The sequence below is a fragment of the Vibrio mimicus CAIM 602 genome (assembly GCF_000338875.1).
GTDB classification, from domain to species: domain Bacteria; phylum Pseudomonadota; class Gammaproteobacteria; order Enterobacterales; family Vibrionaceae; genus Vibrio; species Vibrio mimicus.
Genome location: NZ_AOMO01000024.1, coordinates 1 through 115,343 on the forward strand (window position 1 = coordinate 1; position 115,343 = coordinate 115,343).

Annotated in this window: 89 protein-coding genes, 1 tRNA gene, 9 pseudogenes and 1 riboswitch (1 of these 100 running past the window's edge); of the genes and pseudogenes, 42 read left to right on the top strand and 57 right to left on the bottom strand. The window is 45.3% G+C overall.

Annotated elements, in window-relative coordinates; all coding sequences use genetic code 11:
• Positions 1-217, top strand: a pseudogene (locus D908_RS14030) (IS4 family transposase); the annotation flags it as partial.
• Positions 218-295: 78 nt separating this feature from the next.
• Here the strand turns inward: D908_RS14030 and torR are convergent.
• Positions 296-1,000 carry a two-component system response regulator TorR gene (torR, locus tag D908_RS14025; protein WP_000120290.1) on the bottom strand — a complete coding sequence of 235 codons (705 nt, stop codon included), beginning with the start codon at positions 998-1,000 and terminating at the stop codon, positions 296-298.
• Between the two features lie 224 nt (positions 1,001-1,224).
• On the opposite strand from torR, the gene torD reads away from it, so the two are divergent.
• The 5 genes from torD (at position 1,225) to D908_RS14000 (ending at position 5,510) form a co-directional block, all read left to right on the top strand.
• A complete protein-coding gene (torD, locus tag D908_RS14020) occupies positions 1,225-1,890 on the top strand; it encodes a molecular chaperone TorD (protein ID WP_000613922.1) in 666 nt (221 codons plus the stop codon).
• A 375-nt stretch (positions 1,891-2,265) separates the two neighbouring features.
• Positions 2,266-3,276: an HTH-type transcriptional repressor PurR gene (purR, locus tag D908_RS14015; RefSeq protein ID WP_005523268.1), complete on the top strand. Its 1,011-nt coding sequence runs from the start codon at positions 2,266-2,268 to the stop codon at positions 3,274-3,276.
• A 158-nt stretch (positions 3,277-3,434) separates the two neighbouring features.
• Positions 3,435-3,521: riboswitch (cyclic di-GMP riboswitch) on the top strand.
• A gap of 114 nt (positions 3,522-3,635) precedes the next feature.
• On the top strand, positions 3,636-4,223 hold the full coding sequence (locus tag D908_RS14010) for a TfoX/Sxy family DNA transformation protein (RefSeq protein WP_001040049.1): 588 nt from the start codon (positions 3,636-3,638) through the stop codon (positions 4,221-4,223).
• Between the two features lie 256 nt (positions 4,224-4,479).
• Complete coding sequence (locus D908_RS14005; protein ID WP_005523270.1) at positions 4,480-5,169, top strand: TVP38/TMEM64 family protein; 690 nt, start codon at positions 4,480-4,482, stop codon at positions 5,167-5,169.
• A gap of 29 nt (positions 5,170-5,198) precedes the next feature.
• Positions 5,199-5,510, top strand: coding sequence for a putative signal transducing protein (locus D908_RS14000; protein WP_005523271.1), 312 nt, complete (start codon positions 5,199-5,201; stop codon positions 5,508-5,510).
• A 5-nt stretch (positions 5,511-5,515) separates the two neighbouring features.
• On the opposite strand, the gene D908_RS13995 is transcribed toward D908_RS14000, so the two are convergent.
• The 4 genes from D908_RS13995 to topA form a co-directional block, all read right to left on the bottom strand.
• Complete coding sequence (locus tag D908_RS13995; protein ID WP_000123979.1) at positions 5,516-6,322, bottom strand: alpha/beta fold hydrolase; 807 nt, start codon at positions 6,320-6,322, stop codon at positions 5,516-5,518.
• Between the two features lie 130 nt (positions 6,323-6,452).
• Positions 6,453-7,907 (bottom strand): glycogen synthase GlgA, encoded by a 1,455-nt coding sequence (gene glgA / locus D908_RS13990; RefSeq protein ID WP_005523273.1) that lies wholly within the window; start codon positions 7,905-7,907, stop codon positions 6,453-6,455.
• 1 nt (position 7,908) lies between these two features.
• A complete protein-coding gene (glgC, locus tag D908_RS13985) occupies positions 7,909-9,126 on the bottom strand; it encodes a glucose-1-phosphate adenylyltransferase (RefSeq protein ID WP_005523282.1) in 1,218 nt (405 codons plus the stop codon).
• Between the two features lie 668 nt (positions 9,127-9,794).
• Positions 9,795-12,425 (bottom strand): type I DNA topoisomerase, encoded by a 2,631-nt coding sequence (gene topA / locus D908_RS13980; protein WP_005523284.1) that lies wholly within the window; start codon positions 12,423-12,425, stop codon positions 9,795-9,797.
• Between the two features lie 336 nt (positions 12,426-12,761).
• Here topA and D908_RS13975 point away from each other — a divergent pair, with 336 nt between their 5' ends.
• On the top strand, positions 12,762-13,010 hold the full coding sequence (locus D908_RS13975; protein WP_005523286.1) for a YciN family protein: 249 nt from the start codon (positions 12,762-12,764) through the stop codon (positions 13,008-13,010).
• Positions 13,011-13,104: 94 nt separating this feature from the next.
• Here the strand turns inward: D908_RS13975 and aroA are convergent, their stop codons facing one another.
• A complete protein-coding gene (gene aroA / locus D908_RS13970; protein ID WP_000445272.1) occupies positions 13,105-14,385 on the bottom strand; it encodes a 3-phosphoshikimate 1-carboxyvinyltransferase in 1,281 nt (426 codons plus the stop codon).
• Between the two features lie 306 nt (positions 14,386-14,691).
• On the opposite strand from aroA, the gene aat reads away from it, so the two are divergent.
• The 3 genes from aat (at position 14,692) to infA (ending at position 16,430) form a co-directional block, all read left to right on the top strand.
• Complete coding sequence (gene aat, locus D908_RS13965; RefSeq protein ID WP_005523287.1) at positions 14,692-15,423, top strand: leucyl/phenylalanyl-tRNA--protein transferase; 732 nt, start codon at positions 14,692-14,694, stop codon at positions 15,421-15,423.
• Between the two features lie 3 nt (positions 15,424-15,426).
• Positions 15,427-16,128, top strand: a complete 702-nt coding sequence (locus tag D908_RS13960; RefSeq protein WP_005523288.1) for an arginyltransferase — start codon at positions 15,427-15,429, stop codon at positions 16,126-16,128.
• 83 nt (positions 16,129-16,211) lie between these two features.
• Complete coding sequence (infA, locus tag D908_RS13955) at positions 16,212-16,430, top strand: translation initiation factor IF-1 (protein ID WP_001040191.1); 219 nt, start codon at positions 16,212-16,214, stop codon at positions 16,428-16,430.
• Between the two features lie 183 nt (positions 16,431-16,613).
• On the opposite strand, the gene fabV is transcribed toward infA, so the two are convergent.
• The 3 genes from fabV to psrA all read right to left on the bottom strand — a co-directional run bounded on the left by fabV (position 16,614) and on the right by psrA (position 21,020).
• Positions 16,614-17,819: an enoyl-ACP reductase FabV gene (fabV, locus tag D908_RS13950; protein WP_000584509.1), complete on the bottom strand. Its 1,206-nt coding sequence runs from the start codon at positions 17,817-17,819 to the stop codon at positions 16,614-16,616.
• Positions 17,820-18,017: 198 nt separating this feature from the next.
• The gene (locus tag D908_RS13945; protein WP_005523289.1) at positions 18,018-20,300 is read right to left on the bottom strand and encodes an acyl-CoA dehydrogenase; all 2,283 of its coding nucleotides are present in this window, start codon (positions 20,298-20,300) and stop codon (positions 18,018-18,020) included.
• A gap of 93 nt (positions 20,301-20,393) precedes the next feature.
• Complete coding sequence (gene psrA, locus D908_RS13940) at positions 20,394-21,020, bottom strand: TetR family transcriptional repressor PsrA (RefSeq protein ID WP_001208099.1); 627 nt, start codon at positions 21,018-21,020, stop codon at positions 20,394-20,396.
• 445 nt (positions 21,021-21,465) lie between these two features.
• Between psrA and D908_RS13935 the strand changes: the two genes are divergently transcribed.
• Together D908_RS13935 and D908_RS13930 are read left to right on the top strand one after the other, a co-directional pair.
• Positions 21,466-22,359 (top strand): 1-aminocyclopropane-1-carboxylate deaminase/D-cysteine desulfhydrase, encoded by an 894-nt coding sequence (locus D908_RS13935; protein ID WP_005523290.1) that lies wholly within the window; start codon positions 21,466-21,468, stop codon positions 22,357-22,359.
• An 18-nt stretch (positions 22,360-22,377) separates the two neighbouring features.
• Entirely contained in the window at positions 22,378-22,659 is a 282-nt protein-coding gene (locus D908_RS13930; protein WP_005523291.1) for a YnjH family protein, read from the top strand.
• Here the strand turns inward: D908_RS13930 and D908_RS0119025 are convergent.
• Positions 22,640-24,090, bottom strand: a pseudogene (locus tag D908_RS0119025) (NAD-dependent succinate-semialdehyde dehydrogenase). The gene D908_RS13930 and the pseudogene D908_RS0119025 overlap by 20 nt on opposite strands.
• Before the next feature lie 172 nt (positions 24,091-24,262).
• Positions 24,263-24,859 (bottom strand): TetR/AcrR family transcriptional regulator, encoded by a 597-nt coding sequence (locus tag D908_RS13925; protein WP_005523292.1) that lies wholly within the window; start codon positions 24,857-24,859, stop codon positions 24,263-24,265.
• Between the two features lie 233 nt (positions 24,860-25,092).
• Between D908_RS13925 and D908_RS13920 the strand changes: the two genes are divergently transcribed.
• The 3 genes from D908_RS13920 to D908_RS13910 all read left to right on the top strand — a co-directional run bounded on the left by D908_RS13920 (position 25,093) and on the right by D908_RS13910 (position 30,323).
• Positions 25,093-26,187, top strand: coding sequence for an efflux RND transporter periplasmic adaptor subunit (locus tag D908_RS13920; RefSeq protein WP_005523293.1), 1,095 nt, complete (start codon positions 25,093-25,095; stop codon positions 26,185-26,187).
• Positions 26,187-29,237 (top strand): efflux RND transporter permease subunit VexD, encoded by a 3,051-nt coding sequence (vexD, locus tag D908_RS13915; protein WP_005523294.1) that lies wholly within the window; start codon positions 26,187-26,189, stop codon positions 29,235-29,237. The genes D908_RS13920 and vexD overlap by 1 nt, the downstream gene beginning before the upstream one ends.
• 291 nt (positions 29,238-29,528) lie before the next feature.
• On the top strand, positions 29,529-30,323 hold the full coding sequence (locus tag D908_RS13910) for an EAL domain-containing protein (RefSeq protein WP_000237102.1): 795 nt from the start codon (positions 29,529-29,531) through the stop codon (positions 30,321-30,323).
• A 61-nt stretch (positions 30,324-30,384) separates the two neighbouring features.
• Here D908_RS13910 and pepE read toward each other — a convergent pair.
• The 21 genes and pseudogenes from pepE to D908_RS13825 all read right to left on the bottom strand — a co-directional run bounded on the left by pepE (position 30,385) and on the right by D908_RS13825 (position 50,499).
• Positions 30,385-31,115: pseudogene (gene pepE / locus D908_RS0119030) on the bottom strand (dipeptidase PepE).
• Between the two features lie 20 nt (positions 31,116-31,135).
• Positions 31,136-32,367: pseudogene (gene pepT / locus D908_RS13905) on the bottom strand (peptidase T).
• 9 nt (positions 32,368-32,376) lie between these two features.
• Positions 32,377-33,735: pseudogene (gene dcuC / locus D908_RS0119035) on the bottom strand (C4-dicarboxylate transporter DcuC).
• Between the two features lie 63 nt (positions 33,736-33,798).
• Positions 33,799-34,654, bottom strand: a pseudogene (locus D908_RS23010) (MurR/RpiR family transcriptional regulator).
• 258 nt (positions 34,655-34,912) lie between these two features.
• Entirely contained in the window at positions 34,913-36,073 is a 1,161-nt protein-coding gene (locus tag D908_RS13900; RefSeq protein ID WP_005523303.1) for an outer membrane protein assembly factor BamB family protein, read from the bottom strand.
• 83 nt (positions 36,074-36,156) lie between these two features.
• The gene (locus D908_RS13895; RefSeq protein ID WP_005523304.1) at positions 36,157-37,572 is read right to left on the bottom strand and encodes a winged helix-turn-helix domain-containing protein; all 1,416 of its coding nucleotides are present in this window, start codon (positions 37,570-37,572) and stop codon (positions 36,157-36,159) included.
• Between the two features lie 235 nt (positions 37,573-37,807).
• Positions 37,808-38,848 (bottom strand): tetratricopeptide repeat protein, encoded by a 1,041-nt coding sequence (locus D908_RS13890; protein ID WP_005523307.1) that lies wholly within the window; start codon positions 38,846-38,848, stop codon positions 37,808-37,810.
• Between the two features lie 10 nt (positions 38,849-38,858).
• Positions 38,859-39,802 (bottom strand): annotated as a pseudogene (locus tag D908_RS0119045) (type II secretion system F family protein).
• A 1-nt stretch (position 39,803) separates the two neighbouring features.
• Positions 39,804-40,769: a type II secretion system F family protein gene (locus tag D908_RS13885; RefSeq protein WP_005523310.1), complete on the bottom strand. Its 966-nt coding sequence runs from the start codon at positions 40,767-40,769 to the stop codon at positions 39,804-39,806.
• Positions 40,770-40,781: 12 nt separating this feature from the next.
• Positions 40,782-42,269, bottom strand: coding sequence for a TadA family conjugal transfer-associated ATPase (locus tag D908_RS13880; protein ID WP_005523315.1), 1,488 nt, complete (start codon positions 42,267-42,269; stop codon positions 40,782-40,784).
• Positions 42,270-42,304: 35 nt separating this feature from the next.
• Complete coding sequence (locus tag D908_RS13875) at positions 42,305-43,522, bottom strand: CpaE/TadZ family protein (RefSeq protein WP_000503362.1); 1,218 nt, start codon at positions 43,520-43,522, stop codon at positions 42,305-42,307.
• 10 nt (positions 43,523-43,532) lie between these two features.
• The gene (locus tag D908_RS13870; protein ID WP_032467550.1) at positions 43,533-44,018 is read right to left on the bottom strand and encodes a TadE/TadG family type IV pilus assembly protein; all 486 of its coding nucleotides are present in this window, start codon (positions 44,016-44,018) and stop codon (positions 43,533-43,535) included.
• A gap of 29 nt (positions 44,019-44,047) precedes the next feature.
• A complete protein-coding gene (locus tag D908_RS13865) occupies positions 44,048-44,485 on the bottom strand; it encodes a TadE/TadG family type IV pilus assembly protein (RefSeq protein ID WP_005523322.1) in 438 nt (145 codons plus the stop codon).
• Between the two features lies 1 nt (position 44,486).
• Entirely contained in the window at positions 44,487-45,707 is a 1,221-nt protein-coding gene (locus D908_RS13860; RefSeq protein WP_005523324.1) for a VWA domain-containing protein, read from the bottom strand.
• 20 nt (positions 45,708-45,727) lie between these two features.
• On the bottom strand, positions 45,728-45,982 hold the full coding sequence (locus D908_RS13855; protein ID WP_005512626.1) for a hypothetical protein: 255 nt from the start codon (positions 45,980-45,982) through the stop codon (positions 45,728-45,730).
• Between the two features lie 10 nt (positions 45,983-45,992).
• Positions 45,993-47,459 (bottom strand): type II and III secretion system protein family protein, encoded by a 1,467-nt coding sequence (locus tag D908_RS13850; RefSeq protein WP_000708143.1) that lies wholly within the window; start codon positions 47,457-47,459, stop codon positions 45,993-45,995.
• A gap of 10 nt (positions 47,460-47,469) precedes the next feature.
• Positions 47,470-48,222, bottom strand: coding sequence for a Flp pilus assembly protein CpaB (gene cpaB / locus D908_RS13845; RefSeq protein ID WP_005523326.1), 753 nt, complete (start codon positions 48,220-48,222; stop codon positions 47,470-47,472).
• Complete coding sequence (locus tag D908_RS13840) at positions 48,219-49,568, bottom strand: ATP-binding protein (RefSeq protein WP_005523328.1); 1,350 nt, start codon at positions 49,566-49,568, stop codon at positions 48,219-48,221. The genes cpaB and D908_RS13840 overlap by 4 nt, the downstream gene beginning before the upstream one ends.
• A gap of 30 nt (positions 49,569-49,598) precedes the next feature.
• Positions 49,599-50,117 (bottom strand): A24 family peptidase, encoded by a 519-nt coding sequence (locus tag D908_RS13835; RefSeq protein WP_032467551.1) that lies wholly within the window; start codon positions 50,115-50,117, stop codon positions 49,599-49,601.
• A gap of 35 nt (positions 50,118-50,152) precedes the next feature.
• Entirely contained in the window at positions 50,153-50,323 is a 171-nt protein-coding gene (locus tag D908_RS13830; RefSeq protein WP_005518785.1) for a hypothetical protein, read from the bottom strand.
• 8 nt (positions 50,324-50,331) lie between these two features.
• Positions 50,332-50,499, bottom strand: a complete 168-nt coding sequence (locus D908_RS13825; protein WP_005523332.1) for a Flp family type IVb pilin — start codon at positions 50,497-50,499, stop codon at positions 50,332-50,334.
• Positions 50,500-50,934: 435 nt separating this feature from the next.
• On the opposite strand from D908_RS13825, the gene D908_RS13820 reads away from it, so the two are divergent.
• Together D908_RS13820 and D908_RS13815 are read left to right on the top strand one after the other, a co-directional pair.
• The gene (locus D908_RS13820; RefSeq protein ID WP_005523335.1) at positions 50,935-51,678 is read left to right on the top strand and encodes a helix-turn-helix transcriptional regulator; all 744 of its coding nucleotides are present in this window, start codon (positions 50,935-50,937) and stop codon (positions 51,676-51,678) included.
• A gap of 400 nt (positions 51,679-52,078) precedes the next feature.
• Positions 52,079-54,664: a glycoside hydrolase family 31 protein gene (locus D908_RS13815; protein ID WP_032467541.1), complete on the top strand. Its 2,586-nt coding sequence runs from the start codon at positions 52,079-52,081 to the stop codon at positions 54,662-54,664.
• Between the two features lie 204 nt (positions 54,665-54,868).
• On the opposite strand, the gene D908_RS13810 is transcribed toward D908_RS13815, so the two are convergent.
• Both D908_RS13810 and D908_RS13805 read right to left on the bottom strand, forming a co-directional pair.
• A complete protein-coding gene (locus D908_RS13810; RefSeq protein ID WP_005523338.1) occupies positions 54,869-56,500 on the bottom strand; it encodes a hypothetical protein in 1,632 nt (543 codons plus the stop codon).
• A gap of 75 nt (positions 56,501-56,575) precedes the next feature.
• Positions 56,576-57,817, bottom strand: a complete 1,242-nt coding sequence (locus D908_RS13805; protein ID WP_005523340.1) for an anaerobic sulfatase maturase — start codon at positions 57,815-57,817, stop codon at positions 56,576-56,578.
• 114 nt (positions 57,818-57,931) lie between these two features.
• On the opposite strand from D908_RS13805, the gene D908_RS13800 reads away from it, so the two are divergent.
• Genes D908_RS13800 through D908_RS0119050 form a run of 6 tightly spaced genes read left to right on the top strand, consistent with a single transcriptional unit; the run spans position 57,932 to position 63,334 of the window.
• Positions 57,932-58,849 carry a LysR family transcriptional regulator gene (locus D908_RS13800; protein ID WP_000375481.1) on the top strand — a complete coding sequence of 306 codons (918 nt, stop codon included), beginning with the start codon at positions 57,932-57,934 and terminating at the stop codon, positions 58,847-58,849.
• Positions 58,839-59,831, top strand: coding sequence for a tripartite tricarboxylate transporter substrate binding protein (locus tag D908_RS13795; protein ID WP_005523343.1), 993 nt, complete (start codon positions 58,839-58,841; stop codon positions 59,829-59,831). Before D908_RS13800 ends, D908_RS13795 begins: the two co-directional genes overlap by 11 nt.
• A gap of 6 nt (positions 59,832-59,837) precedes the next feature.
• Positions 59,838-60,344 carry a tripartite tricarboxylate transporter TctB family protein gene (locus D908_RS13790; RefSeq protein WP_005523345.1) on the top strand — a complete coding sequence of 169 codons (507 nt, stop codon included), beginning with the start codon at positions 59,838-59,840 and terminating at the stop codon, positions 60,342-60,344.
• 9 nt (positions 60,345-60,353) lie between these two features.
• Positions 60,354-61,862, top strand: a complete 1,509-nt coding sequence (locus tag D908_RS13785; RefSeq protein ID WP_005523347.1) for a tripartite tricarboxylate transporter permease — start codon at positions 60,354-60,356, stop codon at positions 61,860-61,862.
• Positions 61,849-62,331 carry a sulfatase-like hydrolase/transferase gene (locus D908_RS22930; protein WP_005523363.1) on the top strand — a complete coding sequence of 161 codons (483 nt, stop codon included), beginning with the start codon at positions 61,849-61,851 and terminating at the stop codon, positions 62,329-62,331. Before D908_RS13785 ends, D908_RS22930 begins: the two co-directional genes overlap by 14 nt.
• A gap of 7 nt (positions 62,332-62,338) precedes the next feature.
• Entirely contained in the window at positions 62,339-63,334 is a 996-nt protein-coding gene (locus D908_RS0119050; protein ID WP_005523373.1) for a sulfatase-like hydrolase/transferase, read from the top strand.
• A 396-nt stretch (positions 63,335-63,730) separates the two neighbouring features.
• On the opposite strand, the gene D908_RS13780 is transcribed toward D908_RS0119050, so the two are convergent.
• A tRNA-Ser gene (locus D908_RS13780) sits at positions 63,731-63,818 on the bottom strand.
• A 576-nt stretch (positions 63,819-64,394) separates the two neighbouring features.
• Here D908_RS13780 and D908_RS13775 point away from each other — a divergent pair.
• The 7 genes from D908_RS13775 (at position 64,395) to D908_RS13745 (ending at position 79,410) form a co-directional block, all read left to right on the top strand.
• A complete protein-coding gene (locus tag D908_RS13775) occupies positions 64,395-64,835 on the top strand; it encodes a PTS sugar transporter subunit IIA (RefSeq protein WP_005523383.1) in 441 nt (146 codons plus the stop codon).
• 11 nt (positions 64,836-64,846) lie between these two features.
• The gene (locus D908_RS13770; protein WP_005523384.1) at positions 64,847-66,250 is read left to right on the top strand and encodes a PTS fructose transporter subunit IIBC; all 1,404 of its coding nucleotides are present in this window, start codon (positions 64,847-64,849) and stop codon (positions 66,248-66,250) included.
• 116 nt (positions 66,251-66,366) lie between these two features.
• On the top strand, positions 66,367-69,096 hold the full coding sequence (locus D908_RS13765; protein WP_005523394.1) for a GH92 family glycosyl hydrolase: 2,730 nt from the start codon (positions 66,367-66,369) through the stop codon (positions 69,094-69,096).
• A gap of 80 nt (positions 69,097-69,176) precedes the next feature.
• Complete coding sequence (locus D908_RS13760; RefSeq protein WP_032467552.1) at positions 69,177-71,588, top strand: GH92 family glycosyl hydrolase; 2,412 nt, start codon at positions 69,177-69,179, stop codon at positions 71,586-71,588.
• 42 nt (positions 71,589-71,630) lie between these two features.
• Positions 71,631-74,336 carry a GH92 family glycosyl hydrolase gene (locus D908_RS13755; protein WP_005523403.1) on the top strand — a complete coding sequence of 902 codons (2,706 nt, stop codon included), beginning with the start codon at positions 71,631-71,633 and terminating at the stop codon, positions 74,334-74,336.
• Positions 74,337-74,414: 78 nt separating this feature from the next.
• A complete protein-coding gene (locus D908_RS13750) occupies positions 74,415-76,865 on the top strand; it encodes a GH92 family glycosyl hydrolase (protein WP_005523405.1) in 2,451 nt (816 codons plus the stop codon).
• Positions 76,866-76,953: 88 nt separating this feature from the next.
• Positions 76,954-79,410, top strand: coding sequence for a GH92 family glycosyl hydrolase (locus tag D908_RS13745; RefSeq protein WP_005523407.1), 2,457 nt, complete (start codon positions 76,954-76,956; stop codon positions 79,408-79,410).
• Between the two features lie 112 nt (positions 79,411-79,522).
• Here D908_RS13745 and D908_RS13740 read toward each other — a convergent pair whose 3' ends face one another.
• Positions 79,523-80,413 (bottom strand): EamA family transporter, encoded by an 891-nt coding sequence (locus D908_RS13740; protein ID WP_005523408.1) that lies wholly within the window; start codon positions 80,411-80,413, stop codon positions 79,523-79,525.
• Between the two features lie 96 nt (positions 80,414-80,509).
• On the opposite strand from D908_RS13740, the gene D908_RS13735 reads away from it, so the two are divergent.
• On the top strand, positions 80,510-81,895 hold the full coding sequence (locus D908_RS13735) for an aminotransferase-like domain-containing protein (RefSeq protein ID WP_032467542.1): 1,386 nt from the start codon (positions 80,510-80,512) through the stop codon (positions 81,893-81,895).
• A gap of 47 nt (positions 81,896-81,942) precedes the next feature.
• Here D908_RS13735 and D908_RS13730 read toward each other — a convergent pair.
• Positions 81,943-83,807: pseudogene (locus D908_RS13730) on the bottom strand (fructose-specific PTS transporter subunit EIIC).
• Positions 83,808-84,033: 226 nt separating this feature from the next.
• Between D908_RS13730 and D908_RS13725 the strand changes: the two are divergent.
• Together D908_RS13725 and D908_RS13720 are read left to right on the top strand one after the other, a co-directional pair.
• The gene (locus D908_RS13725; RefSeq protein ID WP_000706155.1) at positions 84,034-84,333 is read left to right on the top strand and encodes a PTS fructose transporter subunit IIB; all 300 of its coding nucleotides are present in this window, start codon (positions 84,034-84,036) and stop codon (positions 84,331-84,333) included.
• Positions 84,334-84,341: 8 nt separating this feature from the next.
• Positions 84,342-85,121 (top strand): PTS sugar transporter subunit IIA, encoded by a 780-nt coding sequence (locus tag D908_RS13720; protein WP_005523415.1) that lies wholly within the window; start codon positions 84,342-84,344, stop codon positions 85,119-85,121.
• On the opposite strand, the gene D908_RS13715 is transcribed toward D908_RS13720, so the two are convergent.
• Entirely contained in the window at positions 85,113-85,952 is an 840-nt protein-coding gene (locus D908_RS13715) for a helix-turn-helix transcriptional regulator (protein ID WP_005523422.1), read from the bottom strand. The genes D908_RS13720 and D908_RS13715 overlap by 9 nt on opposite strands.
• Positions 85,953-86,324: 372 nt before the next feature.
• On the opposite strand from D908_RS13715, the gene D908_RS13710 reads away from it, so the two are divergent.
• Both D908_RS13710 and manA read left to right on the top strand, forming a co-directional pair.
• Complete coding sequence (locus D908_RS13710) at positions 86,325-88,223, top strand: fructose-specific PTS transporter subunit EIIC (protein ID WP_005523423.1); 1,899 nt, start codon at positions 86,325-86,327, stop codon at positions 88,221-88,223.
• Between the two features lie 62 nt (positions 88,224-88,285).
• On the top strand, positions 88,286-89,506 hold the full coding sequence (gene manA, locus D908_RS13705; RefSeq protein WP_005523425.1) for a mannose-6-phosphate isomerase, class I: 1,221 nt from the start codon (positions 88,286-88,288) through the stop codon (positions 89,504-89,506).
• A 133-nt stretch (positions 89,507-89,639) separates the two neighbouring features.
• Here manA and D908_RS13700 read toward each other — a convergent pair whose 3' ends face one another.
• Together D908_RS13700 and cqsR are read right to left on the bottom strand one after the other, a co-directional pair.
• Positions 89,640-90,092, bottom strand: a complete 453-nt coding sequence (locus tag D908_RS13700) for an L-alanine exporter AlaE (protein ID WP_005523427.1) — start codon at positions 90,090-90,092, stop codon at positions 89,640-89,642.
• Positions 90,093-90,484: 392 nt separating this feature from the next.
• On the bottom strand, positions 90,485-92,686 hold the full coding sequence (gene cqsR, locus D908_RS13695; protein WP_005523429.1) for a hybrid sensor histidine kinase/response regulator CqsR: 2,202 nt from the start codon (positions 92,684-92,686) through the stop codon (positions 90,485-90,487).
• Between the two features lie 213 nt (positions 92,687-92,899).
• Between cqsR and D908_RS13690 the strand changes: the two genes are divergently transcribed.
• Positions 92,900-93,472, top strand: coding sequence for a UPF0149 family protein (locus D908_RS13690; RefSeq protein ID WP_005523431.1), 573 nt, complete (start codon positions 92,900-92,902; stop codon positions 93,470-93,472).
• Between the two features lie 62 nt (positions 93,473-93,534).
• On the opposite strand, the gene nadA is transcribed toward D908_RS13690, so the two are convergent.
• From nadA to cysS, 16 genes are all read right to left on the bottom strand, one after another.
• Complete coding sequence (nadA, locus tag D908_RS13685) at positions 93,535-94,596, bottom strand: quinolinate synthase NadA (protein ID WP_005523432.1); 1,062 nt, start codon at positions 94,594-94,596, stop codon at positions 93,535-93,537.
• 153 nt (positions 94,597-94,749) lie between these two features.
• Entirely contained in the window at positions 94,750-95,511 is a 762-nt protein-coding gene (gene ybgF, locus D908_RS13680) for a tol-pal system protein YbgF (protein WP_000492454.1), read from the bottom strand.
• A gap of 15 nt (positions 95,512-95,526) precedes the next feature.
• Positions 95,527-96,048, bottom strand: a complete 522-nt coding sequence (gene pal, locus D908_RS13675; RefSeq protein WP_005523433.1) for a peptidoglycan-associated lipoprotein Pal — start codon at positions 96,046-96,048, stop codon at positions 95,527-95,529.
• Positions 96,049-96,079: 31 nt separating this feature from the next.
• Positions 96,080-97,432 carry a Tol-Pal system beta propeller repeat protein TolB gene (gene tolB, locus D908_RS13670; RefSeq protein ID WP_000476462.1) on the bottom strand — a complete coding sequence of 451 codons (1,353 nt, stop codon included), beginning with the start codon at positions 97,430-97,432 and terminating at the stop codon, positions 96,080-96,082.
• Positions 97,433-97,446: 14 nt separating this feature from the next.
• A complete protein-coding gene (tolA, locus tag D908_RS13665; protein ID WP_005523434.1) occupies positions 97,447-98,517 on the bottom strand; it encodes a cell envelope integrity protein TolA in 1,071 nt (356 codons plus the stop codon).
• 17 nt (positions 98,518-98,534) lie between these two features.
• Positions 98,535-98,975 carry a protein TolR gene (tolR, locus tag D908_RS13660; protein WP_005523435.1) on the bottom strand — a complete coding sequence of 147 codons (441 nt, stop codon included), beginning with the start codon at positions 98,973-98,975 and terminating at the stop codon, positions 98,535-98,537.
• Positions 98,976-98,977: 2 nt separating this feature from the next.
• Positions 98,978-99,661: a protein TolQ gene (gene tolQ / locus D908_RS13655; protein WP_000123077.1), complete on the bottom strand. Its 684-nt coding sequence runs from the start codon at positions 99,659-99,661 to the stop codon at positions 98,978-98,980.
• Positions 99,651-100,058 carry a tol-pal system-associated acyl-CoA thioesterase gene (ybgC, locus tag D908_RS13650; RefSeq protein WP_032467543.1) on the bottom strand — a complete coding sequence of 136 codons (408 nt, stop codon included), beginning with the start codon at positions 100,056-100,058 and terminating at the stop codon, positions 99,651-99,653. The genes tolQ and ybgC overlap by 11 nt, the downstream gene beginning before the upstream one ends.
• A gap of 155 nt (positions 100,059-100,213) precedes the next feature.
• Entirely contained in the window at positions 100,214-100,519 is a 306-nt protein-coding gene (ybgE, locus tag D908_RS13645) for a cyd operon protein YbgE (protein ID WP_000073626.1), read from the bottom strand.
• Complete coding sequence (gene cydX, locus D908_RS13640) at positions 100,512-100,619, bottom strand: cytochrome bd-I oxidase subunit CydX (protein ID WP_000270284.1); 108 nt, start codon at positions 100,617-100,619, stop codon at positions 100,512-100,514. The genes ybgE and cydX overlap by 8 nt, the downstream gene beginning before the upstream one ends.
• 12 nt (positions 100,620-100,631) lie before the next feature.
• The gene (gene cydB, locus D908_RS13635) at positions 100,632-101,768 is read right to left on the bottom strand and encodes a cytochrome d ubiquinol oxidase subunit II (RefSeq protein ID WP_005523437.1); all 1,137 of its coding nucleotides are present in this window, start codon (positions 101,766-101,768) and stop codon (positions 100,632-100,634) included.
• A gap of 17 nt (positions 101,769-101,785) precedes the next feature.
• Positions 101,786-103,372: a cytochrome ubiquinol oxidase subunit I gene (gene cydA, locus D908_RS13630; protein WP_005523438.1), complete on the bottom strand. Its 1,587-nt coding sequence runs from the start codon at positions 103,370-103,372 to the stop codon at positions 101,786-101,788.
• Between the two features lie 458 nt (positions 103,373-103,830).
• A complete protein-coding gene (gene ruvB / locus D908_RS13625) occupies positions 103,831-104,835 on the bottom strand; it encodes a Holliday junction branch migration DNA helicase RuvB (RefSeq protein ID WP_000568497.1) in 1,005 nt (334 codons plus the stop codon).
• Positions 104,836-104,892: 57 nt separating this feature from the next.
• Positions 104,893-105,507 (bottom strand): Holliday junction branch migration protein RuvA, encoded by a 615-nt coding sequence (gene ruvA, locus D908_RS13620; RefSeq protein WP_000580353.1) that lies wholly within the window; start codon positions 105,505-105,507, stop codon positions 104,893-104,895.
• A 96-nt stretch (positions 105,508-105,603) separates the two neighbouring features.
• Positions 105,604-106,125: a crossover junction endodeoxyribonuclease RuvC gene (gene ruvC, locus D908_RS13615; RefSeq protein ID WP_000111364.1), complete on the bottom strand. Its 522-nt coding sequence runs from the start codon at positions 106,123-106,125 to the stop codon at positions 105,604-105,606.
• Between the two features lie 92 nt (positions 106,126-106,217).
• Positions 106,218-107,597, bottom strand: a complete 1,380-nt coding sequence (gene cysS / locus D908_RS13610; RefSeq protein ID WP_005523439.1) for a cysteine--tRNA ligase — start codon at positions 107,595-107,597, stop codon at positions 106,218-106,220.
• Positions 107,598-107,742: 145 nt separating this feature from the next.
• Here cysS and D908_RS13605 point away from each other — a divergent pair, with 145 nt between their 5' ends.
• From D908_RS13605 to D908_RS13595, 4 genes and pseudogenes are all read left to right on the top strand, one after another.
• Positions 107,743-108,237 carry a peptidylprolyl isomerase gene (locus D908_RS13605; RefSeq protein WP_000631300.1) on the top strand — a complete coding sequence of 165 codons (495 nt, stop codon included), beginning with the start codon at positions 107,743-107,745 and terminating at the stop codon, positions 108,235-108,237.
• Positions 108,238-108,277: 40 nt separating this feature from the next.
• A complete protein-coding gene (gene lpxH / locus D908_RS13600) occupies positions 108,278-109,009 on the top strand; it encodes a UDP-2,3-diacylglucosamine diphosphatase (protein WP_005523440.1) in 732 nt (243 codons plus the stop codon).
• A 103-nt stretch (positions 109,010-109,112) separates the two neighbouring features.
• Positions 109,113-110,328: pseudogene (locus D908_RS0119055) on the top strand (EAL and HDOD domain-containing protein).
• Positions 110,329-110,392: 64 nt separating this feature from the next.
• Positions 110,393-110,851, top strand: a complete 459-nt coding sequence (locus D908_RS13595; RefSeq protein WP_082320907.1) for a YchJ family protein — start codon at positions 110,393-110,395, stop codon at positions 110,849-110,851.
• Positions 110,852-110,963: 112 nt separating this feature from the next.
• Here D908_RS13595 and D908_RS13590 read toward each other — a convergent pair whose 3' ends face one another.
• Positions 110,964-111,965 carry a porin gene (locus D908_RS13590; protein ID WP_005523442.1) on the bottom strand — a complete coding sequence of 334 codons (1,002 nt, stop codon included), beginning with the start codon at positions 111,963-111,965 and terminating at the stop codon, positions 110,964-110,966.
• A 510-nt stretch (positions 111,966-112,475) separates the two neighbouring features.
• Here D908_RS13590 and dinG point away from each other — a divergent pair.
• The gene (gene dinG / locus D908_RS13585; RefSeq protein WP_005523443.1) at positions 112,476-114,551 is read left to right on the top strand and encodes an ATP-dependent DNA helicase DinG; all 2,076 of its coding nucleotides are present in this window, start codon (positions 112,476-112,478) and stop codon (positions 114,549-114,551) included.
• Between the two features lie 40 nt (positions 114,552-114,591).
• Positions 114,592-115,343: the 5' portion of a sulfite exporter TauE/SafE family protein gene (locus D908_RS13580; RefSeq protein WP_000454738.1), read on the top strand. The gene runs 25 nt beyond the window's last position; the window shows 752 of its 777 coding nt (coding positions 1-752); its start codon is at positions 114,592-114,594; its stop codon lies off the right edge, out of view.

Below are 115,343 nucleotides of genomic sequence, written 5' to 3' on the forward strand. Positions count from 1 at the left end.
GTGGAAATTGTTATGGCTAAAGGTAGAAAAAAGCAAACCGCCGAAACACGCGCCAACAGTGCGCTGGGCTTATCTTGGCTTAGGGAAATTAGCTGGGTGGCACGATAGTAAACGAACAGGAATAGTGGGCTGGGAGCGACTTTGGGAAGGATGGTTCAAACTACAAACCATCCTTGAAGGTTACGAGCTTGCAATGTCTCTTGAGCATGAAATGTGATCAAGAGACAGGCAAACTGCCGGTTTTTTTATTTATCAAATTTTCACTAATTCAAAAAAGAATGAGTGAACACCAACACTAGTCACCCGCAAACATGTAGCCTTCACCATGCACAGTCACAAAAATCTGTGGGTTCTTTGGATCGATTTCCATCTTGGCACGCATACGACGGATCAGCACATCAATTGTACGATCGTTTGGTGCATCCACTCGGTGACTGATCATGTTCAAAATACGTTCACGGCTCAACACTTGGTTTGGGTAAGAGGAAAGCGCCACCAGCAGTTCATACTCGGCTTTGGTTAGCTTTACTGGCTCACCGTTACGGCTTAACGCACGGCGCTGAACATCAAATGTCCATTCGCCGAAATAAACCAACTTATCGTCTTGCTTGTCTGCATTTTTATCACGACGAGCAAGAGAAATGCGCCACAACAGATTCTTTACTCGAACCTGCAGCTCACGCAAATCAACTGGTTTTGTGACATAGTCGTCTGCCCCCATTTCGAGGCCAACAATTTTGTCGATACTATCTGTGCGTCCTGTCACTAAAATAATGCCAATCTCCGACTGGCCGCGTAGTTCTCGCGTCAATAACAAACCATCTTCACCGGGCAAATTAATGTCCAGTAGCACCAGATCAATATCATTGAGTTCTAGTGCTTCTCTCATTTGCGCGCCACTTTCCGCTTGTGTAACTTGGTAACCTTCATTTTGAAAGTAACCACTCAACTTACTACGGGTAACGAGGTCGTCTTCAACCACAAGTACGTGATAACTCATAGTGCACCATTTTAAATAACTGGATTTATCGCAGGGTTATTCTATTCATATTTATTAATATTTCGAGAAAAATCGTGAGAAACCTCACTTTTTTTTGATTCAACTCAAGCTTCATTTAACATATTAATAACCCATTCTTTTATTTTCACAAGCTGTCATATTTAGCGCGATAGCTGTTCATTTTTATGGTTTAGACTAATAGCCAACCGATTGGGAGTGCAAAAATGATACAAGAACTGAAAATCCTTAATGAAAAACGCGCAGAAATATATTGGTGGTTGTCTAGCCTGTTTATCAAAGAGCTTAGCGAACAAGATATTACGCACTATCACTCAGCCGAAATTCGCACTTTCTTAAGCGGTCTCGCAGACGAAGAGAGCCTAGCTGATGATGTGAGAAGCTTGATCGACGCGCTCAATCGTTTACAAGATCGCCAAGATGCTCAACTGGAACTCGCTGCAGATTTTTGTGATTTGTTTTTGAAATCGGATCGTGACTCAGCCCTACCTTATGCTTCAGTCTATACAGACAAAGGCCTGCTCAATGGCAAACCTGCACAGCAGATGCGTGAGCTGCTGGCCGCTCATGAGGTAAAAGTCGACCAAAATCTCAATGAGCCTGCCGATCATCTGGCGATCCAACTCGATTTTCTGGCGCATCTTGTGATCAGCACTAATCAGCTTGAACAAAATTCTGAAGTGAATGCAGCATTGCAAGTGCAATCTGATTTCATCAGCCAACACTTACTCACTTGGTTACCCGTTTTTGTTGAACGCTGCACTCAGTTCGATACCTTTGGACTATATGCTGCTGTAGCACGTTTGGCGTTAGCGTTTGTTAAGCAAGACCAAGGTTTCCTTGATGAGTTGAAGACCAATATCGAACCATAACTCGCCGTATCGTTAATGCATTAATTTACGGTTTTGCACCAAATCCCCCTTTTTCACTACAAATAGAAAGGGGATTGGCGAATTAATTGTGAATTAGCTTATAGTTTGATGAATGAATTTCATTGCGGTGGACAAATTTGCAGTCTAAAATCCACCCGCAAACGATAAAAAACGAGTAAAAATCTAAACCGCTGTTTCTTGGCGGTTTTTGTATTTTTATTACTTTAGGCATTGTGATTGAAGCGCTTTACGTACGGCATAGTGTTGGACATACCCACACAGAGTGTGAAGATTCGCTCAGTCTCGCCTTACTTCTGCTGATTTAATTAACCGATAACATTCGCTGGCATCAGCAGTCATCGACAGGAACACTCTATGGCTACGATTAAAGATGTGGCGCGCCTTGCTGGCGTGTCGACTACCACCGTCTCTCACGTCATCAACAAAACTCGCTTTGTGGCTGAAACCACACAAGAAAAAGTGATGGAAGCGGTCAAACAACTCAACTATGCTCCTAGTGCTGTAGCACGTAGTTTGAAGTGCAATACCACTCGCACAATCGGCATGTTAGTGACTCAATCAACAAACTTGTTTTTCTCTGAAGTTATCGATGGTGTAGAAAGCTATTGTTACCGTCAGGGCTATACTCTGATCCTGTGTAACACGGGTGGCATTTATGAAAAGCAACGTGACTACATTCGTATGCTGGCTGAAAAACGTGTTGATGGCATTCTGGTCATGTGTTCAGACCTGACTCAAGAGCTACAAGAGATGCTGGATGCTCACAAGGATATTCCTAAAGTGATCATGGATTGGGGCCCAGAAACTCCGTATGCCGATAAAATCATCGACAACTCGGAAGAAGGCGGCTATTTAGCGACCAAATTCCTGATTGACCATGGACACACGAATATTGCTTGTTTGAGCGGCCATTTTGTTAAAGCTGCCTGCCAAGAGCGCATTCAAGGTTTTCGACGTGCAATGGCGGAAGCAAAATTGCCTGTCAATGAAGATTGGATTTTAGAAGGCAACTTTGAGTGTGACACCGCAGTGCTAGCAGCCGACAAGATTATTGCTATGGATAAGCGCCCGACTGCCGTATTCTGTTTTAACGATACTATGGCGCTTGGTTTGATGAGCCGGTTGCAACAAAAAGGCATCCGTGTTCCAGAAGATATGTCTGTAATTGGTTATGACAATATTGAATTGGCGGAGTATTTCTCTCCTCCATTAACAACTGTACACCAACCCAAACGACGTGTAGGTAAGAATGCGTTCGAAATTTTGCTAGAACGTATTAAAGATAAAGAGCATGAGCGTCGGATTTTTGAAATGCATCCTGAAATTGTCGAACGCGACACAGTGAAAAACTTGACAAAATCCTAACTTTCCTGACAATTCATAGGGTCTATATTTGAAAGCTTGTCACATAAATATGACAAAACTGATGTAGAACTAGTATTATTAACTGGGCGCATTCTCACAATTGAAATATCAATATGTGAGAATAACCCAAGAACGATTATTTTTTATCAGGAAAAATGTCACGCACAGGGCAAACCATTTGAAAAAGTGGGACGCAAAGCCTCCGGCCTAAACCAGAGTTCATGGTAGGTAGCGGGGTTACCGATGGCAAAAATGCATACACTATGTTGACTCATCATTGACACTGACGATGCATGCTTTTGCTAATTTTCTCGGACCTGATTTGGTGGCGTATGTAACAATACTCCGAGACTAACAGCATGAATAAACCAGTATTAAAAGATTCAATGCGGCTCTTTGAGCAGCTAGGACGTGTTAAATCTCGTTCAATGTTTGGTGGCTTTGGTATTTTCGTCGACGAAACTATGTTTGCACTTGTGGTTAACGATACGCTGCACATCCGTGCAGACGATGCCACAATCGAGAAGTTCAAGCAGCAAGGTTACGAGCCTTATGTTTACAAAAAACGTGGCTTCCCTGTTGTGACTAAATACTACGCTTTGCCTGATGATTGTTGGAATGAACCCGCTTTTATCTTAAGCGAAGCTCGTACTGCACTTGAGGTCGCTAAGACCGAACGTGAAACTCAAGCACAAGCAAAGCCTGACCGTTTGAAAGATCTTCCCAACTTGCGTTTAGCAACCGAAAGAATGCTCAAGAAAGCGGGTATCGAGACTGTTGAGTCTCTTCACTCTCTTGGTTCTGTCGAAGCTTATAAAGCCATTCAACGCACGCATACGGCAGAAGTTAGCTTAGAGTTACTCTGGGCTTTAGAAGGTGCCATAGAAGGCAAACATTGGTCGGTGATCCCGCAGAACCGTCGCGACGAATTACTAAGACACCTTTAATTTTCCGTTTTAAGTTCGTTGGTTTTCTATACCACTTTGTGTTCTTACGGTTTGCAGCAAAGTTAAATAACGCGTCCATCGGGCGCGTTATTTTTTTGAAAGAAATTCCGCCTTTCCCCTGTCTTTATTCCATAGTCTCATTAATAACAACACTTACGACGAATTGGCTCTGAGTGGATATACTTAATTTAGACGACATGTGACTACTGAATACCTCACAGCATTCATCAATTTTAAGTGATTACTAGGATTTCTAATGAACAGAAAGCTCATCATCGCCCTAATCTTGATTGCGATAGCCGCCCTGTTGGTGACGCAATTTAGCCAATACCTCACGTTAGAAGTGGCGAAAGCGAAGCAGGCCGAGTTAGCGAGTTATATCGACGCCCATCTTCTGCAAGCCGCACTCATCTATTTTGTTGTGTATGTACTGTTGACGGCCTTTTCCATTCCGGGAGCCACCGTTGTAACCCTGCTTGGTGCTGCGCTGTTTGGGTTTTGGCTGAGTCTTTTATTAGCCTCCTTTGCCAGTACCATTGGCGCTACCCTAGCCTTTCTTAGTAGTCGTTTTTTGCTGCGTGATTGGGTTCAATCTAAATTCGCCGAAAAATTGTTAACGATTAACCAAGGTGTTGAACGTGATGGTGCTTTTTATTTACTTTCATTGCGTTTAATCCCCGTTTTTCCATTTTTCTTAATCAACTTAGTCATGGGGCTAACTCCAATTTCGACTTGGCGCTATTACTGGGTGAGTCAACTCGGTATGCTGCCGGGTACATCAGTCTACTTAAATGCAGGGACACAATTAGCGGAAATATCCAGCTTAGGAGAGATTATCTCGCTTCCAGTATTAGCCTCTTTTGTATTACTGGGTGTGTTTCCAATAATAGTGAAATGGCTTATGGGTAAATTTCAGCAGCGTGCTGCACCATCATCAGCCAAATAGCAGTAACGAAACAACAAAGATGAGAGCTAATGAAGATCTACACGGCCAATAACCCACTAGAAGCTCACATGCTGATGCAATTACTGCGTCAGCAGGGCATTGAGTGTGAATTACGTGGAGAAATGCTCTTTGCGCTGCGCGGTGAGATTCCGTTCGACCAAAACAGCGCACCTTCGCTTTGGTTAATAAAACCAACCCAACAAGAAGCCGCACAGAGAATTATTGCGGATTTCTTAAATCCTCCAATGGCTGATCGTTGGTTGTGCCCTCAGTGTGGTGAAAGCCATGAGGGCCAATTTGCTGTTTGCTGGCAGTGTGGTTATAGCCAGTCTGAACAATGAAAGATTTAGCGGATCTGACGCTGGATAAACTCAATCGAGCGCTGATTAAACAACTCCGGCTGCTCTACATTACACACATGGCCGCAATTCGGAATTTCATACAGCTCACTCTGCGCATGCAGTGCTACCATCTCCTTCACCGGATGGATGAACATGTAGTCCTTCTCTCCCATCAAATACAGAGTCGGAATAGGCAGTTCACGATCACGGAAGTAACGCATGAGTGGGTTAACTTCTGCCGTTAACGTAAACCAGCGCTTGAATTCTTTTTGGCAAAGCTTTTGAGCTTCACGAATAAAAAGGTGGCGAGATTCTTTCTGGCTGCGCTGTGGCATCACTATGTAAGCAAATAAACGATAGAGCCACATGTAAGGGATTAGGTGTTTACTCAGATGCCCAAGTTTAACCAGAACCTGCGAGCGTGTATTAAGCCTCGTTACCGCACCGCCAAGCACCATAGAATTGACTCGATGAGTCGCAAGCTCGGCAAGATTACGTACTATGATGGTTCCCAATGACATTCCCACAAAGTGCGCTGACTGGATTTTCAGGTGATCCAGTACTTTTAGTACATCAAGGGTTACGGTTTTAAAGGTATAGCGGTTGGCAATCCAATCACGCAGTAATTGATGTGATTTGCCATGCCCGCGCAAGTCGATCAGCAGTAAATTAAAATGCTGACGATATGCTTTGATCTGTTTAAACCATATCGAAGAACTGCCTCCTGCACCATGTACGAAAACCACCCACTCGTTACTGGTAGGATGAAGATAGGTTTTATGGAATAGGACTTTTTCGGCAATAGCAGTCATCGGAACCTCTTTGTTACGCAGGCCAAGACTACCACAAACTCAGTGTGGAGAATTACTCCAGTTGTAAGAAACTGTTGAGCAGAGCAGAAAAAACAAAGGCACCTAATGGTGCCTTTGTAAGTATCTTCGCTTAGCCAAATCGCGCTAATCGATACATCTTCATATACTCTTGCGCCGATTCTTCCCAACTGAAGTTTTGCTGCATTGCTCGTTGCTGCACTTTCAGCATCTCCTCCGGCTCTTGGAGATAGAAGAGTAACGCACGCTGCATGGTGATCAATAGAGCCTCTGGCGTCGGTTCTTGATAACCAAAACCTGTCGCTCGCTCTGGGAATTTATCGTAGTCATTCACCGTATCTTTCAACCCGCCAACTTCTCTTACGATAGGCAAGGTACCATAAGCCATACTGTAGATCTGATTGAGTCCACATGCCTCAAACTCTGATGGCATGAGGAAGAAATCCGATCCTGCTTCAACCCAGTGTGCTAAACGTTCACTGTATGTCTCCACAAAAGCAAACTTATTACGATGATGATGCGCGATTTTCGTTAATCGAGCGGCAACCTCAGGCTCACCAGTCCCCACAATCACCACTTGCACCTTATTACGCAAGAAGTGCTCTAGAATCGGCAACAAATAATGGAAGCCTTTCTGATGCGTTAGGCGACACACCATGCCAAACATCGGAACATTGGCAACTGGCAGATGTAGCTCCTCTTGCAAGGCGGTTTTGCACAGCGCTTTGCCCTTACGCATCGAGTCCGGTTCATCACTGTAAGTTGTTGGTAAATAATGATCCGTTCTTGGATTCCACTCACTGTAATCACAGCCGTTCACAATGCCGTGCAAATCCCGCGCTCGGCGCACAAAATCATCCACCAACCCATGTGCACCCAATGGCGTTAATAGCTCAGAGGCATAATTAGGGCTCACCGCGTTAATTTTGTCGGCAAAGGCAATCCCTGCACGCAGCATGCTGACATGGTCATGACCATATTGCAGAAATTCCATACCTGACAAATTAAGCTCTGGGATCACTTCAAGTTGGTGGTAAGAGAAAATCCCTTTGAAAATGGCGTTATGCACCGTTAATACGCTTTTTACCTGCTCAAAAAAGCTGTCATAGCGATAACGAGTTTTGAGTAAGAAAGGCACTAAACCAGTATGCCAATCATTGGCGTGAATAATATCCGGTTGAATCCCCAATTTAGGGAGTACGTCCAAACACGCTGCGGAGAAAAATCCAAAACGTTCACCATTATCGGAATACGCCTGATTGTTCTCCGCATACAGCGCCGGGCGATCAAAATAGGCTGGGCAGTCAATCAAATAGACTGGCACCCCATCTAAATCACGTTTGAGCACTCGATAAGAAGTGTGCGGCCAGTGAGTCAGTTCGGTTTCTAGTACTAACTCTGCCTCTTCTCTGCCCGGAACTGAACGATAAGCAGGCAGCGCAATGGCTACCTGCTGATGCAACGCTTTCAACGCCTGTGGTAGTGCTTTAGCAACGTCTGCCAAGCCCCCACTTTTTACCAGCCCCTGTACTTCTGAAACGGTAAACCAAACGTTGAGTTGTTCCATTCTAGAATCCTACCTTAGTACCTTTTCCAATGACCACGATGCCTTCATCAGAGACATGAAAACGTTTTCTGTCCATCTCCAGATCTTCACCGATGATAGTGCCAGCGGCGATTTCAACATCTTTATCGATAATAGCGCGCTTAATCGTGCACCCTGCACCAATTTTTACGTCGCCCAAGATAACAGATTCACTGACTAAAGAGCCAGCCGCAATGTTACTGCGGAATCCGAGTACCGATTTGTAAACCGTTGAGCCTTGAATATAACTCCCCCCGGAGATCAGGCTATCCGTCACTTTTACCTTTTTCTCCCCTACATCCACAAACGTAGCTGGTGGTAAAGGCGGATAATAGGTGTGCAGCGGCCAGCTGCGGTTATACAAAGAGAATGGCGGCTCTTTATCGAGCAAATCCATATGTGCTGACCAATATGACTCAATGGTGCCGACATCACGCCAGTAAGTAGACTCTTTCTCACCCTTGATTTTATTGGTTGTAAAGTCATAGACGTAGACTTTACCGCGCGGGAACATTTTCGGAATAATGTCTTTACCAAAGTCATGGCTAGATTGGCTGTTTTCCGCATCTTCACGCAGTTCTTTACTTAGGGTCTCAGCCTCAAAAATGTAGTTACCCATAGAGACGAGTGCCCACTCAGGCTCTCCAGGGATAGACTTGGGATTGCTCGGCTTTTCTTCAAAACCCACCATTTTGCCGTTTTTATCGACTTCAATTACCCCGAACTGTGAAGCTTGGTTAATCGGCATACGCAGTGCAGACACCGTCAGATCCGCTTCCATACGGCGATGAAAGTCGAGCATCTGACGAATATCCATCTTGTAGATATGGTCTGAACCAAAAATACAGACTTGATCAGGAGCGACGATTTCCACAAAACGTAAGTTTTGATAAATCGCATCGGCAGTGCCTTCGTACCAACGTTTCCCGTCACGCATTTGCGCAGGAATAATGTCGATAAAGCGATCGGTAATCCCTGATAGATTCCAGCCTTTTTTCATATGCAGATACAGGGATTGCGATTTAAATTGCGTCAAAACATAGATACGCATTAAATCCGCGTTCACGAAGTTGTTGAGTGCAAAGTCGATTAAACGGTAGCTTCCACCAAAAGGAACTGCCGGCTTGGTACGGGTTTCAGTCAACGGTTTCAACCGTGACCCCTCTCCACCCGCCAATATCATGCCTAATACTCCAGCCATGTGTTGTTCTCCATTCTTTTATAATATTTACCGAACCACGAAATAGGTTTCGCTTTGGGGGGCCATGGTACGGCGCTCCATGCTAACCGACAGCAAATCAGTACGACAGCCAGCTAAAAAAATGTGCTGAATAAACAATGCAATCGGTTGGCTATACGTTATCGAATCCGCAGCAGAATACCAATCAATTTCTTGAAATCTCCGTGGTGAATAAGTGAATGATGGAAAAGACTTATTCCAACTCACACTCTATTGGTGGTTCAATTTCATAAACCTAACATTAAGAAATAACTCGTTATTCTGTTACTGAATGCCAGTTCACCTCCTAGTTAATGAGGAAATAGATCTGCGAAAAAATTCGCCCAATACGCTGAAAAGAATGAGTAGAGGATAAAAATCGGACTGAGAAAGAGCGTTGGGAATTGGAGTGCAAATATTTGCGAGGAGGTGACTCCAGATCCGGCTAAGAAGGCTCAATTTGAGTGGTTAATATCATAGTAGGGAGGAAGGGGGAGTAAGACTCTCTCTTGAGTCACACTCTGGTAAATTGATTGTGAAAGGCATCAGTATGGGAGACGGTTTTCTCAAAAGCGCTTCACAAAGCCAGGTTCGAAAATAAGACAAGGCAGCTAAGCTGCCTTGTGATTTATGGAGAAGGAAGGTTCTGACTATTTGGCGTTTTTACGCTTATCAGTCACTAGCCACTTACCTTCTTGGTAAATCGCCAGCCAACCTGATGGCTTGCCATCAGTCTCTGTACGCACGTAATGCTCTTTCTCTTTACGAGAGAAACGTACTACAGCAGGTAAACCATCAGGATCCTGCGCCGGAGCAGACGTCAGATACTGATATTTCTCTGGCAAACGTTCTGCGAAACGCTTCAACTCTTCCACCAGAGGTGCACGAGTTTCACGAGATTTAGGGAAGTTGCTGGCAGCAAAGAACAGACCAGACGCCCCATCACGCAGCACAAAATACGCATCGGAGTTTTCACACGGCAATTCAGGGAAATGTACTGGCTCTTCTTTCGGTGGCGCTACTTCGCCATTTTTCAGAATCTTACGCGTGTTTTTACAAGCGTCATTGGTACAGCCCATGTACTTACCAAAGCGGCCATTTTTGAGCACCATGTCTGAGCCGCACTTGTCGCACTCAACCATTGGGCCTTCATAGCCTTTGACTTTAAACTCACCCTCTTCAACGATAAAGCCTTCACAGTTCGGGTTGTTACCACAAACGTGCAGCTTACGCTTATCATCGATCAGATATGCATCCATCGCGGTTTCACAAATCGGACAACGTTTCTTGGCTCGCAGTGCTGCGGTTTCAACATCTTCTTCTAAAACGTTGATGATGCCTTCTTCGTCACCCAAATTGATGGTGGTTTTACAGCGCTCTTTAGGTGGCAATGCATAACCAGAACAACCTAAGAACACGCCTGTCGATGCCGTACGGATACCCATTGGACGTGAGCAAGTCGGACACAAAATATTGGTCATCACGATGTGGTTAGGTTTCATGCCACCTAAACTTTCATCTTGCTCGGCCGTTTCTAAATCACGACTGAAATCAGCAAAGAATTCATCCAGCACCGCAGTCCAGTTCACTTCACCTTCTGCGATTTGGTCGAGCTTCTCTTCCATACGCGCCGTAAAGTCGTAGTTCATCAGATCATCAAAATTTTCATCCAGACGATCGGTGACAATTTCACCCATTTTTTCCGCGAAGAAACGACGCTGATCGACTTTCACATAACCGCGGTCTTGAATTGTAGAGATGATCGAAGCGTAGGTTGACGGACGACCAATCCCGCGCTTTTCAAGCTCTTTGACCAAAGCGGCTTCAGTAAAACGTGCTGGCGGCTTAGTGAAGTGCTGTTTCGGATCTAGGCTGACTAATTTTAGATTGTCACCCACTTTCACTGGCGGCAGGATCTGATCTTCATTTTTACCCAGAGGACGCTGTACGCGAGTCCAACCATCAAACTTCAGAATTCGACCTTTCGCTTTGAGTGTAAACTCAGCCGCTTTCACGCTGACTGTGGTTGAATCGTATTGCGCCGGTGTCATTTGACACGCGACAAATTGATTCCAGATCAGGGCATACAGTTTGTGTGCATCCGCTTCCATCCCTTCCAGATCGTCAGCAGTAACAGTGACATCTGAAGGACGAATCGCTTCGTGCGCCTCTTGTGCATTTTGCTTGCTGCCATACACATTCGGCTGACTCGGTAAATAGGCTTCGCCGTAATGCTTAGTAATATAGCCACGTACATTGTCTACCGCTTCTGCGCTCAAGTTAGTTGAGTCAGTACGCATATAGGTGATGTAGCCCGCTTCATACAGACGCTGAGCGAGCATCATGGTCTTTTTCACCCCGTAGCCAAGGCGTGTACTCGCCGCTTGCTGCAAGGTTGAAGTAATAAATGGCGCACTTGGTTTGCTGCTCGTTGGCTTGTCTTCGCGTTTGCACACTTCATATTGTGCTTTGTTCAACGCCGCAACGGCAGCCAAAGCTTCAGTTTCGTTCACTGGCTTGAACGCTACACCATCTTTTTGTGCCACCAGCAGACGGAAATCTTGCTTGTCTGCGGTCAACGTATCCGCATTGATGTCCCAAAACTCTTCAGGAACAAATGCTTTGATTTCGCGCTCACGCTCAACCAAGAGTTTCACTGCAACAGACTGTACGCGACCTGCAGAAAGGCCACGTGCAACTTTTTTCCATAGCAGTGGAGAAACCATGAAGCCCACCACGCGATCCATGAAACGGCGCGCTTGCTGAGCGTTTACGCCATCCATATTCAATTCTCCAGGCTGTTGGAATGCCTGCTGAATCGCGTTCTTGGTGATCTCGTTAAATACTACTCGTTTGTATCGCTTTTCATCGCCGCCGATGATCTCACGAAGGTGCCAAGCGATGGCCTCTCCCTCGCGGTCCAAGTCGGTTGCGAGATAAACGCTGTCTGCGTCTTTCGCGAGCTTTTGCAGCTCTGCCACTACTTTCTCTTTGCCGGGCAGAATTTGATAATTCGCTTCCCAACCGTGATACGGATCGACACCCATCTTTTTGATCAGTGCTGAGCGCTCTTTTTCACGCTTTTGCTGCTCTTTATCAGCGATAGATTGCTTTTTAGTCGAAGTGGCCGCAGCTTTACCGGTTGGTGTGGTAGTTTGTCCTGCCGTAGGCAGATCACGAACGTGTCCCACACTGGATTTCACGATAAAGTCTTTACCAAGGTACTTATTGATGGTTTTAGCCTTGGCTGGCGACTCGACGATAACGAGTGATTTACCCATATTGACTCAAGTGTCCTTCATCATTTGGCGATTTCTAAATCGCATGACGTTCTAAAATGTAATTCTTTTTTTACTATCGAGCCAGATAACAAGAAGATCAACTTGTTTTTTCTAAAAGCTTTTTATTTGCTCGACAAATCGACGAAATGTTGTTCTGCTGTCAAAAACGCGCCCATACTAAAGTGAAGCGCGCCACACCGCGACCCCAAAACAACGAAATATGCAATAACTCACAAATTCATCAAGAGAATAAATCGTCCTTTTCCTGCTTTCTGTCAAGGCTAGAACCTGTTACAAACTTATACTGTCTGCCTCAGAAGGTAAGGAGTAATGACCATGAGCAATAAAAAACCAATCAGTGAATTTGACTTATTACTGATCGCAAACCAGATAATTCAAGACCATGAATGCTATATCGAAGGCATGCGCGCCGCACAAGTGGAAGAAAAAGAAGATGTCTTGGTCTTCAAAGGCGAATACTTTCTCACTGAACAAGGTCTGCCTACTGAGAAAACCACAGCCGTATTCAATATGTTCAAATACCTCGCCCATCAGCTCTCACCTGAATTTACGGTGCAAAAATAATAAAAGCCCCGTAATGAGGCTTTTATTTCAGAAAGTTACTACCCACATTTCTAAAAAAAGCGGCCATTTATGGTCGCTTTTTTGGTTAGGTATTCTAGCGGCTTAACTGAGCAAACTTCTCAAAATAATCTGGGAAGGTTTTTGAAGTACACTTGGGATCATTAATAGTCACAGGCGTATCACTCAAGGCGACCAGAGAAAAACACATAGCCATGCGGTGGTCATCATAGGTATCGATCGCTGCATGAGTGAGCTTGGCTGGTGGAGTAATCACAATGAAATCCTCTCCTTCCTCTACCGTAGCACCCACTTTACGCAATTCAGTGGCCATCGCCGCCAAACGATCGGTCTCTTTTACGCGCCAATTGTAAACGTTACGAATTGCCGTAGTGCCTTTAGCAAACAGCGCTGTCGTGGCAATCGTCATCGCCGCATCTGGGATATGATTGAAATCCAGATCAACCGCATTAAGCTCACCACGACGTGAAATTACGTAATCATCACCCCACTCAATCTGCGCACCCATTTTCTCTAACGCATCAGCAAATTGAATATCACCTTGGATACTGTTTTTACCAATACCCGTGACTTTCACTTCACCGCCTTTGATGGCAGCAGCTGCAAGGAAATACGAGGCAGATGACGCATCACCTTCCACTAAAAAGTTTCCGGGAGAGACATAAGATTGACCAGTCGGGATCACAAACTCTTGGTAATCGTGATTGATCACTTGTACGCCAAACTGCTCCATGATGTGCAGCGTAATATCGATGTAAGGTTTGGAAACCAGCTCACCAACGATCTTGATAGTCACTTTACCCTGCGCTAACGGTGCTGACATTAAAAAGGCGGTCAAAAACTGGCTAGAAATAGAACCATCGATAGTCACGGTTCCCGCTTGCAATCCCGTGCCTTGAATGCGTAACGGCGGGAAATTTTCCTGCTCCAGATACTCAATTTGCGCTCCTGCTTGACGCAGTGCATCAACTAAATGGCCAATCGGGCGCTCTTTCATGCGCGGCTCACCCGTCAGCACATATTCGCCTTGACCAAGGCATAGCGCCGCCGCTAAAGGACGCATTGCCGTGCCCGCATTGCCCAAAAACAGCTCTAGTGGTTGAGTGGTTTGAAACGCTTGGCCGAGGCCTTCCACTTCACAAGTGGTTTTATCTGCCGAGAGACGATACTTCACCCCAAGTTGGGTTAATGCATTCAGCATATGGCGAATATCATCGCTATCGAGCAGATTCGTTAGACGAGTAGTACCAGAAGCTAAAGCCGCCAGCAGTAGCGCACGATTTGAAACGCTTTTTGAACCGGGAAGATTCACTTCCCCAGAGATGAGATTAATCGGTTGTAGAGTCAAGCTTTCCATTGGATGTTGTGTGTCCTTGCGCCGCTGAAAGTCCTTATGATTATGGGTAGCGGCGAAAATTCTTCGTATCCGCAGACTAACCAAATTCAATCACAAGCGCTAGCCTTAATCTTGCTCACAATGAATTTTTATTTCTGTTTATGCATTCAACGTTCTGCCCTTCTTTTCCATAAGCAGTAAGATTGGCAAAACCACGGAAAATCACTAATATCGCCGCTCACTCCCTAATCTATTGTCAGTGATGGCGCATAGCTGCCAATTCACTTCTGGAATTTATCGCAGGGACTTGCAAGGTAAACCAATACGATGGCTATTTATCTGACTGAATTAGCGCTGGAGGATCTCGCCTTCCCCTCCCCGTTTACGGCTTTAGAAGAACCTAACGGCCTGTTAGCGTTTGGAGGCGACTTAAGCCCAGAGCGGATTTGGGCCGCCTATCAGCAAGGCATTTTTCCTTGGTATGGGCCAAATGACCCGATTCTATGGTGGAGTCCATCCCCACGTGCCGTATTTCAACCAGCACGTTTTCAGCCCTCAAAAAGCGTGAAAAAGTTCCAACGTAAACATCAGTACCGAATTAGCCTTAACCAAGCAACGTCACAAGTTATTGAGCAGTGCGCGTTAACTCGCCCTGCCGATCAACGTTGGCTCAATACCCAAATGCGTCATGCTTATGGTGAATTGGCTAAGCAAGGTCGTTGCCATTCGGTAGAAGTGTGGCAAGGCGAACAACTGGTTGGCGGGCTTTATGGTATTTCGGTTGGCCAACTCTTTTGCGGGGAGTCGATGTTTAGCCTCGCGACCAATGCTTCAAAAATTGCGCTCTGGTATTTTTGTGACCATTTTGCGCGACATAAGGGACAGTTGATTGATTGCCAGGTTATGAACCCTCACCTCGAATCTTTGGGGGCAACCACGCTCAGCCGTGAACAATTTATCCAATCGTTGCTATCTTTTAAGGAGAAGCAGGTGCTCCGTGGCTGTTTTGAACCTCAGTGGCTCGCCACACCTACTTCGCCATGTGCCCTTGAGGATTGATGCATGAGCTCAGACATTCAGCAAATTCGTATTGGATTAACCAATAACCACCCTTGTAGCTACCTATCCGATCGGATGGAGCGTGTCGCTGTGGCAATTGATCCACAGATGCAATCTCCGGAAACGTATGAAGTATTAATGGCCAATGGTTTTCGGCGCAGTGGCGATACCATTTACAAACCTCATTGTGATCACTGCCAAGCGTGTCAGGCGTTGCGTCTTCCTGTACCCAATTTTGTACCGAGTAAAAGCCAGAAACGTTTATTGAAACTGCTCGACCACACTTTTCATTGGCAATTGAAGCCAGAAATGGATGACGATTGGTATCAACTTTACGCACGTTATATTTTTGCCCGCCATCGACACGGCTCTATGTATCCCCCCAATAAAATGGAATTTGCCAAATTTGCTCGTTCAAAATGGCTCAATACTCAATATTTACATCTTTATGAGGGAGAAAAGTTGGTTGCGATTGCGGTTACCGATTTGCTCCCTAACAGTGCGAGCGCTTTCTACACCTTCTATGACCCCGATATTACGCTCTCTTTAGGCACCTTAGCCGTGCTTTGTCAGTTGAATTACTGCCAACAGACCAAAAAGCAGTGGCTTTATTTGGGATATCAAATCGATGAATGCCCAGCAATGAACTACAAAGTCAGGTTCAATCCGCATCAAAGGCTAGTAAATCAACGTTGGCAAGGGTAGAATACGCCGCAACTTCCCATATTGAACGTTTAATGGCAGAATCCAGCGCCGTTAAAGATCGCCAAATTTCTAAAGAGGATTAAATGGCTAAAGAAGACGTAATTGAGATGCAAGGCACTGTCCTTGATACTCTTCCTAACACAATGTTCCGTGTAGAGCTTGAAAATGGTCACATAGTGACAGCTCACATCTCTGGAAAAATGCGTAAAAACTACATCCGCATTCTGACTGGTGACAAAGTCACTGTAGAGATGACTCCTTACGATTTGTCTAAAGGTCGCATCGTCTTCCGTGCTCGTTAATTTCTGATTGTCGAACACAAAACAAAAAGCGGAGCCTAGGCTCCGCTTTTTGTTTTGCTTCAGAAAGAGCTGTATTGACCATTAAGCCCAAAGGCTGGCTTCGTTTCGCAAGTTTTAAAGCCCGAACTCACAGTATAAAAAAAGGCGCGATAACGCGCCTTTTTAGGGTAAAAGCGAGTACTTTTACTCGATATCAATCACTGCAAATTCAACTTCTGGGTTAACGTCAGCATCGTAATCAATGCCTTCAATCCCAAAGCCAAACAGCTTGATAAACTCTTCTTTGTACATGTCGTAGTCAGTCAGCTCACGCAGGTTCTCTGTAGTGATTTGTGGCCACAGGTCACGGCAGTGTTGCTGAATGTCATCACGCAGTTCTAAATCATCCAAACGCAGGCGATTATGGTCATCCACTTCAGGCGCTGAACCATCTTCTTTGTATAGACGCTGGCTGAACATGCGGTAGATCTGTTCCATACAGCCTTCATGTACACCCTCTTCGCGCATTTTCTTGAAGACCATGGCGATGTAGAGCGGCATAACAGGAATCGCTGAGCTTGCTTGAGTCACAACCGATTTCAATACCGCGACGTTCGCTGTTCCGCCTTTGGCAGAGAGTTTCTCGTTCAGCGCAGTCGCTGCACGATCTAAGTCCATCTTGGCACGGCCTAAAGCACCATCCCAGTAGATTGGCCAAGTCAATTCAGTACCGATGTAGCTGTAAGCAACGGTTTTGCAACCTTCTGCCAGTACACCCGCTTCTTCAAGCGCTTGAATCCACAGTTCCCAATCCTGACCGCCCATTACAGTAACGGTGTCAGCGATTTCTTGCTCGGTCGCTGGCTCAACACTGGCTTCGATGATCACATCTTTATTGGTATCAACCGCGGTTGACGTGTAGGTTTCGCCGATTGGTTTCAGTGCTGAACGCACCAACTCACCTGTGTCTGGCATCTTACGTACTGGAGAAGCCAGTGAGTAAACCACCAGATCAATTTGACCTAGGTCTTGCTTGATCAGCTCAATCGCTTTTTGTTTTGCTTCATGAGAGAAAGCATCACCATTGAGGCTTTTCGCGTACAAACCCGCTTCATGAGCCAATTTGTCAAATGCTGCAGCATTGTAGAAGCCCGCTGTACCTGGCTTTTTGTCGGTACCCGGCTTTTCAAAAAATACACCGATCGTTGCCGCACCACCGCCAAACGCCGCAGCGATGCGTGATGACAGACCATAGCCGCTAGACGATCCGACAACCAACACGCGCTTAGGTGCATTTTTGATTGGACCTTGCGCTTTCGTGTAGGCAATTTGTTCTTTTACGTTCGCTTCACAACCCACTGGGTGCGTTGTTGTACAGATAAATCCACGAATTTTAGGTTTGATGATCATATTCAAATTCCTTAAAAAATCGTCGCTAGGATAAAAGGTTCAGACATAAATCGCATCTAATTTCTCTCAATTTCGCCGAAAATGGCCAGTGGTTGGATCACTCAGCGCCGAGGATTTCCCTTTATGCTCACAAAAAACTCAGTCAATAAAAACAAAGAGGGCTTCTGATTAGAAGCCCTCGACACACTATCTCACCCGTTACGCCACACTGTTTAACTTAGGTTTGGTGGTTTGATGGGTATGGATTTGCGAGAAATCATGGCTGAAGTGATCCACCTGAATCGCGCGGCTACGCAGTTTTTCGGCGGCCAGAATCGAAGCCACTTCATCGGCACTGAGCACACCCGCTTGTTGTGCTTGTTCTAAACGCTCCGCGAGTAACCCTTTGCGTGCCACTTTGCCCTCTTTCACCCCTTGTTGCAGTTTACGCTCTAAGCCTTTGATGCTGTACATAGCCAAAAACGCTTTTTCCATCAAGCCAACGCTATCGTCTTCTTCTTTACCTATGTAACAAAGTTGAGTTAAGCGATCACGATGCGCTCCGGGAGTCATTAAGCTCTCAGCCAATTTCACCGCCAGTTCATCACTCGGCGGCGCAAAGCGATTACCAAGAGGGAAAAGCAAGCCTTTGAGTAATGTGCCAACACCATTCACCGGATAGTTGCGATACGCTTCATTAAGTGATTTCGCTGCATGGTGCAAACAGTACTGCATGGCGTAGTGTACGTAGTCCAGATCCGCTTGGTGGCGACCTTCGTCTTCGTATTTTTTCAGTACCGCAGAACCCATGTAGAGGTAGCTCAAGGCATCTCCTAGGCGTGCAGAAATCATCTCTTTACGTTTCAACTCACCACCTAACGTCAGCATCGCCACATCCGCACTCACTGCCAATGCTCGGCTTAAACGTGTCATCTGTTTATAGTAGCCCTGCGTTGGGCCACTCATGTTGGCTTTGATAAAGCGTGAGCCCGTAAGTGCCGCGAACAAAGCGCCAAAGCTATTTTTGGTCGCGTGTGCGATGTGCTTAAACAGCAGCTCATCAAACTCTTTTGCCCCTTCTTGCTGATCTGGATTGGCCGCGGCTTCCATCTCTTTTAAGACATAAGGATGGCAACGAGTCGCACCTTGGCCAAAGATCATCAGGTTACGCGTCAGAATGTTCGCTCCTTCCACAGTAATCGCTACCGGAATACCTAAGTAATGCGTTGCCAGGTAGTTCATTGGGCCATCTTGAATAGCGCGACCAGAGTGGATATCCATTGAATCATTCAGAATCGTGCGGGCGATTTCTGTCATGTGATATTTCGCGATCGCCGTGACAATCCCCGGTTTTTCTTTCAAATCCAATGCTGTAGTGGTCAGTGTACGTGTGGCTTCAAGCAGATAAGTTAAACCACCAATGCGCCCCATCGCCTCTGCCACACCTTCAAACTTGCCGATCGACATACCAAATTGCTTACGCACATAACCGTATGCCCCTGTGGTACGTGCAGTGAGATGACCAATCGCCGTGCCCAAAGCTGGCAATGAAATACCGCGTCCAGCCGAAAGACACTCCACCAACATACGCCAGCCTTTGCCTGCGTAATCCGCCCCGCCAATCAACCAATCCATTGGAATGAACACATCTTGACCGCGAGTTGGACCGTTCATAAAGGCCAAGCCTAATGGGTCGTGGCGTTCACCAATTTCCACCCCTTCATGGGAAGCAGGGATGAGCGCACAAGTGATACCGATGTCTTCTTTATCACCCAGCAGATGCTCTGGATCATTCAGCTTGAAAGCCAGACCAAGCACCGTCGCGACGGGAGCAAGCGTGATATAACGCTTGTTCCAACTCAAACGAACGCCTAAAACGTCTTTGCCTTCATGTTTGCCATAACAGACCACACCTTGATCGGGAATGCCGCCCGCATCGGAACCCGCTTCTGGTCCGGTCAGTGCAAAGCAAGGAATGTCTGTACCATCGGCCAAACGTGGCAACCAGTAATCTTTTTGTGCTTGTGTACCGTAGTGAGACAACAGTTCACCTGGGCCTAATGAGTTGGGCACCATCACGGTTACCGCGGTACTAATGCTGCGCGTAGCAATGCGTGACACTATGGTGGAGTTCGCCAGCGCAGAAAATTCGCGGCCGCCATACTCTTTAGAAATAATCAGCGAGAAGAAGCGCTCTTTACGTAGAAAATCCCAAACCTCTTTAGGCAGGTCGCGATCTTCTTTCACTATCTTGTAGTCATCCAACATGCTGAGCAGCGTTTCTAGCTCGTTGTTGATGAAAGCCTGTTCTTCTGCCGACAAGGTAGGTTTAGGGTAATGGTGCAACTTGGTGAAATCAGGTTTACCAGAGAACAGTTCCCCATCCCACCATACACTGCCCGCTTCCATCGCTTCTTTCTCGGTTTGTGACAGAGGAGGAAGCATTTTTTTAAACATTTTGAAAGCGGGGTCACTGATCCATTTTCTGCGTAGAGAGCTCATATTCAGATCCTTTTGTTCACGTGTTATCCCTTTCCACTTGACGCTTCAGCGGTGTTGGGAGATTGGTTTTATTATATTTATCAATTAGTTATATTATTTTGCAGCAACGCCCGCTGCGAGGTATGGAATCAATTGATCAACCACAGATTTAGGGTCAACTTTGCTTCCAAAATCATTTTCTGCAATCTCCGCCAACGCCTGACTGGAGGCCATGGTAAAGACGCACGTACCCAAGGTGAAATGCAGACGCCAGAACAAAGTTTCTCGCGTTAAGCTTGGATTCGCCTTAAGCACAGAATCCGTAAATAAAGTCAGCACATCGTTGTAACGATTAGTGATGAACCAACGCAAATGTCCTTGCACATCGGTATAGCCACGGCCAATCAGTAACATAAAACGACTGGTGCCATTAGGGCGCAATTCATTAAGCGAACGTAGCGGAACACGCAGTGCTTCAAATACCTCCGCCATGTCGTAATCATCTCGCTCGTTCAGCAACTCTAAAGACTGCTTCATCTCAGGCATGAACGCTTCGAGGTAACGGTTGAGAACCGCCCGAACTAAGGTTTTTTTGTCACCAAAATGGTAATTCACGGAGGCCAGATTCACTCCCGCTTTGCTGGTGATGGTGCGCAGAGAGGTATCATTAAATCCGTATTCTGCGAAAAGCCCTTCTGCCACATCGAGTATTTTTTCCTTAGTACTGCTGCGTAATGCCATTTCAATCACTCGTATCAAACACCTGTTTGAAATATACTCTCGCCACATTTGATTAACAAGCGATTAACATCACACTTTCTCTTTATGGTCTGACCAGAAGAAACTAAGTTCTTGCTTGAAAGAGGAAAGTGCCTAACAAAAAAATTTTTAAAATTTTTTGCGAACCCTTGGAACTCTTTGCCAATAGCCCAGTCTGAATAGACGTGATTGACAGAGCTTTGAGAGTTTTACTGGCCGTCAAACTTGTTTCTCGACTGACTGTCACCGACTACGCTGCTTTTCCTTTTTATTAACTCCTATACTTGTGTACGCCCAAAACCAGATTGTTTTGGGCGTTTTTTTATTCGTTGATTTGCCGTTTAAGCCCTCTACTTTGACTCAATCAGGTAGTCGAGGAGATCAATCTGCGTATAATGACCAGCCCAATTCACCGCTAGATTTCCCTATGCTGATTGCACAATCTCCTATCACTGAGCACCGTTTTGAAGGGCTTGCATTTCACCTTAAACGCGATGACAAACTCCATCCGCACTTTAGTGGCAACAAAGCCCGTAAATTGATGGCTTTGCTTGAAGGCGATTTTCCCGGCGTCACAACCTTAATCAGCTACGGTTCAGCGCAAGCAAACTCGCTTTACTCTTTTGCGGCCCTCGCCAAACTGCGCGGTTGGAATCTAGAGTTCTATGTTGATCACATCCCCACTTGGCTAAAAAACTACCCGATTGGTAACTATCGCGGCGCACTGGAATTGGGAGCTCAAATTATCGAGACGCGTCCACTTGGCGCAGCGCATCCTAGAGAGTTTATTGAGCGCAATAGGAACGCGGGAACTGATTGCTTAGTGATTGAAGAAGGTGGACGCAGCACCTTAGCAGAACCGGGAATTAAGCAGTTGGCAATGGAAATACTGGAATGGATCCGCCACCAAGCACCACAGGAGTGGGTCGTTGCTTTACCTTCCGGCACTGGCACAACCGCGCTTTATCTGCACAAGCATTTGCAGCCACATGGAGTTGAAGTGTTAACTTGCCCTTGCGTGGGCGATGAAGCATATTTACGCGAGCAATTTCTGTCGCTCGATGAAACCTCTCATCCCACCATTATTGCGCCATCAACCAAACATTACTTTGGTCACCTCTATGCTGAGGATTACCAAATTTGGCAAAACCTACTCACCCAAACTCATGTCGAATTTGATTTGCTGTATGACCCTTTAATGTGGCGATTACTGTTACCTTGGCGAGAAGCAAACCCAGCCCAAAACTTGCTTTATCTTCATCAAGGCGGTTTACTGGGTAATGAGAGTATGTTGCCACGCTATGAAAGGCAGTTTGGTTAAATCATGACTGGAGGTTGGATGCTAAAAGCGATCGGGGTTCTTGCTCTATTAAGTTACAGTGTCGCGTTGCAAGCCGCACCGACAACCACCACTTTACCCGTGGTGATTGGTGATGATATTGCTAAACGCGTTTGCTACTACCAAGATCAAGCCTATTCGGAAGGTGCAGTGATTTTAGTCGGTGAGGTTTATCTTTCTTGTCAGCGAGCCAATGATTTTGAAACCAATGGCCCGCTTAAATGGTTGCCACTGAATGGGCAAACCAGTGAAACGACTAAACCTAAGCTAGTCCACCCATAAGGGTATATTTGACTTCAAGGTATTCTTCAAGCCCATGCTTTGCCCCTTCTCGGCCAAGACCAGATTCTTTGATGCCACCAAAAGGGGCTAACGTGGTTGAAATCAACCCTTCATTGATCCCCACAATACCCACTTCCAAGGCTTCACTCATGCGCCAAGCACGGCTCAATGACTGGGTATAACAATACGCAGCCAAACCAGAATCGGTAGCATTCGCTCGTTCAATCACCTCTTGCTCAGAACTAAAACGGAACAGTGCTGCCAACGGCCCAAAAGTCTCTTCGCTCGCCACACGCATCTCATCCGTCACTTCCGTCAGAATATGTGGTTGGAATAAACGGCTTCCCGCTTGAGGCAGTTCACCAAACACCACTTTTGCGCCTTTACTTTGTGCATCGATAATATGCGACGTGACTTTGGCTACCGCCGCATCATTAATCAGCGGACCGATATTCACGCCCTCATCCAAACCGTTACCGACTTTGAGTTTGCTGACGCGATCCACCAACTTAGCCACAAATTGATCGTACACCGCATCATGACATAAATCCGGTTAGCGCACACGCAGGTTTGCCCAGCATTACGGAATTTCGCCACCATAACACCATCAATCGCGGCATTGATGTCTGCATCCTCAAACACAATAAATGGGGCATTTCCACCCAACTCTAGAGATAGCTTTTTCACACTGTTGGCACTTTGTGCCATCAAAAGTTTGCCGACACCGGTTGAACCCGTGAAGGAAAGTTTACGCACAGTTTTGCTTTCCGTCAGGGCTTGCCCAACTTCAATCGCCTCTCCGGTCACGACTTGGAACAAACCATCAGGGATTCCCGCTTGTTGAGCAAGATCGGCCAGAGCTAAGGCAGTAAACGGAGTGTCAGGCGCGGGTTTTAACACTACGGCACAACCTGCTGCAAAGGCAGGAGCACATTTGCGAGTGATCATCGCCGCTGGGAAATTCCATGGCGTAATCGCTGCAACTACACCAACAGGCTGACGCGAAACCAAAATACGCGCATCGGTTTTATGGGATGGGATCAGTTCGCCATATGCACGTTTGGCTTCTTCGGCATACCATTCAACAAAACTTGCGGCGTAGTGGATCTCTCCTTTGGCTTCTGCCAACGGTTTCCCCTGCTCAAGCGTTAATAAGGTCGCGAGCGATTCATGATGTTGTTCAATTAACTCATACCAGCGACGCAACACTTTCGCTTTGGTGTCTGCGGTTTGCTTACGCCACTGAGCCTGTGCAGCTTCAGCACCCGCAATGGCGGCATGTACTTCAGCACTGGTCAATTGCGGCACACTGCCAATTTCACTGCCGTCAAAAGGGTTTTCTACCCTATGCCTTATGTGCTGCTCACCAGAAACCCATTCGCCATTAATGAAAGCGGTTTGGTGAAAGAGTGGAAAGTCAGTCAATAACATAAGAAGGCTCCTCATCGAGGTTCGCATTGGGGAAAAAGAAAGCTTCTGCATCCCTTGTGCGAGAGTGATTTAGCAATAAAAAATGCATCTTGCGCCCATCTGCACCAAATGAAAAGCCATTCTTTTATTCACCGACTACAGGCGTATGTTCAGCACTCACTCAGCATACACATTAAGGAGCGGCATAACTCATCACAAACACTCTCACAACTTCATCGATGATTTGCTGCTGTTGCTTCGCATCGGGAAGCTCCACAGCGGCTAACAACTGCGGCCATAAAAATTGACCGTGAAAGAGATTCATCAACGTTCTAGCCATCTGCGTTGCATCTTTATCGATGAGTTTTTTATCTTGAATCGCAGCATCTAGCCAAGCACTTAGTGCAGGATCTTTTGCACCCATTAAGGAGAGATATTGCTGAGTCAGGGAAGGATCGCGAATAAATTCGCCAATAATCATACGAATAACGTTAAGACCAATCTGCTGATACAACACCTCGATCTTCATCGAGAGGTAATGATGCAACTGCTCGCCGATCGGGTGCTGTGGCTGATACACGAAACCTGAATCGTGTGGTTGTGCTACCAACGCATCGATCACCTCAACAAAGAGCCGCTCTTTACTCACAAAATGACGGTACAAGGTGCGTTTTGACGTTCCTGCCCGCTCACAAACACGATCCATATTCGCAGCATGGAAACCAAACTGAGTAAATTCTTCTATCGCCGCGTCAATTAAGGCCAAGCGTTTTTGTTCACTTAACTTCATACCGATGTTATTCCTCAATGTAATGAACCAACACTATAGCGCGAACTTTTGAAAAGTATACTCGTGAGTTTACTTTTGTATTCCTCTCACGCTATCATGCGCAAAATTTCCGCATGGCTAGTGATAAACGATCGTTACAGATACATCGAATTCTGCTTCGAAAGAAAAAATGGCTAACGGCGGTTTCATCTATTACTGACTTTCCCGATTATCGAATTGAGGAACAAAACATCATGACTCAGTCTTTCATTCGCGGCTTTGTTGCCAAACGCACAGTGCTCAGTGCTGTCATCGCTTCAACCTTACTGCTTGCAGGTTGTGGGGAAGCACCACAAGTGAGTGCTCCTGCACCAGTGATCAAACCAGCGTTAACGGAAGTGGTGGCGAGCCAACGCGCTTCCGATCTCACTTTTAATGGTGTGGTGAGAGCAGCGCAGCGTGCCGATCTGGCGTTTCGGATCAGCGGTCGTTTGACTGATATCGCAGTGAAAGAAGGCGACCAAGTTAAGAAGGGGCAACGGCTGGCTACACTAGATTCAAGAGATGCCAAAACCGCTCTCGAAGCTGCACAGCTTGAACTAAAAAACACCGAGCAAGAATATCGTCGCGCGAAAGCCATTTTTGAGAAAACCCAAGCCATTTCTAAAGCTGAATTGGATAAAGTCACCAATCGCTATGACCTTGCGAAAAACCGTGTGGAAGATGCCAAACGCAAACTCGAGTACACCCAAATCACCGCGCCTTTCGATGGCATCATCAGTGAAAAAGTGGTTGAGAACTTTGCTCAAGTACAAGCCAATCAGGTGATCATGACGCTGCAAGATCTCAGCGATTTGGAAGTGGTCATCGAAATCCCACATCGTGTGATGCTTTCCGGCGTGCGTAATACACGTGCAATTGCCGAGCTCAGTGCGATTCCTGATCAGCAGTTTGATTTGCAATTACGCACCTACTCCACTCAACCGAGCCCAGATTCTCAAACTTATTCTGTGGTACTTGGTTTTGATGATTTGAAAGGGTTCCGCGTGATGCCGGGTATGTCTGCCAAAGTTCTCCCTGTGCCAGAAAGTGCTCAAGGCAAAAACGCGTTGATTACTCTCCCACTCACAGCATTAGTTCCTGATAACCAAGGCAAACAGTTTGTCTGGGTGGTGAACGCCCAAGACCATACCGAAAAACGTTATGTGGAAATTGGCACCACCTATAAAGATCGCGTAGTCATCAAGCAGCACTTACAACCGGGTGAGCGAGTGATCATCGCTGGTGTATCCAGTGTGAGGGAAGGCATGCCAGTACGCCCATACACGGATAATAACGGAGCCCAATAATGGATATTGCACGTTATACCATTGCGAAACGCACCAGCGTTTGGGTGCTGATTGCCCTCACCTTGATTGGTGGCTACATCAGCTACCTGAAATTAGGTCGCTTTGAAGATCCTGAATTCGTGATTCGCCAAGCGGTGATTATTACCCCGTATCCGGGTGCAACGGCGCAAGAAGTCTCCGATGAAGTCACCGATGTAATTGAAGGCGCGGTGCAAGCGCTGCAAGAGCTGAAAGAAGTGAAATCGGTTTCGATGCAAGGCCGCTCCGAAGTAACGGTTGAGATCAAACTCGAATTTGCGAAATCATCGGCTCAACTGCAACAGGTGTGGGATAAGTTACGCCGTAAAGTGGCCGATGCCCAACGCCAGCTTCCACCCGGAGCGGGGGCCTCCATCGTTAACGATGATTTTTCCGATGTGTATGCTCTCTTTTATGCGGTGACAGGAGAAGGCTTTAGCGATAAGCAGTTGCAAGATTATGTCGATACTTTGCGCCGTGAGCTGGTGCTCGTACCAGGAGTCGCCAAAGCCGCTACTTTAGCCGAACAGCAAGAAGCGATTTTCATCGAAATGTCCAGCGAGCGTATGGCAGAATTCGGTCTATCGGTTGAACGTGTTTTGCAAGTGCTGCAAAAGCAGAGCTTAGTGACAGTGGCAGGCAGTGTCGATGCGAATGCGATGCGCATTCCGGTTATCCCTACCTCCAACATCAACTCGTTTGCTGAACTCAATAACTTACAAGTCGCAGTGGGCAGCAATAATGCCGTAGTTCGCCTTGGTGATATTGCCAATATTAGCCGCGGATACACCGAACCCGCTTCCATGCTGATGCGTTATAACGGCCAACGAGCGATTGGTTTTGGTATATCCAATGTGACTGGCGGTAACGTGGTCGAGATGGGCGATGCCGTCAAAGCACGTTTGGCTGAACTTGAAGGCCAACGCCCGCTAGGGATGGAGCTGCATGTGATCTCCATGCAGTCTGACTCGGTTCGCGCTTCAGTGGCCAACTTTATTGACAACCTGATAGCGGCAGTTGCGATTGTGTTTGTGGTTTTGCTGCTGTTTATGGGTGTTCGTTCCGGCGTGATCATCGGCTTTGTTCTGCTGCTGACCGTCGCCGGCACCTTGTGCATTATGTTGATTGACGACATCGCGATGCAGCGGATTTCGTTAGGTGCACTCATCATCGCACTCGGCATGTTGGTCGATAACGCCATTGTGGTTACTGATGGCGTGCTAGTACGTTTTCAGCAAGAGCCGAATGCAGATAAACAGCAAGTCGTGTCGGAAGTGGTCAATACCACCAAATGGCCACTGCTTGGGGGTACTGTAGTAGGGATTTTCGCCTTCAGCGCGATTGGCCTCTCCCCTTCTGATATGGGCGAATACGCAGGCTCGCTGTTTTGGGTGATCCTCTACTCAATGTTTTTGAGCTGGGTGTTTGCGGTGACAGTAACTCCTATGCTGTGTCACGACTTCTTGCGTGCGAAAGCGCAAAACCTGCAAGCCAAACCATCCAAGTTGGTCACGGGTTATAAAAACGTATTGCAGTGGGTGTTGAGTCACCGAGTAGTGAGTTGCTTGATGCTGCTCGGAACTCTGATTGCCGCAATTTGGGGCGCTCAATTCATTCCACCGGGTTTTATGCCGGAATCACAACGCCCACAATTTGTGGTGGATGTGTATCTGCCGCAAGGCTCTGACATTCACCGTACTGAACAGGTTGTCGCAAGCATTGAGAAAGATGTGGCACAAAAAGAAGGCATCACTAACATCACCAGTTTTATTGGTGGGGGTGGTCTGCGTTTCATGCTGACTTATTCGCCAGAAGCACGTAACCCAAGTTATGGCCAACTCCTCATCGACATTGATGATTACACCAAAATTGCGCCACTGGTCGGTGAGCTGCAAAGCGAGTTAGATGCGAAATACCCAGATGCTTCGATCAAAGTATGGAAGTTCATGCTCGGTCGCGGCGGCGGTAAAAAGATTGAAGCTGGCTTCAAAGGCACTGATAGCCATGTGCTACGCCAATTGGCCGAGCAAGCCAAAGCCATCATGCACGATGATCCTAACCTGATTGCCGTGCAAGATGACTGGCGTCAGCAAGTGCCCGTATTGCAGCCTGTGTATTCAGCGCAAGAGGCTCAACGCCTTGGTTTAACCACGCAAGAAATCAGCGCAGCGATTGCTCAAACCCTAAGCGGACGCAATGTGGGCGTTTATCGCGAAGGTAATGACCTGATCCCGCTGATTGTGCGTGCGCCAGAAAGCGAGCGTCACCACGAACGCGCCATTGAAAACAGCGAAGTGTTCAGTGCACAAACAGGCCGCTACATTCCGGTGAGTCAGTTAGTGGATTCGGTGAACACGGTTTATCAAGATGCTTTGCTGCGCCGAATTAATCGTATGCCGACCATTTTGGTACAAGCCGACCCTGCTCCCGGTGTGATGACGGCGGCTGTCTTCAACAATGTGCGCGAAAAAATCGAGCAGATTGAACTGCCAGCGGGTTATGAGCTGATTTGGTACGGTGAATACAAGGCATCGAAAGACGCCAATGAAGGCTTAGTGATTTCAGCGCCTTACGGTTTTGCGGCGATGATTCTGGCGGTAGTGTTTATGTTTAATGCGCTGCGTCAGCCGTTGGTGATTTGGATGACTGCCCCTTTTGCCGTAGTGGGTGTCACCATAGGTTTGATTGCTTTCCAAACTCCATTCGAATTTATGGCGATTCTCGGTTTCCTGAGTTTGATTGGCATGATGGTGAAAAACGCAATTGTATTGGTTGACCAAGCGGATGCTGAGATCCGAGAAGGGAAAGACGCTTACTTTGCGATTATTGACGCCGCCGTGAGTCGTGCCCGCCCAGTTTTGCTGGGTGCGTTCACCACGATTTTAGGTGTAGCACCACTGCTGGTAGATCCTTTCTTTAAAAGTATGGCAGTCACCATTATGTTTGGTTTGCTGTTTGCCACCATTCTGACCTTAGTGGTAATCCCGCTGTTCTATGCGGTGCTTTTTCGAGTGAAAGTCACAAAAGCTTAATTCATATAAGATATTGAAAACCTTCTTAATATTAAGGCTCCATTGGGAGCCTTATTTTTTAATTTCAATACGTTACACAATCCAAAGTCCATTTTTCATGTCTTCTAATGAGTCGCTGTACATCTCACTCTTCTGACTTATTTCGACCCGTGAATCAAAATTGATTCAGTAATCGATTACACTATTCACTACAATAAGTAAGTGTTTAACCCTGTTTGAAGGAATAAGTCTCGTATTTTTGGGGTTTAAAGCTTTAGCAAGCTTCTCGCGAGCAAGAAATCGGAGTGTTGTATGGTGATCAGTTCAAGGGCAGAGTTTAGTGTCCATCTATTTCAAGATGATGAAGATTTGTGGCACGCAAAATATCAACATTTTGAACTCAGTAGCGTCTATCAACCTATCTTCGCTCAATCAGGAGAAGTACTCGGTCTCGAGGCATTATTGCGGGTGTTCGATACTCAAACTCAAACCCCCATCGCTCCCAATCTTGTTCTCAATCTTGACCATAATTCGGCTGAAGATTGCATTAATATCGACCGATTAAGCCGAGTGATTCATATCAGAAACTTTGCACAAAGCCCTTTCACTGCCCATAAGTTATTTCTCAACATTCTTCCGGTTTCGAGCGTATACAATATTGCTCAAGCACTTTCATCCATGCTGCTGGTACAGCGGATCCGCGAACTCGGCCTTTCTCCGGGACAAGTGGTGCTTGAGATAACCGAATCTCACTCTGCAAGTGAAGATCTGCTGTGTAAAGCAGGCACCTACCTTAAAGAGTGCGGGTTTCAGGTGGCGATTGATGATTACGGAAGCTTTGCTTCTGACATTCGGCGTGTTGATTTGATCCAGCCGCACATCATCAAGCTCGATAAGGGCTTACTCGAAGCCTACTGCGCAGGCCACCCCCATGTGTTGGACGACATTTTGCAATATGCTCAGGCAACCAATACGCCAACTGTGATTGAAGGTATTGAAAGCCAAGAACAGTTAGAAATGATGAAAAACTTGGCGATTGATTTTTTCCAAGGCTATTACCTCGCTCGGCCAAATTCACTGCAAGCACTGTACGCTGCACTTAGTTAAAACAGAAGAAGCAGAACAAAAGCCCTGCTTCTTTTTACCTTAACCGCGAGAAAATACTGGCTTAGCAGCCGTGTTGCAGCAAATGGCTTAGGTCTTCACCTGAATCGAAATACTCTGCTTCACATCCATGACGGAAGAGTTTCAATCGTGTCTCTGCGGAACTGTAATAACGCAAGGTTTCACCACACACTTCCAGTAACGTTCCTTCTGGAATTCCAACCACGATTTCATGAGGGTTTTCAATCAAAAACTCTTCGATACGTTCATCACGAGTTTCACCCATATGGCCGGAAATGGAGGCCTCAATGTAGTGCGGGTTGATTTGGAATGGCACCAGATTCAGTGCTGGCAAAATGGCAGCAGAAACAATCGGCATGTCGTTCGTAGTACGGATTGTTGGGCAAGCAATGTTGGTTCCCGCACTCCAGCCAATAAACAGTTTATTGGATTTTAGAATAGCCTGACGAAGCGGACGAACCAGCCCCAAATCATGCAGTTGCTTATTCAGCACCCAAGTATTACCGCCACTCACAATAAAGGCATCGGCTTCTTCAACGGCTTTGACCGGATCTTCTGCGTGATGAATACCTGAGACTTGTGCACCGAATGGCTCAATACCTGCTCTAACTGATCAAGGCGATCATCATAGTTGCCTCGAATCATCGCGTAAGGAATAAACAAGAACCGCTTCGCGCCAGTGCGCTTAACCGCCGCCTCAATCCAATCTAAACCAAATTGCAGCAATGTTTCGTTGCCACTGACCTTACCGTTACTAAATAGCAAAATGTTCATAATGTTTGTTCTCCGTGATTTCACTGCTTTTCACTGGTTATACGAATGATGTCTTGTACTACTGCGCTAGCTGCATAGAGTGATTGAACAGGAAGATACTCGTAAATAGAGTGGAAATTATGTGCGCCCGTGAACAAATTTGGACAAGGTAGCCCTTTTTGAGATAACACCGCGCCATCGTAGCCACCCCGCATAGGATGGCTTTCATCTCAATGCTATTCCGCTGATAGGCTTGTCGGGCAATCTCCAAAATCCCAAAACGATCCTCTTGCAAGCTGTTGGCAACGTTTTCGTAGCGATTGCTGAGTTGGATGTCTACACCACCGCCCCACAATTGCTGACAACTCTCCGCCAAGCTTTGTAAAAAACGCATCCGCTGTTGGTATCCTTCCTGAGTAAAATCACGCACGTCCAGATTCAACACGGTTTTCGCACTATTTCCTTTGAGCTCTTTGACCCAGTAATACCCTTCTCGGCCTTCCGTGTATTCCGGTGCTTCACCAGCGGGCAGCATGGCAATAAATTTATGCGCCATCAGTAAGGAGTTTTTCAGTTTGCCTTTGGCCGACATGGGATGCGCAGACTGACCCGTAAACGTCACCACCACATCACCCGCATTCCAGTTTTCACACACAAACTCCCCGATACCACAACAGTCGAGTGTAAAACCGAAATCCGCATTGAAAGCTTTCACATCAAAGGCCTTCGCCCCTCTTAACCCTTGTTCTTCATCCGGTAAGAAAGCCACTTTTACTGTGCCGTGTTTCTGCTCTGGATTCGCTTGAAAATACTGAAGTGCATCCATAATCGCAGCTATCGCCGCTTTGTCGTCCGCGCCCAGTAAGCTGGTTCCATCGGTCACAATAATCTGTTGGCCTCGGTATGCCGCCAAGTCCGGGAATTCACTCTCGCGCAGGTAAATGCCCAGTTCTTCATTCAGGCAGATCGCGTCTTGATCATGTAGCTTTATCTGTGCCCGCGTATCGTTGGATTGCTCCGCACTCGTATCTAAATGTGCAAAGAAAGCAACTGTTGGCGCATCATGTTCAATATTGGCGGGTAGTGTTGCGGTAACAATTGCCGTATCGGCAACCTGCACATCCACCAAGCCAAGTTGTTCTAATTCACGCGCCAATTGTTGTGCTAACACCATTTGGCCGGGTGATGACGGCATCACCCCTTGCGCCCCTTTGAGTCGATCTGTTGTGGTATTGATTTCGGTATAACCAATAAATCGTTCAACAATATTCATGACTGCCTCCTAAATGAATAGCTGTGAAGCCACCAACACAGTGACTAAACCGCCCAACATCGGGATAACCGTGCGTTTAGCAAGCTCAATAGGTGAAACATTGGCTACCGCGGCACAGGCAATAATCACACCTGAAACCGGAGAAGCAGAACGCATTAACCCAGAAGCAAGCTGCATTGGCATTGCAACTGCTGCGATTGGTGCACCCACTTGAGCCGCCACATCCGGAGCTAAGTTTGAGAAGCTGAAGAAAGAAGCGTTGCCAGAACCTGACAACATAGTCACCACCACAATGATAGAAACCAAAACCAGTACCATTGCGATGTAACCAAACCCAACACTCGAAGCGGAATCCAGAAGTAAGCTGATAAAGCCGATAGATTCTAGACCTGTAACAAACACTTGCGCAGCAATAATGAGGCTTACAACACTGGCGAACACGCCACCCATTCCCTCTAGGTACACTTTCAATGAGGCGGCTACCGCTTTGCCATCTTTGGTCAGAATGAAATCGAAAACCATAGAAACAAACAGAGCGATAAACATGGCTGCCACGACATTCATTTTGATCGTATCGATACCGAATTGGCTGAATGTCAGTAGCAACATCAGAGGCAGGACTGGGAAAAATGCAAACCACTTAGGTACTGCGCGCTGTTCTTTTTCCTGAATATTGAACTCACTTTGAATGCCTTTCTCCGCATCTTTACGATCGAAGTAGCGCTGGCAGACAAAATGCAAACTCGCAATTACAATCATCGCCGCTACAGACACTTGTAGCTGGTAGCTAACAAAATAGGTCGCAACATCAATGCCTGAAATTTCTGCCGCTTTATTGGCAGCTGAAGATGCCGGCCCTAAATCCAAACAACCAGTGGTTGCAACAACCGCAGCAGCGGCCGCTGGATTACACCCAACACCAACTAGCACAGGGTACATTGCAACCAAAAGCAGCAGAGATAAACCGTCGCGCTTGGGATAAAAATGTTGATTAACTGCCCTGTGATATACGCCATAGAGAGGACTAGATAAGGGTTTTTGATGTACGACAGTGGTTTGGTGGCGATCTGAACCATGGCATTCGCAGCACCAATATGGCTCATATATTTTGAAAAGCCCCCTACCGCCATAATAATCAGACCTAATTTCGCTAAGGTCGAAGAGGCAATGACATGAATGACTTCAAAAAAATCGACAATAATTGAACCGTTGCTTACCGCCTTTGGGCATAAAATCACCATCGCCATTGATGACGCCCAGCATAATCATAAATAAACCCGCAAGCAGCAATACTGCCTGTGTGTTATATTTTTTAATAATAAAAAATCCGACCAGAAAAATAATAGGTATAGCTAAGTATGTAATCATATTACACCTCTAGTAGTTAATTTTGCTCATTTAAAATGAGCTGTAAGAGTTATTTATATTCTCTTAACTTTCTTTGAAAATATGAAAATCATTAAATGTATCTTCAATTCTTCGAAATCGTTTATCTTTGTCATTGGTGATCGACATTCCCTTTATTAACAGCTCAATAATAGAGAATCCCGCAGTACGATTATTAAATAAACCTTCACTGTGACTTTCAGCAGTAAATTGAATATCGCTGTAAGCAACAAATGGATTGACTTGTTGATCGGTAAGCAGAATGATTTTTCCGCCATTTTGTTTAAACCAACGAACGGTACGAACCGTGATATTGGAAAAGCGGTGATAAGATAATGCAAAAAGCGTGTCGTCTGGTTCTACATCCACCAACTGGTGCGGCAAGGTAGAGGGATCGGCCTTGAGAAGAATGACATCCTTTCTCAGATACCGGGCAAGCAAATAGAAATAATTCGCCAGCGCCTCGGCTGAAGCACTCCCCATAATATAGAGTTTGCCCTGTGGATTAAGAAGGTACTGAATAGCCAATGAGAAATCATCGGATTGTAACATTTGATAAGTGTTCTCCAGATTGGAGAGCATCTCTTGGTTGTTGATTTTTTATTAATTCTGCGTAAGGACTTTGAATATTGGATTTTACACATCGATCAATTGGCGTTGTTAATTCCTGAACAAGATCTTCAGAAACACGTTTTTTAAAATCAATAAAACCATCAAATTCTAAACGATTAAGAAATCGGCCAAGTGTTGCTTTACCTACACCAATTTGCTGACAAAGCTCATCCATTTTTGCAAATGGCAGCATGGTGTAATTTTTAATGAAATATTCAATAATCAATTTCTCTGCTGGAGTGATTGATTTCAGGCTATTCACACTATTAATAAACACTTGCTTATTCATCATTTTCCCACAGACTGAATAATATGGGAGAATTTTCCTATATATAAAATGCAACCTTCAAGGGAATGTACTTTTCCCACAATTAAACTGTGACCAAGGTAAGCAAATGATCGAAAAAATAACATTACAGACAAAGATGAATAACACAGAACTAAGTCGGCAATAACAAACCTGAACGATGCAGTAGAGCCTAAAGAAAGCAATATGGCTCCCTTTTGAGGAGCCATAAACTCATTGTTGTTTGAACTGTTCGTAAAACTATTGCACTTCTCTTACCGAAAATACGCGCACTGAACCATCCAAATCCGGAACTAACAGCTGGTTTTGATACAGAGCCGGTTGCCCATAAACGCCACCGGAAACATAAGCTTTACTTCGCATCGGTTGATACTGCCACTCTAGATCACCAGCCTGAGCATCGACCGCATAGAAACCGCGATAAGGGATTTGCCAGTAGTCGTCCGCACTTTTTGCTCCGATATACACCGTGTCTTTGTGAACCAAAGGCGTACCCCATGACCAACCACGTGTATTAAACGACCAAACCAGTTTTCCTGTTTCAGTTTCAAATTTCTGCAGTTTATGAGAATCCGAGCTGCCAATGAAAAAGTGCTTCCCAGAGGGATCAGCTGCAGCTGATGATTCAACCCAAGATTGATCAGGAAATGCGTACTGCCAAACCACTTTGCCTGTTTTCACCTCAAGCGCATAAATTTTAGTATCTCTGGAGCTGATAATGACTTTGTCATCCATCACTATCGGATCAGAGACCACAGCAGCTCCCGTTTGATATTTCCAGACTAGTTTCCCATTGCGTTGATTCAGAGCATAAACCCCACCATCTTTTGAACCGAATACCACTAGCCCATCATAAACGACCGGGGTTGAGCGAATCGCATTCTGAGTCGCATAGCTCCATTTGGCTTTCCCTTCCTTGAGCTTGAAGCTGTACATCTTTCCATCCGCACTCCCCACATAAACCATATCGTCGTCGATCACCGGCGAGGATTTATTGTAATCGAACTCCCAAGGGGCTTGGTTGGCAGGTAAAACACGTTTTACGTCTCCATCATTGAGTGCGGCTTTCCAATTCAGCTCACCGCTATCCTGATCGAGTGCGTACAAATAACCGTCGTCACTGGTAAACAGTACCCATTGTTCATAAAACGCCGCGTGACTACGAACTCTGCCTTGGGTTTCAAATTTCCATTTCAATGATTTATCTCGAAGATCGAGAGCATAAAAATGCCCATCGTCACTGCCAAAGTAAGCGGTATCTTGCTGCACTTTCACTGAGGACCAAATGGCATCCTCGGTTTGATAAAACCACTCGAACTGACTCTGCTGACCTGCTGCGACACCAAGACTAAAGAGCAGCGAAGACCCCAAAAGCAATAGGGATCGGATTTGTGTTTTCATGTGACCATCCATTGTGTGATTAAAGACAATGCAGCATGGGCTGAACCCATCACTACTGTCCTTAAATCGTTCTTAAAATGGTCTTAAATATTCTTAAGTAATTGTAATGCCGGAGATAAATTGAGCTTTTCCACTAAGCTGATAAATCGTGGCTCATTCACTAAGGGACGATATTTGGGGTCTGCGACCAGCCAGAGTAACTCTATCCGACCTTGTTGATAGGCCATTTCTAGCCAGTCTAGCGCCGCGTCATGCTCACCAGCGACAATCGCATAACGAGCAAGAGAAAGCGGCGGTGAATATTGCCCGATATACAACTGTTGCGGATCACGAAAAGCCAGCCAGTGGTACACACCTTGTAAACCGTTGGTATCAAATTCACTTTGCAAAGTGTCACGATCTGTTTGGTTGTAACCTGCTTTTTCGATGAGTTGCAGCAAAATCTCAAAAGCGGTTTTATCCTCTCCACTCAGCTCAGCAATGGCTTGTTGGGAGACAACGTAATAATAACTATCTGCGGAAAACTCCTTGAGCTTTTTCAGCTCAAGCCTCGCGCGCGGGTAATTCCCCGCCATGGTATAAACCCAAGCCGCCCCTTCACTCGAATAACCTTGAGGATGTAAGGCAATGTATTGCTCCAGTTGGTGATGTGCTGCTTCAAACTCGCCCATGGCTAACAAAAACTGGCTATAAAAATAATGGGCATCGGCCACTCCCTGCGCTTGTTCGAAATGTATTTTTGCTTTGTCATGCTGATGGAAAATCAAAAAATAAAGATTACCCAACAGCTTATGTGCTTCGAGGTGTTGCGGATTTAACGCCAACGCTTTCAATAAGTGCTGTTCTATCCAACGTTTTTTCTCAACAATCCGCGTATCACTATTGAAAATATTAGTCATCATCGCGGCTGCAAGTTTCACATGTGCCTCTGCAAAATCAGGATATTGATCGATCAGCGATTGGTATATGCCGATCGCTTCATCGTGATACTCAGGCGAGTGAGTCATCAAATAGTTTGCGCGTTGAAAAGTCTCAAGCGCCGTCGGTGAAAGCTCAGGTGGAGTTGGCCGGAAAAACCAGAATGCAGCCATAACGAATAAAATCACAGATAATGATACCGCACTGGCCGCTACCCATCTTTTCTTATCCTTGCTAGGTATTTCACGACGTACTTCTGCAATCCATTGATAGCCTTTACCACTGACTGTCGCAATGAATTGAGGATGTTTAGCGTTATCAGAGAAAATCCGCCGCAGCCCATTAATCACCACATAAATGCTGTCTTCCGTGACCACTTTCCCATGCCACACTTTTTCCAAAAGCTCATCTTTGGTAATTGTTTGGGGAGCGTGCTCAGCAAGAAGCACCAGAACTGCAAACTGGTTTGCGTCAAAATGTAGAGTGGAGTTTTGTTTATGTAATGTGCGAGAGCGGTGGTCAACTTGCCAGCCGCCTAAATGAGAAATGGGAGCGCTAGAATTCAGGGCATCTTCAGTCATTGTGCTTTACATCACCTGCCACGAGATAGATTTCAGTATTCGGAGTGTAGAAACCCTCCTACCGCGAGTAAATCTCGCATGGCGAAAATTAGAGTCACCAAACTGAATGGCGGTACTGAATTCATTTCAGTACACAAAGATGAGGAATGGATCACTTAACTCAGCGTAAAAAAACCAAGCAACCCATGTTGGCTCAAAGCATCATGACCGCTGTTCGCCGCGAGTCATCATCTCATTATGGTTTGCTCGAAGCAGTGGCAACCTTGCTTGGCGACTTGGCTTTTTGCTCACGAACCAAAGCTAATGCCCGTTCAAGGTTTTCATTCGCTAACTTGTAGTATGAGGGCTTTTTGTCTATCGCTTCTTGCAGATAGGGGATCGCTTTGTCTGGTTTACCTTGGAGAATCAAAAAGTACCCTACATTGTTGAGTGCTTCCGGCGCTCCCATGCTGCGCATAAAAATATTGGTGGCTCGGGGGATTTCATCTTTCCCCAGATAAATGAGCGCTAAATTATTCTGCCCTTTTTTATTTTCAGGATCTTTCTCGAGCGCTGCGAGCGTGTAGCGCTCCGCTTTGTCGTATTGACCACTCATATAGTAGGAATAGCCTAAGTTCAGCATACCTTTGGCCGAGTTGGGCTTAATCTCCAATGCCTTGAGGTAATACGCTTCTGCCAGCGGGTGTTGTGCATCCACATCGGATAGCACACCCAGTCCCAAATAAGCGGTAGCAGGCGATGCGTTATCCACTTTCAACTGGTTGATTTCTTGTACCGTACTCAGCTTGCCTGTCATGGTTTTGCTGTTTTTGAGTCGCACTTGGTCTGCGTTCAACGCGCGTAGGAAATAACTTTTTCCTTCATCAACACGCCCTTGTTTACTGTAAATTGCCCCTAGTTGTTCCAATGCTTTGACACTATTGGGGTTGTATTCCAATGCCATGGTGTAGGCTTTATCGGCTAAGGCAATGTTGCCGCGAGATTCATGAATTCGGCCGATGTTGTACAAGGTTTTGTCTTGATATTTGGCATCAGGGAATGAAATCGCACGTATGTACTCATAAAGCGCCAAGTCATTGTTGTTGCTTCTTAATGCCGTGTCTCCGCGGCTTATCGCTTCGGTTTCTGACGCTGGCAAAGCTTCTGATGTAAGTGAGTCAACTGGTCTGCCATCATACAGACTGAGATCGTATTTGGGTCCTTGCGGTTCTTGGCTTGCACAACCGTAAAGTGCCATAGCCACCAACAAACCAAGTAAAGTTTTGGGCATGTCCATCCGTTTCCCCTTAACCTAGCGCATCCGAAAGTGATAACAACGCTGGCCCAATGGCAACAATAAAGAAACAAGGCCATATGAATAACAGTAGTGGAAAAATCATCTTTGTCGGAATTTTTGCTGCAATTTCTTCCACTTCCTGATTGCGTTTGTCGCGAAAATCTTCGGTGTAGTCACGCAAGGTTTGCGACAAACTACCACCGATCTTTGAAGCATGAGACAGCATGTTGACTAGGCCACGGATCTCCGTCAATCCGGTGCGAGCCACCAGTTCATCAAACGCGGTAGGCATCTCCACCCCTGCTTTGATCTTGGCACATACCGTATCCAGCTCATCAGCAAATTCTGGGTGAGAGATGGTTAATTCATCCGCCACCTTTCTCAAGGCAGCATTAAAACCAAGCCCTGATTCAGTACACACGACGAGTAAATCGAGTGCATCAGGCACACCTGCACGAATGGTTCTTTGGCGCTCTTTCACAAAGTGATGCAAGCCATATTGGGGAGATAAAGGCCGCCCGCCACGGAAACCAGCATCACCAGCGTACCGTTATCCATATCGGGCAACAGGAAGAACACCAAGGCTGCCCCACTAACACCCAAAATGGCAAAGGACGTTTTGAGCGCATAAAACAGGGATAAGGCATCACGATTATGAAAACCCGCGTGCATTAACTGCGTGCGAATGCTTGCCCGCTCTTTCGATTCTTTACCCGCCGAGATCGGCGCTAATGACTCCAAAGTGTTATCCACTTTGCGGTTTTTCTTTTTCAGCGTATTGCCCGACAGCTCTTTATTGATCTGCTCTAGCTTTTTCTTCATGGGCGCACGATTGCCGGAAAAGACTAAAGCCACTGTCACCACCAACAAGCTGGTTGAAACTAAAATTAAAGCCAAAAACACCCATTGGTCATTGACTTGGATATCCGAAAAAACCACGAGTAATTCGTCCATGTCACACCTCGAAGCTGATGATCTTACGAATCCAAATAGCGCCGAAGAACAAGCTGACCATACCTACACTCACCATTTCCATCCCTCGAGCGTCTTGATAAAGCGGCGTCACATAATCAGGGTTGATGAACATTAAGCCTATAAACAGCACAAAGGGAGAAAGCACCAGAATCCACGCGGAAAGGCGGCTTTCTGCTGAAAGGGTTTTGATCTTTCTGGTCAATTTGAAACGTTGGCGCAGCACTTTGCCGACTTTTTCGAGGTTTTCCGAAAGGTTGCCCCCGGTTTCTTTTTGGAGCATAACCGCACTTGCAAAGGCAAGCATTGAAACCGTAGGCGTACGTTCTGCCATTTGCATAATGGCCAATCGCATGTCGTAACCATAGTTAAGCAAGTTGAAGGTATTTTTAAACTCAAGCCCAATCGGTGCGGCCATCTCTTTGCCCACTTCATTAAACGCTTGGGTTACGGGCTGCCCAGCTTGCAGCATTCTGCGAATGATATCGAGCGCATCCGGCAACTGTTCTTCAAACCGACTGAGGCGATCAGCAATGCGTTTTTGTAAAAAAAACTGCAGAACAAACCATACCACCACACCTCCGGCTAAAACTAAAAACCAAGCCTGCCCCAAAAATGCCAACGTGCTCATGATGCTTACACTGATGATGGAACACACCGTCAGTGTCTGAGTCAATGACCAATCCAAGCCGGACAACTCAATCGATTTTTTCAAAGAAGCAAAAACCGCAAATTTAACCAGGCTGCGATCCTGAGGAGATAAGCTTTTCAGATAATGTTCTTGCAGTAAGGAGCGAGCTTCCTGATCCAGATTCATCTGGGTTTCTTTCAAGCGTTGGGCAAGCTCTTTATGCTTGGCCTTGCTTCCCGCAGCAGGAAGGATCAAGGCTTGAGAAATGAAGACAACCGCAAAGAATAACAAGATGAAGAAATAGGTAATGTCATCCATGTTCGCCCCCTGCTATGAATAGCTTTCGTTAAACAGTTCGAACGGTAAATTCAATCCGCGCTTTGTTAACTGCTCATGACAAGCGGGGACTACCCCAGTCGCGGTATAAAACCCGATGATGTTGCCCTCTGCATCCACTCCTTGGCGCTTAAAGTGGAAAATCTCCGACATGGTGATGATCTCCCCTTCCATGCCATTGATCTCTTGGATGCTGACCATACGGCGCTTACCATCTTCTTGGCGTTCCATTTGCACCACCAAATGAATTGCGGAGGCAATTTGCGCCCGCAAATTTTTGGTCGAAATGTTCCAACCTGCCATGGCGAACATATTTTCGACCCGGCTTAAAGCATCACGCGGTGTATTGGCGTGAATTGTTGCCAATGAACCATCGTGACCTGTATTCATCGCAGCCAACATATCCACCGCTTCTGCACCACGTACTTCCCCTAACACGATGCGATCTGGCCGCATCCGTAGTGCGTTTTTCACTAAATCACGTTGGGTGATTTCCCCTTTGCCTTCCAAATTAGGCGGGCGAGTTTCTAGCCTCACCACATGGGGTTGCTGCAGTTGCAGTTCTGCGGAGTCTTCAATAGTAATGATGCGATCATCACTAGGAATGAAACCGGAGAAGATATTGAGCGTGGTGGTTTTTCCTGAGCCTGTACCCCCAGCAATCAGAATATTCAGCTCACCTTGTACGGCGGCTTCAACAAACTTTGCCATTTGTGGTGAAAGTGAGTTGTAACCCAACATATTGTCCATGGTGAGCTTATCAACCGCGAAACGACGAATGGAAACGGACGCACCATCCAAGGCAAGAGGAGGAATAATGGCATTGACGCGAGAGCCATCAAGCAGGCGCGCATCAACCATGGGGGAAGCTTCATCAATACGACGCCCAACTTGGCTAACAATGCGGTCGATGATGTTTCTTAAATGGCGATCATCCAAAAAGGTATAGGGCGTTTTTTCTAGCTTACCCCGCCGCTCAACAAAGATGTTTTTCGGGCCATTCACCAAGATGTCGGAGACGGTTTTATCATGCAACAAAGGTTCTAGCGGCCCTAAACCAAACACTTCATCTTCAATTTGCTTGATCACCCGTTTGCGCCCTTCGGAGCTCATTGGGTGTGTTTGGTCTTCCGCCATTAACTGCACAATCGCGTCGTGGAGATCGTTTCTGGCACGCTCTTTCTCAAGGCTTGCTAGCAAACCCAAGTCCAATATCTCCAATAAGCGCCGATGATAGTAATGCTTGATGGATAACTCTTGTTCGAGCTGTTTACGCGCTTCTTCTAACGCTTTGTCCTTGGCTTGCCGCTCCAGCAATTTTTTATCTTGAGTCGACACTTCTAAAGGAGTGGCATTCGGCAATAGCACTCTTGACTCTTTATCTGACGAAGCCTCATTGCTTACAGGAGATGAAGGCTCCGTATCTAATGCTGCTGCTTTTTCCTGAAACTCCGGATTTATATTTTTTCGTTTGAAAAACATAATCGTGTCCTTTCGTTTCTCTGTCGTCGCACACTCTAAGAAAACAATTTCTTAAACCATGTTTTTTTCTCAGCCTCAGGCAGAGCGATATGGTGAGAAAAATCCACAATCGAGCGTGTAATCGCTGTGTTTTTCTTATACATGACGATCGGACGCCCCAAGTTGGCACTTTCTATAGCCACTCGGTAATCATTCGGAATCATAAAAACCGAAATGCCCGCGATGGTTTTCTCTATATCTTTTATGTTGATAGACGCCCGTTTCTCATAACGGTTGATGATCAACTCGATTTGCTCTTTCGCCACCCCATACTCAAGTGTCAGCAGGCGCAAAATACGCGAGGTATTTTTGATGGCCGCTAAGTTTTGTTGGGCGACTAAAAACACTTTCGTTGCAGGTGCGACAACCGCAGAGAAGATGCGATCAACGCCTCGTGACAAATCGATCACTACATACGGATATATCTCTCTAAGGATAGGTAATAAACGGCCAATTTCCCGCGCTTTATCGAAATCTTCCGTGGTATTTTCATGGAAAAACCCGAGCACATGCAGGCCATTGTCCATTTTGGTCACCATAGCGCTCAGCGAGTCATGATCCAGATCCTTTGCGTGCTCTATCACATCAGTCAGGCTGTATTGCGGGGTAATGCTAAGATATTCGGAGATCACCCCAAACGGGATATCCAAATCCAGCAGCAACACTTTTTCCGGATGAGAAGCCGCGATTTCCAATGCGGTATTAAGCGCTAATGTCGATGCGCCGCAGCCCCCTTTGGTATTAATAAAAAGATGCAGCTCCCCCAGTTCACGGCTGGCCAGTTTCTCTTCCGACACGTTTTTCAATAGATGGAAAAAGTCATTCATCATCGCTTTATCGGAAACAAAATCAGCCGCGCCTAACCTTAATGCGATTTTCAGAGCACCGTTGTCATCCTCATCCCCAAATACAATCAGAGAGGCTTCAAAATCATCACTCGGTGCTTCGTACTCTTGTAAAGCGAGTACTTTTTGTGCCCAGTTCGGTCCAGTTTCGACAAATATCAAATCGGGTGGTGTTAAATGAGTCAGCCCCGAAACGTTCACGTTAGAGAGTGAAATCAGGTCAAAGCTGAGGTTCTTACACAGCTTCAGTTGTGTCCCCATATGAAGCTGAAAACGCTCGCTACTGTATAGCACCCAAATATGTAAACTTGTTTTTAATCGAATATAACTGTCTTCATTGTTCCTACTAAGCTTTACAGCTTCGCCCATACACCGTCCTCTAGCAGTCTGTTATGGAACCATCAGCATCATTTTTTGTTGGTCTGACTATTCCTAAGCTTTCAACGGGCAGTGTGGTTTCAAACTCCGGAACCACGACCAACCCTTTGTTTCCTAAGAAATTCAGAATAGAAACAAACTGAAACTGATAATTACTGACTCTAGCTCTGACGTATTTTATGGTTATAAAAACATTGTTATCGGTGACATCCCCTGTCACCACCGCTCCATTGGCATCAAGATACTCAATCACCAAATTTTGATCGGTAAAGTTACTGGGTAAGCTCCCCCCTAATACTGCACTTTTTATGTTTTGTTGCGCAGCAGAGGTGACATAGCACACGGTCGCTAAGCGTGCGGCTTTGCGTGTGGTCTCGTTAATCATTTGAACGGAAAACATGTAATAGCCGATGGAGAAAATCGATAGCAAAATCAGCATCAACACAGTTGAAATCACGGTGAATTCGATCACCGCTAAACCGTGCATTTTTTTGCCAACGCTTTCGCCATGCTTTCTCACAATCGACTCCTCATCACTGACGAAGCAGTGAAGGTAATCCCCAGATTCGTATCGGTATAAGGGATTTTCGTAAACGTGGGCACATAGACATAGGAAGCCGTGACGGTGACGAAACCATTACTGTGGGTAACCGTGATGTCATCTGCGGTTAAGTTCTCCAAAATGGTATAACTACCACCGGTCACTTGCCCATGAAGTACCATGTTTTTGATGTCCGCTTCATTGGCGATTTGGTCATAAGAAATCGTGCCGTAGACTTCATTGACCGCAAAACGGGCGCCGTTTTGTACTCCTTTTGCCAACGTGTTGTACTGAGTGAACATATGCCCGACTTCTAGCATGCCAACCAGAAGTATCAGAACCACGGGTAAGGTCACCACCATCTCTATGGCAGCAAAACCTTGTTGTTTAGTACGTTGATTTGAGAAGGTCATGTTAAGCACCTCCACTGTTCGGATCTTTGTACAGAATGATCTTGTACGCGCCTTGGTCTTCCGGTGTGTTTCCAATCGAACCGTTTTCTACCAAGCAAGAATCGATAAATTCCCCGAATACAATTTGCCCGCCGCCTGAGTTACTCGTAGGCACTTTTTGTAAAAGGAAGAAACACCCGACTTCCACAACCTTATAAGTGGTGGAACCTCCTTTTTTGCCCGTGCAATCCACAATCGGAATAGGCAGCACTCTGCGCCAAGGCTGGCCGCCTGATTCACAATCACCGGAACTGCTGTCGGCAATACAGGCTTCTGTATCGGCCTTATATTTGGCATAAGTGAGATCATTCGTGTAGTCATAAACTACATGGCCACTGCTATCGAGCGTCGCGGGAGTAGCGGGTAATTCGGTGACGTAATCGGGTGGGTAATCGCTACTGGAAACACCACCTTGATAAATCCCCAATCGAGTATTGATACCTTGCCCTACCGGGCCTGCTGCCACCCCTGTTTGGGTATCGATATCACCACCAATCTCGACAGTACCTTCGTATCCACCGCCTAATGCTTCACGCACCGTATCGGCACCTGAACCAAAATCCAGCAGGTTGTAATTACCTGATCCCATAGCAGTCAAACTGGAATCGCCGACTTTGAGTGCATAAACATCGCTCGAGTGGTAGCCATAAATGCCACCGCTTTCACTCCCTTTACACACCCCGATCGGGACTACGTTGCCAATCGTGTTAATGCTGGAACTCGGCCCTGCAACGGCAGCCGCAGAAACTTGTTTCGCCATACCTAAGGCTTGCATGAAAAATTCAGTTAAGCTGAGGTCGGCTACAGAAACCCGCACATAAATGTCGCCAGTTGCATCAAAACTACCATCGGGAAACAAGAGTGGATCATTGGAATAGGCAATACCAAAATTCGCAGAATCTACATCCAACTCACTGTTGCCTGAGGCGTTGTGCATTGAGGTAAGCGTTGACTTCGCGACATCTGTTGCAGTTGCGGTATCGTGAGTGGCATCCGCAACCATAGCGGCAGCCAGTGCAGCCGCATCAACCGCATTCTGAAGTTTGGTACGGTTCACCACTTGATGAGTCACATCAATGGCGATGGCCGCTAAAATCACCAAACTGACCATCGCCGCTGTCACCAAGACCAACACTAAGCCTTGCTGTTTGCATCTTCCATTGCGATGTTGGGTAATGTCCATAATCCAATCCTTAACGGCGACTAATTACTGCCATTAATCACTTGGCTGCTACTACTCGACATGCTTTCCGTTTTCTTATCCAAGTAAACCTGATAAGCACTGTCCATCTTCTCGCCACTGCCGTAAGGAATGATGTCTTTATTTTCCTGACTCGCATCAGGATTATAAGTTTGCTCTGCTTTAAGTTTAGCCACATATTGCCCCATAGGAGCATCATTTGCGCAGCCGCCTAAAACCGAGAGACTGACCAAAACGAACATCATATAAGTCTTCATTTTTCTCGCCTCACAAGCTGTGTCCAAACTCACCTTCAATGCCACCTTGACCCGATTGAATAAACTCAGGTTCTGATGATGAACGCCCATTGTGAGCCACCGGAGATTCCGCAATGTAAGCCCCTTCGCCAAGCAAGTAATATTTAAAATCACTCGGCTCCACAAAGGCATCGGTCGGTAAGGTAATTTTGTTGCGATCAACCGGTTTAGCCAGACGAGGAGTCACAAGAATGACCAACTCCGTTTCACCGGAAATGTAGTTCTGGCTTCGGAACAACTGACCCAATACTGGAATATCACCAAACCCGGGCATTTTGCTGGTAACGTCACGAACGTTTTCACTCAACAAACCAGCGATACCAATCGTCTGCCCATCGGCAAGTTCAAGTGTTGAAGAAGCTGAACGGCGAGTGATGGGGGGAATGAAATAGCTGGCATTGGTCGTACCCGGATTTAATGTCAGGGTATTTGAGGATGCGATTTCGCTGACATCGACCGCTAAATTAAGGTTGATCCGTTTGTCGCTTAAGATGGTCGGGATGAACTTCAAGCCCACGCCATACTCTTTGTACTCTATGGTCACGCCATCTTTATCGGGTACTGGAATGGGGAATTCGCCCCCAGCAAGAAACTCTGCTTTTGCACCACTTAACGCAGTTAAGTTAGGTTCTGCTAACACTTTGGCGACCCCATTTTCTTTGGCAATGTCTAACGCAAAGGTAAACAGCGTATCGCCATCAATAAAGGTTCCGAGCAAGCCTGTGCTTTCAATGTTTGGTGCATTAAATACGGGCCCGACTACACCACCAATATCATCAATGATTCCCCCTGCTGAGGTGCCACCCCAAGAGAAATTGCCATTTTTCTCAAAGAAGTGAAAATTGGAATCAAAGCGGCGAACCAAACTGCGTTGCACTTCTGCCACGGTGACTTCTAACATCACTTGCTGCGCCCCACCTATGGTCATGAGGTTAATCACGCCATTTTTATCAACCTGACTGTTTAATGAAGCTGTAGCCTCATCCGCTTGTTGACCTGCGGCGTAAGTTTCGGCAACCCGCAGAGCAATATTCATTTTTTCCTGATTGCTGACCATGCCACTGAGCATCAAACGATTCTGCGCACTATGTACTTGAATAGGTTCATCTGGCAGCAACTCATACAACTTCTGTTTCAGGCTGTTGAGATCGTGTGTCACTTCGACATTGAGTGATTCAATTAAATTGCCGCGACTGTCCCATGCCATCAAATTGGTTGAGCCTAACTTACGACCAATCAAAAACAGCTCATCCGACTTTAACATCACAATATCAAGCACTTGGGGATCACCCAGTGAGACACGTTTGGCCTTGCCCGATAACACAACAAAAGTGGATTTATGGTGAGGCACCGTCACCACTTTCCCTGTCTGTATCGCACCCTGAGCGGTAAAAGCACTCAGCACGCCTAATGTAAAAATTACAATCCAAATTTTCATGCGTCACACCTTACTCTTTTACCTGAATCTTCGATGACTCCGTCCCTTTGATTATGGTGACACTAGGGGCGACATAACGACGAGTGACTGCAACCTTCTCCTCGGGTTCATGGGGATTTCTTAGCGTTAACTGAATTTCACCTTTGCTTTGCGCACTTAATAATTTCTCTGCTTGCTCAGGGGTGACTTCCAGCGTTACGGCTCGCACAATGATCGGTTTGTTCTCTTTGCTTCTCGCGGTTTGGTCAACCGCTAGCACTTTGATGTCTTTAAGCACTGTGTTGGTCACGGCCGAGCCTTTGCTATAGGAAACCGTATTGAGTACATCAACCCGATTCCCCGGCAACAAGAAGCCAGCGACACCAATAACATCATTGACTCGAATAGTGATGGCGCGCATTTTTTCAGGAATAAGAGAAGCCAGTGTTGAGCCTTCTCCTGGCGCTGTTAGCCTTTGCACATAAATGATTTCACCCTGAAAAATAGGGCCAGTGACAATTTGCCCGACCAGTACTTTCGGATCCGAAAATTGGGAAATATTACGCCAAGACTTTTCGAGCAATTTCGTGGTGAGGTGCTGCTGTTCAATCACACTGCCTGCGGGTATATCAATCGCTGCAATGACAACCGGTTCTCGCTCCACTACTTCGACGGCTTGCTGAGGCGTCATTTGTTTATCCATCCATTGCTTAGCAAAAAATACCGCTGCCAAACCTAAAAGAATGGAGAATAAAAACAGTAAGATAATTTGATTGCGTTTCATCGAGATCCTCCACCTTTACCATCCGCGGTAAAGTAGACTTCCCACGCCCGCTCAAGGACTTGCTTAGTGATCACGGGAGCTGATTCTTCAAAAGCCACAATATCGCGACAGATCCCGGCGATATCTTTAGGCAAACAAGGGTAATAGCCGACGCTGTGTTGCTCATGTAATTGAGTAAGGCGGTCAAATAATTCAGGCTCTAACGTTAACGATTTACCACGAGCCATGAGTTGCCAAAGTTCTTGATACTCATCTTTCATTAATGGTTGGAATTGAACTTTGTAACCGAGACGACGTAAAAATGCTGGGTCACTGATTTTTTCAGGATCCAAGTTGGTTGAAAAAGCCAGTGTCAAAATAAATGGAATGGAAATCTGTTGGCCATTGGGTAGCGAGAGATAATCGTAAAAATATTCCATTGGAACAATCCAACGATTCAACAAGGTCGCCACGGGCATGGGCTGACGGCCCAAGTCGTCAATAATGAAAATACCGTTGTTGGCCATCATTTGCAGTGGTGCCATCCAAACCCGGTTATGCTGGGAATGGTTCACTTCCAGCATCTCCATTGTTAGCTCACCACCAACTTGAATACTTGGCCGTTCACATAACGCCCAACGTTTATCATATTGGTCTTTGAATACGATAGATTGTTGCCCGCTCTCCTCTTCCACTTTCTTATGATGCTGAGGAGAAAAAACCTTAATGATGTTACCTGCGGCATAAACAGAATAAGGAACAAAGACCGAGGTGTTCAAAGAGTTCAGCAAACGAGTCGCCACGAATGTTTTACCCGTTCCTGCCTCGCCGTACAGCAATAATGCTCGACCCGAATTTATCGCAGGACCTAACACCGACACCAATCGATGCGCGCCCAGCACATCTTTAAATGCGTATTCGACGTCGGCACGGTTGACGTTTTTCACGCGAACATCTTGAGCCTTAACCACCTCGGTATATTCTGCAACCGAGACAGGGCAAGGCCCTAAATAGGCATCTTTAATAAATGCCTGATCGGCCGCTTCCGTACCCGCTTCTGACAAGGCATAGAGAATACGTACACCGTGACTGGTTTCCCCAAAAGCGACCGGATCGGATTGAAAGACTTCAATGAGTGATTTCTTACGCAATACGGCAAGGGCTTCGTCAACGATATGGCTATTGAGCCCCATTAACCGAGTAAGGGTAAGAAGATCAGATTTAGGGTATGCCGCCAATTGCTTGATCAACAGATTTTCCACCACCACGGCGGGGATCTTCAGTTGATTCAGAGAAGTCGGCACCTTAGGTGGCTCTGCTTGAGGCGTCAGTTTATCTCTGTGCTTCGCTGTGGGTTCTGCGCCCATAAAGCCCCCTAATGAATGGATGTGTTCATCCTAAAAGTAATGAAACATCGCCAACCCTATAACAACCGCGGGCGCAAATGGCATGGTCAGTTTTGCCTGCATTGAAACCCGTGATTGAAGTGATGAAAGGATCGGTATGTTGCCACTCATTGCCTGCTGTGAATAACGCCCTACCACTTGGCTCAGTGAATCGGGATTCTGCGCGTAGTGCAGCAGCATAAATAGCGCTGCCACCATACCTGCGGATATCGTTATCCAGTAGGCGGCATCTCCCATTGCTTCCCATCCCACTATCATGCCCACCACACCAAGCAGTTTTACATCACCCGGAGACATTGCCCTGAAGTAATAAAGGAGCAAACCAGCAGCGAAATAAACCGCTCCCGCGGCAAGAGAAGACAATAAGAATGACAAACCATAAGCACTCAGCGAGTGAACACAAGCTAAAAGAGTAAGGGGGAGTAACCAAATATTTGGTATGCGATTGTCTCTAGCGTCATAGACAGCCACCACTAGCAAGCAGAACCATATCAAACTGTTTACTAACACTAGCTTCTCCCCCATCTCCCCAAAGAGATACTCAACTAACTCAGTGCAGCTTCGATTTTACTGATGAGCTTGGTATCGTACTCAGCGAACAAGATACCGATGGCCAGCGCTAAAAGTGCAGCACCAACCACATACTCAACGACACTTAAGCCATCATCGTCAGCAACAAAATCAACTATTGATCGTGCGTACTCAGGCAACATCATGCTGCTCATTAGCCAGTAATCGCAGTGTCAAGTTTATCTTTCAAGTTTGTTCCTAAGCTATTGAACACTAAGCCTAAAGCTACAACTAACAGTGCAGCACCAACCACATATTCAACCACGGATAATCCGTCTTCATCTTGCATAAAGGCTTTCACTTTATTGACTAGATTGCTCATTGTGTCTCTCCTTCCATAAGCACCGAATGCGCCCTTTAAAGTTAGAGCCCGCAAAACAAAGTCGTTAGGATTTTTTTTGTCTTTTGCTAGTACTTTTTTGCGGAGAAGGTCACTAAAAAACAAACTTTCAGTGGAAAACAGCGAAAAGAAAATGAGGGGTATTTTCTAAACTAAAAATTAAAGCACTTGAAAAATAAGAAATTTAATTCGATTTATTGATATGTATAAACTGAGTGGCATAAAAACTATTTCAATTAACTTTTTTGTTGGCACTTTTTTGTGGCTACACATAACCTTTTTGTATGAAGGCAATCATCTTCAGCCCAACCGTTCGATAAAAAGATGAACGAGTAACAACGATGATACGGATGATTTAGCCTCTATATATCTAACAAAGTAGTTTGGCATTTTTACTTCGGTTTGAGGGGAATCAACATGGAAGTGAGGCACACTGCTCATTGGTTGGGAAGCTCAGTTCGCTATCTTGATAAAACGCCAAAAGACCTCATCCTCAATGCTTTTACACTGATTGAGCATGACACCGATGTTTCTATACTCAGCGAACCCAGCACCCAATTCGCTTTCTTTTTTATTCGATCAGAAGAGCAGTATCCATTGCTGCTGACCGCACTAAAGCTAAGTATCAATCTGAATAAGAAGCTGATCCTGATTCACTCGCGACCCATTGAGCTAGGAGCCTATTACCATTCTGCGGTTTTTGATCACTTAAACTTGGCCATGAATGATATTCAAATGTGGTTACAAAAATTGATAACTCGGATGAACCTCAATTGGTATGTCGAATTAGGTGTAACATCGCCATCCGAAGCGAACCCAGTGCTAAAAGTTCCCCAAATTCATCAAACATTACAGCCACTGCTCGACCATATAGACAAAAACATAAGCAAAGTGATACGTGAAGAAGATGCGGCTTCGTTCTGCCACTATTCAGTGACTTATTTTTCAAAGGTCTTCCACAAAGAGATGGGACTGAGTTTTAGAGATTACCTATCAAATAAGCGGATTAATCTCGCCAAATATATGCTCATTGAAAAACGGCAAGCCAAAATTGCCTACATCGCCTATCAATGCGGGTACCGCGATCTCTCCTATTTCTCTCGTGTTTTCAAAAAGAAAACCGGCATGAGCCCGGGCAGGTACCGGCTATCCAATCCATAAAATAGATGGAAAGACTGTTGGTGTTATGTCTAAACAATCGAGAACCATAGCTCGCATTGTTATTGTGTTAGGAGTAGACATTCTTTCTTTGGTATACATACATTTTATTGTTCTGGAACCGAAATCAAGTTGAATAACGTAATGAAATAAACACACTTGATATTTTATTCTTTCGGTAAAGTCATTACTCACTATCTAATTTATTGTTTTTAAAAAAGCAAAACTCAAACAAAGAATAAATAACCATTTCACTCCTTATAAACCGAAAGATTAGATACAGAAAATAACGATAATTTCATCTGTGACAACCATCAAATAAAGGCTTGGGGTTTTCTTGTCTAATAACATGACAAACTGTGTTTCTTTTGTTTCTTCTTAATTAATAAAAGGAGTAATTAAAATGAAAATAGTACGTCAATTTTACAATTGGATATTTATTCCAATAGTGACCTGCCTAATTATGAGCTTTATATATCTAGGCATGTTCTTTTTTAGCCAACCCATATCTGCTGCACCTTTAGGAGTACTTGATGTCGACTCCTTAAAAGTTCAAAAACAACATATTGAAATGAAAACTAACGATGGACAGCATGTGGTCATTCACTTTATTAACCCTGCTGTTTTTCGTATTCAGGCTAGTAATGATGATAAATTCTCTGCAGCAAAGGATGATGCCATAGAAGACCAATGTGGCAATTTTAATTGCCAAGCTGACGATTTTAATCCGGATGAACTGCCTGACATTGTAATAAATAGTGATCAAGGTGAAGTCGAATTTACGGTTAATAACCAAGGAGAATATCACTTAGTTCAAACAGATAAGCTATCGTTACGTATTAATCATGCAAAGATTAAGGATAAACCCTTACCTTTGACGTTTGATCTATATAAAACAGATAATAGTACTTTGCTATGGAAAGAACTTAAGCCTATTTATTTAGGTGATAGTGTGGATAGTTATGACCGTGATGAATTAAAGTTTAAAAATGGTAATTTGAAAACTGTTCAAACATTTTCCAGCGAAGAGAATGAACATTACTATGGTGGTGGCCAGCAGAATGGAGAATTCGAATTTAATAATAAAACCATGGAAATTTCTTATAATGGATGGAACGAATTTGGCCGACCAAACCCAGCCCCATTTTATATATCTGATAAAGGCTACGGCGTTTTACGGCATACTTGGCGAAATGGTGCTTATGATTTTCGCGATACTGATCGAGTAACATCCAGTTTCAACGAAAATCGTTTTGACGCTTATTATTTTGTCGGTGACACATTAGGTGACATCATTAATGAATATACGAATCTAACCGGAAGACCGCACTTATTAGCACGATGGGCCTATTATCTTGGTGATGCCGACTGCTATGAAAACAAGAACGGCTATTATCCAGACGGTTGGCCCACTGAGCCAGGCAGTACAATTGATGTGGCTAAGCAAGTGGGTGTGCCTTACAAAGAACATGATATGCCTTTGGGTTGGATTTTACCAAATGATGGATATGGCTGTGGTTACTCTGATCTAAAAAGCACGGTTGATGAGCTAAATGGTTTAGGTATCAAAACGGGTTTATGGACTCAAAAAAAGCTTGATCAAATTAAACAAGAGGTCATAGATGGTATTCGTGTTTACAAGCTAGATGTTGCTTGGACCGGACCTGGTAAACTCTACTCTCTTTCTGCAAATAATGACGCGCATACTGGCCTAGTGGATAACTCTGATACAAGAGGCATGATATGGACCGTCATGGGCTGGGCTGGAACGCAACGTTACGCTGTGGCTTGGACAGGAGATCAATACGCAAGCTGGGATTACATTCGTTGGCATATACCCACATTTATCGGTTCTGGTTTGTCTGGTCAGGCCTACGCCTCTTCAGACGTGAACGGTATTTTTGGTCATGGTGCGGAAACCTATACGCGTGATATACAGTTTAAAGCCTTCACGCCGGTACTGATAGCGATGTCCGGTTGGGACAATAAAGAGCGTAAACACGCTTGGTGGCACGACTCCTATCGTGATATCAACCGAAAATTCCTGATGCTTAAATCGCAGCTAATGCCTTACATGTACAAATACGCTTATGACGCTGACCGAACTGGGGCTCCATTAGTTAGAGCAATGACGTATGAGTTTCCTAACGATCCCCGTTTAAAAGGGGAAGAGTTCAAATACCAATATATGTATGGCCAATCTCTGCTCGTGGCACCGGTTTACGACTCTATGGAAACAAATAAAGGGTGGCGGAGAAATATCTATTTACCCAAAGGAGAATGGATCGATTTCTGGGATGGAACTCGGACTTCGGTTCCTGAAGGCGGAATGCTCTTAGAGGAATATCCGATCACTATGGAAAAAATTCCCGTCCTTGTGAAAGCGGGAGCAATCATTCCTATGTATATCGGTGCTCGTTCAGATGCGTTACAGGCTAAAGATCATTTGATTGTACAGCTTTATCCCCATGGTGATTCTTCCTTTACATTATATGAAGATGATGGTGAGACCCGAGCTTACAAAGAACAAGAAGCGTATGCGGAAACGGAAATTACGGCCAACGCACCGGAAAGTGGAGTGGCAGGTGACATCACGTTAACCGTTAACCCTGCGAATGTTCACAATGATTACGAAGGACAGATTTCTGAGCGCAGTTACGATTTTCAGATCTTGTCTCTTTTAAAACCATTGGGTATTGAATTTGACAGTGGGCCTCTAGATGAAGTGACGTCAATGGAGGAACTCACCGCTTCACAAGAAGGATGGTATTACGATGCCAATGATCGCTATGGAACTCTGCATATCAAAATTGGCAAGCAATCTGTCTATCAACCCTTAAGTTTGTTCGTTGATATTGATGAGAATGCACCTATGCCACAAACTCCTCCATATAAGAAATCGACTCCTACAGCCAGTGGAAGTGGAGGGGTTGGAGAGATTGCACTTATGATACTTTTATTTGCTGGATGGTTGCGTCGCTATTATTAGATAGCAGCATAGCGACTAGTGCTCTTTGTATATATTTCAGAGTATATCGTTACCATCACTGATAAAGCGTGGGGTTATCAACTGTAACTCCACGCTTTTCAAGCATTTCAGCCACCTCAAAAACAGTTGAAACTATATATTCAGAACCATTGAACAACAGAGAAAAAACTGGCTTCGCGAAGTAATGATCTTCTACGTCTGAAGTTATGGTTCTAGCGTTCCAATAGTCGGAGGCGAACCTACATTTTGATTCAAAGCATCAGTCTCTACACTATTGTCTATTTGGGTACCTTGAGAAACCGTGACTGAATCTTTTGCAGGCATGTAATCTTGCCATTGGTAGTTAGCCAAGCCTGGCCGTGCGAGTTTCGGGTCTTCAATGAAAAAGTAATCATCGCTAACCATTGGAGGAACATTGAAGTAAAGGTTATTGCTCCCTTGAATTGAGGTGTCGTCGTATTTCCATTCAGGTTCAATCCCTTTTTCTAACTGCATGAATATGTTGTTAGAAAACATTAACTCAACCACTTTATCTTTCGTAGCAGGTTCCACTAAGACGATATGAGCTTTGGAAGAGTTTGAGGTGTCAGTCGGAAGTAAAAACGTATTGTTGTATATCTGCCCGTTGAACGCTCCACCACTACATACTTGAAAGGTACGTGTTCTATCAGCTACGGACAAATTATACCTAACCACAAAATTGCTGGCTCGCCCTTTGTTTAAGTCACCATAAGGGCAAATCAGCATAAAGCCTCCTTCGTTATTCCATGAGATGTTGTACTGATAAATAATGCCGTTTGTTGAATGATCAACGTCATACGACATCCCATCCTTTGTTGTATTTCCTCCAGAAGTTAAATTGTATTGATACACGACATCGTCACTATTTGCCGACCACATACCAGCATTAGGAGACTGTGAACGGAGATTAAATCCGTCTAATTCATTCTTCTCTACAAGCCCATTTTTAGTGGTCATCGGCGCAATACCATCTCCACCAATATTGGATAATTGATTGCCACTAATGACCGTGTTTTCAAAAGGCTGCCACTGTGCAGTACACAGTTCATACCAAAAAGGCACGAGTTCCGCACGTTGGCACCAATTTGACCAGGTGTAGATCCCTTGTCGGTCAACATCATCAATCTTGTTATTTTTAATTTCCAATCCATTGAACCAGGTAGGAACAGATTCTCCCTTAGCTTCAACGATAATTCCGCCCGAAGCTTCTGCATATTTGCCCGTTCCATGATAATGACCATCCACCGTTGAAGGCATGTACCCACGTACGTTCTGAATCTCCAAATTATTTATCTTAATTCCCTTATGCTCACCGCTATCCTCCGCTGTAACAAATATTCCTCTTCTTGGCTGCTTTCCATCACCAGGAGCAGAAAGTGAGAGATTTTGAACCGTGACCCAGCTTGAGTCCTGAACTAAAAACGCCTGTTTTTCACCATTGGCATCAATATGCGGGGGCTGTGAACCAGACCCGTAATCTTCATAAACAATAGAGGCATCTTCGGTACCAGAAAATTTTGCAATGACACTTCCTTTACAGACAGTATCCTTTCTAAAACGGACTCTATCTCCTGCGTTTAAGGAAATGTTATTTAGGGCTTCAATTTTATTAAATGGAGAGAAATCAGTACCATCACCATTTTTCTCTTGCGAGCAATCAACAAAGAACTCTTTCCCAATTTTATCGTTAGAGCCATCTCCTAAATTACATGATATTAGTAAAAATATCGTCAAACATAATGCAATATAACGAAAGACTTCGTTACTATAATTAGCATTTCCGAGTTGTTGAAATTTAAATATTTTCCGAGCCATAATTTACTCCTTAATACTTAACTTTAAAACCATCCACAAATGAATATTCAAATCATAAACACCTCCAATATCTCATTAAATCAAGGTTAATTTTTCCTGATGAACCAATGACATTATGTTTTCAATTGGTATATTGTTTTCCGTCATGTCTACCATTACATTCATTGCCCAAGTCACGTGCTCAAAAAAGTGAAAGTATGATTCACAAAAATAGTTATGCTTGGGAAACTTCTTATTTGAAACTGCAAATCGATGCTTAGGGCACCCACCACCACAAACAGGCAGAAACTTACAATTTAAACACTGCCTGTTTAGCAGGGATTTTTTTTGTCCAAATAAAACCGCTTTATTACTCGTACAGATTTCTTGTAATGAATTCTGATGAATATTGCCCAGTAAGTAATGTGGGTATACAAAATGATCACAACTGTATACATCTCCATTGACTTCCATCGCGACATAGCCTTGACAACTATCCGAGAAAATACACAGCGTATTCCCTAGCCCCATCCAAGCAGCCAAAGTCACTTCAAACATTTGAACATAGACTTTTCCAACATCATTCATTACCCACTCATCAAAGATGCGAGTAAGAAATTGACCATATTGATGTGGAGATACAGACCATTTGGTAACATTTGCTTGGGTATAGTCAGGATCTACAAAATATAAACCCTCTTTTGTTGGAACTTCTGACTTTCGCTCAACCAATGGTATAAATTGAAGATAACTAGAGCCAATCTCTTTAATAAATGCGTATATTTCTAAAGGAAATTCGACATTGGCATCATTAATAACGGTCAATGTATTAAAATTTATTTGATATTTTTTTAGCAGATAAACACCACTCATAACTTTATCGAAAGTACCATTATTTATTTTAGTTTTTCTATAAAGATCATGCAGGTGTTTTGGTCCATCAATAGAAATACCAACAATAAAATTATTTTTCTTCAAGAAACGGCACCAAGAGTCGTTAAGAGCAATACCATTTGTTTGCAAAAAATTGGTAATGTTTTTCTTACCCTTATATTCATGTTGAATTTCAACGACTCGGCGATAAAAATCGAGCCCAGCTAGGGTAGGTTCCCCTCCTTGCCAAACAAAATTCACTTCATCTGCATTATTCGATTCAATGTTTTGAGCAATGAAAGCCTTTAATGTGCTTTCAGACATCACATGCTGATCTATTTCTTTATAGAGGTGCTGTTTCTCCAGATAAAAGCAATAGTCACACTGAATATTGCACTTCGCACCACACGGCTTAGCCATAACATTGATAACGCAATTTGCATGATTTTCTTTGCCTTGATCCATTGCATAGTACCTCCATTTTCTGCTTTGAAGGATATGGCCAAAAATCAACAACTGGTCACAGATTAACCAATGGCAATGATATACCTTTAAGTTAATTCATCAAGGGGATAATTAATGGATAGGTTATTGCTCCAGCTCATCGTTGTATCAAAAAGTCGCTCGCTCAAACATGCCAGCCTACAGCTGGGCATCAGTCAGCCAGCACTGACAAGAAATATGCAGAGACTTGAGGAAAGTTATGGCGTTCCAATTTTGGAACGAACATCAAAAGGCGTAAAACTAACAGATTTTGGCCAAATTCTCGTTAATAGAGCGAAACGCATTGAGCATGAGCATTTCTTATTGGAAGAAGAACTAAGAGCAGCAACGGTGGGTAGAGGGAGTCGATTACGCGTTGGCGCAGGACCAGTATGGGCAGCGGAGATGCTGCCAGAGGCTGTACTCGCGCTTTACCGCGCAATGCCCGAAGTCTCATTTGAACTGCATGCGGGTTCTCAGGAAGAAATGCTTCAACAACTTTCTGTATCCGAGTTAGATGTCGTTGTCGCCAGTGATACCTTGCCTGCCCGTTCATTTGGGGAATTTGATTTCATTTCTTTGTGGGAAAGCTCGGTGTCATTGGTCACGTCACCTTCACACCCTTTACAGTCAGGGAAACCCGTCAGCATTGAAATGGTACAGCCTTATCCATGGGTGATCCTGACTCAATCCAACGATGTCGTACAGGTCTTAAATCGCTTTTTCCATGAACATCAATTACCTCCTGCCAATATTGCTTTTCGCAGTGCTTACTGGGAAAGCATTCCTGCCGTTGTCAGTGAGTCAGAACATATCCTTGTCTTACCTGACAGACTGCAAAACAAAGCCTTGCTAAATGGCTTAAAACCACTCAAGTGCAACAGGCTTCACTGGCAATTTACGAGTGGTGCCTGGATAAGAAAAGACACCACGCCTACGGACGCTCAACGAATTTTTATTGAATGCTTGAGAGAACAAGTAGACAAAAAGAGGGTATCAAAAAATGATGATTAACCGATTTATCCTAACCATTCTGGCAGTCTGTTTTTCATTTGGCGTGACTGCCGGCACTTTCCCTGAAAGAAATATTGAGAACATTTTTCCGTGGGGACCTGGTACATCTTACGCTGTAACGCAGCTCATTTCGGATTCAATGGCTGAAGAACTAGGGGTTAACATTAACGTTATTTCCACCCCAGGTGGAGCCGGCGTAAAAGCGATAGAAACCGCACTCAAAAAGCCCGCTGATGGCTACACCATTATTGACGCATGGATCGCTAACCTTGTTCTGCAACCCAATCTGGGTAATGGTGACTATACCTATAAAGATTTTAAACCACTCTGGTCAGCCACACAGGTTCCATTTTCCATTTCTGTTCGAAGAAACGAAACACGCTGGCACGACTTACCAAGCTTTGTTGAATATGCCAAAAAGCACCCTGGTGAAATACGTTATTCGTCAGGATCATACAACAACCTCCCTCATATGATTATGGCGCAACTACTGCGTTCACAAGGTATCTACGCCAGAAACATTCCCTACTCTCAGGACGGTGATGCACATAAAGATGTTCGCAGTGGGCTATTAGACTTCACCTTTACTGACCCAATGACTTACCGAAGCAATGCGGATGCGTTTAAACCCCTTGTCGTTTTACACAACGATAAAAAAATTGCTGCCATGTTTGATAATGGTCCGACACTAGATGATTACGGTATTGATTTAGGACTAAGCGGCCTGAGCGCCGTAGGTTGGAACTGGTTTGTTGTTCATAAGGACACCCCAGACGAAGTTGTCGAGATTTTGCGTGCTGCGATGAAAAAAGCGATTGAGAAACCTGAACTTCAACAGCAATTAGCCAAGCTTGGATTCCTACCCTTGATGCTCCCTCCAGATAAATATGAAGAATCAGTGTTGATGGTGAGTGAACAACTGAAAAATGCACAGACCGCCATAATTTGGGAGCAGGAGCAGTTGGAAAAAGCTGGGGAGTAATATGTCATGGCCACGCAATCTAAGACGAAGTCGATTGGTGCATACTGTATTTTCCTTTTCGTTATTGTTCTTGTTATTCAACAAATTGAAACTAGCCTTACCGAGCAAGGTGCAGCCAGCGGGGGACCGCTGGCTAATGCCGGAATGTATCCTTATTACATTGTTATATTGATGGCATTGTTTCTTTTTCTGGATGTCCTTGATACTTGGTTTCTCCGGGCAGGTAATAATGCGAAAACCGTGTTTACAGACGAACGCTTTTCCACGTGGAGCAAGATCATTACGGTACTCTCAGTCGTGAGTTTAACGGTGATTTATCAATACTTTCTCAGTGCTGTCGGATATCTGTTACTCACACCTTTCTACTTATTTCTTCTTTTTAAAGCATTACACGCAGGGACAGCGACACGTTGTCTACTCGGGTCAATAGGCATCACGGCAGCACTTTATGTTGTTTTTCAGGAATTCTTAAACGTCGTTTTACCAACAGGGCTATATCAACCAGTGTGGTGAGGTACAGATATGTACGAGATCTTATTCGAAGGTGTAGATCAGTTCCTGACGATTACGGTTTTTTTTAATGTGGTGATTGGCACTATTCTGGGACTTCTCGTCGGCGTGTTGCCCGGTTTAGGCCCATTAATGGGGATGATTCTGCTACTCCCCTTCGCTTATCAATTACCCCCTGTGGCCGGCATTGGTTTACTGGTAGCAATATTCATTGGTGGCTCTTGCGGAGGTGCGATATCGGCAATATTGCTGAGGATTCCGGGCACACCGCTCGCCGCTGCAACGCTGCTGGATGGTTACCCGATGGCCAAAAAAGGACGCTCAGCCGACGCAATTGGTATTGCGATTTCAGCTTCTGCTTTAGGAGGAGTGATAGGCGGAATCATGCTCATCTTTTTTACGCCAATGCTGGCAGCCATTGCGATGAATTTTGGGCCACCTGAATATTTCGCATTATCCATTACTGGTCTGTTATCTATCACTATTGTGTCTAGCGAATCAACGGTCAGAGGGCTAATGAGTGGTTGCCTAGGTTTGCTCCTAGCGACTATCGGAACAGACCAACTCTCCATGGCTGAAAGGTTTACTCTAGGATCCAGTGACTTACTCAGTGGCCTGAACATTGGTTCGGTAGTGGTTGGCCTTTTTGCCATATCAGAAGTCATGGTTCAGGTTCAGAGTGACGACCTCAATTTCAAACCTCAGATAGAGAAAGTCAAAGTTTCCTTGCACAGCCTGATGCTCGTCTTCAAACATAAAGTCAATTTGATTCGTTCCAGCCTGATCGGAACATTTTTTGGTGCCATTCCCGGTGCTAGCGGCATTATCAGCTCATTTGCTTCTTATGCAGTGACCCGTTCACTCGCCAAAAATCGGCATGAATATGGTCAAGGAGCCGAAGGAGGTGTTGTCGCAACGGAGTCTTCAAATAATGCCTGCTGTGGGGGGGCAATGATCCCTACTCTCGCACTGGCCGTCCCGGGAGATGCATCATGTGCTGTATTGATGAGCGCTTTAATGCTCTTAGGGCTACAACCCGGACCTCAACTGTTTGCATTAAGTGGCGATGTCGTGGGAGGGGTTTTCCTTTCCTATCTTCTCAGTAACGTTTTCCTACTGTTTCTTGGCTTGTTGATGACGCCGTTTTTTGTCTCTGTACTCAAGCTGAAAAAAAGCATTTTACTTCCGATCGTCCTTATCCTTTCTATCCTTGGTACGTTCGCACTTCAGTCCTCAATCTTTGATCTTTGGATAATGCTTACTCTTGGTATTGTTGGCTATCTGCTCCGTCAGGCCGAATTTCCCCTTGCTCCGATTGTTATTGGTTTTATTTTGGGGCCGATTGCAGAAGGGAATCTAAGACGTTCTTTACTCATCTCTCAAAATGGGTTCGGCATTTTTCTTGATCGTCCCATAGGCACCACCATTTTAGCGGTAAATCTCATCTTGGTTATTGCAGCTGTTTTGTATTACCTATTGAATCTACATAAAAAAAGGAAAGTTAATTATGAAAGCCATTAACATCATGTTTGACTCCCTCACCAAGAAATACCTCTCTGCCTATGGGAATAACTGGACAAAAACACCAAATTTTAAGCGATTAGCGCAAAAGACGGTGCAATTCGAGCGTGCTTATACGGGAAGCATGCCATGCATGCCAGCCAGACGAGAAATGCACACTGGTCGATATAACTTCCTTCATCGTTCATGGGGCCCCTTAGAACCATTCGACCATTCACTACCCGAACTGCTGATGAAAAAGAACATTTATTCACACTGTTCTACCGACCACTGCCACTACTGGCATGATGGAGGACTCACATATCTAAGCCGTTTTTCATCCTATGACATGATCCGGGGCCAAGAAGGTGACTGGTGGAAACCGCAGGTGGAAGGTTTTCAACACAAATGGGACATCAGACGCCAAGATAGAGTCAATCGCCTCTATATGGACGACGAAAAAAAAACATCCGCACGTACGTACTTTTGAAAGCGGCATGGAGTTTCTGCGCGCAAATAAAAATTCAGACAACTGGTTATTACAACTTGAATACTTCGATCCACATGAACCTTTCACTGCCCCAAAACGCTTTTATGAAATGTATAGCTTAGAGTCTGATGAACACGACTGGCCTAAATACGCTTCCACTCAAGAGCAGAGCATCGGCATTCAACGAGACGCCCGCCGCCATTACGCAGCAGCATTAAGTATGTGTGATTATTACTTAGGTAAAGTGCTTGATTTTCTAGACGAACATAACCTCTGGGAAGACACGATGTTGATCGTTAATACTGACCATGGTTTCCTGCTCGGTGAACACGATTTTTTTGGTAAAAACTACATGCCAACTTATCAAGAGTTGTGCAATATCCCCTTGTTTATTTGGGATCCAAGATCTAAACAAAAAAACCAAACACGTTATTCGCTGGTACAGACCATCGACCTTATGCCAACTTTACTCAGTTATTTTGGTCTGGATATTCCTGATGAGGTTATGGGGAAAGATCTCGCTGAAGTCATTGCCAGCGACAAGAGCGTCCGTGAAGCCGCCCTTTTCGGCTATTTTGGTAAACATGTCAACGTGACGGATGGACGTTATGTCTATATGCGGTCAGCACAAAACTCAACAAATGCTCCCCTTTATAACTATACGTTAATGCCCTCTCATCTATTCACCCCATTCAGCCCGGAAGAAATCAAGCTTGCGGACGAAACCTTAGTCAGTAACTTCCGCTACGCACAAAACACGCCCATGTTACGAGTCAATGCGAACCATGATTTATTCCCTAATAACAGTTGCTACCAATTCAACCAACATTTGTCTTGGGGCGATCTCTGTTTTGATCTCCAAAACGATCCCCAGCAGCTGCAGCCTATTCAAAACGAAGCGGTCAAAACACGGATGTTAGGTTTGATGTATCAGCTTATGCAGGAACATGAAAGTCCGGATGAACAATATGAACGCTTGGGCTTACCTTATATAAAAGTGTGAGGTTCACTTAATTACCTCGCTTGCTAGGTTAGATTAAGGATTAACGTAAGATGACAGACTTAAGAACCAGTCCCAAAGGGATATACCCTACACAGTTAAGCCACAGCCGAAACGTAACATCGCTTCGTAGTTTTCTATTTGTTACATCGATAATTGGACAATCATGACAACCCTTGTTGGAGTAGGTTTTAAACCTTATCTGAACTCAGGATAAAAAGTGAGGGAACTAAAAACCCGCTATGCGTAAACGATACCCAAACGAAATGGTGTTAGAGGTAGACTGAAAGTCAGTGAATTCCCATGAGTATTGATAGCTAACTGATTGGGATAAGCGAGCAATTTTCATTATTTTCAGATAAGAAAAAAGACGCCCTAAAGCGTCTTTTTTCAAGAATGTGGCGGTGAGTGAGAGATTCGAACTCTCGATACGTTGCCGTATACACACTTTCCAGGCGTGCTCCTTCAGCCACTCGGACAACTCACCGAATCGTTAACCGCTTGGCTAACGAGGCGCTAATTTAATGATTCTGGTATGGATGGTCAAGCGAAAATCTGAAAAAAAGCCTCACGCCCTGTTTGTTTGCTTACTAATTGTCTAAACAGAACAAATTCAAACCAGAAAGCCAATGCAAACCTATTCATTCAGACGCGGTGAGCCTACAAACTAGGGTCAGCTACAGCTGTCTATCGGGAATGTCCCCTCTTGTTACCTCATTCCAATGACACTCCCCCTTAGCAAATCGAGTGGTAGATCGGCGGCCTGTGCTCGAATACAACCAACATCATTGGGATTTCGAGTAAAAAGTGGATGTAGATTGGCTATGGTGGAAGATAAGTGCTCCTCCACTACTTATCTTCCTTATTCATGGAAATAGTATATAAGCCATGATTATTCATTTAGCTTGAACTTATGTGTACGCTATCCAAAATATCTAATGACTTATATCACACTTAATTAGGTGTGGTACAAATGTATAGCGAGTGAATTATTTTTGCTATTTAAGTGAAACATCGCATGAATTAATTTTAGCTCATCAGTTAATGACTTATGAGCGAGTAAATGATTAACCAGCTAACAAACTTTCATTTAATTAAAAACAATCTTCAAGCAAATAATAAAAAAGAACTTTTTGAAGAGTTAGCACAAATGTTATTGGAAAATAATCGCATCAATAACAAAGAAGCTTTCTTAATCGACCTTGAGGCGCGTGAAGCTATGAGCGTGACTTCTATGGACGGTATTGCGTACCCACATTCAAAAAGCAAAGCGGTCACAGAGCCAGCCATCGCGGTTGGTGTTAAGCGTGATGGGATTGATTATGGCGATGAAGAGGGAATCAAGCCCACTGTATTTTTCATGATTGCCTCTCCAGATAATGGCGCAGACCATCATATTTATGTTCTTCAAGAGTTATTCGGGAAATTCAGTGATGAATTCATTGAAGATATTCAAGATGCAAAAAACGAGAACGAAATACTAAATATTTTAATTCATTCATAAGGTGTGAAATTATGAGTACCCTAACAGCTCAAACTACGAATAATAGTAGCGACTTCAAAAAATTATTAAGTTCCATGAAGGGCCACCTTTTATTTGGTACTTCTCACATGCTTCCATTTATCGTTGCCGGTGGTGTATTGCTTGCTTTAGCAGTCATGGCGTCAGGTAAAGGTGCGGTTCCTGCTGATGGTTTATTAGCTGATATTTCAAATATCGGCATTAAAGGTCTGGTGTTGTTCCCGATTATTCTTGGTGGTTTCATTGGTTATTCGATTGCCGATAAACCTGCACTCGCTCCCGCGATGATCTCTTCTGGCATCATGGCCGATATGGGCGGCGGCTTCCTTGGCTGTATCGTCGCAGGTTTCATCGCAGGTGGTGTGGTATTCCAACTTAAGAAAATTCCTCTTTCTGCCAACATGGCCGCACTGGGCGCGTACTTCATCTATCCACTTGTGGGTACGATCATCTCAGCCGGTATCGTCCTATGGGGTATTGGTGAGCCAATCAAGATTTTCATGGCATCGATGAACGAATTCCTCGCTTCAATGGCAGGTGCTTCTAAAGTGGTGCTCGGTACCATTCTTGGGGGGATGACTGCGTTTGATATGGGCGGCCCTATCAATAAAGTGGCAACCTTATTTGCTCAAACTCAAGTGGATACTCAACCATGGTTAATGGGTGGTGTGGGTATCGCTATCTGTACGCCTCCTCTAGGCATGGCGCTTGCCACTTTCCTATTCAAGAAGAAGTTCACTAAAGAAGAGCAAGAAGCCGGTAAAGCAGCTGCCATCATGGGTTCTATCGGTATCTCTGAAGGTGCAATCCCATTTGCTGCAAATGACCCGATGCGCGTGCTTCCTTCAATTGTTGCTGGTGGTATCGTCGGCTGTGTGTTCGGTTTCCTAACTAACATTCTGCTCCACGCACCATGGGGGGGGTTAATTACAGCCCCGGTATCAAGCAACATCCCAATGTATGTGGTGGGTATCGCGCTAGGCTCTATAACCACGGCACTTATCGTTGGATTCTGGAAACCCGTAGTAGTGGAAGATCCTGAAGCAAACATGGAAGAATCAGCTCCCGCACAAGTTCAAACCGCCCCTGTCGCTGGCGAAGGTGAGTACGACATCGTAGCGGTAACCTGCTGCCCATCAGGTGTAGCGCACACCTTCATGGCAGCCAAAGCGCTAGAAAAAGCAGGTGCAGCCGCGGGCCTCAAGATCAAGGTTGAGACTCAAGGCCAAAACGGTATCCAGAATCGCATTACAGATTTAGACGTCGCAAACGCGAAGTTGGTCATCTTAGCTCACGACATCCAAGTGAAAGATGCTCATCGCTTTGCCAATGCGAAAGTCATCAAGTGTTCGACCAAACAGGCAATGAAAAATGCCGCCGAACTTATCCAAGCTTAAACCTTAAGCTCCTCCCCAGAGCCCTTCCCCCAAGGGCTCTCTTTTAGTTTTTTAAGTTTTAGTAATACCCCGGAATTATTTAATTAAATAACCATAATGTTTACAGGACTTTAAAAATGAGACTCAAACCTTCCCTACTCGCTTGCACAGCCCTTAGTGGCCTAATTGTTCTGACTGGTTGTAATGAAGAAACCATCAGTAACAACACAGAACAAGGTCTAAACATGGGTGTCCATAAACCCGTCGATTTCGACGATATGAACATCACACGTTATGTAAATCCCTTTATCGGGACAGGCAATCTAGGTAACACATACCCCGGCGCAACCACTCCTCACGGTATGGTTCAGCTTTCGCCCAATAACGGTGCGAATGGTTGGGAGTACATTTCTGGTTATTACTATCATGATTCAAGAATGGCCGGTTTCTCTCATACCCATCTTTCCGGTGCTGGTGCTGGCGACTTAAACGACATTCTAGTGATGCCCATTAACTCCCGATCGGATTACCTGCTTAACGAAGGTTCAGCAACCCTCAACCTTGAAGCTTCTCGTTTCAAACATCGCGATGAGCAAGCGACAGCAGGTTACTACAAAGTGGATTTGCTGGACTATGGCATCACGGCTGAGCTCACAGCCTCTGATCGTGTTGGCGTCCACCGCTATACCTTCCCTCGTGATAAAAAGTCAGAAATCATCGTCAATACGGGCTTCAAAGTTAACTGGGATTACACCTCAGATTCTTACTTGAAATGGGACAAAGAAAACAACCGGTTAGAAGGCCACCGATTCTCTGATGGCTGGGCACCAAGTCAAAAAGAATTCTTTGTCATGGAATTCAACCAGCCGATCAAAAATGTCCGTTTTTCTTATTACGATAAAGAGCAAGAACGCTACTTAGATGTACCTGAAGGCATAACAGAAATCGGGAATGAGACGCTCGGGAAATACCAATATGCTCGTGCCTATGTAGAATTTGATACTAAAAATAGTGGCCTAGTTGTTGAAGCTAAACTGGCGCTCTCGAACGTAGAAATCGGTCAAGATGGCGAATCAGGCGCTTCATTGAACATGACCGAAGTGGCTGACATGAACTTTGACCAAGTTCGCCAAGCGGCAACAAAAAAATGGGAAGACGAACTCGGTAAGATCGAAGTCTCTGGTGACGAAGCTGACAAGCAAACCTTCTACACCGCGATGTACCATGCTTATTTAGGCCAAACCATTCACTCTGACTTAGATGGTCGTTACCGGCAAGTTCATCAGGGCCGTAACGCCTACCCAGATGGCAATACGCCTTGGGGCGAGAAGATTGATACGCTAAAAGAATCAATCCGCACTGCCGATGCCAACAAAGATGGCGTCACTGACTTCACTCGCTACGATACTTTTTCACTGTGGGATACCTACCGAGCAGTACAACCTCTGTCTTCTATTTTGGAACCAGACCGTCTCGCGGATGTTGTGCTTTCGATGCTTTCTTACGCGGAAGAAGAATGGATCGATGACAAAGGAGCCGTACGCAAAGGTCGCCTGCCTGAATGGACATTCAAAGGCAACGAGACAGGCATGATGATGGGCATGCATTCCACAACGGTGATTCACGATGTCCTATCCAAGGGCTCCTTGGAAAAACGGATGTACGACCTAGGCTTCAGTGATGCTGATCGTCAAGACATTAAACAACGTTTAGTGGAAGCGATGATCACCGATGCACGCGCAGCAACAAGCCAAGGCGTTGCTTGGATCAAAGAGTACGAAGAGCAAGGTTACGTGCCAGCACAATTGCACGATACCCCGCCTGATTCATACGGAGCGCACTCCCCATTTAAAGACTCTTGGACCGCCTCTTACTCGCTTGAATATTCGATGAATGATTGGGCAATCGCGCAATCTATTAAGGAAGTGTTTGGTGAAAGCGATCCTCGTTATACCGAGTTCGCCAACCGCTCTAAAAACTGGCAGGCACAGTTCGACTTTGGAGGAGATGAGTACAAAGGTTGGTTCAAAGCTCGCGATTATAACGGGGAGTTCATCAATTCTGGCTGGGTGGATCCAATCACAGGTCGTACCTTAGATAAGGACTGGCGTCCCGATATGTTCAACTGGGCGTTTTCAGAGTCCAACGGCTGGCAATACTCGTTCAGTGTTCAGCACGATATTCATAGTTTGATTGACTTGATGACGCGCTTCAACAAAACACAGAATTCAGATGCAAAACGCGGCGAACTGTTCGCAGCTCGTTTAGATGAATATTGGTCAACCTACCCAGATCGCAATGCAGGCGATAATCAATTCCCCGTATTCAACACGGGTAACGTGGGTCAACACGTACAAGGTAACGAGCCAGACATCCACGTTCCCTACCTTTACAACTACGTAGGTCAACCTTGGAAAGGCCAAGCCGCAATCGCAGAAGCAACAAACATTTGCTACAAAAACACCGCGGATGGCATTTGTGGCAACGATGATTTCGGTACCCTCTCTGCGTGGTTCGTATTTAGGGCTCTTGGCTTCTACCCGGTAAATGCCTCTTCTGGCATCTACGAGATCGGCACACCTTTATTTGAAAGTGCGTCGATTAATGTCGGCAACAACCAGACGTTCACAATAAAGGCGAAAAACGTCAGCCGCGAAAACATCTTCATCCAATCGGCTCGCTTCAATGGCAAGCTTTTTAACCGCACCTATCTGACCCATGACGAAATCATGAACGGCGGAGAGCTTGAGTTCACCATGGGCGAACAACCCAATGAACGTTGGGGTTCAACGGAACAAGACCTGCCACCAGTACAAGGCATCGGCAAATTCCTACACGAAGACAAGATGCCAGCCGGTTCTCGATAGCTCCTGTACTCACAACCCAATCGGGGGGACACGCATTCCCCCCGATAACCCCTACACAATAACGAAAAAACGGTATGCACATGTTTAAACGTAATCTTATCTCTTTGGCTGTCCTAGTGGGTCTGACGGGAAGCTTAACTGGCTGCAAAATCGACAATGAAACGTCTTCTGAACCCAGTGTTGACCTTGCAGTACTGAAATACGTCGACCCTATGATTGGCACAGCAGATTCCGGTCATACTTTTCCCGGGGCGACCGTACCTGCAGGTATGGTTCAACTGTCTCCCGATACTTTCATCGGTTCAAACACCGACCACGAATCCGGTCTGAATCCTTGGCATTCAGCTTCTGGTTACTGGGACTCATCCAACTACGATACAGGTGAAGTGGTAAATACAGAGGTTCCACTTTACGGCTTCTCCCATACCCACCTTTCCGGCACAGGCGCAACCGACCTAGGTGATATTTTGGTCCTGCCATATTCAAACATGGCGGATGCCCAACAGAACACTTTCGATAAAGCCAACGAAGAAGCCAGTGCTGGTTACTATAAGACCAAGCTCAACAAGGGTCAGATTGAAGTTGAGCTAACAACGACCAAGCGCGTTGGTTTACACAAATACGTGTTTGCGAATAGCGCAGATCGTAACGTGAAGTTCGATTTGGGCCATACCCTAATGAACAACAACGGCAAGTCACTAAATAACAAAATTGAGGTGGTAGACGACTACACGATTCGTGGCCTCAAAACTTCGACAGGTTGGTTCCAAGGGCAGAATCATCAAGGGCAGAACCTCTTCTTCTACGCGAAATTTAACCAACCGATTGCCAAAGCCATGCTGGGCGAGCAAGGCCAAGAACCCACTCGCGAAATTCTCCCAAATGACGTTTACGAAGGAGAAGATCTGACTGCTTACCTCAATTTCGGCACGGGTAAGGAGCCCATTGAAATCCGTGTGGGAATCTCTCCAGTGAGTTGGCAAGGCGCGCAGAAAAACTTAGAAGTGGAAGCTCCAAACTTCGACCTCGCAAAAGTGAAAAAAGAGGCGGAATACGCGTGGGCTGAGAAGCTAGCGAAGATCAAAGTGGAAGGCGGCACAGACGCAGAGAAAACCAACTTCTACACTGGTATGTACCACATGATGATCGCACCAATTGAATTTTACGATGTAGATGGTCAGTACGTGGATATGCTTGGCACCGTTCGCAAGTTAAAAGATGGCGACACACCAAACTATTCTATCTACTCAACGTGGGATACGTTCCGCGCGGTTCACCCAATGTGGACCATCATAGATCCAAACCAAGCAACACTGTACGTCAAAGATTTAATTCGTAAATCCAACGACGAGTTCGGTCTATTACCTAAGTGGGAAGGCCATGGTTCAGAAACAGGCACCATGATTGGCTACCCATCGGCAGCAATTCTGGGCGATGCGGTGACCAAAGGTTTGATTTACGCAGAAGAAGCCTATACCGCATCGGTAAAATCGGCACACTACACGCCGCAAGAGTACCCACAGATTCATGATGACATTCTAAGTTCGCTCATGGCGGGTCAGTTGAAATACCACGAGAAAGAACAGTGCGTGCGCTACCCGAACTGGAACTCAGTGTCGTACTCGCTGGAACTCTCATTCTATGACTGGACCATCGCTGAAATGGCGAAAGCCGCCGGTCATATGGATGCTTACGAAACGTTCAAAACACGTTCTTATCATTCGCTTAAACACTGGGATGCAAAAGCAGGCAATGCAGACGGCAAGGGTTTCTTCGTACCAACGGAGCTGAAAGAAGATGACCCATGTGCACTGAAATACGCTTCTTCAGACTTCGATCCCTACAAATCAGATGCGTTCTACTACACCGAAGGCAACGCGTGGCAGTGGCAATGGTCATTCATGCAAGACTTAGACAAGCTGACGGAAATCATGGGCGGCACACAAGGTCTGAACGACAAGTTAAACAACCTATTCAATGCAGATCCAAATGCTGGTGAAGCACACCAAGACATGACGGGCTACATCGGACAGTACATTCACGGAAACGAGCCATCGCACCACGTGATCTATTTGTACAACCGTACCAAAGAGTCATACAAGGTGCAGGAATACCTAGACCAAGTCTACGACCAGTTCTACAAGCCAACGCCAGACGGCATCATAGGTAATGAAGACGTCGGCCAAATGTCGGCTTGGTACTTAATGTCGGCACTGGGCTTCTACCAAATCTCGCCAACCGATCCAACTTACAGCATAGGTCGTCCAATCTTCGACAAAGCGACGGTAAACATTGGCTCTGGCACCTTCACGATAACCGCTGAAAACAACGGCCCAGACAACCTATACATCAAAGAAGTGACCATCAATGGAAAACCTTTGGATGTGTACAACACCTTCCAGCACAGCGAATTCAAAGCAGGCGGTGAACTGCATTTCGTTATGACTGCGGACAAGTCTGAAGCAATGAAAGCCAATCTAAGCAAATCATAAAGTTAGGGGACCTCGTGTCCCCTTTTTCGTGGAATAAAAACAATGAAACTGAAAAGAACCCTACTCGCTACTTCCTTGCTATTTGCAATGCTTGCTCTTCCCGGATGTAACATCGACTCTGACTCGGAAACACCCGTTATTTCTACCCCAACTTTGGATTATGTGGATACGTTGATCGGCACAAAGGGGCTTGGCAACGTTAATCCCTCCCCTGTCATGCCTGAAGGCATGATTCAACCTTCGCCAGATAACTTTGACCCAAGTGGTTGGGAAGGCAAAGGATCTCCTGTCGAATACGATCCTGTTCATAGCCTCCTTTCTGGCTTCTCCATGACCCACATTTCTGGTGCAGGTAAAGGCGACTTGAACGACTTCGCCTTCTTGCCATACACAGGCTCCAACACCAATCCAGTCACCATGGATAAAAGCGCTGAAGTGGCGAAAGTGGGTTATTACGCTGTAGAGCTTGTCGAAACAGGCGTGAAGGCAGAACTGTCCGCAACAGACCGTGTGGCGTTCCAACGTTACACCTTCAAACCGGATGAGGATCGTAAACTCCGTATCGACCTTCAACACGAGCTTTTAGAGCAATACGGAAACCACTCGCGCAGCATCTACTACAAACGCGTGGATGACACCACTGTCGTGGGCGCTCGTACCTCAAATGAATGGGGTCAATGGCAAACCGTGTTTTTCGCGGCTCAATTTTCTGACCCAATTATCGAAGAGGATCTGTACACCAAGCTCGCTTCAGAAAGCACATTGACACAGACCGATGCAACCGAAGTCGGCTTGGAAGATTACCGGGGTTATGCGGAACATAACCCAATGTCGGGCGAGCCTGAGCCTGATCCAGAACGTTTGGCCAAACGCGCAAATGATGTTCTTACTCATTTGAACTTTGGTCAGAGCAACGAGCCGTTGATCGTCAAAGTCGCGATTTCTGGCACTGGGGTTGAAGGAGCACTGAAAAATTTAGCCGCAGACACTAACGGTTGGGACTTCGACAAAGTCGTGCAACAAAACCGCATTGCATGGCAAAACATCCTTGGTGAGTTTGAACTGGAAGGTGGAACCAAAGCTGACAAAACCCTGTTCTACACCTCGCTATACCGCACCTTTATTGCGCCATTCCTCTATCAAGATGTGGACGGGAAATACCGTGGCATGGATGGCAAAGTACACCAAGCGGAAGATGGACTAGTGAACTACTCGGTTTACTCCATGTGGGACACCTTCCGCGCGGCTCACCCTCTGAAAACCATTATCAACAAAGACCGTGCCATTGAACATGCGCGCGACCTTCTCAACAAGTACCAAATCGGCGGCGTACTGCCGAAATGGGAACTGCATTCTGAGTACACTGGTGAAATGGTTGGTCACCCAGCCATCTCTGTGATTGCGGACATCATGGTCAAACATCCTGAAGCCTTCACTGCTGCAGAGTTTGACTTGGCGTTAAACGCGGCGGATGAAACGGCCAACTTCAATCTGGATAAAACCGAAAGCTGGGTGCCTTACCAAGACGCTTGGAACGGCGATAAACGCTTTACGGTAATGACTCGTCACAACAACTACCAAGAAGACGTCGGCTTTATTCCTGCCAATACCAAATGGGCACCCGATTCCAGTGACAAACCAGGTTACGTGGAAGGCTTGAAGATTGATAAATACGACGAGCTGGTGAACGAATCCGTTTCTTACGGTCTGGAGAACGCTTACTACGACTGGTGCATCGCACAAATCGCCAGGCTCGCAGGCAATGATCAACAGTACGATCGTTACATGGCACGTTCTGAATCATTCAAAAACTACTTCGACTACAACCCTAAACAATACGGCAAGCTGCAAGACACTAAAGGCAAAGCATTAGGTGCGACGGGCTTTATGCGCCCGGCTTACATGAACAGCGGAACTAAGGTTTGGGCAAACAACCTCAAAGCAGAATGTTTAGATGACAACATGGCGCTCACTATCCCCGACGGTATGGATTACAACGCCTGTAAAGACCGTAAAGCACTGAACGAAAGCGACGCGTTCTGGCCTTACCGCGCCGAGCACCGAGGCGAAGACTTCACCGAAGGCAACACATGGCAATGGACATGGTTTGCACCGCACAACCTAAATGGCCTTGCTAACGTAATGGGCGGTAAACACATCGACCGTACCGATTTCACTCTTCCTGAAGCACTAACCGAGCAAGGCAAAACTGCGTTTCTAGCGAACTTAAACGCACTGTTTAATGCCAACTCCAACGCGGATACCAGCCAATCACACGACATGTCAGGCTATATCGGTCAATTCGTGATGGGTAACGAGCCCGATCACCACGTGCCTTACCTATACAACTGGACGGCCGAACCGTGGAGGACACAAGAAGTGCTTAGCCACGCGATGAGTGAGTTCTACCACCCCACTCATGAAGGCCTGATTGGTAATGAAGACGTCGGTCAAATGTCGGCGTGGTACGTCATGTCAGCTCTGGGCTTCTACCAAGTTACCCCAGGTGATGCAACGTACACCATAGGTCGCCCTTTGTTCGACAAGGCCATCATTCCTGTCGATGGCGGCAAGTTCACCATCACCTCGGAAAACAACAGCCCAAAGAACATCTACGTGAAGTCGGCAACCATCAACGGCAAACCGCTAGGTAGCCACTTCAGCTTCGCACACAGCGAATTGAAAGACGGTGGTGAACTGCACTTCGTGATGACGGCTGACAAGTCTGAAGCGATGAAAGCGCAGTGAACAACAGGAATCCAAATACTAAAGGGGCAACCTCAACCCCTTCTTTCTGTAGAAACTTAACTTCTGTGGAACCATAAAATGAAACTCAAAAGCCCACTTATCCCTACCGCTATTCTCACTGCTATTTTTGGTCTTGCAGGCTGTAACATTGACGACGACAAGCCCGGATCCCCCGCCCTCAATACGTCATTGACCCAGTACGTCAATCCACTGATTGGTACTGGCGCAGATGGTCACACCTTCCCCGGCGCAGTTGTGCCTTACGGTTTGGTGCAACTTTCACCGGATACTGAAATGGAAGGCTGGGGCTCAGCCGCCGGCTATTTTGACCACGGCAAGCTCACCGAAATCCCAGTTTACGGTTTTTCCCACACTCACCTTTCTGGTACAGGCATTGCTGACCTTGGCGACATTTTAGTTCTGCCTTTTACTAAGAAAGAACACGCCATCTTCAACACCTTCGATAAAGAAAACGAAACGGCTGAAGCAGGCTACTACTCCGTGGAACTCAACAAAGGTGAAATCAAGGCAGAGCTAACCACAACGCAACGTGTTGGCTTTCATCGCTACACCTTTAAAGAAGGTACCACACCGCACATTAAGTTCGACCTAGACCACACCCTTAATAAAGGTCATTTAAACAACCGTACCATGAAGGGTGATCTTGAGTTCATCGACGCATACACCATTCGTGGTTTGCGCAGTTCAAACGGCTGGGCGAACAATCAACACATTTATTTCTACGCAACCTTCAACCAACCTATCATGAAGGCGATGGCTTTGGTTGATGATGCTGAAACAGAAATCGATGTGAACAATGACAATATCGATGCCATTAAAACCATTGCATACCTAGAGTTTGCGCCATCCTCGACGCCGCTAGAAATCCAAGTTGGCTTGTCTCCAACAGGTACAGAAGGTGCGCAAAAAAACCTAGAAGCGGAAGCGAAGAATGTGTCGTTTGACACGACACGTGCACAAGCGAACGACGCTTGGCAACAAGAGTTGAGTCGAATATTGGTGTCTGGTGGTACAGAAGATCAGAAAGAGATCTTCTACACCGCGCTTTACCATGCCTCCATCGCACCAATGATTTTCCAAGACGTGGACGGTCAATACCCAGCAATGCGCACTCGCATTCAAAAAGACGCGGGCAATACACCAAACTTCTCCGTGTATTCCATGTGGGATACCTTCCGTGCAGCGCATCCACTGAAAACCATCATTGATCCAGAGCGTGCGAAAGCATTCGCTAACGACCTAATTCGCAAATACCAAGATGGCGGCATCCTACCGAAATGGGAATTACACAGCCATTACACAGGAACCATGATTGGTTTCCCGGCAGTGTCGATCATTGCTGATGCAATGGCGAAAGGTTTGGACATCGACTCGCAACAGGCCAAAGAGGCGGCGGAGTTTACCGTCCGTTACCATGAAACCTCTGAATTTCCAGACTGGACTGAAGATAACAACATTGGCGCTGCAAACGTGTTGCAAGTGGAGGCATACCAAGAGAATGGCTTTGTGCACCACGGCTACTGGAACAGTGCATCTTACTCCCTTGAGTTCGCTTATGGTGACTGGGCAATGTCTGAAATCGCACGCATGGCGGGCGATGTGAAGTTGCAAGAAGAGTTCCTGACCCGCTCAAAGAACTGGCTCAATCATTGGGATGCGAAAACCGGATTCTTACGTCCGAAGAACCACCCTCTTAGTTCATCGCCAAACAAGCCACCATTGGAATTTAATAGACCCGTTGATGAAGACCGTTTGGATGAGTGCGTGATGATTGAGTGGCCGGAAGGCTCTGGCGAGAAGAAGGAGAAATGTCCCCTACTGCCATTTGACCCTTACTACGTAGATGAATTTGCCTACACAGAAGGGAACGCATGGCAATGGAAATTCCAGCCAATGCACGATTTCAACCGATTAAAAGAAGAGATCTACAAAGCCGATTTAGTACAAGGCAAAGACACCACACCAGAAAAAGCCTTTCGCGAAGATTTGGATGAATTATTCAATGCACGCTCATCGAATACAGGTGAAGAGCTGCCAGATCTAACGGGTTACATAGGCCAATACATGCATGGTAACGAACCGTCGCACCATATTCCTTACCTCTATACACTGACGGATGAACCTTGGAAAACACAAGAGTATCTCGACCGCATCATGTCTGAAATGTACACCATAGAACCAACAGGTTTAATTGGTAACGAAGACGTGGGTCAGATGAGTTCGTGGTACGTGATGTCAGCGATGGGCTTCTACCAAGTCACTCCTGGTGACGCCACTTACACCGTTGGCCGACCTATGTTCGATGAAGTCACCATTCCAGTGGCAGACGGCGAATTTAAAGTCATCGCCGATAACAACAGCCCGCATCATAAGTATGTGAAGTCCGTAACCATTAACGGCCAACCACTCGACAAAAACTTTACTTTCAAACACAGCGAAATCAGAGCCGGTGGCGTGCTGCACTTCGTGATGACCGGCGACAAGCAAGAGGCACTCCCCGCCGATTGATTTGGAATTATCGCATTTCTGCCACCTAGCACTTAGGCACCAATGCAACTGGGGAGTCATAGGCTCCCCCTAATAAGGAGTCAACATAATGAAATTAACAAAAACCTGTATCTCAATAGCGGTCAGCGCAAGCGTGTTTGGCCTCACTGGTTGTAACGTTGAAGATGATTCCTCAGCCGTCGATACCAGCGTTCTAAAATACGTAAACCCATTTATCGGTACTGGCTTTAACGGCCATACCTTCCCAGGCCCTGTTGTACCAGAAGGCATGGTGCAACTTTCTCCGGATACTGAACTGATTGGCTGGCACTCTTCTTCCGGTTACCACTTCGATAAAACAACCTTATTTGGCTTCTCTCATACCCACCTTTCTGGCACAGGTATGGGAGGTTTAGGTGATATTCTGTTCCTGCCATTTACTGAAGACAAATCGAAATACATTGAAGACAGTGACGACTATCGCAAAGCGATTGCAGTCAAAATGGACAAAACATCCGAGGTTTCGGAGCCAGGATATTATTCGGTGACGATCGAAGAAAACGGCATCAAAGCAGAGTTGACGGCATCAGAGCGCGTTGGTTTTCACCGCTACACGTATCCGCAAGGCCAACCACAGCGGTTAAAGATCGACCTAAACTCCATCCTCAACAGTGATTGGGGCGCCACTTCCCTACGCAACAAGCTAACGATTAGCGAAGATGGTTACAGCGTGACAGGTGAGCGTGATGCCGCGCACTTTTCTGGCTGGGCAAAAAATCAAAGAATCTTCTTTTATGCAACGTTCGATAAGAAGATTAAAGATGTCTACATTCTCTCCAATGGCAAACCAGTGGACGGCTTGACTGCAGAACACATCGGTGACCCGAGCAAACGCATCAAAGCTGACGTAACCGCGTATATTGAGTTTGAAGATGAGGGCACACCACTACTCAACGCTCAAGTTGCGTTATCTGCCGTCGATCCACAAGGGGCGATAAACAACCATGATGCAGAAGCAAATATCTCATTCGATACTGCGAGAAACAACGCCCGTACGAAATGGAAGAATGCGCTGAACTTCTCTATCGAGGGGGGGACAGAAGATCAGAAAAAAATCTTTTTCACCGCGCTCTACCACACCAAGATTGCCCCTATTGTTCACCAAGATGTGGATGGTCGATTCCGTGGCATGGGTAAAGGCTCAATTCAAAATGGCGAAGGTGAATACGCCATCGCTTACGGCCAAGCGACAGAAGCACAACCAAACTTCTCAGTCTTTTCATTATGGGATACCCAACGCGCATTGCATCCGCTAAAAACCATTACCGAGCCCACTCGTGCCATCCAATATGCGAAGAGCCTTGTGCAGAAGTACACCGAAAGTGGTTTGCTTCCGAAATGGGAGCATTTAGGCGATGAAACAGGCACCATGGTGGGCTACCCTGCAACCACCATCATTGCGGATGCGCTCACTAAATACCCAGAGGAATTTACCCAAGAAGAAAAAGAACTGGCGCTGAAAGCCGCCATCGATTCCTCCACTTACGATAACTACGCAGCACTGCAAACTGAGTGGGATCCGGACGTATTGGACCGAACCCTAACCAAGCACATCGATTACATCGAAAAGTATGGTTTTGCGCCTGCGGTTCAGCGAATCGATGGAGAACCTGTGTTTGAAGACTATACGTTGGAATCGGTATCGTATGGCTTAGAAAACGCGTTCTACGATTGGGCCATCGCACAAATTGCAAAAGCTGCGGGCGATACTCAAACCGAAGAAAAATACCTCAAGCGTTCAAAAGGCTATCAAAAGTATTTCGATTACAACCCAGCCGAATATGCTGAGCATGGTGTCACGGGCTTTATGCGCCCGGTGATGATTGACAAGACCTTTATGACACCATTCGATCCCTACGGTACGGAGCACGAAACGGGCAACTATACCGAAGGGAATGCATGGCAATGGACGTGGTTTGTGCCCCATGACATCGTGGGCTTGAAGCACATCATGGGTGGCGAAGCGCAGTTCCTGAAGAACTTAGAAGCTACCTTCACTGCCGAAAGCCAAGGCAGCGAAACACCCGACATGTCCGGCTTGATTGGCCAAGTAGCTTTTGGGAACGAACCTTCACACCATATCCCTTACTTATATAACTGGACAGCGGAACCATGGAAAACCCAAGAAGTGGTCGATCACATTCTTGATGATATGTACTTGGCAACACCAGCAGGCGTGGTTGGCAATGAAGATGTCGGTGCTATGTCGGCGTGGTACATAATGTCTTCACTCGGTTTTTACCAAGTGAATGCCGCAGAGCCTACCTACACAATCGGTCGTCCTCTGTTTGATAAAGCGGTTATTCCGGTGAAAGGCGGCAAGTTCACCATCACAACGGAAAACAATGCCGATGACAATATGTACATTAAGTCTGTCACCATTAACGGTAAAGCATTGGAAAATGGTTTGTTCTTCCATCATTCGGAGTTTATACCGGGTGGCGAGCTGCACTTTGTCATGACGGGCAATCAATCTGAAGCGATGAAAGCTAACCTAAGCAAATAGTGATTGGGGGGAATGTATATCTCCCCCTTTTTAAAAGATCGGTATTTTTTACTCAGGTTTCCACCATCTCTCACTTTAGTACCACGAAGCTACTTGGGCATTACCCATCCCATTAGCTTTCTAACAACTCGGAACGTACTTTAGTTACTTTAGCAGCAGGTTTAACAATCAAACTGATACCAACGAGAAACATCACACAAGCTACAATTTGCGCCGAACTGAGCTCCTCACCATACATAAAGTAACCCGAAATTAATGCAAACACAGGAACCAGCAAAGTCAGCGGCGCAGTGGTACTCAGCGGATAACGAATCAGTAATCGGTTCCATACCCAGTAACCAAATAGTGTGGTTGGGTAAGCCTGAAAAACAACAGCAACTGTAGTACTCACATCCCATACTTTGAAAGCGTGCGAAATGATGTTGGGTCCATAGAGGGTGACAGCAAAAAGAATCAAAGGAATCGGCGCGAATAACATTCCCCACACATTAAAAGCGAAAGCTTGCGTCGTTTTCGATGCTTTAACGATCATCCCCATCACTGTCCAACATGCTGCCGCAACCATAATGAACAGCAAACCTAGAAGAGTAATATTGCCATTGGTTGTCGATACCAGTACCAATAAAGCCACCAGCGCAGTTCCTGCCCCTAGCATTTTGCGTTTTGACACAAGTTCTTTATGAATAAATACCCCAACGGCCATGCTGATCAGCGCATTGGATGAAAGCAGCACAGAAGACATTCCAGAAGAGAGTCCCGCAGTTATCGACCAAGAAGCCATGCCCCAAATCCCAACACCAAACACTAAGCCGTAGCTGAATAAGTAACGCCAAGCCACAGTGGGTCGTCGAATAAAAAAAATCGCCGGTATCACGGCCAGAGTAAACCGGGCTGCGGTTGCCAACAATGGGTGTACTTCCGTGATTCCCAGTTTAATCATCGAGAAATTAAAGCCCCATATCGCCATAACAAAAATCGCCAAAAGCAAATCGTTCCTTTTCATAACTGTCCTCCTTTTTGCTTGAAAAGCAGTATTACGCGAGTACAGTTAGCAATACAGATACAATTTTTCACATAAAAATCGGTACAGTTATAGGTTATGACCATTTACAGGACGTTGGCGAGTCAGTTTATACGAGAGATTGAAACGGGTAAGCTTACGGAGGGAAGCCGCATGCCATCATTACGGCAGCTTTCTAAGCAACAAGCCGTCAGTATGTCGACCGTTGTCAGTTGCTATCAAGAGCTTGAATCTCAAGGATGGATACAGGCACGCCCTCAAGCAGGATATTACGTCTCATCTCGACGGAATAAACATAACACGCCTGATTGGGCGCAATTCGTTAGTCAGGTCTCTCAGGTAAATCAGAGCTTTGCTATTCAGTCACCGCATAACGGCCCACTTGGAATTTCCAGTACAGATATTGATGAGATGGCGCTGAATGAACTAGAACGCAGTTTTCGCCGAGCCAGTAAGCGATTAGGGAAACGACTGAATCAATACCCTAACACGCAAGGCGAGCCTTCACTGCGCAACGCATTAAGCCATCACTTTGCCAAACTTGGCCTCCCTATAAATCCAGATGAGTTGGTTATCACCTCTGGATGTATGCCAGCCATTAAAACTGCGCTTGAATCTTGCACTCAAGCAGGTGATACGATTGCCATTAGCTCACCTTGCTTTAGCGGCATTTTGGACTTACTTGGAAAGATGGGGCGTAACATCGTTGAAATTCCCTCTTTAGACGATGGTATCGACCTCCCTCAACTGGAAGCCCATTTGCAACAAGGCATTGTTAAGGCAGGGATATTCTGCACCTCACACATGAACCCCCAGGGGATAACCATGTCAGCGAAGCAAAAAAAGAAACTCGCAGAACTGGCGAATCGTTACCAAGTTCCAATGATCGAAGATGATGTTTACCTAGAGCTTTCTTACTCTGAGCTCACACCATTGCCTGCTAAATATTACGATCAAGGAGGTTATATTCTCTGGTGTGGATCCATCTCTAAAAGTTTATCCCCCGGTTATCGTCTTGGCTGGTGTTTACCGGGTCAATACCTCGAACACTATCGCCAGCAACATACCGCCTCATGTTTTGGTGTGTCACTGCCGATACAACTTGCCATCGCTGATTTCATCGAATCTGGTCATTATGCAAAGCAATTGAAACGTCGTCGCAGCAAGTTGCTGACCTTAAGGCAGTCTTATCTTCACTTTTTGTCTGAGCGGTTACCGAAGAGAGTCAACATCAGTGACCCACAAGGTGGGATGGTGCTCTGGCTACAAATTCCAGATCTCAACTTAACCAAGTTCACCGAACTTATCGAGAAGAACCGGATTGATGTCCGCCTAGGGCAGCTTTTTAGTACCTTGTCGCTCTATAACGACTGCTTAAGAATCAACATGGGCTTTGAACTAACCCAAGAGGTTCAGGATGAACTAAGCCTACTCATTGATGCGATAAAACTGTCGATGCAATAATGACGTCGAGTGAAAAGACACATAAGCCATATTTTCCACTCACACCACTACCGTTTCATCTGTACCAAGGCAGCGGCGTTTAAAATCGCATCTTTCGTTGTGACGTCGATGACCTTGATGTGTTTGAAGCGTTCGGGTTCTTTGATCGCAACATCATGCGCGAAAATCACTCGTTTCGCCCGTTGTACATCTTTGGCAGTAATACGGTTAATGATGCCGTTGGCACCTTGGTTTCCACTTTGATTTTTACCCCAAGTAAGCAAGCGGCTTTTTCTAATGATTTGGCTGCCAAGAAAGTGTGCGCGACACCAGAAGGGCAAGAGGTCACGGCCAGAATTTCGGCTTGCCCTTCCCCAACCACCGATGTAAACGCGAGTGAATCTCCCTGCTGGTTTTCCTGTTCATTCACCGTTTTCTTGAGGGCAATAACAATCAGCGCGGTGGTTAATGCTCCCGCCAAAGTACCGAGAATGTAACCGAGTTTGCCATCAATCACCGGAAGCACAATCCAACCGCCCCAAGGCGCATGGTTGAGCACCTGAAAGAGAAAACCAATCACGTTACCAACGATGCCACCAATAATGGCTGCGGGCAGTACACGAGCGGGATCGGCAGAGGCAAACGGAATCGCTCCTTCGCTAATGCCAATCATGCCCATAATGCCCGCCGCTTTGCCCGCTTCACGTTCATCACGTTTGAATTTACTGGGTGAAAGAAAGGTAGCCAGCGCCATACCAAGCGGCGGAGTGCAAATGGCGATGCCGACACCACCCATCAACCAAGGTTGAGTATTCACTTGAGTTTGTGCGAACAGTGTAGCCACTTTGTTGATGGGCCCACCCAAATCAAATGCCGTCATTGCGCCGAGCACAGCGCCCAAAGCCACCTTACCAGAATCGGCCATTGAGGCCAGAAACTGATTGAGCCACAACATGCTGCTAGCAAGCGGTGAACCAATCAACCACATAATTGCACTGCAGGTGATAAAGGTGCCGACCAATGGATAAATAAATATAGACCCAAGCGAACTCATACTGTCTGGCAGCTCAATTTTTTTGAGCTGGCGAACCACAAAACCCGCAAAAAAACCAACGATGATCGCTCCAAGAAAACCAGTGTGGTACTGGTTTACCGCAATCCAAGTCCCAATCATTCCCGGCGCTAAACCCGGTTTATCCGCCATGGAATAAGCGATGTAGCCACCCAACACCACAGTAAACAGCGTTAAACCTGCAATGCCCATTTGGGCGATATCGGCCAACATACCACTTTCAGGAACTGCGCCATGACCAGAGATCATGACCGAAAGGGAAAGCAGCACCCCACCAGCAACGATAAACGGCATCATGTGAGATGTACCAAACAGCAAATGCTCTTTGATGCGAGCCAACCTTTGCGCTATCGGGCTTAGCGGCTGGTACTCCATCTCACCATTTCCATGTAAGTCACTGAGGTTAGAGTGTTTGGGATCAACAAAGAGTGCTCTCACCTGCTCAACATCTTCTGCGGCTTTGAGCTGTTCAACAAAACCATCTTCAATCCATTTACTGGAGATTTGTGCCAACACTTCGATGTGGTGATGGTCTTCCCCATCGGGTGATGCAAGCATAAAAAACACATCAGAAAGTAGGCCATCTTCTGCACCGTAGTCGATCCCTTGACGACTAATTCCTATTACCACGGCAGGTAAAGCAACGGCTGTACTTTTGGCGTGTGGAATTGCAATGCCCTCTTCAAACCCTGTGTTACCAATCTCTTCCCTCTGCCAAACATCTTTTAAAAACTGCTGCTTATCAGTGAGCTTTCCTGCTTTATCAAGCAAATCAACCAGTTCAATAAGAATCTCTTCTTTGCTACTGGCTTTTAGCTCTAAACAGATGAGTTCAGGTTCGATCAGATTGGTAATATCCACGATTGCTTTACCTTGCGATTATTTTGCGTTGCATTGTCGTCCATAGACCTCGCGCGCGAGTAGGCTAGAGTAACGAGCGAAGCACTTTCAAAACATAGGACTAAAAATGCAATCGCTGGATTAATGTAACATCCGTTTTGAACTGTGAAGTGTGTCTTTAGTGAAGGCAAAATATTTACTAACCGCTGTGCTACTATCGCGGCAAAAGTTACAACGAGGCATTCCCATGAAAATTGTTGCAGTTACCGCGTGTCCAACGGGCATTGCGCATACTTACATGGCGGCCGATGCATTGACCAAAACCGCGCCAAAATACAATGTGCAGATCAAAGTCGAAACTCAAGGGGCAATGGGCATTGAAAATCAGCTCACGCATTATGACGTCGCTCATGCAGATAAAGTGCTGATCGTCTCAGACATAGAAATCGAGCAACCCGCGCGTTTCGAAGGGATGAACGTCGTTAAGCTCTCTATCGAAGACGTCCTGCTCAACGTCGACAAAGTCTTTCTCGTTCACTGTCGCTGATCCTCTGCATGATGCATGAATTCCAAGTCACTTTCTTGGTGAATGATGTCAATGCCAGTGCCCATGTGGCTCAGCCGCTTTCTCGCGTGTCGCGTAAATTCAAAAGCACGTTACACATCATCAACATCACTCGTAACCGAAGTGCCGAGTTGACCAAATCATTGGCCGTTTTACAAGTTGGGTTACAAGTGAGCGATTTGTGCCAAATCACTGCCTTCGGAATTGATGCCGAACTTGCCTGCTTCGTGATTAAAGACATGCTTTCCGATCACTACACCGTGGTTGGCTCCAAGATCAATTATGAGTTTTCCAGCCAGTTGGCTGAACGCTTACCGCAAATTTGCCCACCGAGCGAGATCCAATGGCACTACGCTAAAGCGCAGACTGAATTGACGAAGTTTGAGTGCCTAAAAGGGCTGGCTCAGTTGATTTATCCGAACTCTCCGGATGAGTTGATCTTAGCGTTTATCAAGCGTGAAGAACGCTCCTCCACCTGTGTTGCTCCCGGCATTGCGATTCCTCATGTCATGTTTGAAGACGTTGAGCACATTACCGTTGCCGTCATTAAAAATGATGAATCGATGGATTGGGCATCGAAGATGGGAGATGTCCATCTAGCCATCGCCTTAGTAATGCCAAATCAACTCAATCGAGAGCAAATCATCGCAGCAACCAACCTAACCCGAAATTTGCTGTGTGACCAAATGGTAGAACGCCTGCTGCTGACAAGAAGCGGGGTCGATCTGCAAGCATTGCTGATGTATGCCATGTCGCGCCTGTTAAATTGAGGATCGATAATCCGTGGGTGTGCGACCCGTGCGATTTTTAAATACACGGCAGAAGTAATTCACATCCTTAAACCCACAACGTACCGCGACTTCATTAAGCTTAAAGTTGTACTTTTTCAGCATAAACTTCGCCCTATCTACCCTTACCCATGTGATGTAATCGGCCAGTGTCATGTGACCTTGCTGTCGAAACAGTCGCGATAAGTGATTGGCAGAAATACTAAAACGTGAAGCGATACTTTCACGAGTAATGGCGCGATGAAAATTCTCTTGGATATAAATGCAGATGCCTTGATACAGATCTTGCACTCGATTGTGAGGCTGTTCCGTTGGCGCATCGAGCATCGTTTTAGTGTATTGCAGCAAAGCTTGCAGTAGCAGCTCATCCATCGGCTTTTTATGATTCTCACGCGCCAATGAACTGAGTGCCTCTAGGATGTTATCAATAGCAAAACCCGAACGTGTTTGGATGCTGTATTTCTGAACATCGTAAAACTTCGCTTCTCCCTTACGCTTACTAACCAAACTCAACCCTAACTGTCGGCGACCAAATAACATGCTCAGTACCGAGCAATCGGTATCCCAATTCGGTTTATTCCAGCAGTTAGAAGGAATAAAAATCGCATCACCCGCTTTCGCGATAATTTTCGTCACTTTACGATCGTGACTTTCCATTTCATTAATATATTCACCACCTAGAACTAATTCTAAACGAGGAAAGTTAACCTGATAGCTAAATTCAGGCGGTGTATGAAAATCACCAGCAAACCAAATATGATGAAATGATTCACGCTCATTTAGTATCGATGAAATCAAATCATCAAATATCATTAATAGACTCTCTTTTCATTATTCTTTTTTTTGACGGCGCAAGATATACAGCAAACAACACTTTGTCACTATGAACAAAATCACACTCCAATTCGAGCGATACAATGGTCCAGTTTTAGCACCAATTCTCTAGCACTAATTTCATAAGTTAATAACAAAATACATAGCCCAACCTGATGAAAAACTTGAATTTCTATAAAATAACTCTGAATTCAACTGGACTAATACGCCACTGAAATACAGAGCGATCTAAATCACACCCACTCAATATCGTTACAATTGTCCAGTAAATGTTCTATTTCTGCACTAATCGTACAGAAGGAAAAATTAAAGAATACCTCTGACATAAAAATAAAATTTATTGAGGTTTCTATGATCAACCAATTAATTAACGCCAATTTAATTCAGCTTGATCTGCAAGCAAATTCAAAACAAGAGGTTTTTGAAGAACTGATTAATATCCTGCATGCACAAGGACGTATTTCAGAGAAAGCCACTTTCCTAAATGATATTCAAGCGCGTGAAGAATTAGGTAACACCGGTTTTGAAGACGGGGTTGCCATTCCTCATGCAAAAAGTGCCGCCGTAACGCAACCAGCCGTAGCGATTGGCGTCAGCAAAAAGGGCATCGACTACGGTGCTGAAGATGGTTTGCCTTCAAAACTCTTTTTCATGATCGCCTCCCCTGATGGCGGTGATGACCACCATATTGAAGTGCTGGCAGAACTCTCTTCCAAATTGATCGAAGAAGGTTTTATTGATGCTTTCCTTAACGCAGAAACCTCAGAGCAAGCCCTTGAAATATTGCTAAAAAAATCAGAACGGGTGACCACTACTGCTGAAAAAAGCAAAGGGCTCATTATCGGTGTCACTGGTTGCCCAGCAGGGATCGCTCACACTTACCTTGCCGCAGAGGCTCTAGAAAAAGGCGCAGCGGCACTCGGTTATCAAATCAAAGTGGAAACCAATGGCTCAATTGGAGTGAAAAACAGCCCAAGCGCGGAAGAGATCGAACAAGCGGAAGCCATTGTTGTGGCCTGTGATAAGCAAGTGGATTTGACGCGTTTTGCCGGAAAGCGACTCATCAAAACCAATGTGAAAGCCCCCATTCGCGATGCACAAAGACTGATTAACGAGGCATTAAACGCACCAAGCTACCAAGCAGACAATACGAGTAACCCGTCGGTAGCGAACAAAGCTTCACAAGCTCGCTCCGATCTTTACCGTTTTCTGATGAATGGCGTTTCTCACATGATTCCCTTCGTTGTCACTGGTGGTCTTTTGATTGCCCTAGCTCTTGCGGTTGGCGGGGAGCCAACCGAAGCAGGCATGGCGATTCCTCCGGGAAGCATGTGGAATCAAATTCTTGAAGTCGGCGTTGTCGCCTTTACTTTGATGATCCCAATCCTTGCGGGGTACATCGCATACGCGATTGCGGATCGCCCAGCGTTAGCTCCGGGTTTGATTGGCGGCTGGATTGCCAACAACGGCTCATTTTATGGCGCAGAAGCAGGAACAGGCTTTATCGGTGCCATCGTTGCAGGCCTGCTGGTCGGTTACTTCGTTAAGTGGATCACTTCGATTAACTATCACAAGTTCATTCAACCATTAGTCCCCATCATGATCGCGCCGATCACTGGGTCTCTGTTTATCGCAGGGCTGTTCATTTTCGTCATCGGTGCGCCTATTGCCAGCTTAATGGATGGCCTGACGGCACTCCTCACCAGTATGAGCACGGGTAACGTCATCCTGCTTGGCATCGTACTCGGTGGCATGGCTGGCTTTGATATGGGCGGGCCATTTAACAAAGTCGCGTTCCTCTTCTCTGTCGGCATGATTGCCAGCGGCCAAACCCAATTTATGGGTGCTATGGCGTGCGCGATTCCTGTTGCTCCACTGGGTATGGCATTGGCTACCGCCATGGGACGTAAATTCGATCTGTTTGAACCTTCTGAAATCGAAGCGGGTAAAGCAGCAGGCGCGATGGGCTTAGTGGGCATCTCCGAAGGCGCGATTCCATTTGCAGCGCAGGATCCAATGTCTGTCATTCCTGCCAACGTATTGGGCTCAATGGTGGCAGCAGTGATGGCGTTCTCTTTCGGTATTACAAACAGCGTGGCACATGGCGGCCCGGTTGTCGCACTCCTAGGCGCGATGAACTATCCACTTCTTGCTCTGATTTGTATGGCGGCAGGCGCAGTAGTAACAGCGATCACTTGCGTTACGCTGAAGAAACTGCGCTCTCAAAAACTCGCGGCAGCGACCGCTTAATCCTCTCCTTTCCTGCAATGGCTTGAACACACGTTCAAGCCATCTTTCTGATGGTGACTAAGATGTCTGACCTCCAATATCTTGATGCGACTCTGCCACTGGCAGTGTTCTTCCCTATGACTAACCCAATCCAAAACTACGCATGGGGCAGTAAAACTGCTCTGCAAAAGCTGTTTGCTATCGAGAATCCCACTCAAGAGCCTCAAGCCGAACTCTGGATGGGCGCTCACCCTAATGGTTGTTCATGCCTCACTGTTCATGGTCAAAACGTCAAACTTTCCGATTTTATCGCACAGAATCCAACGTTAATCTTGGGTGAGAAAACCGCACTACAATTTGGCGAATTGCCCTATCTGTTTAAAATTCTGGCGGCAGAAAAAGCGTTGTCGATTCAGGTGCACCCAAACAGGAAACAAGCAGAACAAGGTTTTGCCAAAGAGGAACAGCAAGGTATTGCGCTCACTGCAGCACATCGAAATTACAAAGATCCCAACCATAAACCTGAGTTGGTCTATGCGCTGACCGAATACCAAGCGATGAATGGTTTCCGTGCGATGAGTGAAATCCTGAATCTTTTCTCTGAACTGGCGATAGAAGAGCTGAAAACTCTGGTGGACACGTTTAACACGAACCAAACCGAACAAGGCTTAAGTGACTTTTTCTCTGGCCTATTGTCTCTACAAGGAGAAACGAAAGCTCGCGCGGTTCAGGCGTTAATCACTCAAGCTAAGCAGATCGATCTTCCTCTCTTCAATTTGATTGCCGAATTGGAACAACAGTATCCCAATGATATTGGCTTGTTTGCTCCCCTCCTGCTCAACGTCATCACGCTACAACCTGGCGAAGCCATGTTTCTGGATGCGCAAACTCCACACGCCTACTTGCATGGCACCGGACTTGAGATCATGGCCAATTCAGACAACGTGTTGCGTGCTGGGCTTACACCGAAATACATAGATATCGAAGAATTAGTGGCTTGTACGCTGTTCAAACATAAGCCATTTGAACAGTTACGTCTTAAGCCTGATGTTATCGAAGGGAACGAGCAATATCCTATTCCCGTCGCGGATTTTAAATTTTCAATCATTCCAGCTACAGAGCAGAAAACGCTCAAAATTACTAGCGCTGAAATCTTGCTGCCTCTCGATTCTCCATTGATTCTGCAACATCCCAATGGTGAACAGTGCATTGCGGCAAAAGGGCAATCCATCTTTATTCCCGCTTATGCACATCAATACACAGTCCAATGCAGTGGCCGTGTTGCGAGAGCATTTAGCGAGTAATGATGGCGCTATCCCCTTGTTTCACTTATCGCTGAAACAAAATAGGCCACTCTCATGTCACTCGATCATAGAATTCTCTATTGTTTTCGAGATAACTGAAAGTGGCCTACCTACACAAATGGCTTAAAGATATTTAGCTTTCAGAAACGGTATAGCCCGGCACTTTAAACCAGCGGCGGCACATATCGAGGAAGTAGCCATACAACACGCCCATTCCACAAGAGACCAGCGCGTTGGTTGCTACCGCTGTGATGATTTGATCGGTTGAAGCTCCAACCGTAAAGAGAATTGCGGCATAAACGGGAGATTGGAATAGAACGTAAGCCACGAGATCAGACAGGTTTTTCATCCAACCTGTTGGTGAAATCTTGCGGCCTTGTCGTAAAACGTAGTCTCTAAAAACACCATATGGCCAAGCTATCGCAATGTTCACGGGAATAGAAAGTGTTCGTGAGGCCAAAGATTGCTGAAAGGTCATGCCTGAAATAAAAATTTCAATGATCATGCCTGTGACAAAGCAAAACACCACCATCGCAAAAGTATCTGCCGCTGCATGACGAATACAAAACGGACCACGAGCTTTCATTTACATCCCCTATAAAATATATCACTACGATTTCGCAATCATTACCAGACATGGAACTGCCATATATCCTAATTGGCAGTTTATGGCGCTATTAAATCACACAAAATTTAGTTTTAGGCTTTGTTTTTGAACTCAGAGGGTAAATAAACAACCAGAAAATGTAACTAAAATAGCATCTATAGCTGGTTTTCAAGATTAGATACAAAACTATCAGTTGGTGAGTTTACGTTTGGTAAGTTAATTACACACCTGGTGGATTCACATCGGTGCTCACAGGTGGTTATCGAGGCCATAAAATCAGAATGACATACGACGAATTTCCGCAAAGTGACATGAAGATTAACCACAATGATGAGAGTGATGTACGGAATAAATATTCGATGTGAACTATTTCAATCCGTCGCTTGGATTAAACGTTCTGCGTGGAATTGGTAGAGGCGTTCGGAATGCAATTCAAGAGCAAGATCTAACTCATGCTCAGCAATAGGTTTAGCAATGATGTCATCAGCACCAGCCGAAATCATTCTATCTCGTGTTTCTTTGAAAACATCAGCAGTGCACCCAAACAGGAGGATGTTTGACTGCGGCAGTGGTAATTGGCGGATTTCTCTAGTCGCTTGAATACCATCTTTGAGTGGCATGTGGTTATCCATCAGCACCAAATCGTATGAGCTGTTTTTTAGCGCATAAATAGCCTGCTCACCATCTGTCACACTATGGCATTCAAAGCCTTTGTTACGCATAAAGGCTTCAAGAATCATAATATTGGTTCGGTTATCTTCAACGATGAGCACACGCAGGCCTGGGTAGGTTTTGGCTTTAACCGGCTTGTACTCTTCTTTTATTGGTTCAGAAGCTGCTAATTTCACTCTCACTTCAAAGCAAGTGCCCTGCCCAACTTCACTCTGAACAGACACAGTTCCACTCATCAGCTCTGCTATTTGTTTGACAATCGCAAGGCCGAGCCCTGTTCCACCGAAGCGACGCGTAGTATGCGATTCGGCTTGCTCGAAAGGTTGAAAGATACGGTCTAACGCATCTTGCGGAATGCCTATACCACTATCTTGAACCTTAATCGTGAGAAAATACTCATCACCAATGTTCTCTTCGCTCAATCCAACCGAGACAAAACCTTGCTCTGTAAATTTGACTGCGTTACTGAGTAGATTGAATATGATCTGCCGCAGACGGGCTTTGTCTCCATAGTACCAACGAGTGTCTATGATTTCTGAATGCAGTTGAAACTGAAGACCTTTTTCAAAACAAAGGCTTGAATAGATACTTTTAATACTGCCAATAATGGATCTCAGCGGGAATGGACTATAGTCCAATTCAAACTTACCTTGCTCAATTTTCGAGTAATCCAAAATCTCATTGAGCAAATACATCATATGCTCACCAGACTCATAGAGGCTGGTTAAATGCTGCCTCTGTTTCGCCGTCAGTTCATCTTTCAACAAAATTTGTGCAGTACCGAGCACCCCATTCATTGGGGTCCGAATTTCATGGGAAAGCGTTGCCAGAAACGCACTTTTTGCTTTGGTAGAAGCTTGTGCCTTCACTTTTTCCGCTTCTAAATAGATCGTTTTCTGATTAAATGTATCAATAAGATGGCGTATTTCATCCTGATTTTTGTAGCGAATATCAATGATTTCGCCCTCTCCTGATTCACTGACTTTTTTGGCAATCAAGACAATCGGACGGATCCAGTAATGGCTAATTAAAAAATAGCCTACCATGACACACAGTAAGAGGATCGGCATCAACCCTTTTTCAATGTTGATGATCAAGTTGAAGATAATTTCGTCGACATGTTGAATTGCGTTAACCACTTCGATTTGCCAATTAAATTCGCCAAAATTGTAGTAACTAACCAGCGCATTGTCGTAGGTACGGAAATTGTGTGAGACGATCTCAACCCCAAAAGCATCTTTGAGATTTACCCCTAAGTTGTATTGCTCCGCGGTTGAAGCCACAAATTTGATCAAACCTTCAAGAGATAAATCGACGGTCGCAACGCCAGCAAACACACCATTCCGGTAATACGGAGTTGAGACGGTGATCATTTCCACTCGAGTGTATGCATCCACATACACCGGAGACCAAAAATACATCCCTTCCGCTTCATTCTCGGCTGCAACATACCAACTCTCTTTGTCATAACCGCCAGCTTTAGGGTTATTCCAAGAAATCAGTTGATCAACTTGTCCATCAATAGCCTTGTTGAAAAATAGGCTGTCATAACGTAACGGCTTAGTTGTAGATAAGTTAGGATCTGGCCACAAACCACCACTGATAATGACCCCGCCAACCACGGCAAAGAGAGAACGTAACATTCGCTCCTGCTCTTCTTTATTAATGGCATCTTTACCAATGCTGGTGACACTTTGCAGAACTCCAATCGAATTATTCAAAGGTTCACGAATTTGAGTTGCCAGCAGTTCGGCTCTGAGAGCAAGGTTATTCTTCAGCTCTTTCCTGAAAGGGACTTCCAACCCCCAATAGCTCAGCGTCCCCACGATTGCGAGGAAAAAAGCCAAGTAAATAGTAAGTGCTAAAATACTTTTCTTTTTGAGTGAGGAACGGATAGCCATAACCAACTGAATTACTTTTTGTTTACAAAATTATAGCGAAGTTATTGTACTCAGCTTTGTTTTCTGTTTGATTTCCATCGAGTGGCGCACAAACTCACTTACTTCTTAGTCAATAAATCCACACCGAAGCGAATGCAGCGAACAAGCAGATGCTCTCAAACTGCTTTCCAGATAAAATACCCGCACTGATTTTTATTGAGCAAAAAAAACCTCATGCAAACCTTACAAGACATCCTTCAGCAGCCTGAATTAGAAAACAAGTTACTCAACCAAGCAAAAACGGTTGGGTTCGTTACCGCAATGGCTTGCTGCCCAAATGTATTACCACCTGAAGAGTGGTTGCCTTTTTTATGGGGTGGTGAAGAGATCGCCCCCTTTTCTGAACCTGCGCAATTAGAGAACTACTTCCAACACATCATTAATCTTTGGAATGAAACTCGTCCACAACTGCTTGAAGGCGAATGGCAATGGCCAGCCGGGTATCGACTTGATGAAGAAGAGATCGTTAATCAAGAAGTGAGAGATTTCTGCGAAGGGATGCTGCAAGGTTGGCAATTAGCACGAGATGATTGGGAAGTGCTGATGCCAGAAGAGAGCTCTGATAACACTTTGCTCGGTGGTGTTCTACTTTCTTTAAGCATGCTTTACGATCCAGAAACCTCAATTGCGACACTCTATGAACAAGGCTTCACTGGTTTAGAACAATTCGCTGAAATCTATAATGCGATTCCAGTTATGTTGTGCGGCATCACCCAACGCGGTGTCAATTTAGCCGAAGCTCAATAAGCCTCAAAAAAACAACGAGCAGCTTAATAGAAAAATGCCCATCAAATGATGGGCATTTATGTTTATGCGTTACCTTTCACTTGCAGGTTGAGTTGTTCTGCAAAATCTAACATGCGATTGAGCGGTATCAGCGACTTAACTCTTAGCGCTTCATCGACAAAAATTTCGTGCTCTTTACCACCATCACGTAATGCTTTAGCAATCGCTTTTAAGCCATTCATCGCCATCCAAGGACAATGAGCACAACTACGGCAAGTTGCCCCAGCCCCAGCGGTCGGTGCTTCAATCAATTCTTTCTCAGGCACCATCTGCTGCATTTTAAAGAAAATGCCTTTATCGGTGGCAACAATCATCTTCTGTTGTGGTAATGCTTTCGCTGCTTTGATCAATTGGCTCGTTGAACCAACAGCATCAGCCAACTCAACCACACTCGATGGTGATTCCGGGTGCACGAGAATCGCGGCATCAGGGTATAACGTTTTCATCTTGCGCAAAGCATCTGCGGAAAATTCATCGTGAACCACGCACTCACCTCGCCATAGCAACATATCTGCGCCCGTTTTATTGGCGATGTAAGAGCCTAAATGTCTATCAGGTCCCCAAATAATCGGTTTTCCTTCTGCATCAAGATGCTCAACAATTTCTAACGCAATACTGGATGTTACAACCCAATCCGCTCTCGCTTTTACTGCTGCTGAAGTGTTGGCATAAACGACCACCGTATGATCAGGGTGCGCATCACAAAACTCGGTGAATTTATCTGCTGGGCAGCCTAAATCCAACGAACACTCCGCTTCTAATGTTGGCATCAGAATACGCTTTTCCGGGGTCAGAATTTTTGCAGATTCGCCCATAAAGCGAACCCCAGCAATGATCAGCGTTGTTGCTGGGTGGCGGTTACCAAACTTGGCCATCTCTAATGAGTCACCAACGAATCCACCTGTGGCTTCGGCAAGCGCCTGAATTTCTGGGTCGGTATAGTAATGAGCAATCAACACTGCATCTTTTTCAATCAACAGTTGTTTGATCTCGGCGATATAAGTTTGCTTTTCCTCATCCGTGAGAGGAATAGGCTTTGGGGGAAAGGGATAAACCGTATTAATAGTATCGAGTATGTGGCTCATTGCTCTGCTCTGCACAACTTCCATAGACGGCGCATTGTACACCCTAAACAAAGCTTCAAGCAAAATCGAAAGCCTGAATCAGTCGAGAAAGGTAAGCTAAAAATTCAATAAGTGTTTAAAACGAACAAGAGCTGCATTTGGCAGCTCTTGTGTTTACTTTAGACTTTCTTTGGCAACTTTAGCAGAAGCACTATCAGGATATTCATCGATGGCTTGCTGGTAAAATTTACGCGCCTGTTCGGCATTGTTATTGCGTTTGGCAATATCACCCAATTTGACTAGTGCATCAGCTCGCTTGTTAGAATCCTGATGGGAAACAACGGCAATAAAACTTTTCGCTGCTTCTTTGTCTTCTTTCTTAGCAAAATAGAGCTGACCTAACCAATAATGCGAATTAGCAGAGAAGGTCGAATTGGGGTAGTCGGTCTGAAACTTCTTGAAAGCAGCGATCGCACCTGCGTAATCACGCTTCTTGAGGATCAAATCAACGGCATTCTGGTAAGCAGCTTGCTCATTCGCATCGCTACTGAATGTACCTTGTGCAGCTTCATCATTGCTGCTTACGGGAAGTTGGCTCGCCGCTGCAGGAGATTTAATCTCACCACGTAAACGGTCAAGTTCTACAAACAACTCGCGCTGACGTTGCAACATCTGTTGCATGTCATAGTTGTTCTTTTCAATTTGGCCCCGTAATTCATTGACTTCAAGCGCCATATCATCGAGCTGCTTTTGCATTTGCAACTGCATGAGATTACGGTTTTCAAGTAAACGTTCAAGACGTTCAATTTCAGAATTCCGCGAGCCACTGGATACGTTGCTACTTAAATCAGATACTGGAGCGGGTGCAGCGAGCGCATAGCTCGCTGCACTTGCCAGTAACATCAGCATGACAACGTGCTTTAAGTTACTGAACATGAGGCATCACCTCAATTAGTAAACCAGAACCGCACGACGGTTTTTCGCGTACGCATCTTCTGATTGACCTAGTACTAGTGGCTTCTCTTCACCGTAGCTAACGATAGAAACTTGGCCAGCTTGAACACCCAGAGCTTCTAGGTATTTTGCAACAGCTTGAGCACGACGCTCGCCCAGTGCGATGTTGTATTCTGGAGTACCGCGCTCATCAGCGTGACCTTCGATAGTCACTTTCAGGCTTGGGTTTTTCACCAGGTAAGCCGCGTGTGCAGCTAGCATTGCTTCGTAGTCGCTTGCGATAGTTGCGTTGTCGAATGCGAAGTAGATAGTTTGGTTTTCACGCAGAGCTTGCTCTTTCAGTTCTTGCTCAGTCAGTTGACCTTGTGCATTCAGACCGTTTGAATCAACAGTAGAAACTGCTGATTGGTTAGTTTGAGAACCTGATGCATTTGCAGCGTCATCGCTTGAACTACAAGCAGTAACTGCTAAAACTGGTAGCGCAATCAGTAGCCCTTTAAGAACTTTGTTAAGTTGCATTTCTTATTCCTTTCTATTAAATAGTTACTTGTTATAAAAACGGTGACCAGGCTGGAGCACGAACTCGTCCATTGGTTGCCGGTAATCTTGCTTTAAATCGTCCATCAATGGAAACCATCGACAAGACGTTGGCCTTATTGTAGATGGAGCTATAAATCACCATACCACCATTCGGCGCAATACTTGGGGACTCATCCAACAAAGTTTTTGTCAGAATCTGCATTGCCCCTGTTTCTAAATCTAACTTCGCGAGATTGAAGCCAGAATCACTACGATTCACCATCACCAAGAATTTACCATCCGGCGTAATTTGGCCACCAAGATTTTGGCTACCTTGCCAAGTTAAACGCTTGGTTGCACCGTCGGATAAATTTACTTGATAAATCTGTGGTTTACCACCCCGATCTGAGGTGAAAATTAATGATTTACCATCTGGATGCCAGAAGGGCTCGGTGTTATTGGAGCGGCCACTGGTCACTTCTTTTAAGCGACGCGTCGCCAGGTCCATTGTGTAGACCTGTAGATTACCAGTTTTTGATAAAACCAGTGCTAGCGTTTTACCATCTGGTGAGAATCTGGGCGCACCATTATGACGTGGGAATGAAGTCAGCTTGTCACGTTGCCCGGTGTAGATGTTCATCATGAAGATTTCGGCTTGCCCGTTTTGAAAACTGACGTAGGCAAGTGTTTGTCCATCTGGCGACCAAGCAGGCGACATGAGCGGCTGTTTTGAACGAAGTACTAAGCGTTCGTTATATCCATCATAGTCCGCAATTCTCAGTTGATAAGGATAAGGATCCTTGTCATTGACCACAACATAGGCAATGCGCGTTAAAAAGGCACCACGTTCACCAGTCAGCTCTTCATAAACCAAGTCCGCAATGCGGTGCGCGTATTCGCGCATCCGAGAAGGTGGAACTGTCGCTACCTTGTTGAACAAGACGTGATCTTTAGAAAGAACTAATTGGCCATCTGGTGATAGTGCTTTGCTCTGCCCTTGAGTCAGTTGACCACGCACAATATCAACCAGTTGATAGCTAATGACATAGCTACCTTCTGCATTTTGTGTGATGGTACCGGTCAATAACGAATCAACACCGAGTGATGTCCATTTACCAAAATTAACTTGCTCTTCACTGTATGGTGTTTGCGGCATTTTACTCGTTGGGACAGGGCTAAACTTACCACTGCGTTGTAGATCAGAGGCAATGACCGCAGAAACATCTTCAGGTAACTTGGTGCCACCTTCCCATTTGAAAGGGATAATGGCAATCGGACGTGCCGAATCAATACCGTCAGTGATCACTAGCTCCAATGCAGCATTCGCTACATTGGTAAAACCAGTGCCGATGAGCATCAAAACAAAAATCAATCGCTTAAACACAAGCCTTCCCTTCCTTATTCAGGTGCTACGGTTAAATTAATATTTTTCAGTTTTTCCACTACGTCAGGCTGATCTTTCGGTAATGGAAAACTATTCACTTGGGCGACTGCGCGTTTGGTTGCTGCGCATAAACGACTGTCACCATCCAAAACGGTTAAGCTACCCAGCAATGCGCCAGTCCCAGTAGGGATAAGCTTTAGGTTTACCCTACACTGCTTTCCACGAAAACTGTCTTCCACTAACAGGTTTTGTCGGATGAGCTGGGTGTAGATGGCACCATAGCGCCCTACTTCCGAAGTAACAAACTGTTGACGTGCCGAATTATTTTGCTGACTTTCTTCACTTAAGCTGCCAAAGATGTCATTCAATGCGGCTTCTTGTGCTTTGCGATCGGCTTCCGCTTTGGCTGCTTTCTCTTTTTCTTTCTTCGCTTTCTCGACCGCTTCTTTCGCAGCCTTCTCTTTTGCTAAACGATCTTGCTCTGCTTTCGCTGCAATTTCTTTTTCACGTTTGGCTTTTTCTTCGGCTAGCTTGGCTTCTTTTTCACGCTCAATGCGCTGTTGTTCCGCTTTCGCTGCCGCCGCTTCCTTAGCTACACGTTCTTGTTCAGCTTTTTTAGCCGCTTCTTCCTTCACTTTACGTTCGGCTTCTGCTTTTGCTGCACGCTCTTTTTCTTCACGTGCTTTCTGCTCTGCCGCTAAACGTTCTTGTTCCTTTTGCTCTCGTAGCTTTTCTGCTTCTCGAGCTGCTTTTGCTTCTTTCGCTTGCTGCTCTTTCAACTCGCGGATACGTTCTTCTTCCGCTTGCCGATTTTTCTCTAGCTGCTCGCTTTCACGGCGTAATTTATCTAATCGCTCTTGCTCTTTCTTCGCAGCCTCTTCACGCTGGCTACGAATCTGCTGGGCTTGTTGACGAACTAACTGAGGATCAATTACTACTGCTTCAATCATCTGCCCTGTCGGTTCAGGATCAGACATAGTGAAATCAGCTCCCCAGAGCAAAATCGCCACTAACGCACCGTGCATCGCCAGCGAAACAGTTATCGATTTAGCATCATTACTTTTTCTGGACTTATTCTCTTTCATGCTCAGTATTAAACCTATTACTTAAGGTCCGTGAGTAGCCCTACTTTAGGAATACCAGCTTGACCCAACTCGTCCAATACCAAAACAATCTCTGCGTAAGGTGTGGCTGCATCGCCACCCACTGCAACAGGTGAATTAGGTTTAAGAGACAATTCTGCCTTCACTCGAACAATCACATCTTCGAGTGATAAGCCACGTTGGACTTCCTCATCATTAACACTCAACCCAAGATTACCCTCTTTATCAATCTCAACAATGATAAAGCTAGAATCACTCTCATCTGCCATTTCTTGGGCTGATTTAGCTGAATGTGTTTTTGGCAACTCAACATCAACACCTTGAGTAACAAAAGGCGAAGTCACCATGAAGATGATTAAAAGCACCAACATAACGTCGATATAAGGCACGACGTTAATTTCGGCAGTCATCTCACGCTTTTTAGGTTGGTATCCAGCCATAATTATTCTCTGCCAGCCATCGCTTGACGATGTAGGATTGTATGGAATTCTTCTGAGAAAGTGGCGTAGTTGTGTTCAAGTTTACTCACTTTATTGCTGAGACGGTTATAAGCCATTACTGCTGGAATCGCAGCAAATAGGCCAATCGCAGTTGCAATCAAAGCTTCCGCAATGCCTGGTGCCACCATAGCCAACGTTGCTTGTTTGACTTCACCAAGTGCGATAAAGGCATGCATGATACCCCATACCGTACCAAACAGACCGATGTATGGACTGATCGAACCAACGGTAGCCAAGAAAGGCAAACTGGTTTCTAGCGAATCCACTTCACGGGCTACAGCCACTCGCATCGCTCGCCCTGTTCCTTCCATAACAAAGTCCGGTGCACTTGGGTTAGTTTTGCGTAAACGAGCAAATTCGGTAAAGCCCGCATAAAAGATTTCCTCAATACCATAGATATCATCTTTACGTTTTTTGACATCTTGATATAGCGCACCGAGATCGATGCCAGACCAGAAGCGGTCTTCAAAAGTATCCGCTTCTTTCTCAGCTGCAGAAATCACTTTACTGCGTTTGATAATTGCCGCCCATGAGGCAACAGACATACCCAAAAGGGTCAGCATTACCATTTTTACTAGAAAACTAGCTTGTAAAAAAAGGTCAAGAAATGAAATATCAGCAGTCACTGCAGTTTAACTCCAAACTGATTAGTTGAGGCAAAGCCTTTGGCCTCATATTCTCATTGTCAATACATGCTACCTTAACCGTTGCTTTAGACAACAACATACCCTCAGGATTAACGAGTTCCTGACAGAAAGTTAAAGAAGCTTTTCTTAATTCGGACACGGTGGTGATTACCTCAAGGTGGTCATCTAATTTTGCCCCTTTCAGAAAATCGATCTCCATGTGTCTGACCACAAAACCAGTACCTTGTTCCAACAAAGCCTGTTGGTTCATGCCAACAGCTCGGAGCATTTCAGTACGGGCTCTTTCAAAGAATTTTAGGTAGTTTGCGTGATAAACCACTCCACCAGCGTCAGTATCTTCGTAATACACCGTGACTGGCCAACGAAAAGTGTTCATGGTTTTGATAAAAGTCTCATATACCAAGGAATGGCTGCTACTATAGCGCAACTCTCTGACGATAGTACAAGGGCGTGCAAAGTTTTCTTACCTAATGATAAAAAATTGGCGCGGTCTCAAAGAGACAGCGCCAATCTGATTAAAGGTGCAGCAAGTTAGTTTAAAAATTGAACCGCTGTAATATAGCTTAATATCGCGAGCGATATGTATGGGCTAAAAATAATTTGCCACAGCCAGTAACGTGGTTTGAAACCAATGCCAAACACCATACTGGAACAAATGGCCCAGATCATTAGCGGGGCAATAAGAGCATTAAAACCGCCAATTCTGTCAGCGTAACTATTCGGATCCCACATCACCATAGCGGCATTATAGAATCCTAGGAGTAAAGATAAGGCCTTAAAAAAGGCCTTATCGATAGCTTGGTGACAGAGAGCGATCTTTTCAGACCAATTACTCACTATCTTTATCCATCATTTCGCTATGCTCTAACCAAAGAGCATTAATGATACCGAATGCACAGGCGAGCAATACGCCAAGAATCCATGCAAAATACCACATAATATCAACTCCTTAGTACAGTGAATTCTTGTTATCTTCGATGAATTTATCATCAAGACGACCAAACATTTTGTAGTAACTCCAAATGGTGTAACCCAAGATGATTGGAACCATGACGACTGCAACCATTGTCATCAGCTCAAGTGTCAATTTGCTTGATGTGGCATCCCACATAGTCAAACTATGTGCTGGATTCAAACTTGATGGCATAACAAATGGGAACATAGCAAAACCCGCCGTAAAGATAACACCTGCGTTACCCAGACTTGAGGTTAAGAATGCTAGGCCACCTTTATCAAAGCGTGATGCAAACGCAGCAAGCAGAGGCATGAATACACCAAGTGCAGGAGCTAGCCATAACACAGGAACTTGTTCAAAGTTACGTAGCCAAGCACCAGCCTCGCGAACGACTTCTTTGTTCAACGGGTTTGAAGCTGCATTACCATCAATAGCACCCACAACCATGTAGCCATCGATATGTTGAATCCAGAAACCTGCAGCAACGAAACACGCCACTGTTAGCAAACCAGCCAGCTGAGATACATTGCGCGCACGTTGATGTACGTTTGCTGTGGTTTTCATTTGTAGCCATGCTGAACCTTGTAGCAAGGTCATAAACAGGCTAACTAAGCCACACAACAGGGCAAATGGATTAAGCAAACCAAAGAACGAGCCATGATAAGTCGGCATCAAGAAATCGCTCAGTTGGAATGGTACACCTTGCAGTAAGTTACCGAATGCCACACCAAAGATAATTGGCGGAATAAAGCCAGAAGCTGAAATCGCCAAATCCCAGTTATTGCGCCATTTAGTGCTTTCTATCTTAGAACGATAATCCAAGCCAAGTGGACGTAGCCATAATGCAGCAAGTGTTACGATCATCGCTAGATAGAATCCAGAAAATGATGTCGCATAAACCAATGGCCAAGCAGCAAACAGTGCACCACCTGCAGTGATTAACCAAACTTGGTTACCATCCCAGTGTGGGGCAATAGAGTTGATCATGACTCGACGTTCTGTGTCTGTTTTACCAATCACAGGCACTAACGCGCCAACACCCATATCAAAGCCATCTGTGATGGCAAAACCCACTAGGAGCACGCCGATGAGTACCCACCAAATGAGTCGTAAGATCTCGTAATCAAACATGTTTGTTTCTCCTTGCCTTATGCTTCAACTTGGCGGTTGACTTGATCCTGAACAGACTCTTCGCCTTGTTCAAAATGGTAACGTCCGGTTTTCAGGCTGCTAGGGCCTTTACGTGCGAATTTCACCATCAAGTACACTTCAGCAATCAGGAAAATCGTGTATAGAGCAAGAATTGCCAACATTGAGGTAATGATCTCACCTGCACTTAATGCAGAAGCAGCAACATGTACTGGAAGAATCTCACCTACTGCCCATGGTTGACGGCCGTATTCTGCAACAAACCAACCTGTCTCAACAGCAATCCAAGGCAATGGAATACTGAATAGCGCAGCTTTAAGCACCCATTTTTTCTGTTCGATTTTTTGACGACAAGTCTGAATGAATGCCGCACCAAATACGAACAGCATGATGAAGCCACAAGCTACCATGACGCGGAATGACCAGAATAGAGGCCAAACCGTTGGGATAGAATCATCCGCTGCTGCTTGGATCTGCTCTTCAGTCGCATCTGTCACTTTGTCGGTATAACGTTTCAGAAGTAAGCCGTAGCCTAAATCATGTTTTACTTCATCAAATGCAGCCATGTTTTCTGGTGTTTTTTCACCAGCACGTAGGCGCTCAAGAAGATCATAGGCATACATACCACTGCGGATGCGGTCAACGTGCTCTTCACGCAGATCGCGAAGACCAATAACTTGTTCATCTAATGAACGAGTCGCAATAATACCTAAAGCATATGGGATCTTAATGGCGTAATCTGTGTGCATCTCTTCCTGATTAGGAATACCAAACAGAGTAAATGCCGCAGGTGCTGGCTGGGTATGCCATTCAGATTCAATCGCTGCCAATTTAACACGCTGAACTTCACCAAGTTCATAACCTGATTCGTCACCTAATACGATAACAGACAGGATTGACGCCATACCAAAAGACGCAGCAATTGCGAAAGAGCGACGCGCAAATGCAACATCACGGCCTTTCAATAAGTAGTAAGCACTGATACCAAGAATGAACATTGCACCCGTTGTGTAGCCTGCCGCAACAGTGTGAACAAATTTCACTTGTGCAACTGGGTTAAGCACTACTTCTGCAAAGCTCACCATCTCCATACGCATGGTTTCGAAGTTGAACTCTGAGCCAACTGGGTTTTGCATCCAGCCATTCGCGACCAGAATCCACAATGCAGAGAAATTCGAACCTAATGCCACCAGCCAAGTCACCACTAAGTGCTGTCGTTTGGTGAGTCTGTCCCATCCGAAGAAGAATAAACCAACGAATGTAGATTCAAGGAAGAATGCGACCAGAGCTTCGATAGCTAACGGAGCACCAAAAATGTCACCTACATAATGAGAATAGTATGACCAGTTAGTACCGAACTGGAACTCCATGGTAAGGCCTGTTGCCACACCAAGAGCAAAGTTAATCCCGAACAACTTACCCCAGAATTTGGTCATGTCCTTGTAAATCTGCTTGTCGGTCATGACATAGAGTGACTCCATGATAGCAAGTAAAAATGCCATCCCTAGAGTGAGGGGAACAAACAGGAAGTGATACATCGCAGTCAGCGCAAACTGCAACCGCGATAAATCAACGACATCGATCATGGTAACTCCTTTGTGTCGGCTGAATGACACGTTCGACATAGGACAACACTAGCAATGTTAAAAATTCTATAAAACCTTGCTACAAAAAACTTTTATTGTTGCAACTATGTACCACTATGGTTAGTTAATTGTTAAGTTATAGCTAATATAGCTGCGTCTAATACTAATGCCAAAACCTGCTTGTTTCAAAAGGTTTATGGGAGAATTACGCCTTGATCTAAATCAAGATTTAAACCCAAAAACTGGTCAATAAACAAACAAAATGATCCAAATCAAAGGATAGCGGCAATTTCTGTTACTAGCTCGTAAACAAACTAATCTGACGCGAATGAAAACAACCAATGAGTTAACATAACGTCTGCAAAAGCTAACAATTACCAAGAGGAAAGAAATGTAAGAAATGAGATCTTTATCAAAAAAGAAAGACTCACCCGGTATGCCGGGCGAGAGTTGTAACATTATTTTTCAAGACCGAAGTGCAGATATGCTCGATCTGTGGCTATACGACCACGTGGAGTTCGTTGTAAATAGCCTTGCTGAATGAGAAATGGTTCTAGAACATCTTCTATCGTATCTTTCTCTTCACCAATTGCAGCGGCAAGGTTATCCAACCCCACTGGGCCACCTGAAAACTTTTCCATAATCGCCAGCAAAAGTTTTCTATCCATATAGTCGAAACCTTGGTGATCAACATCAAGCATATCGAGTGCTTTATCCGCCGTTTTCGCACAAATATGCCCATCCCCTTTGACTTCTGCATAATCCCTTACACGACGTAGCAAACGGTTGGCAATCCGTGGCGTACCGCGAGCACGGCGAGCCACTTCAAGCGCACCGTCACTGTCCATAGAAAGCCCAAGACAATGGGCACTGCGTTGGACAATGTTCTGCAAGTCAGCAACATTGTAATACTCCAAACGCTGCACAATCCCAAAACGATCACGCAATGGTGATGTCAACGAACCTGCACGGGTTGTTGCTCCAATCAAGGTAAATGGAGGAAGGTCGATTTTGATTGAACGTGCTGCAGGCCCTTCACCAATCATGATATCCAGTTGGTAATCTTCCATCGCAGGATAGAGTACTTCTTCCACCATTGGGCTCAAACGATGAATTTCGTCGATAAATAAGACGTCGTTTTCTTCAAGGTTCGTCAGCAGTGCAGCCAAATCCCCCGCTTTTTCTAACACTGGACCAGAAGTCGTGCGGATATTCACACCCATCTCATTGGCCACAATGTTCGCTAAGGTGGTTTTACCAAGCCCTGGGGGCCCAAAAATCAGCAAATGATCCAAAGCTTCCTGCCGTTGCTGTGCTGCTTTGATGAAAATCTCCATCTGATCACGCACATGATCTTGGCCTTGATAATCGGCAAGTTTTTTAGGACGAATCGCTCTATCAATCACTTCTTCATCTTTGAAGGTGTGATTAACAGGGGCAATTAAACGATCGGCTTCTATCATATTTTCTCTACAAACTGAGTGAGTATGTGTCTAGTGCTTTTCAATAAAGGCAGATACTTACACCATAGATTTGAGTGCTTCACGGATCAACTCTTCACTGCTCATTCCCGCTTTCGCTACTTGTGAAACGGCTTTGGAAGCTTGTGGTGGTTTATAACCCAGAGCCAGAAGTGCGCTTATTGCTTCTTCTTGCGCATTTTGGGCAATCGCAGGAGCAGAGTCGATAGGCGCTGCATCTGTAGCAGGAGTGAAGAGATCACCAGCACCCCACCCTTTTAAGCGATCTTTCATTTCAACAACCAGTCTTTCTGCGGTTTTTTTACCCACTCCAGGTAGTTTGATGAGTGTGGATATATCTTCTTTTTCAACACAGAAGACAAACTGATTCGCCGTCATGCCAGAAAGAATCGCTAGCCCCATTTTCGGGCCAACACCATTGGCTTTAATTACTTCACGAAACAGAGCTCGTTCACTCACTGTATTGAAGCCATACAGTAACTGGGCATCTTCCCTAACCACAAAGTGTGTATAGATAATCGCCTCTTCACCGATGTTAGGCAGTTCATAAATACAGCTCATAGGCATTTGTACTTCGTAGCCAATACCACCGATCTCAATCAAAATTTGAGGTGGTAATTTTTCAATCAGCGTACCGCGAAGACGTCCAATCACTTGTGTTTCCTTATTATTGGGGAAAGAAAGATGCTCAGGATGATAATCAATAACTGGATGGATAGCCAGTAAAATGCTCGCATAATCAGGCTTAGCTTAACGATAACGGCCTTTGCGCGCACTCGTTGCCTGTCCAGCCAATGCTATCAAGGTTTTGTTGGTATTAGCATGACAAATGGCAACGCCTAAAGCGTCCGCCGCATCCGCCTGTGGTTTACCGGGCAGCTTGAGCATCTGCTGTACCATATGCTGAACTTGGCTTTTATCAGCAGCACCAGTGCCGACGACAGCTTGCTTAATTAATCTTGCCGCATACTCATAAACAGGAAGATTGGCATTCACTGCAGCCACAATCGCGCTGCCACGTGCTTGACCGAGTTTTAATGCTGAATCGGCATTCTTTGCCATAAACACTTGTTCAATCGCAAATGCATCTGGCTGAAATTGGGTGATGATTTCACTCACCCCTGCATAGATCTGTTTGAGTCGGATTGGTAGTTCTTGCTCTGAAGTACGAATACAGCCACTACCCAAATAGATAAGATGTCGCCCTTGCTGGCGAATCACTCCATATCCTGTGACGCGAGAGCCCGGATCTATCCCTAAAATGACAGACATAACTATCTTGCCTTGTTAATTTGATCTTTACGCCAAGAAAGCGCGTCTGAAAAAGAGAGTGGGCTTTCGCCCACCCTTTAATTTATTGCTTATTACTTACGACGCCACGTTGTGCCATTAGGGCTATCTTCGAGAACAATGCCCATTTCGTTCAATTTATCACGCGCCATATCTGCATTTGCCCAGTCTTTCGCAGCACGAGAATCATTACGTAGCTTGATCAATGCTTCAATTTGCTCCGCTTCTTCATCTTCAGCACTGCCTTGGAAGAAAGTCTCTGGCTCTTGGTAAAGAATACCGATCACATCAGCCAACTCGCGCATCAAACTGCCCAAAGCACTGGCATTGGTCAAATCTTCACTTTTAAGTCGGTTAATCTCACGCGCCATATCAAACAGTACTGAGTATGCTTCTGGTGTGTTGAAGTCATCATTCATCGCTGCTGTGAAGCGACTTAGGTACTCTTCACCTCCTGCTGCAGGCACACTGCGATCTAGTCCACGCAACGCGTTGTAGAGGCGCTCTAACGAAGCACGTGCTTGGTTGAGGTTTTCTTCACTGTAGTTCAGTTGGCTTCTGTAATGACCTGACATCAAGAAATAGCGAACAGTTTCAGCATCATAATGACCAAGCACATCGCGAATAGTGAAGAAGTTGCCTAGCGATTTAGACATTTTCTCTTTATCCACCATCACCATGCCACTGTGCATCCATGTGTTGACGTATTGAGTATCATGAGCGCAGCAAGATTGTGCGATTTCGTTTTCATGGTGAGGGAATTGCAGATCCGAACCACCACCGTGAATATCGAAATGATTACCCAAGATGGATGAGTTCATCGCTGAACATTCGATATGCCAGCCCGGACGACCAGGTCCCCATGGCGATTCCCATGTTGGTTCACCTGGCTTAGACATTTTCCACAACACGAAGTCCAGTGGGCTGCGCTTAGCGGCTTCTACATCAACACGCGCACCAGCTTGAAGCTGTTCTAGGTCTTGCTTCGAAAGCTTGCCGTATTCATCGTATTTGCCAACTTCAAACATCACGTCGCCATTGTCTGCCACATACGCAAAACCACGTTCAATCAGTCGTTGCACCAAAGCAATGATTTCTTCGATGTAAGCAGTCGCACGTGGCTCGACATCCGGTCTTTTGATGTTTAGTGCATCAAAATCGGCATACATTTCCTGAATCAAACGTTCGGTCAATGATTCACAAGTCTCTGCATTTTCTGCAGCACGTTTGATGATCTTGTCATCGATGTCGGTGATGTTACGAACAAAGGTTAAATCATAACCGAGGTAGCGAAGATAACGCGCTACGACATCAAAAGAAACAAATGTCCGTCCATGCCCGATATGACAGAGATCATAAATGGTGACTCCACACACATACATGCCCACTTTGCCGGCAACGATTGGTTTAAATTCCTCTTTCTGTCTTGTGAGTGAGTTATAAATCTTCAACATGATCTCTATCTGATTACCATCAAAATTATAAACGGTGGACAGTATAACAACTCAAAGATTGTCAGGTCATCCATTTGATGTTTTGAATGCAGAAAAAGTTAGGCTAAACTCTTGCTCTCCATTGATAAATGCGAAGGTAAAACTCATGATCACCCTGCATACCAATTTTGGTGACATCAAAATTCAGCTCAATTTTGAAAAAGCGCCTGTAACTAGCGCAAACTTTGAGCAATATTGCCGTGAAGGTTTCTACGACAACACTCTTTTCCACCGTGTCATTGACGGTTTCATGATTCAAGGTGGCGGTATGACTTCAGGACTGCGTGAGAAAGAAACTCGCGATCCAATCCGCAATGAAGCGAACAACGGTCTTAGCAATAAAGTAGGTACCATTGCGATGGCGCGTACTATGGATCCTCACTCTGCCAGTTCGCAATTCTTCATTAACGTGAATAACAACACTTTCCTAGATTTTCGTTCAGAAAGCCGTGACGGTTGGGGTTATTGTGTATTTGGTGAAGTGGTTGAAGGTATGGATATCGTCAACAAAATCAAAGGTGTTAGCACTGGTTCTTACGGCATGCATCAAGATGTGCCACTAGACGAAGTGGTGATTACCAGCACCACCATCGAAGCTTAAATTGATTAGGAGCGCTCAGGCGCTCCTTTTGTTGTGAAAGATGCATACATTATTTATTTCTGATCTCCATCTGTCCCCCAATCAACCAGAGATTACTGCTAGTTTTATCCAGTTTATGCGTGAAGAAGCGCCAAAAGCCGATGCTCTTTATGTTCTGGGTGACCTGTTCGATTTCTGGATTGGCGATGACGACCCAACCCCATTCGCTCAGCAAATAAAAGCAGAGTTCTATCAATTAAGCCAAAAAGGCGTTGTGTGTTATTTCACCAAAGGAAACCGCGATTTTTTGATAGGAAAGAAATTTGCTAAAGAAACGGGGTTCCATCTATTGCCAGATGAAGCTGTGATTGACTTATATGGGAGGAAAGCCGTTATCCTGCACGGGGATACCCTCTGCACTCAAGATACGCAATACCTTGCCTTCAGAAAGAAAGTCCATCAACCGTGGCTGCAATGTCTGTTTTCACTCCTACCATTTGCGCTTAGACGACGTATTGTGAGAAAAATACAATCAGATATTAGAGGTGAAAAACAACACAAATCCATGATGATTATGGATGTTACGCCGAGTGAAGTCGTCGATGTAATGCAGCGCCATCAGGTTGATTTGATGATCCATGGTCATACTCATCGACCTGCAATTCATCAAATCTCGCTCAATGACAGCAATCTAAAAACTAGAATTGTTTTGGGGGATTGGTATAACCAAAGTTCAGTGTTGGTCTATTCTAAACTAACAGGTTACTCATTACAGTCGAAACCACTAAGTTAGTAATGACTCATAACACATTAATAAAGATGTTTTTACCTGAACAGCGTCAAAGTATAATGCCGAAATACTAACAAAAAAGATAGAAACCAAGGAAAGGCAACCTTTGAAGTACTCATACGTAGCGAGACAACCCATTTTAGACCGTGAGAAAAGCACCATCGGTTATGAACTGCTATTTCGTGATGGGCCTAAGAATACTTTCCCTGATATCGATCCTGAGCAAGCCACTAGCCGCTTGCTCTCTGATCATTTTTTAACAGCTCATTACAGCACTCTTGGCAATCATCTGGGATTCGTGAACTTTCCATATCAAAGCCTAATCAACATGGTGCCGACGTTATTCCCGGTTAAAAGTTTAGTCGTAGAGATTTTGGAGGATTGTCCTCCAACAAGTGAACTACTTGAAGCTATAAAAAAAAATGGCTCTACTTGGCTACAAAATTGCTCTGGATGACTTTATACCGAGCAATGAATGGAAAGCTTTTCTGCCTTTCATATCCATTATCAAGTTTGATATTCGCCTAGTGCCCATTCCAAAAGCTAAGCTGTTTATTAATAAGCTACGTTCTACAAAAATTGAGTTTCTGGCGGAAAAAGTCGAAACCTATGAAGAATTTGAACTTGCTAAACAAGCAGGCTTCCACTATTTCCAAGGCTATTTCTTTAGTAAACCAGAGATTATCCAACGTAAAGCTTTACAACCCTCTTTTCTTACCATTGTCAGTCTGCTCAAAGAGGTCGCGAAGCCAGAAGTCGATTATCGTGAAATCGAAGCTATTGTTGCCAAAGATATCTCTCTTTCTTATAAATTACTGACTTATGTCAACTCATCAGCAACCGTGAGTTCCAAAATTCAGTCATTTCGACAAGCTTTGGTTTACCTAGGTCAGCAGAAATTAAGAAAATTTATTTCTTTGGTCGCGATTGCGTCAACACAAGACTCCAAACCCGATTATCTGTATAACCTTGCCATACTTCGTGCTCGTTTCTGCGAAATGCTCAGTGAGCGAGTTTCAACACAAATCTCTCCTGGAACAGGGTTTCTGACGGGGATGTTTTCATTGCTAGATAGTCTCCTTGACCAACCTCTAGATGCCATAGTGAAAGAAATGCCCATCGAAGAGGAAGTAAAGTTTGCTTTAACCGAAGGGAAAGGCATTCTTGGGCAAATATTGGAGCTAAATAAAGCCTATGAAATGGCGGATTGGGGACAAGTGATTACATTGGCTCAATCGCTTAACCTACCGAGTGAAGCTCCAACAGAATGTTACATTGAAGCTGTTAAATGGACAGCAGACCTATTGGGCGTACATACCTAAACTGGCAATTCAGCTAACAGGCCGATAAACTTGCCGATATCTTACTTACCGTCTCGGTCAATCTATGTCTTGTTATTGCGGAAATACTCAACCTTACTTGCAGTGTTGCGAGCCCGTTCATCATGATGCTCAACGAGCACAAACACCAGAGCAACTGATGCGGGCACGCTTTAGTGCCCATGTATTACATAATGTCGACTTTGTAGTAAAAACCTATCACCCTTCCTGCCAAGCCAGCAATGAGTTAGAAGCGATCCGTGAATCAGTCCTGAGCCAGTGGGTACGCCTAGAAGTCGTTTCAACAGCTGAGGGAAGCAATGAAAATGAAGGCTTCGTGCATTTCAAAGCTTTTCTTGAGCAAAACGGTGGCGAATATTGTCTTGAAGAACGCTCTCGTTTTATAAAAGAAGACGGCTACTGGTATTACATTGATGGTGAATTTCCCTCAGCTCCAGCTAAACAAGGACGTAACGATCCCTGTGCCTGTGGTAGTGGTAAGAAATTCAAAAAGTGTTGTGGATAGCTAACTTCAATTGCAGCAGTCATCACCACATGAGCAATGGTTTAAGGGTGAAAATAAAAAAACAAAGGCCAATCAAAAGATTGGCCTTTAATTTTGCAACTAGGCGATTCGATTAGAATCTGTAGTATGCTGCTGCGAACACGTAAGTTTCTTCGTCTTCACCTTGCTTAACTTCTAGGTCTTGGCGAATATCCAGACCCATGTCGATCTTGTCGCTGTGAGTGTACATTGCTGCAACGTTCACGTAGCTACGATCAATATCTGCTGCGCCATCTTCTTTAGTGGTGTTAGTTGCATAACCTGCAGCAAGAGTAACGCTATCAGTCACTGCGTAACCAGCAGATAGGTAGTAACCGATCTTCTCTAGGTTAGTTGTGTTGTCTTTAACATCTGTTTTACCTTCGTCGATCCAGAAGTTTGCACCGATAGTCAGCGCATCACCCAGTTTCGCATTACCTGAAACAGAAGTTACATTGTAGTCAGCATCATCACGAGTTTCGTAACCCGCGTACACTTTGAATGCAGATTGTTCGATACCTACATAACCGTTGTAAGCTGTATCTGCTTTAGTGCGGTCATCGCTAGTTTCAGAAGTAGAGATACCGTAAGCAAAGCCAGAAGTAGAACCTTGGAACTTGATTACGTTGAAACCGTCAGATGCATCACCAGCAGAAGCGCCGAATTCATAAGTTTGGTCGCCAGCGCCATCAACTTTATCCAGTGCTGTATCGTTTTCCCAACCGAATGACAGAACGCCGTAACCAGTGTCAAAACCTAACCATGCTTTATCAACATCGGTATTTGGACCAGATTGGATTGGTTGCTTAACTTCATCAGTGCTGTAGTTCATTTCTAGGTCAACTTCAAGGTAACCAACCAAACGGTTGTTCTTGTAGTTAACTGCTACAGTCAGTGCAGTTGCCCAGTCATCATATAGAGCATCTGTTTTAGTATCGTAGTAACCACCGACACCCCAAGCACCAGAAACAGAGAACTGTTCTTTGTGCATTGGATCGAATTCAAACATTGGCTTAGAGTTTTGAGAAGTTGTTTCTACTGCAAACGCTGATGCAGAGATGCTAGCGATAGCTAGTGCTAGTAAAGTCTTTTTCATGTTAATCCACTGCCTTTTCTTAAATTGGGAATTCCTTGTCCGGTTCCCTGTTTTTTTGATGGTGGTTTTCCAACTCTTTGTTTGGTCACCACCGCCATTAGATTCGTGGTTAAGATTGCAAAAGAATATTCTGTATGTCAAATACCATAAAAAAATCAAAGCAAAAAAACATAAAACATTTAAAATCATACGCTTACATGTTTTTCATCTTTTTTTTCGGCTGACTTCTTAACAAATGGTCGCAAAATTCACCAATTGGCAACACGCCACAAAACAGTATAAAATTCCAATAAGTGATAAATAAAAAGTAAAAAAAGGATTTTAATAAAAAACAACACTAGGATTTGGAGCTATATATTTTTTATAAAACAAAATAAATTTAAGTTCCTGATGGTTCAGTTTTTATTTGTGAACAAGATCTAGATTTCTATTAAAAGCATACGATTTCGTGAGGTAGGTATCACTCAGTGATCTGTGCTACCATCGCGCCAACGCACTTTGGACACCTCTATGCTGACAAAAAACATCCAAGATTCCATTCGCAACAGTTATCAAAATCTACAAAATCAACTGGAAAACTTTATCCCGCGTCGAGCCCAAAACTTTTTAGTGGCTGAAATGGCCAAAACACTGTGCGGCACTTATCACAAATCCACTCGGATGTTAGTCGCTGAAGCGGGAACTGGCATAGGCAAGTCTCTCTCCTATTTAATGGCAGCGATCCCTGTCGCTGTGGTGAATCGACGTAAAGTCGTGATATCGACTGCAACTGTCGCACTGCAAGAACAATTGCTAAATAAAGATTTACCGCTCTACCGTCGTATCAGTGACCAAAATTTCTCATTCATTCTGGCTAAAGGCCGGCAGCGATACTGCTGTGCAGAACGGTTAGCAGCCGCTAGCGGAGCGGACGATTCGCAGATCGCTTTATTTGAAAGCAAACCCAAACCGCAAGAAACTGAACTGCTGGCTGAGCTCTATACCGCTCTGAACCAAAGCAAATGGGATGGAGATCGCGACTCTTGGCCAACTCCCATTCCTGAGGAGCTTTGGTCCATCATTGTGAGTGACAAGCATAGCTGTAATGGTAGTTTTAGTGCTCATCGCCACTGCCCATTTCAAAAAGCGCGCTCAGAACTTGATAAAGCTGACGTCATCATCGCTAATCATAGTTTGGTCATGGCTGATGCTGATTTAGGTGGCGGTGTGATTTTGCCAGCACCAGAAGAAACGATTTACGTATTTGATGAAGCCCATCACTTGCCTACTGTCGCTCGCGAACATGCTTCAGCTTCCGCAACCCTGAAAGGAGCAGCCAGTTGGTTAGAAAAGCTCAATCAGTCTTTATCTAAATTCACGGCACTAGCGGATGAAAAACGAGCTGGGCGTTTTGCAGAAGAAGGGCGGAGTTCAATACAGTATCTAATACCAACTTTAAACCAGTTACCTAAACAGTTTGTTGCTGAACAATTTGTCGATGGCATCTATCGCTTCGAGCATGGTGAGTTACCACAATGGTTAGCTGAGGAATCGCAGACACTCAGTAAGTCATCGCAAAAAGCCATGCAGTCAGTCGGTAAAATTGCGGATTTAATTGCAGAAAAAGTCAAAGAGGGTGAACTCGCGGCCAGAATTGCTGAACCCGCACTAGGTGAATTGGGTTTTTATATTCAACGTTTGGAGAATCTAACCCAAGTCTGGCAACTCATGGCTAAACCCAATAAAGACAAAGGTGCTCCTTTGGCCCGTTGGTTAGAAGTAAGCCAAGAACGTGAAGGCGACTACTTAGTCAGTGTTTCACCTTTAGAGATCGGCTGGCAACTCGATCAACAAATTTGGAGCCGCTGTGTAGGTGCAGTATTAGTTTCTGCAACATTAAGAGCTTTAAATTCGTTCAGCTTCTTTTGCCGACAAGCGGGTATCAGTGATAAGCCTGAAGATGGTGTTCAGTTTTTAGCCCTAGCCTCTCCTTTTGATTACCTAGGCCAAGGTGAGTTACTGATCCCCAAAATGGAGATGGAACCACAAGCCGAAGGCTATACAGCGTATTTAGCACAAAAAGTGCTTTGCTATTTGCAATCGGATAAAGCCAATCTGGTTTTATTTGCTTCCTATTGGCAGATGCGTGAAGTTGCACAAAGCCTGCAAAAAGAATTCATCAAACGGGGCTGGGCACTGCAAGTTCAAGGTGAAAAATCTCGTACTGAAATTCTCAATAAACATAAAAAGCTTATTGAGAAGCAAAAAACGAGCATTTTATTTGGAACCGGAAGCTTTTCGGAAGGTCTTGATCTACCAGGTGAGCTACTTGAGAACGTCATCATCACTAAGATACCTTTTGCTGTTCCCACCTCACCGGTTGAACAAGCTCACGCTGAATATATCCAAGAGCTGGGAGGCAACCCCTTTATGCAGATCACCGTTCCTGAGGCCAGTAAAAAGCTCATTCAGTCTGTTGGGCGTTTACTGCGTAAGGAAAGGGATTCTGGTAGAGTGGTCATCCTTGATCGGCGGGTGGTATCTAAACGTTATGGCAAAGCCTTGCTAGATGCCTTACCGCCGTTTAAGCGCACCATAGAATACTGATAATAACGATTAACCAATTACAATTAGGATTGCGCTTTTGATGGAATGGATAGAACCCACCACGTTTATGGTGCTGGCTCTTGTTGCTTTTATTGCCGGATTTATTGACGCCGTTGCAGGCGGTGGGGGAATGCTCACAGTACCTGCATTGCTTTCACTTGGCTTACCTCCTCATTTGGCATTAGGAACCAATAAATTGGCCGCAACGTTTGCTTCTTCGACGGCGGCTTGGACTTATTACAGAGAAAAGCTGTTTGATCCTGCTTGCTGGAAACGAGCATTTATTGCCACTTTGATTGGGGCAATATTGGGTACTCTAGCCGTTAGTGCGATCAGCACCGAATGGTTACGTAAAGTTCTTCCATTGGTAATTCTTGCTGCTGCACTGTATACCGTTTTTCATCGCCCCATACAAACTCAGCAAACTGCGACTCCAAGCCCTTGTCCTAAGCTCAATCGTAAACAAATTCTGCAAGGTTTAGGGCTTGGCTTCTACGATGGTCTTGCTGGCCCCGGCACGGGAGCTTTTTGGACGGTCAGCTCAATGGCGCTTTATCGCTTTAACATACTCTTTGCCTCAGGGCTGGCTAAAGCGATGAATTTGACCAGTAACCTGACTTCATTGGTTACGTTTGCCATTCTTGGGCACATTGATTGGTTACTGGGTTTGACTATGGGGGTCTGTTTGATGGCAGGCGCTTTTGTGGGCGCTCATTCCGCGATTCGTTTTGGCGCTCCCTTTATTCGCCCTCTCTTTATTTTAGTGGTCACTCTACTGGCGGGTAAGCTGGC

Bases quoted from the DNA above. Each gene is read 5' to 3' on its own strand.
- D908_RS13925 (WP_005523292.1), bottom strand. From the start codon at position 24,859: ATGAAGTTAAGTGAACAAAAACGCTTGGCCTTAATTGACGCGGCGATA.
- D908_RS13870 (WP_032467550.1), bottom strand. From the start codon at position 44,018: ATGCACGGTTTAGCGGTGATCGAATTCACCGTGATTTCAACTGTGTTG.
- D908_RS13770 (WP_005523384.1), top strand. From the start codon at position 64,847: ATGAGTACCCTAACAGCTCAAACTACGAATAATAGTAGCGACTTCAAA.
- D908_RS14000 (WP_005523271.1), top strand. From the start codon at position 5,199: ATGAAGATCTACACGGCCAATAACCCACTAGAAGCTCACATGCTGATG.
- D908_RS13890 (WP_005523307.1), bottom strand. From the start codon at position 38,848: ATGGACATGCCCAAAACTTTACTTGGTTTGTTGGTGGCTATGGCACTT.
- D908_RS13830 (WP_005518785.1), bottom strand. From the start codon at position 50,323: ATGATGTTGCCTGAGTACGCACGATCAATAGTTGATTTTGTTGCTGAC.
- D908_RS13880 (WP_005523315.1), bottom strand. From the start codon at position 42,269: ATGTTTTTCAAACGAAAAAATATAAATCCGGAGTTTCAGGAAAAAGCA.
- D908_RS13920 (WP_005523293.1), top strand. From the start codon at position 25,093: ATGACTCAGTCTTTCATTCGCGGCTTTGTTGCCAAACGCACAGTGCTC.
- tolA (WP_005523434.1), bottom strand. From the start codon at position 98,517: ATGAAAGAGAATAAGTCCAGAAAAAGTAATGATGCTAAATCGATAACT.
- D908_RS13810 (WP_005523338.1), bottom strand. From the start codon at position 56,500: ATGGCTCGGAAAATATTTAAATTTCAACAACTCGGAAATGCTAATTAT.
- D908_RS13910 (WP_000237102.1), top strand. From the start codon at position 29,529: ATGGTGATCAGTTCAAGGGCAGAGTTTAGTGTCCATCTATTTCAAGAT.
- D908_RS13715 (WP_005523422.1), bottom strand. From the start codon at position 85,952: ATGATATTTGATGATTTGATTTCATCGATACTAAATGAGCGTGAATCA.
- D908_RS13825 (WP_005523332.1), bottom strand. From the start codon at position 50,499: ATGAGCAATCTAGTCAATAAAGTGAAAGCCTTTATGCAAGATGAAGAC.
- cydX (WP_000270284.1), bottom strand. From the start codon at position 100,619: ATGTGGTATTTTGCATGGATTCTTGGCGTATTGCTCGCCTGTGCATTC.
- D908_RS13605 (WP_000631300.1), top strand. From the start codon at position 107,743: ATGATCACCCTGCATACCAATTTTGGTGACATCAAAATTCAGCTCAAT.
- D908_RS14010 (WP_001040049.1), top strand. From the start codon at position 3,636: ATGAATAAACCAGTATTAAAAGATTCAATGCGGCTCTTTGAGCAGCTA.
- torD (WP_000613922.1), top strand. From the start codon at position 1,225: ATGATACAAGAACTGAAAATCCTTAATGAAAAACGCGCAGAAATATAT.
- D908_RS0119050 (WP_005523373.1), top strand. From the start codon at position 62,339: ATGGAGTTTCTGCGCGCAAATAAAAATTCAGACAACTGGTTATTACAA.
- D908_RS13945 (WP_005523289.1), bottom strand. From the start codon at position 20,300: ATGAGCTCTCTACGCAGAAAATGGATCAGTGACCCCGCTTTCAAAATG.
- cysS (WP_005523439.1), bottom strand. From the start codon at position 107,597: ATGTTGAAGATTTATAACTCACTCACAAGACAGAAAGAGGAATTTAAA.
- D908_RS13755 (WP_005523403.1), top strand. From the start codon at position 71,631: ATGAAACTGAAAAGAACCCTACTCGCTACTTCCTTGCTATTTGCAATG.
- D908_RS13700 (WP_005523427.1), bottom strand. From the start codon at position 90,092: ATGAAAGCTCGTGGTCCGTTTTGTATTCGTCATGCAGCGGCAGATACT.
- cydB (WP_005523437.1), bottom strand. From the start codon at position 101,768: ATGTTTGATTACGAGATCTTACGACTCATTTGGTGGGTACTCATCGGC.
- D908_RS13690 (WP_005523431.1), top strand. From the start codon at position 92,900: ATGCAAACCTTACAAGACATCCTTCAGCAGCCTGAATTAGAAAACAAG.
- D908_RS13800 (WP_000375481.1), top strand. From the start codon at position 57,932: ATGGATAGGTTATTGCTCCAGCTCATCGTTGTATCAAAAAGTCGCTCG.
- D908_RS13865 (WP_005523322.1), bottom strand. From the start codon at position 44,485: ATGACCTTCTCAAATCAACGTACTAAACAACAAGGTTTTGCTGCCATA.
- purR (WP_005523268.1), top strand. From the start codon at position 2,266: ATGGCTACGATTAAAGATGTGGCGCGCCTTGCTGGCGTGTCGACTACC.
- D908_RS13765 (WP_005523394.1), top strand. From the start codon at position 66,367: ATGAGACTCAAACCTTCCCTACTCGCTTGCACAGCCCTTAGTGGCCTA.
- cqsR (WP_005523429.1), bottom strand. From the start codon at position 92,686: ATGGCTATCCGTTCCTCACTCAAAAAGAAAAGTATTTTAGCACTTACT.
- D908_RS13850 (WP_000708143.1), bottom strand. From the start codon at position 47,459: ATGAAAATTTGGATTGTAATTTTTACATTAGGCGTGCTGAGTGCTTTT.
- nadA (WP_005523432.1), bottom strand. From the start codon at position 94,596: ATGAGCCACATACTCGATACTATTAATACGGTTTATCCCTTTCCCCCA.
- D908_RS13790 (WP_005523345.1), top strand. From the start codon at position 59,838: ATGGCCACGCAATCTAAGACGAAGTCGATTGGTGCATACTGTATTTTC.
- D908_RS13805 (WP_005523340.1), bottom strand. From the start codon at position 57,817: ATGGATCAAGGCAAAGAAAATCATGCAAATTGCGTTATCAATGTTATG.
- pal (WP_005523433.1), bottom strand. From the start codon at position 96,048: ATGCAACTTAACAAAGTTCTTAAAGGGCTACTGATTGCGCTACCAGTT.
- manA (WP_005523425.1), top strand. From the start codon at position 88,286: ATGTCTGACCTCCAATATCTTGATGCGACTCTGCCACTGGCAGTGTTC.
- cydA (WP_005523438.1), bottom strand. From the start codon at position 103,372: ATGATCGATGTCGTTGATTTATCGCGGTTGCAGTTTGCGCTGACTGCG.
- D908_RS13935 (WP_005523290.1), top strand. From the start codon at position 21,466: ATGCTGATTGCACAATCTCCTATCACTGAGCACCGTTTTGAAGGGCTT.
- D908_RS13720 (WP_005523415.1), top strand. From the start codon at position 84,342: ATGATGCATGAATTCCAAGTCACTTTCTTGGTGAATGATGTCAATGCC.
- D908_RS13785 (WP_005523347.1), top strand. From the start codon at position 60,354: ATGTACGAGATCTTATTCGAAGGTGTAGATCAGTTCCTGACGATTACG.
- D908_RS13930 (WP_005523291.1), top strand. From the start codon at position 22,378: ATGCTAAAAGCGATCGGGGTTCTTGCTCTATTAAGTTACAGTGTCGCG.
- D908_RS13795 (WP_005523343.1), top strand. From the start codon at position 58,839: ATGATGATTAACCGATTTATCCTAACCATTCTGGCAGTCTGTTTTTCA.
- D908_RS13975 (WP_005523286.1), top strand. From the start codon at position 12,762: ATGAGCAATAAAAAACCAATCAGTGAATTTGACTTATTACTGATCGCA.
- glgC (WP_005523282.1), bottom strand. From the start codon at position 9,126: ATGGCTGGAGTATTAGGCATGATATTGGCGGGTGGAGAGGGGTCACGG.
- D908_RS13775 (WP_005523383.1), top strand. From the start codon at position 64,395: ATGATTAACCAGCTAACAAACTTTCATTTAATTAAAAACAATCTTCAA.
- D908_RS13735 (WP_032467542.1), top strand. From the start codon at position 80,510: ATGACCATTTACAGGACGTTGGCGAGTCAGTTTATACGAGAGATTGAA.
- ybgF (WP_000492454.1), bottom strand. From the start codon at position 95,511: ATGTTCAGTAACTTAAAGCACGTTGTCATGCTGATGTTACTGGCAAGT.
- lpxH (WP_005523440.1), top strand. From the start codon at position 108,278: ATGCATACATTATTTATTTCTGATCTCCATCTGTCCCCCAATCAACCA.
- psrA (WP_001208099.1), bottom strand. From the start codon at position 21,020: ATGGCATTACGCAGCAGTACTAAGGAAAAAATACTCGATGTGGCAGAA.
- D908_RS13885 (WP_005523310.1), bottom strand. From the start codon at position 40,769: ATGGATGACATTACCTATTTCTTCATCTTGTTATTCTTTGCGGTTGTC.
- D908_RS13750 (WP_005523405.1), top strand. From the start codon at position 74,415: ATGAAACTCAAAAGCCCACTTATCCCTACCGCTATTCTCACTGCTATT.
- aroA (WP_000445272.1), bottom strand. From the start codon at position 14,385: ATGGAAAGCTTGACTCTACAACCGATTAATCTCATCTCTGGGGAAGTG.
- D908_RS13875 (WP_000503362.1), bottom strand. From the start codon at position 43,522: ATGGGCGAAGCTGTAAAGCTTAGTAGGAACAATGAAGACAGTTATATT.
- infA (WP_001040191.1), top strand. From the start codon at position 16,212: ATGGCTAAAGAAGACGTAATTGAGATGCAAGGCACTGTCCTTGATACT.
- D908_RS13995 (WP_000123979.1), bottom strand. From the start codon at position 6,322: ATGACTGCTATTGCCGAAAAAGTCCTATTCCATAAAACCTATCTTCAT.
- D908_RS13725 (WP_000706155.1), top strand. From the start codon at position 84,034: ATGAAAATTGTTGCAGTTACCGCGTGTCCAACGGGCATTGCGCATACT.
- D908_RS13740 (WP_005523408.1), bottom strand. From the start codon at position 80,413: ATGAAAAGGAACGATTTGCTTTTGGCGATTTTTGTTATGGCGATATGG.
- glgA (WP_005523273.1), bottom strand. From the start codon at position 7,907: ATGGAACAACTCAACGTTTGGTTTACCGTTTCAGAAGTACAGGGGCTG.
- D908_RS13960 (WP_005523288.1), top strand. From the start codon at position 15,427: ATGAGCTCAGACATTCAGCAAATTCGTATTGGATTAACCAATAACCAC.
- D908_RS13860 (WP_005523324.1), bottom strand. From the start codon at position 45,707: ATGGACATTACCCAACATCGCAATGGAAGATGCAAACAGCAAGGCTTA.
- D908_RS13820 (WP_005523335.1), top strand. From the start codon at position 50,935: ATGGAAGTGAGGCACACTGCTCATTGGTTGGGAAGCTCAGTTCGCTAT.
- tolR (WP_005523435.1), bottom strand. From the start codon at position 98,975: ATGGCTGGATACCAACCTAAAAAGCGTGAGATGACTGCCGAAATTAAC.
- aat (WP_005523287.1), top strand. From the start codon at position 14,692: ATGGCTATTTATCTGACTGAATTAGCGCTGGAGGATCTCGCCTTCCCC.
- D908_RS13855 (WP_005512626.1), bottom strand. From the start codon at position 45,982: ATGAAGACTTATATGATGTTCGTTTTGGTCAGTCTCTCGGTTTTAGGC.
- D908_RS13760 (WP_032467552.1), top strand. From the start codon at position 69,177: ATGTTTAAACGTAATCTTATCTCTTTGGCTGTCCTAGTGGGTCTGACG.
- D908_RS22930 (WP_005523363.1), top strand. From the start codon at position 61,849: ATGAAAGCCATTAACATCATGTTTGACTCCCTCACCAAGAAATACCTC.
- cpaB (WP_005523326.1), bottom strand. From the start codon at position 48,222: ATGAAACGCAATCAAATTATCTTACTGTTTTTATTCTCCATTCTTTTA.
- torR (WP_000120290.1), bottom strand. From the start codon at position 1,000: ATGAGTTATCACGTACTTGTGGTTGAAGACGACCTCGTTACCCGTAGT.
- D908_RS13895 (WP_005523304.1), bottom strand. From the start codon at position 37,572: ATGACTGAAGATGCCCTGAATTCTAGCGCTCCCATTTCTCATTTAGGC.
- dinG (WP_005523443.1), top strand. From the start codon at position 112,476: ATGCTGACAAAAAACATCCAAGATTCCATTCGCAACAGTTATCAAAAT.
- ruvB (WP_000568497.1), bottom strand. From the start codon at position 104,835: ATGATAGAAGCCGATCGTTTAATTGCCCCTGTTAATCACACCTTCAAA.
- D908_RS13745 (WP_005523407.1), top strand. From the start codon at position 76,954: ATGAAATTAACAAAAACCTGTATCTCAATAGCGGTCAGCGCAAGCGTG.
- fabV (WP_000584509.1), bottom strand. From the start codon at position 17,819: ATGATCATCAAACCTAAAATTCGTGGATTTATCTGTACAACAACGCAC.
- ruvC (WP_000111364.1), bottom strand. From the start codon at position 106,125: ATGTCTGTCATTTTAGGGATAGATCCGGGCTCTCGCGTCACAGGATAT.
- D908_RS13710 (WP_005523423.1), top strand. From the start codon at position 86,325: ATGATCAACCAATTAATTAACGCCAATTTAATTCAGCTTGATCTGCAA.
- D908_RS13840 (WP_005523328.1), bottom strand. From the start codon at position 49,568: ATGGGCGCAGAACCCACAGCGAAGCACAGAGATAAACTGACGCCTCAA.
- vexD (WP_005523294.1), top strand. From the start codon at position 26,187: ATGGATATTGCACGTTATACCATTGCGAAACGCACCAGCGTTTGGGTG.
- ybgC (WP_032467543.1), bottom strand. From the start codon at position 100,058: ATGAACACTTTTCGTTGGCCAGTCACGGTGTATTACGAAGATACTGAC.
- topA (WP_005523284.1), bottom strand. From the start codon at position 12,425: ATGGGTAAATCACTCGTTATCGTCGAGTCGCCAGCCAAGGCTAAAACC.
- D908_RS14005 (WP_005523270.1), top strand. From the start codon at position 4,480: ATGAACAGAAAGCTCATCATCGCCCTAATCTTGATTGCGATAGCCGCC.
- D908_RS13900 (WP_005523303.1), bottom strand. From the start codon at position 36,073: ATGAAAACACAAATCCGATCCCTATTGCTTTTGGGGTCTTCGCTGCTC.
- D908_RS13590 (WP_005523442.1), bottom strand. From the start codon at position 111,965: ATGAAAAAGACTTTACTAGCACTAGCTATCGCTAGCATCTCTGCATCA.
- D908_RS13815 (WP_032467541.1), top strand. From the start codon at position 52,079: ATGAAAATAGTACGTCAATTTTACAATTGGATATTTATTCCAATAGTG.
- D908_RS13595 (WP_082320907.1), top strand. From the start codon at position 110,393: ATGTCTTGTTATTGCGGAAATACTCAACCTTACTTGCAGTGTTGCGAG.